The 108,562-nt window shown below is 58.4% G+C and carries 98 protein-coding genes, 2 tRNA genes and 2 pseudogenes; 86 read left to right on the forward strand and 16 right to left on the reverse strand.

The genetic code is table 11. The annotated features are described in order from the left end of the window. Nucleotides 1-232: 232 nt before the first annotated feature. The 5 genes from ACTQV4_RS05170 to ACTQV4_RS05190 all read left to right on the forward strand — a co-directional run bounded on the left by ACTQV4_RS05170 (nucleotide 233) and on the right by ACTQV4_RS05190 (nucleotide 8,103). Nucleotides 233-1,792, forward strand: coding sequence for a hypothetical protein (locus ACTQV4_RS05170; protein ID WP_441569424.1), 1,560 nt, complete (start codon nucleotides 233-235; stop codon nucleotides 1,790-1,792). A gap of 146 nt (nucleotides 1,793-1,938) precedes the next feature. Continuing rightward, nucleotides 1,939-3,057, forward strand: a complete 1,119-nt coding sequence (locus tag ACTQV4_RS05175; protein WP_441569425.1) for a glycosyltransferase — start codon at nucleotides 1,939-1,941, stop codon at nucleotides 3,055-3,057. 60 nt (nucleotides 3,058-3,117) lie between these two features. Beyond that, nucleotides 3,118-5,265 (forward strand): glycosyltransferase, encoded by a 2,148-nt coding sequence (locus ACTQV4_RS05180; RefSeq protein ID WP_441569426.1) that lies wholly within the window; start codon nucleotides 3,118-3,120, stop codon nucleotides 5,263-5,265. Nucleotides 5,266-5,376: 111 nt separating this feature from the next. Then, a complete protein-coding gene (locus ACTQV4_RS05185) occupies nucleotides 5,377-6,444 on the forward strand; it encodes an acyltransferase family protein (RefSeq protein WP_441569427.1) in 1,068 nt (355 codons plus the stop codon). Next, nucleotides 6,445-8,103 (forward strand): DUF6020 family protein, encoded by a 1,659-nt coding sequence (locus tag ACTQV4_RS05190; RefSeq protein ID WP_441569428.1) that lies wholly within the window; start codon nucleotides 6,445-6,447, stop codon nucleotides 8,101-8,103. A 109-nt stretch (nucleotides 8,104-8,212) separates the two neighbouring features. Here the strand turns inward: ACTQV4_RS05190 and ACTQV4_RS05195 are convergent, their stop codons facing one another. Beyond that, nucleotides 8,213-9,154 carry a glycosyltransferase family 2 protein gene (locus ACTQV4_RS05195; protein WP_441569429.1) on the reverse strand — a complete coding sequence of 314 codons (942 nt, stop codon included), beginning with the start codon at nucleotides 9,152-9,154 and terminating at the stop codon, nucleotides 8,213-8,215. 144 nt (nucleotides 9,155-9,298) lie between these two features. Here ACTQV4_RS05195 and ACTQV4_RS05200 point away from each other — a divergent pair, with 144 nt between their 5' ends. From ACTQV4_RS05200 to ACTQV4_RS05230, 7 genes and pseudogenes are all read left to right on the forward strand, one after another. Beyond that, nucleotides 9,299-10,132, forward strand: coding sequence for an ABC transporter permease (locus ACTQV4_RS05200; protein WP_441569430.1), 834 nt, complete (start codon nucleotides 9,299-9,301; stop codon nucleotides 10,130-10,132). A 14-nt stretch (nucleotides 10,133-10,146) separates the two neighbouring features. Beyond that, nucleotides 10,147-10,902 (forward strand): ABC transporter ATP-binding protein, encoded by a 756-nt coding sequence (locus ACTQV4_RS05205; protein WP_441569431.1) that lies wholly within the window; start codon nucleotides 10,147-10,149, stop codon nucleotides 10,900-10,902. 20 nt (nucleotides 10,903-10,922) lie between these two features. After that, nucleotides 10,923-10,996: transfer RNA gene (locus ACTQV4_RS05210), tRNA-Arg, on the forward strand. 114 nt (nucleotides 10,997-11,110) lie between these two features. Next, a complete protein-coding gene (locus ACTQV4_RS05215; protein WP_441569432.1) occupies nucleotides 11,111-12,274 on the forward strand; it encodes an RICIN domain-containing protein in 1,164 nt (387 codons plus the stop codon). A gap of 45 nt (nucleotides 12,275-12,319) precedes the next feature. Next, nucleotides 12,320-12,628: pseudogene (locus ACTQV4_RS05220) on the forward strand (RICIN domain-containing protein); the annotation flags it as partial. Nucleotides 12,629-12,675: 47 nt separating this feature from the next. Next, nucleotides 12,676-12,951, forward strand: a pseudogene (locus tag ACTQV4_RS05225) (RICIN domain-containing protein); the annotation flags it as partial. 102 nt (nucleotides 12,952-13,053) lie between these two features. After that, entirely contained in the window at nucleotides 13,054-14,580 is a 1,527-nt protein-coding gene (locus ACTQV4_RS05230) for a CotH kinase family protein (RefSeq protein WP_441569467.1), read from the forward strand. Nucleotides 14,581-14,831: 251 nt separating this feature from the next. On the opposite strand, the gene glf is transcribed toward ACTQV4_RS05230, so the two are convergent. The 11 genes from glf to aroF form a co-directional block, all read right to left on the reverse strand. Continuing rightward, nucleotides 14,832-15,956 carry a UDP-galactopyranose mutase gene (glf, locus tag ACTQV4_RS05235; RefSeq protein WP_441569433.1) on the reverse strand — a complete coding sequence of 375 codons (1,125 nt, stop codon included), beginning with the start codon at nucleotides 15,954-15,956 and terminating at the stop codon, nucleotides 14,832-14,834. Nucleotides 15,957-16,109: 153 nt separating this feature from the next. Further along, complete coding sequence (locus tag ACTQV4_RS05240; RefSeq protein ID WP_441569434.1) at nucleotides 16,110-16,991, reverse strand: hypothetical protein; 882 nt, start codon at nucleotides 16,989-16,991, stop codon at nucleotides 16,110-16,112. Between the two features lie 119 nt (nucleotides 16,992-17,110). Then, a complete protein-coding gene (locus ACTQV4_RS05245; protein ID WP_427748113.1) occupies nucleotides 17,111-17,560 on the reverse strand; it encodes a DUF4869 domain-containing protein in 450 nt (149 codons plus the stop codon). A gap of 129 nt (nucleotides 17,561-17,689) precedes the next feature. Further along, on the reverse strand, nucleotides 17,690-18,127 hold the full coding sequence (gene aroQ / locus ACTQV4_RS05250; RefSeq protein ID WP_441569435.1) for a type II 3-dehydroquinate dehydratase: 438 nt from the start codon (nucleotides 18,125-18,127) through the stop codon (nucleotides 17,690-17,692). Nucleotides 18,128-18,227: 100 nt separating this feature from the next. Then, nucleotides 18,228-19,466: a shikimate kinase gene (locus ACTQV4_RS05255; RefSeq protein WP_441569436.1), complete on the reverse strand. Its 1,239-nt coding sequence runs from the start codon at nucleotides 19,464-19,466 to the stop codon at nucleotides 18,228-18,230. After that, on the reverse strand, nucleotides 19,467-20,612 hold the full coding sequence (pheA, locus tag ACTQV4_RS05260; RefSeq protein ID WP_441569437.1) for a prephenate dehydratase: 1,146 nt from the start codon (nucleotides 20,610-20,612) through the stop codon (nucleotides 19,467-19,469). Nucleotides 20,613-20,781: 169 nt separating this feature from the next. Continuing rightward, complete coding sequence (aroC, locus tag ACTQV4_RS05265; RefSeq protein ID WP_441569438.1) at nucleotides 20,782-21,879, reverse strand: chorismate synthase; 1,098 nt, start codon at nucleotides 21,877-21,879, stop codon at nucleotides 20,782-20,784. Between the two features lies 1 nt (nucleotide 21,880). Continuing rightward, the gene (aroA, locus tag ACTQV4_RS05270) at nucleotides 21,881-23,200 is read right to left on the reverse strand and encodes a 3-phosphoshikimate 1-carboxyvinyltransferase (protein ID WP_441054287.1); all 1,320 of its coding nucleotides are present in this window, start codon (nucleotides 23,198-23,200) and stop codon (nucleotides 21,881-21,883) included. After that, nucleotides 23,194-24,300: a 3-dehydroquinate synthase gene (gene aroB / locus ACTQV4_RS05275; RefSeq protein ID WP_441569439.1), complete on the reverse strand. Its 1,107-nt coding sequence runs from the start codon at nucleotides 24,298-24,300 to the stop codon at nucleotides 23,194-23,196. The genes aroA and aroB overlap by 7 nt, the downstream gene beginning before the upstream one ends. A 36-nt stretch (nucleotides 24,301-24,336) precedes the next feature. Then, entirely contained in the window at nucleotides 24,337-25,251 is a 915-nt protein-coding gene (locus ACTQV4_RS05280) for a prephenate dehydrogenase (protein WP_441569440.1), read from the reverse strand. Between the two features lie 3 nt (nucleotides 25,252-25,254). Continuing rightward, nucleotides 25,255-26,277, reverse strand: a complete 1,023-nt coding sequence (aroF, locus tag ACTQV4_RS05285; protein ID WP_427794404.1) for a 3-deoxy-7-phosphoheptulonate synthase — start codon at nucleotides 26,275-26,277, stop codon at nucleotides 25,255-25,257. A gap of 203 nt (nucleotides 26,278-26,480) precedes the next feature. Here aroF and ACTQV4_RS05290 point away from each other — a divergent pair. The 20 genes from ACTQV4_RS05290 (at nucleotide 26,481) to ACTQV4_RS05385 (ending at nucleotide 47,455) form a co-directional block, all read left to right on the forward strand. After that, nucleotides 26,481-26,557, forward strand: a tRNA-Arg gene (locus tag ACTQV4_RS05290). Nucleotides 26,558-26,632: 75 nt separating this feature from the next. Further along, a complete protein-coding gene (locus tag ACTQV4_RS05295; RefSeq protein ID WP_441569441.1) occupies nucleotides 26,633-29,350 on the forward strand; it encodes an HAD-IC family P-type ATPase in 2,718 nt (905 codons plus the stop codon). A gap of 214 nt (nucleotides 29,351-29,564) precedes the next feature. Continuing rightward, nucleotides 29,565-30,719, forward strand: coding sequence for a zinc ribbon domain-containing protein (locus ACTQV4_RS05300; RefSeq protein ID WP_441569442.1), 1,155 nt, complete (start codon nucleotides 29,565-29,567; stop codon nucleotides 30,717-30,719). A 105-nt stretch (nucleotides 30,720-30,824) separates the two neighbouring features. Next, nucleotides 30,825-31,367: a peptidylprolyl isomerase gene (locus ACTQV4_RS05305; RefSeq protein WP_154516178.1), complete on the forward strand. Its 543-nt coding sequence runs from the start codon at nucleotides 30,825-30,827 to the stop codon at nucleotides 31,365-31,367. 12 nt (nucleotides 31,368-31,379) lie between these two features. Continuing rightward, nucleotides 31,380-32,684, forward strand: coding sequence for a tetratricopeptide repeat protein (locus ACTQV4_RS05310; RefSeq protein ID WP_427726917.1), 1,305 nt, complete (start codon nucleotides 31,380-31,382; stop codon nucleotides 32,682-32,684). Nucleotides 32,685-32,811: 127 nt separating this feature from the next. Beyond that, nucleotides 32,812-33,843, forward strand: a complete 1,032-nt coding sequence (locus ACTQV4_RS05315) for a rod shape-determining protein (protein ID WP_006236061.1) — start codon at nucleotides 32,812-32,814, stop codon at nucleotides 33,841-33,843. A gap of 78 nt (nucleotides 33,844-33,921) precedes the next feature. After that, nucleotides 33,922-34,863, forward strand: coding sequence for a rod shape-determining protein MreC (gene mreC / locus ACTQV4_RS05320; RefSeq protein ID WP_441569443.1), 942 nt, complete (start codon nucleotides 33,922-33,924; stop codon nucleotides 34,861-34,863). Between the two features lie 12 nt (nucleotides 34,864-34,875). Beyond that, nucleotides 34,876-35,442, forward strand: a complete 567-nt coding sequence (locus ACTQV4_RS05325) for a hypothetical protein (RefSeq protein ID WP_427726912.1) — start codon at nucleotides 34,876-34,878, stop codon at nucleotides 35,440-35,442. A gap of 13 nt (nucleotides 35,443-35,455) precedes the next feature. Next, the gene (gene mrdA / locus ACTQV4_RS05330; protein WP_441569444.1) at nucleotides 35,456-37,525 is read left to right on the forward strand and encodes a penicillin-binding protein 2; all 2,070 of its coding nucleotides are present in this window, start codon (nucleotides 35,456-35,458) and stop codon (nucleotides 37,523-37,525) included. Between the two features lie 9 nt (nucleotides 37,526-37,534). Next, nucleotides 37,535-38,761: an FtsW/RodA/SpoVE family cell cycle protein gene (locus ACTQV4_RS05335; protein WP_154516190.1), complete on the forward strand. Its 1,227-nt coding sequence runs from the start codon at nucleotides 37,535-37,537 to the stop codon at nucleotides 38,759-38,761. Between the two features lie 18 nt (nucleotides 38,762-38,779). Then, entirely contained in the window at nucleotides 38,780-39,709 is a 930-nt protein-coding gene (locus tag ACTQV4_RS05340) for a YcjF family protein (protein WP_441569445.1), read from the forward strand. Nucleotides 39,710-39,718: 9 nt separating this feature from the next. Then, nucleotides 39,719-41,596 (forward strand): TIGR03960 family B12-binding radical SAM protein, encoded by a 1,878-nt coding sequence (locus tag ACTQV4_RS05345; protein ID WP_441569446.1) that lies wholly within the window; start codon nucleotides 39,719-39,721, stop codon nucleotides 41,594-41,596. Then, the gene (locus ACTQV4_RS05350) at nucleotides 41,593-42,405 is read left to right on the forward strand and encodes a TIGR03936 family radical SAM-associated protein (protein ID WP_441569447.1); all 813 of its coding nucleotides are present in this window, start codon (nucleotides 41,593-41,595) and stop codon (nucleotides 42,403-42,405) included. Before ACTQV4_RS05345 ends, ACTQV4_RS05350 begins: the two co-directional genes overlap by 4 nt. 67 nt (nucleotides 42,406-42,472) lie before the next feature. Beyond that, nucleotides 42,473-42,847 carry a 50S ribosomal protein L21 gene (gene rplU, locus ACTQV4_RS05355; RefSeq protein WP_035138585.1) on the forward strand — a complete coding sequence of 125 codons (375 nt, stop codon included), beginning with the start codon at nucleotides 42,473-42,475 and terminating at the stop codon, nucleotides 42,845-42,847. A 33-nt stretch (nucleotides 42,848-42,880) separates the two neighbouring features. Next, nucleotides 42,881-43,138, forward strand: a complete 258-nt coding sequence (rpmA, locus tag ACTQV4_RS05360; RefSeq protein ID WP_154516202.1) for a 50S ribosomal protein L27 — start codon at nucleotides 42,881-42,883, stop codon at nucleotides 43,136-43,138. A gap of 85 nt (nucleotides 43,139-43,223) precedes the next feature. Beyond that, the gene (gene obgE, locus ACTQV4_RS05365; RefSeq protein ID WP_441569448.1) at nucleotides 43,224-44,690 is read left to right on the forward strand and encodes a GTPase ObgE; all 1,467 of its coding nucleotides are present in this window, start codon (nucleotides 43,224-43,226) and stop codon (nucleotides 44,688-44,690) included. Nucleotides 44,691-44,693: 3 nt separating this feature from the next. Further along, complete coding sequence (gene nadD / locus ACTQV4_RS05370; protein ID WP_427794396.1) at nucleotides 44,694-45,371, forward strand: nicotinate-nucleotide adenylyltransferase; 678 nt, start codon at nucleotides 44,694-44,696, stop codon at nucleotides 45,369-45,371. Nucleotides 45,372-45,458: 87 nt separating this feature from the next. After that, nucleotides 45,459-45,992 (forward strand): bis(5'-nucleosyl)-tetraphosphatase (symmetrical) YqeK, encoded by a 534-nt coding sequence (yqeK, locus tag ACTQV4_RS05375; RefSeq protein WP_427718844.1) that lies wholly within the window; start codon nucleotides 45,459-45,461, stop codon nucleotides 45,990-45,992. Between the two features lie 27 nt (nucleotides 45,993-46,019). Continuing rightward, nucleotides 46,020-46,475: a ribosome silencing factor gene (gene rsfS, locus ACTQV4_RS05380; protein WP_427726898.1), complete on the forward strand. Its 456-nt coding sequence runs from the start codon at nucleotides 46,020-46,022 to the stop codon at nucleotides 46,473-46,475. 230 nt (nucleotides 46,476-46,705) lie between these two features. After that, complete coding sequence (locus ACTQV4_RS05385; protein WP_441560600.1) at nucleotides 46,706-47,455, forward strand: transposase; 750 nt, start codon at nucleotides 46,706-46,708, stop codon at nucleotides 47,453-47,455. Between the two features lie 228 nt (nucleotides 47,456-47,683). On the opposite strand, the gene dinB is transcribed toward ACTQV4_RS05385, so the two are convergent. Next, nucleotides 47,684-48,940 (reverse strand): DNA polymerase IV, encoded by a 1,257-nt coding sequence (dinB, locus tag ACTQV4_RS05390; RefSeq protein ID WP_427794791.1) that lies wholly within the window; start codon nucleotides 48,938-48,940, stop codon nucleotides 47,684-47,686. Nucleotides 48,941-49,141: 201 nt separating this feature from the next. Between dinB and rpsP the strand changes: the two genes are divergently transcribed. The 26 genes from rpsP to ACTQV4_RS05520 all read left to right on the forward strand — a co-directional run bounded on the left by rpsP (nucleotide 49,142) and on the right by ACTQV4_RS05520 (nucleotide 75,879). Beyond that, nucleotides 49,142-49,483: a 30S ribosomal protein S16 gene (rpsP, locus tag ACTQV4_RS05395; protein WP_022094749.1), complete on the forward strand. Its 342-nt coding sequence runs from the start codon at nucleotides 49,142-49,144 to the stop codon at nucleotides 49,481-49,483. A 42-nt stretch (nucleotides 49,484-49,525) separates the two neighbouring features. After that, the gene (locus tag ACTQV4_RS05400) at nucleotides 49,526-49,771 is read left to right on the forward strand and encodes a KH domain-containing protein (protein WP_154516529.1); all 246 of its coding nucleotides are present in this window, start codon (nucleotides 49,526-49,528) and stop codon (nucleotides 49,769-49,771) included. A 34-nt stretch (nucleotides 49,772-49,805) separates the two neighbouring features. Next, on the forward strand, nucleotides 49,806-50,297 hold the full coding sequence (gene rimM, locus ACTQV4_RS05405; protein ID WP_441560632.1) for a ribosome maturation factor RimM: 492 nt from the start codon (nucleotides 49,806-49,808) through the stop codon (nucleotides 50,295-50,297). 10 nt (nucleotides 50,298-50,307) lie between these two features. Next, nucleotides 50,308-51,066, forward strand: coding sequence for a tRNA (guanosine(37)-N1)-methyltransferase TrmD (gene trmD / locus ACTQV4_RS05410; RefSeq protein ID WP_154516229.1), 759 nt, complete (start codon nucleotides 50,308-50,310; stop codon nucleotides 51,064-51,066). A gap of 2 nt (nucleotides 51,067-51,068) precedes the next feature. Further along, on the forward strand, nucleotides 51,069-51,632 hold the full coding sequence (gene lepB / locus ACTQV4_RS05415; RefSeq protein WP_441054258.1) for a signal peptidase I: 564 nt from the start codon (nucleotides 51,069-51,071) through the stop codon (nucleotides 51,630-51,632). A 59-nt stretch (nucleotides 51,633-51,691) separates the two neighbouring features. After that, entirely contained in the window at nucleotides 51,692-52,603 is a 912-nt protein-coding gene (locus tag ACTQV4_RS05420; protein ID WP_117716653.1) for a glycine--tRNA ligase subunit alpha, read from the forward strand. A 3-nt stretch (nucleotides 52,604-52,606) separates the two neighbouring features. Then, a complete protein-coding gene (glyS, locus tag ACTQV4_RS05425; RefSeq protein WP_441569449.1) occupies nucleotides 52,607-54,703 on the forward strand; it encodes a glycine--tRNA ligase subunit beta in 2,097 nt (698 codons plus the stop codon). Nucleotides 54,704-54,737: 34 nt separating this feature from the next. Continuing rightward, a complete protein-coding gene (locus tag ACTQV4_RS05430; protein WP_154516238.1) occupies nucleotides 54,738-55,613 on the forward strand; it encodes a pyruvate, water dikinase regulatory protein in 876 nt (291 codons plus the stop codon). Nucleotides 55,614-55,954: 341 nt separating this feature from the next. Beyond that, a complete protein-coding gene (gene ppdK, locus ACTQV4_RS05435; protein WP_441569450.1) occupies nucleotides 55,955-58,705 on the forward strand; it encodes a pyruvate, phosphate dikinase in 2,751 nt (916 codons plus the stop codon). Between the two features lie 209 nt (nucleotides 58,706-58,914). Beyond that, nucleotides 58,915-59,256 carry a 50S ribosomal protein L19 gene (gene rplS / locus ACTQV4_RS05440; RefSeq protein ID WP_117583231.1) on the forward strand — a complete coding sequence of 114 codons (342 nt, stop codon included), beginning with the start codon at nucleotides 58,915-58,917 and terminating at the stop codon, nucleotides 59,254-59,256. Nucleotides 59,257-59,349: 93 nt separating this feature from the next. Next, nucleotides 59,350-60,138 (forward strand): ribonuclease HII, encoded by a 789-nt coding sequence (locus ACTQV4_RS05445; protein ID WP_154516244.1) that lies wholly within the window; start codon nucleotides 59,350-59,352, stop codon nucleotides 60,136-60,138. Between the two features lie 188 nt (nucleotides 60,139-60,326). Continuing rightward, nucleotides 60,327-60,812 (forward strand): YraN family protein, encoded by a 486-nt coding sequence (locus ACTQV4_RS05450; RefSeq protein WP_441031093.1) that lies wholly within the window; start codon nucleotides 60,327-60,329, stop codon nucleotides 60,810-60,812. Continuing rightward, entirely contained in the window at nucleotides 60,812-62,335 is a 1,524-nt protein-coding gene (locus ACTQV4_RS05455) for a YifB family Mg chelatase-like AAA ATPase (protein ID WP_427717565.1), read from the forward strand. The genes ACTQV4_RS05450 and ACTQV4_RS05455 overlap by 1 nt, the downstream gene beginning before the upstream one ends. Continuing rightward, on the forward strand, nucleotides 62,335-63,267 hold the full coding sequence (locus tag ACTQV4_RS05460) for a DNA-processing protein DprA (RefSeq protein WP_441569451.1): 933 nt from the start codon (nucleotides 62,335-62,337) through the stop codon (nucleotides 63,265-63,267). The genes ACTQV4_RS05455 and ACTQV4_RS05460 overlap by 1 nt, the downstream gene beginning before the upstream one ends. Before the next feature lie 14 nt (nucleotides 63,268-63,281). Beyond that, nucleotides 63,282-64,619 carry a methylenetetrahydrofolate--tRNA-(uracil(54)-C(5))-methyltransferase (FADH(2)-oxidizing) TrmFO gene (trmFO, locus tag ACTQV4_RS05465; RefSeq protein ID WP_441015513.1) on the forward strand — a complete coding sequence of 446 codons (1,338 nt, stop codon included), beginning with the start codon at nucleotides 63,282-63,284 and terminating at the stop codon, nucleotides 64,617-64,619. Nucleotides 64,620-64,627: 8 nt separating this feature from the next. Next, entirely contained in the window at nucleotides 64,628-65,536 is a 909-nt protein-coding gene (locus tag ACTQV4_RS05470) for a tyrosine recombinase (RefSeq protein ID WP_441569468.1), read from the forward strand. Nucleotides 65,537-65,766: 230 nt separating this feature from the next. Continuing rightward, nucleotides 65,767-66,495 (forward strand): 30S ribosomal protein S2, encoded by a 729-nt coding sequence (rpsB, locus tag ACTQV4_RS05475; protein WP_055285135.1) that lies wholly within the window; start codon nucleotides 65,767-65,769, stop codon nucleotides 66,493-66,495. Nucleotides 66,496-66,540: 45 nt separating this feature from the next. Continuing rightward, the gene (gene tsf / locus ACTQV4_RS05480; RefSeq protein ID WP_409064982.1) at nucleotides 66,541-67,410 is read left to right on the forward strand and encodes a translation elongation factor Ts; all 870 of its coding nucleotides are present in this window, start codon (nucleotides 66,541-66,543) and stop codon (nucleotides 67,408-67,410) included. A 117-nt stretch (nucleotides 67,411-67,527) separates the two neighbouring features. Continuing rightward, nucleotides 67,528-68,250: a UMP kinase gene (gene pyrH, locus ACTQV4_RS05485; protein ID WP_427717558.1), complete on the forward strand. Its 723-nt coding sequence runs from the start codon at nucleotides 67,528-67,530 to the stop codon at nucleotides 68,248-68,250. A gap of 2 nt (nucleotides 68,251-68,252) precedes the next feature. After that, complete coding sequence (frr, locus tag ACTQV4_RS05490) at nucleotides 68,253-68,789, forward strand: ribosome recycling factor (protein ID WP_441569452.1); 537 nt, start codon at nucleotides 68,253-68,255, stop codon at nucleotides 68,787-68,789. A 1-nt stretch (nucleotide 68,790) separates the two neighbouring features. Further along, a complete protein-coding gene (locus ACTQV4_RS05495) occupies nucleotides 68,791-69,585 on the forward strand; it encodes an isoprenyl transferase (RefSeq protein ID WP_441054250.1) in 795 nt (264 codons plus the stop codon). A 2-nt stretch (nucleotides 69,586-69,587) separates the two neighbouring features. Further along, nucleotides 69,588-70,487 carry a phosphatidate cytidylyltransferase gene (locus ACTQV4_RS05500; RefSeq protein WP_441540752.1) on the forward strand — a complete coding sequence of 300 codons (900 nt, stop codon included), beginning with the start codon at nucleotides 69,588-69,590 and terminating at the stop codon, nucleotides 70,485-70,487. Then, the gene (gene dxr / locus ACTQV4_RS05505) at nucleotides 70,487-71,674 is read left to right on the forward strand and encodes a 1-deoxy-D-xylulose-5-phosphate reductoisomerase (protein WP_441569453.1); all 1,188 of its coding nucleotides are present in this window, start codon (nucleotides 70,487-70,489) and stop codon (nucleotides 71,672-71,674) included. The genes ACTQV4_RS05500 and dxr overlap by 1 nt, the downstream gene beginning before the upstream one ends. A gap of 25 nt (nucleotides 71,675-71,699) precedes the next feature. Continuing rightward, nucleotides 71,700-73,061, forward strand: a complete 1,362-nt coding sequence (locus ACTQV4_RS05510) for a M50 family metallopeptidase (protein WP_441569454.1) — start codon at nucleotides 71,700-71,702, stop codon at nucleotides 73,059-73,061. Nucleotides 73,062-73,092: 31 nt separating this feature from the next. Next, the gene (gene ispG, locus ACTQV4_RS05515; RefSeq protein ID WP_441569455.1) at nucleotides 73,093-74,157 is read left to right on the forward strand and encodes a flavodoxin-dependent (E)-4-hydroxy-3-methylbut-2-enyl-diphosphate synthase; all 1,065 of its coding nucleotides are present in this window, start codon (nucleotides 73,093-73,095) and stop codon (nucleotides 74,155-74,157) included. 12 nt (nucleotides 74,158-74,169) lie between these two features. Then, nucleotides 74,170-75,879, forward strand: a complete 1,710-nt coding sequence (locus ACTQV4_RS05520; protein ID WP_441569469.1) for a proline--tRNA ligase — start codon at nucleotides 74,170-74,172, stop codon at nucleotides 75,877-75,879. Nucleotides 75,880-76,052: 173 nt separating this feature from the next. On the opposite strand, the gene ACTQV4_RS05525 is transcribed toward ACTQV4_RS05520, so the two are convergent. Both ACTQV4_RS05525 and adhE read right to left on the reverse strand, forming a co-directional pair. After that, nucleotides 76,053-76,817: an aminoglycoside phosphotransferase family protein gene (locus tag ACTQV4_RS05525; RefSeq protein ID WP_154516259.1), complete on the reverse strand. Its 765-nt coding sequence runs from the start codon at nucleotides 76,815-76,817 to the stop codon at nucleotides 76,053-76,055. An 87-nt stretch (nucleotides 76,818-76,904) separates the two neighbouring features. Next, nucleotides 76,905-79,553 carry a bifunctional acetaldehyde-CoA/alcohol dehydrogenase gene (adhE, locus tag ACTQV4_RS05530; RefSeq protein WP_427795671.1) on the reverse strand — a complete coding sequence of 883 codons (2,649 nt, stop codon included), beginning with the start codon at nucleotides 79,551-79,553 and terminating at the stop codon, nucleotides 76,905-76,907. Nucleotides 79,554-79,785: 232 nt separating this feature from the next. Between adhE and ACTQV4_RS05535 the strand changes: the two genes are divergently transcribed. Then, the gene (locus ACTQV4_RS05535; protein ID WP_441569456.1) at nucleotides 79,786-80,229 is read left to right on the forward strand and encodes a hypothetical protein; all 444 of its coding nucleotides are present in this window, start codon (nucleotides 79,786-79,788) and stop codon (nucleotides 80,227-80,229) included. 196 nt (nucleotides 80,230-80,425) lie between these two features. Here the strand turns inward: ACTQV4_RS05535 and rpmB are convergent, their stop codons facing one another. Beyond that, the gene (gene rpmB / locus ACTQV4_RS05540; protein WP_022094725.1) at nucleotides 80,426-80,614 is read right to left on the reverse strand and encodes a 50S ribosomal protein L28; all 189 of its coding nucleotides are present in this window, start codon (nucleotides 80,612-80,614) and stop codon (nucleotides 80,426-80,428) included. 450 nt (nucleotides 80,615-81,064) lie between these two features. On the opposite strand from rpmB, the gene pyrR reads away from it, so the two are divergent. The 27 genes from pyrR to ACTQV4_RS05675 all read left to right on the forward strand — a co-directional run bounded on the left by pyrR (nucleotide 81,065) and on the right by ACTQV4_RS05675 (nucleotide 108,115). Further along, complete coding sequence (pyrR, locus tag ACTQV4_RS05545) at nucleotides 81,065-81,649, forward strand: bifunctional pyr operon transcriptional regulator/uracil phosphoribosyltransferase PyrR (RefSeq protein WP_441559138.1); 585 nt, start codon at nucleotides 81,065-81,067, stop codon at nucleotides 81,647-81,649. 4 nt (nucleotides 81,650-81,653) lie between these two features. Then, nucleotides 81,654-82,598, forward strand: coding sequence for an aspartate carbamoyltransferase catalytic subunit (locus tag ACTQV4_RS05550; RefSeq protein ID WP_441569457.1), 945 nt, complete (start codon nucleotides 81,654-81,656; stop codon nucleotides 82,596-82,598). Beyond that, nucleotides 82,582-83,871: a dihydroorotase gene (locus ACTQV4_RS05555; RefSeq protein ID WP_427717534.1), complete on the forward strand. Its 1,290-nt coding sequence runs from the start codon at nucleotides 82,582-82,584 to the stop codon at nucleotides 83,869-83,871. The genes ACTQV4_RS05550 and ACTQV4_RS05555 overlap by 17 nt, the downstream gene beginning before the upstream one ends. A 92-nt stretch (nucleotides 83,872-83,963) precedes the next feature. Further along, nucleotides 83,964-84,755, forward strand: a complete 792-nt coding sequence (locus ACTQV4_RS05560; protein WP_441540757.1) for a dihydroorotate dehydrogenase electron transfer subunit — start codon at nucleotides 83,964-83,966, stop codon at nucleotides 84,753-84,755. 14 nt (nucleotides 84,756-84,769) lie between these two features. After that, nucleotides 84,770-85,678 (forward strand): dihydroorotate dehydrogenase, encoded by a 909-nt coding sequence (locus ACTQV4_RS05565; protein WP_427717595.1) that lies wholly within the window; start codon nucleotides 84,770-84,772, stop codon nucleotides 85,676-85,678. Next, complete coding sequence (gene pyrF / locus ACTQV4_RS05570) at nucleotides 85,672-86,388, forward strand: orotidine-5'-phosphate decarboxylase (RefSeq protein WP_441540758.1); 717 nt, start codon at nucleotides 85,672-85,674, stop codon at nucleotides 86,386-86,388. The genes ACTQV4_RS05565 and pyrF overlap by 7 nt, the downstream gene beginning before the upstream one ends. Before the next feature lie 240 nt (nucleotides 86,389-86,628). Then, nucleotides 86,629-86,937, forward strand: a complete 309-nt coding sequence (gene mihF / locus ACTQV4_RS05575; RefSeq protein WP_006236130.1) for an integration host factor, actinobacterial type — start codon at nucleotides 86,629-86,631, stop codon at nucleotides 86,935-86,937. Next, nucleotides 86,938-87,507 (forward strand): guanylate kinase, encoded by a 570-nt coding sequence (gene gmk, locus ACTQV4_RS05580; protein ID WP_370450596.1) that lies wholly within the window; start codon nucleotides 86,938-86,940, stop codon nucleotides 87,505-87,507. It begins immediately after the preceding gene. A 5-nt stretch (nucleotides 87,508-87,512) separates the two neighbouring features. Then, entirely contained in the window at nucleotides 87,513-87,794 is a 282-nt protein-coding gene (locus tag ACTQV4_RS05585) for a DNA-directed RNA polymerase subunit omega (protein ID WP_370450597.1), read from the forward strand. Continuing rightward, nucleotides 87,795-89,039, forward strand: coding sequence for a tRNA uracil 4-sulfurtransferase ThiI (thiI, locus tag ACTQV4_RS05590; RefSeq protein WP_427794782.1), 1,245 nt, complete (start codon nucleotides 87,795-87,797; stop codon nucleotides 89,037-89,039). Between the two features lie 214 nt (nucleotides 89,040-89,253). After that, complete coding sequence (locus ACTQV4_RS05595) at nucleotides 89,254-89,964, forward strand: helix-hairpin-helix domain-containing protein (RefSeq protein ID WP_441569458.1); 711 nt, start codon at nucleotides 89,254-89,256, stop codon at nucleotides 89,962-89,964. Further along, nucleotides 89,961-92,264 (forward strand): DNA internalization-related competence protein ComEC/Rec2, encoded by a 2,304-nt coding sequence (locus tag ACTQV4_RS05600; RefSeq protein WP_441569459.1) that lies wholly within the window; start codon nucleotides 89,961-89,963, stop codon nucleotides 92,262-92,264. The genes ACTQV4_RS05595 and ACTQV4_RS05600 overlap by 4 nt, the downstream gene beginning before the upstream one ends. A gap of 78 nt (nucleotides 92,265-92,342) precedes the next feature. After that, nucleotides 92,343-93,305: a DNA polymerase III subunit delta gene (gene holA, locus ACTQV4_RS05605; protein WP_441569460.1), complete on the forward strand. Its 963-nt coding sequence runs from the start codon at nucleotides 92,343-92,345 to the stop codon at nucleotides 93,303-93,305. 133 nt (nucleotides 93,306-93,438) lie between these two features. Further along, nucleotides 93,439-93,705 carry a 30S ribosomal protein S20 gene (gene rpsT, locus ACTQV4_RS05610; RefSeq protein WP_022094714.1) on the forward strand — a complete coding sequence of 89 codons (267 nt, stop codon included), beginning with the start codon at nucleotides 93,439-93,441 and terminating at the stop codon, nucleotides 93,703-93,705. Nucleotides 93,706-93,801: 96 nt separating this feature from the next. Next, nucleotides 93,802-95,613, forward strand: a complete 1,812-nt coding sequence (lepA, locus tag ACTQV4_RS05615) for a translation elongation factor 4 (protein ID WP_441569461.1) — start codon at nucleotides 93,802-93,804, stop codon at nucleotides 95,611-95,613. A 4-nt stretch (nucleotides 95,614-95,617) separates the two neighbouring features. Further along, complete coding sequence (dusB, locus tag ACTQV4_RS05620) at nucleotides 95,618-96,661, forward strand: tRNA dihydrouridine synthase DusB (RefSeq protein ID WP_427717514.1); 1,044 nt, start codon at nucleotides 95,618-95,620, stop codon at nucleotides 96,659-96,661. A gap of 2 nt (nucleotides 96,662-96,663) precedes the next feature. Continuing rightward, nucleotides 96,664-97,896, forward strand: a complete 1,233-nt coding sequence (gene hemW, locus ACTQV4_RS05625) for a radical SAM family heme chaperone HemW (protein ID WP_441569462.1) — start codon at nucleotides 96,664-96,666, stop codon at nucleotides 97,894-97,896. A 58-nt stretch (nucleotides 97,897-97,954) separates the two neighbouring features. After that, nucleotides 97,955-99,058 carry a DnaJ domain-containing protein gene (locus ACTQV4_RS05630; RefSeq protein ID WP_441569463.1) on the forward strand — a complete coding sequence of 368 codons (1,104 nt, stop codon included), beginning with the start codon at nucleotides 97,955-97,957 and terminating at the stop codon, nucleotides 99,056-99,058. An 81-nt stretch (nucleotides 99,059-99,139) separates the two neighbouring features. Next, entirely contained in the window at nucleotides 99,140-100,288 is a 1,149-nt protein-coding gene (dnaJ, locus tag ACTQV4_RS05635) for a molecular chaperone DnaJ (protein WP_427726832.1), read from the forward strand. Nucleotides 100,289-100,297: 9 nt separating this feature from the next. Further along, nucleotides 100,298-101,590, forward strand: a complete 1,293-nt coding sequence (locus ACTQV4_RS05640) for a MiaB/RimO family radical SAM methylthiotransferase (protein ID WP_441569464.1) — start codon at nucleotides 100,298-100,300, stop codon at nucleotides 101,588-101,590. Next, a complete protein-coding gene (locus ACTQV4_RS05645; RefSeq protein ID WP_441569465.1) occupies nucleotides 101,571-102,557 on the forward strand; it encodes a PhoH family protein in 987 nt (328 codons plus the stop codon). Before ACTQV4_RS05640 ends, ACTQV4_RS05645 begins: the two co-directional genes overlap by 20 nt. Further along, nucleotides 102,554-103,063: an rRNA maturation RNase YbeY gene (gene ybeY / locus ACTQV4_RS05650; protein ID WP_441083433.1), complete on the forward strand. Its 510-nt coding sequence runs from the start codon at nucleotides 102,554-102,556 to the stop codon at nucleotides 103,061-103,063. The genes ACTQV4_RS05645 and ybeY overlap by 4 nt, the downstream gene beginning before the upstream one ends. A 9-nt stretch (nucleotides 103,064-103,072) precedes the next feature. Next, nucleotides 103,073-103,450, forward strand: a complete 378-nt coding sequence (locus ACTQV4_RS05655) for a diacylglycerol kinase family protein (protein WP_427726826.1) — start codon at nucleotides 103,073-103,075, stop codon at nucleotides 103,448-103,450. Nucleotides 103,451-103,462: 12 nt separating this feature from the next. Beyond that, nucleotides 103,463-104,536 carry a GTPase Era gene (era, locus tag ACTQV4_RS05660; RefSeq protein ID WP_441569466.1) on the forward strand — a complete coding sequence of 358 codons (1,074 nt, stop codon included), beginning with the start codon at nucleotides 103,463-103,465 and terminating at the stop codon, nucleotides 104,534-104,536. Nucleotides 104,537-104,551: 15 nt separating this feature from the next. Further along, nucleotides 104,552-105,301 (forward strand): DNA repair protein RecO, encoded by a 750-nt coding sequence (recO, locus tag ACTQV4_RS05665; RefSeq protein ID WP_154516310.1) that lies wholly within the window; start codon nucleotides 104,552-104,554, stop codon nucleotides 105,299-105,301. Nucleotides 105,302-105,439: 138 nt separating this feature from the next. Beyond that, nucleotides 105,440-105,718, forward strand: a complete 279-nt coding sequence (gene rpsO / locus ACTQV4_RS05670; protein WP_154516313.1) for a 30S ribosomal protein S15 — start codon at nucleotides 105,440-105,442, stop codon at nucleotides 105,716-105,718. A gap of 150 nt (nucleotides 105,719-105,868) precedes the next feature. Next, the gene (locus ACTQV4_RS05675; RefSeq protein WP_441031024.1) at nucleotides 105,869-108,115 is read left to right on the forward strand and encodes a polyribonucleotide nucleotidyltransferase; all 2,247 of its coding nucleotides are present in this window, start codon (nucleotides 105,869-105,871) and stop codon (nucleotides 108,113-108,115) included. The last annotated feature ends 447 nt before the right edge of the window (nucleotides 108,116-108,562 follow it).

Raw genomic sequence — 108,562 nt, forward strand, 5'->3', positions numbered from 1 at the left:
ATGTCGACCGGCCTGACCGACCTGGGCTACAAGACCGTGCTCTACGGCGAGGACGGCGCCATGCTCTACGGCCTGCAGGAGGTGGAGGGCCTCGGCGAGAGGTTCTTCGACCCCGTGACGGGCGAGATGCTCCCTATGGTTTAAGTCTTTATTCGGTAGGCATCATTTGCCTATCTTGTTTGTGTCAGTTGACAGGTATTAGAGTTGTTCTTACGTTCGCTTGGGATGGGTTATGAGCAAATTAGAATGTATATTATCTCGGCTATTGTCTTATCTGGGATTTATTGTTGTTGGAGTATTGGCCGTATGTTCGCTAATTTTCACTTTTGTGTTTCCTGACTCTTATATCGAGCATCCGGAAATTGCTGCCAGGTATTCGATTGCGTCTTTGGCGCTGCTTCCTGTGTTCATCTTAATTTGCTTTTTATTTATTTCTCGTATCAAGAATAGCAATCTAGGAATGTTTAGATTGTATGGAAGCATTTGTATAGCCGTATTAGGCTTGACCTGGATTCTATTAAATAATTTTCATCCAGTTGCTGATCAAGAGGCGTGCCTAAACGTTGCAAGGGGATTGTCGGAGGGCGATGTCTCACTATTTGAAAAAGCCAGCTATATTTCCAAATATCCCTTTCAATCTGGCTTAGTTTTATATTTTTATATTATTGGAAAACTATTTGGCTTCTCTAACTGGCCTATTTTTCGCTTATTGAATGTGATTTGGCTGATCGTTTCATATAATTACATTTGCTTAATAACTGAGCGTATATTCAAGTCGAATACTGTCTGCATTTTTGTTCTGCTATTGATGGTTTTGTTCTTGCCGTTTTCTTTGTTTAGCCATTTTATTTATGGGAATGTTCCCTCATTTATGCTGTGCGCGGCGGCGATTTATTACCAGCTGTTATACCTCCAAAAAGCACCAAGGCCCTTATATATAATTCTCCATATTTCTTTCTATCTGCTTGCATTAATTATTCGTTTGAACAGCCTATTGTTCTTATTGTCCTCAATATTCGTTTGGCTGTTTTCCAGCAAGCTTTCTTTTGTAAAGCCTGCTAAATATTTGATCGTTTTATGTCTAGTGGTTACTTATTTAATTGCGTCCATTGTCCCGTCTTCCATAATTTGCCGAACCGTTGATTGCGATTTGGACAACGGCATACCAAAAACTGCTTGGATTGCAATGGGCATGCAGGACGGTCCCAGATGTGCTGGCTGGTATAATAATTATATCGAGGAGGTTTACTACTCTTTTGATGGTAATCAAGCCGATATTTCGAGCAATTCGTTGGATTATGTCAAGGAAAGAATTCGATACTTTCTTGACAATGAATTTGACTTCTTCCAGTTTTATAGTCTAAAGATTGGTTCGCAATGGCTTGATCCCTCTTTCCAATCGTTTTGGATTACTTATACGGGATACGGCGAGAAGCCATTCGATTCTGAACTAAGTGGCGTCACCGAATCGCTTAACTATGATTCCATCCTTCAAAATTCATGGAGAAAAGGGCTATTACATAAGTTGTCTCTAGTTTTTATGGATGCATTTCAATCTTATATATATATATTCGCTGCTGTAGGACTCTTTGCTTATCGTAAAAAGTGTGACTTGTTAAAACTATTACCCTTGATTGTCTTTTTCGCAGGGTTTTTGTTTCATATTCTTTGGGAGGCCAAATCCTGCTACGTCATTAATAATTTTGTAATGCTTGTACCTTATGCTGCCTATGGGTCCTATATTGCTTATATGCAATTTCGAAAAAATAGATCTTACCCGGAGTCCTTATAGTCTTCAGGTTTTATTGAATTCGCTTATGTTTGGCATATTTGTATGCCAAACATGCTCGATTAATCGACGCACCGGCAGGCCTACTGCGTTCGAAGACGGTAAACTGAAGAGAAATACAAAAAGTTTATATGTGGGACGAGGGTTTAATGGATAATGTGATTCATCTTGCTGCCAGTATCAATAAGAGCTATCTTCCGTATTTCAGCGTTATGGTATCGTCCGTTTTTCGTCATAGGGACCCTGCGCGACGGTATTACCTTCATGTCCTTTCTTTTGATGTTACCGAATCGGATCTCCATGATGCCGTTCCGTATCAAACTGATTCGTTTAAACTGAGCCTGCTGGATGTTTCCGAACTGAATAAGCTGTTGGCCGGCTATCATTTTGGGTCTCAGTTTGGTCCCGAGTGCGTTTTTCGTCTAGGTCTGATTGATCTTCTTCCGTCTGTTGATAAAGTTTTATATCTGGACAGTGATTTAGTTGTTCTTAAGGATATTTCCGCGTTATTTGATGTTGATATTCAAAAGAACTGTCTTGCTGCTGCTCTAGACATTGGTTCAATTGGAATGGTGTCAGGATATGATTTAAGGGAAGCTAACCGATTGCAGCGTCTCGGTATCGATAATTCCCATTCATATTTTAATTCTGGGGTTCTTTTGATGAATCTTTCAGAGCTCAGATTGTCGACTTCGTTAAATGAGCTTCTTTCTTGGATTGTGGACTTCAAACCAGAATATCCTGATCAGGACTGCCTTAATCGATTTTTTTCAAATCGAACGCTTCGTCTTTCAATGAGATGGAATGTTTTGTTTGATTCGGAAGGCATCCGTGTGAAGGATATTGCCACGTATGCTCCGAAACCCCTTTTCCGCCAGTATTTGGATGCACGAAATGACCCCAGTATCTTTCATTTTGCTGGACCTTGTAAGCCATGGATGCGATACGTTGATGGTTCTCAATTATTCTGGTCTGAAGCACGTTTTTCACCATTGTATGAATCGGTCGTTGCTGACTACGTCTGCAATCAAGCTGTCCTGAATTCTTCTTCTGCTTTGCAGCCGGTTTGGTCAACATTTGATGACTTATATTTTGAAGTCAATGAAGGAGAACGTATCCGAGCAGATTTGCACAGAAGGCTTACTGATGCTGAAAAGCGTATCGATGAGCTGCAAGCGAGTATCGATGAGCTGCAAGCGAGTATCGATGAGCTTAAACGACTAAAAACCCCCTTAATCAATAAAGTTTATGCACGGATTAAAAACTGACTTCTCGAAATCTCAGTGCAATTAAACTAAGTGAGTCCATATAGCGAGATGAGGATGGATATGAGCCCAAAAGTTTCAGTCATTGTGCCGGTATACAATAACGAAGTATTTGTTGTTTCCTGTATCAAGAGTCTACTTGCCCAGACACTTCAGGACATTGAGGTTATCGCCATTAATGATGGCTCTACGGATAATTCTTCCGAAATTCTGCACCAATTTGCCGATTCCGACTCTCGCCTTGTTGTCGTTGATAAAGAAAATGGCGGATATGGGGTTGGAATAAATACTGGTCTCGATATGGTTCATGGCGAGTATGTTACGATTCTTGAGTCCGATGACTTTGCCGATCTTGATATGCTTGAAACGCTCGTGAACTATGCGGATGCATTTGATTTGGAGGTTGTTCGAGCTAATTTTTATCTCTATTGGGCTAAAAAAATCAAGAACGATCACTTGCTAGAGCTGTTTGGAAATCATGAGTGTGATCGGGTTATTGACCCGAGCATGCGCGATAATCAACATTGTTTCTATGTTCAGCCTGCTTTGTGGTCGGCTATCTACCGTACTGATTTCATCAAAAAGAATAACCTCCGCCTATTAGAGACGCCTGGTGCTGCCTATCAGGACACTGCATTTAACTTCAAAATTTGGGCTTGCGCTAAACGAGTTATGTTTGTACATAAGCCTTTTGTCCATTATCGACAGGATAACGAGGCGTCTTCAATTAATAATCCTGGCAAAATGAATACCATTTGTCTTGAGTATGAGGAGATTCGTCGTTGGCTTCGTGAGGACCGACCCGATTTACATGATTCGCTTTCACCTGTTGCAACAAAAATGATGTGCGATGCATATACATGGAATGCTGGTCGCGTGGCTGACGAATATCGGCTTGATTTTGTTAAAAGATTCGGCGCTGAATATGCTGAAGCTAAGGCGGCAGGAGAGGTTGATCCTACACTGTTTGCTCCTGGGCAATTGTCTGCCGTTGAGACAACAATTTCCGATCCACAGGCATTTATTGATTTCATTACAAAGGGTGTTGACTATCAACACGGGATTAAGCGTTTCGAACGTAAGGTTAAAACTGTCTTCCAAGTCGCACAACAAAGTGGTTTTGACCAAGCGAAAGCGTTGATTCAGAGTAAATTGACACGTGATGACTCCAGGTCCATGCTCGTTGACTTCATTGATAATGAGATGGTGTCAAGGAAACTTCCTAAATTTAGCTTAGCTCATACTGAGCCTAAGATTTCCGTGGTTCTTCCCGTCTTTAACACCGCCGAGGTATTGAGGGAAACACTTGATTCCATTTTCGCTCAGGATTTTGCTGATTTCGAAATCATTTGCGTCAATGATGGTTCAACAGATGCTTCTCGAGATATTCTTGCTGAATATGAGCAGCTTGATTCTCGCTTAAAGGTTATAGATCAGGAGAATAAGGGCGTTGCAGCCGCTCGCAATAGAGCACTCGAGGAAGTCTCCGCCGCTTACACGTTGATCCTTGATTCTGATGACATTTTTGCCTTCGACATGTTTAGTAAGCTGTATAAGCGTGCACAGCTTACAGATGCTGATATTGTAGTTTGCAGTAGTTGCGAATATGATGGCAAATCATATCAATCGATTCCAACGCCTTGGGCATTGAAGCTCGACCTTATTCCTTCGAAAGATTCATTTACTGTCGATGACGTCTCTGATACTTTGTTCGAGGCATTTATGGGCTGGCCTTGGGATAGGCTGTATAAAACATCGCTAATTAGAGACTCGAAATTGCTATTCCCCACTGATTTGGCTAATAGTGAAGACGGCGTATTTGTATATGGGCTTCTTTACCGCGCTAAATTGATTTCTGTTGTTAGCGAAGTTCTTGTCAAGCATCGTTTGACAAGAAAGGGGTCTGTCTCTAATTCACGCGATGCCAATCCTGAGTGTTTTTACCAAGCAATTTGCCGTATTAAAGAAGATCTTAAAGAGATCGGCAATTATGAAGCTTTGCAGCGCAGCTTCCTAAACTGGGCTCTTGATTATTCAATTTGGAATATTTCGACTTTGTCTGACCCTTCAATAAAACGGTGTCTTGCGAAAAAACTACTAAATGATGGCTACGTGGAATTGGAATTTGGTAGACACGCTTTACCATATTTCTCCTTATATGGTAAAAAAACCTATCTCGGTATTCTCAATCTTAAAAAACTGGCACGATAGCTTTTAAGATTGAATTTGCATTTACTATTGGACAGCCTTTAGATGAGCATTTTTCAACTTTTCTGCTGACCTAAAGGCTGCTTTCTCTCTTTTTTGGAAACGAGTTGTCCCATGGATATCGGTAAAAGAGTCATTGAGTTTGATTGGCTGGAAGCCTTATCAATCTATCTTGTTTGCTCGATTCACTATCCAGTTTTTTCTTCGACTTCTATCGGCTCTCAAATATGGCATTTTTTTGCGTTAACGGCAGTCCCAGTTTTCTTTGCCGTGCACGGCGCGCTTCTACTCAGGAAGAAGTTCGATTTTAAAAAACACTTAAATAGATTAGTTAAGACAGTGAAATATTTAGTCCTGTTTAAATTTGTCATATATTGCCTATTTGTCTTATTTGGATTCATGGATCCAATTCCTACTGCTTCAGGCTTTCTTAATTACTTCATTACTTGTTCAGATTCTAGCGGCTTTCCGGTGGAACATACCTGGTTCATCTATGCTTTGATTTCCATTTATTTTGTTTTTCCAGTTATCGCTCTCGCATTTCAGCAAAATAAACAAGTTGTAACTGCTATCGGATTAACTTTCCTGCTTACGTTGATGTGCGGCAATGCACTAGACATGCTTCAAATTATCTTATTTGAATCCGTTAAGTATAGCTTTATGAATGCTATTTCTTTTGTTAATCCGTTTGGCATTTGGTCCTTTTATCTCTGTATCTTCATTTGTGGGCCATGTATCTTCGATAATTTGAAACAGTATATTGGTAGACGTCATGTGGCATTAGCAATTTTTGCTATATTCAGCGGAATTACATTGCTTATGGTTGAATATTATGCGTTATATGGAACGTATTGCTGGACTGGTCAAGTTTTGCCAGATCAATATGTTCAGTTCGGCGTCGCGATGGAGTTTTTTGGTCTAGTCGTGCTCATAAATAATATTTGTCCCGCTTTTGAAGGAGCTCGAATTGTTTCAATCATTCAGGCGTTTTCAGAAAATACCTTATTCATTTTTTACCTCCATATGCCCGTCTTGTGGCTTTTGAATTATTGCATCAGTTGGAAGCATGGTTTTATATTCAGCTTGATGCGGGCTGCTGTTGTGTTTATTGGTATCGCGATCGTTGGTGTCGCTTGTAAGCGATTATTCAATAATAATCTATCTAAGAAATTGAGTGTCTAAATGCAATTGCTAGAAACCATGTATCTGTCTCGTTGGAAATATCCGATTTCAATAGTTATTGCCATTATGGTGACAATAGGCTTTTGCAATACGGCTGTCGGTGATTTCAGATCGTCCCGCTTTTTACTTTTCTTGGTATTGCTGCTTGTGCTCATTCAATTGTTGTGCATTGATGTCTTGGCGTATTGCTTATTAGTAAAAGGCCCACTGTTGCGCATGGATCGACTTATTCAATCAAATAGCTCAAGAAAACTCGCTTTGTTTCTTTTATTGTCATGGTCTGTTTATCTTGTCGTCTATTTCCCTGGAGTATTGAGTTTTGATACTTCGTTTCAGCTGGCTCAGTATTTCGGTAATCCTAGTCACGGCATCTTTCCAATGTCTGATAACTCGTTATTTACTGATCATCACCCTATTTTCACGACTTTTATTATGGGTTCAGTAATTAAGCTAATGCACTGCATTTTTTCATACAATCTATCACTATGGTTTCTCTGCATCTTAATGGCGTTCGTACAGGCATCATTATTTGCTTGGCAGATCAGCCTTCTCTCTTCTATTATTGATAATAGAAGAGTCCTAACATTGTTGTACTTGTTTTACTGCGTTTTTCCTGCTTTCGCATATTTCTGTTGTGTTCCATGCAAGGATATTATTTTCTGTATCTGCTTAATTGGTTTTCTTAATATATGGATTTCCATGTATGTTAAAACGCCAACGCTTAATACTTTCGTTCTATTTTTTCTATATGCGCTACTTTGTGCTCTTTCAAAAAAAACAACCATATATGTATTTGTGCTTGTTTGCATTGTGCTGCTATTTGTGCATATACCCGCAAAACGAGGAATGTTCGTTTCTTTAATTAGCGTTATCTGCGTTGTTCAGGTTTTTATTCCTTTGTTTTTGTTTCCTTTGTTCTCAATTTCCAAAGGATCTGTAATTGAAGCACTTGGCCCATTGTATCAATGCACCGCTCGGTATTGTAAAGAATATCCCGGTGATGTGCTTGATGAAGAGAAGGCCGTTATCGATTCGATGCTTGGATATGACGGGCTTGGAGATCGATATGACTATCGTTTGGCTGATAATGTCATTCATTATTGGGATGGTGTCGATGAGTGGCCCAGTTCGGATAAATTGAAAGCCTATCTTGTTGTCTTTGTCAAACAGGGCTTACGACATCCGGACGCATATTTACGTGCTTTTTTATCACAAGAGAGTGGCTGGTTTTCTTTTGATGAGTATCTGTATTTCCCTGAAGGTTCTGGCTGTTTGTTGGTTTCTCCTGAAAATGGTCAACCTTCTTTTGAGAGACCAGCAATTTTCCAATCTGCATCTTCAGCTCTGTCCAGCGCTTTACAGCTAATTGTAAAGCTTCCATTTATTGGCTTATTTTTCAGTCCTATTACCTATTTAGTTTCGATTGTCTTGATACTGGCGAACAGCATTGTTTCGTGTAAACTTGACCGTTCGAAATGCAGTGCAGCTGTCATCTGGCTATGTATCCCAATTCTATGTATGGTTCCCTTCCTTCTTCTGTCACCCACCTCTATAGTGTCAACCAATTTTGAGGCAGTCCGCTATTTTCTCCCCTTTATTTATAGTGTTCCGCTTCTGCTGGTTATGTCTAGAGCAAAGTTAAAGTCTGTGTCTGTTTAGGGAAATGGCTCCGCTGCGAATTCGATGCAGCGGAGCCATTTCGTCGAAAATCGATCATGTTCTATCGTGTGTAGCTCGATAAATTTATTTGATTCTATCGAGTCTCTGCTTACTCAGAAACGATATCTTTCCTGAACATATATGTTACAAGCTCCCAATTTTTGCGTTCGATTTTAGCGATTGAGTCAAGAATCAATCCAGTCGCCAAGCTTAGACAGCTGAGGAATACAAAAGCGACGGCCAAGATTGCTGTCGGCAGTCTTTCTACTAGTCCGGTATAAGTAAAATCGACAACGACCGGTATTCCCAATATTAGACCAAGCAATAGAAGCAATGCCGCAATTATGCAAAACAGTTTCAAGGGTCTATAGTCCTTAAACAGCACGCCAATCATTTTAATAACTTTGATTCCATCGGATACGGTGTTTAGTTTTGATTGGGATCCTTCTGGCCTATCTCTATATACGATGGGAATATCCTGAATTCGCCATCTTCTATCGACTGCATGGATTGAAAGCTCCGTTTCGATCTGAAAGCCTTCGCTTAAAACGGGGAATGTTTTTACAAAAGGCTTGCTCATGGCTCTGTAACCGGTCATGACATCGTCAAACGTATAGCCATAAATCCATTTAATCATGAATCTGACCAGGTTATTACCGAAACCATGGAAGGCTCGTTTGTTTTCTTCAGCATAGGTGCCATTGGATAGGCGGTCGCCGACTGTCATATCGGCTTCTCCGTTCAAAATCGGGAGGCACATTTCAACGGCTTTCGTTTCGTCGTATGTGTCGTCGCCGTCGACCATGAGGTAGCAGTCGGCCTCAATATCCCTAAACATCTGTCGGCATACATTGCCTTTTCCTTGCCTCGGTTCGTGTTTGACAATGGCGCCATGCTGCTTTGCTATTTCCGCCGTTCCATCAGAGGAATTATTGTCGTAAACATATACCTTTGAACCGGGGAGGGCTTTCTTGTAATCCTCCACCACTTTTGCGATCGTAAGCGCTTCATTGTAGCAGGGGATAAGTACAGCGACGTTATTGAAATTCATTCAGGTCTCCAACATCTGGGCTTTACGATCATGTATTCTAATCCACGCATATGAGCTTCTTTGTGTGATTCGGTATTAAGCTCGTTTTAATCAGATTCGCCGATATACTAAATGAGTTTACAGCGTCGTATTAAGGATTTGTATATGAGTAAGACCGATGGCGTCGTTATCGAGTCTCATGCAAAAAACGAGACAGCCAAGGACATTTTTATTCTTAAGCAGCTAGTCATAAAGGATTTCAAGCTTAAGTATCGCCGTAGTTTTCTCGGTGTTGCTTGGAGTGTTTTAAATCCCCTTCTTATGATGGTCGTTATGGCGGTTGTTTTCTCGACCATTTTTGCCCAAGGCCGTAATGGCGGCGCGGTTACTCCAGAGATGTATCCTCTTTATCTTATTGTCGGTAACGTGACCTTTACGGTGATGTCTGATTCGACTTCACAAGCTCTTATGTCCATACTTTGGGCCTCTTCTCTTCTAAAGAAAGTTAAGGTCCACAGGTGGGTGTTTCCCGTTCAGAAGATACTCTTTGCCCTAGTTAATTTTGCCTTTTCGCTAGTTGCCGTTGCCATTGTAATGATTTGGTTCCACGTGATGCCTACCTGGCATTTGATTCTGCTGCCCGTGGCCCTTCTTCTTTTAATGCTCTTTTGCATGGGTGTTGGTATGGCCCTTTCGGCTCTTACGGTGTTTTTCCGTGACGTTCAGCATCTTTGGGGCGTTGTGCTTACGGCTTGGACGTATGCCACGCCTATTTTCTGGACTTCTGACTTCATTTACGCCATGCCCCATTGGCTCCAAATTCTTATGTGGGGCAACCCTATGTACAATTACCTGCAGTTTATGAGGGATATTTTCTTGTTCCAAACAACTCCCGATCCCATGACGCTGACCCTTTGTGTCGCGTGGGCGCTTGCGTCCCTTGTTGTTGGCTACCTGATCTTCCATAAGACTGAGCATAAGTTCATTCTCTATATCTAGAAGGAATTAACGTCATGAGCGTAATCGATGAGAAGCCTTTGTCCATTGAAGTCAAGGATGTATCCATGGTCTTTAACATGGCATCCGAGAGTCTTACGAATTTAAAGGAATACTTTATTAAGCTTGCACGTCATGAGCTTTTCTTCGAGGAGTTTAGGGCGCTCAAGCATATTTCCTTCGATGTCCATAGGGGTGAAGTTGTCGGCTTAGTTGGTACAAACGGCTCCGGTAAATCCACCATGCTTAAGATCATTGCTGGCGTTCTTGAGCCGTCTGAGGGTTCGGTTGTGACACATGGCACCATATCGCCGCTTATCGAGCTTGGCGCTGGATTTGACTATGAACTCACTGCTCGAGAGAACATTTATCTCAATGGAGCGCTCCTGGGGTATACGAAAGAGTTCATCGATGCGAATTTCGATGAGATTATCGATTTCGCAGAGCTCAATGATTTTGCCGATATGCCGCTTAAGAACTTTTCGTCTGGTATGGTCGCGCGTATTGCGTTTGCAATCGCTACGATTACCGAGCCGGATATCCTGATTGTCGATGAGACGCTTTCGGTCGGCGACGTTTTCTTTCAGCAGAAGTGCGAGAGGCGAATCCAGCATTTCATAGGGAGCGGTGATGTTACCGTTTTGTTTGTGTCGCATTCCATGGAGCAGGTTGAGCGTATTTGTCAGCGTGCCGTGTGGATTGAAAAGGGCGATCTTCGCATGGATGGCCCCGTCGACGAGGTGTGCAAGGCATATCGCGATCAGTTCAACTAGGTTATAATTAACTGCATATTGCTCCATTAGCTCAGTTGGATAGAGCAGGGGACTTCTAATCCCAAGGTCGACGGTTCGAATCCGCCATGGAGCACCTTTTGTTTGTCGGGTCCAGCTTATGCTGGGCCTTTTTATTTCCGCAAATATCTCCGCTTGGCGATTTCAGTGTTGCTCTAATTGGGCTGTTCGTTCAAGGTGTTGTTAAGAAATGTTTAAGCGATTGGGTGATTTAATGATTGGTGCTGATACGTTTCGAACTTGTTTTCGAAAGCGATTGAGGGGAATAGCGCTGCTTCTCTTTTTTATTGCGCTTGGCGTAATGCCGACCCAGGCAAAGGCTAAGAGCTATGCCGAGCTTGATGACGGCGTTTACACCATCACTAATGTTATTGCCGATAAATCGTTGGATGTTGCGGGTGGTAATTGCGTCAACGGGTCGAACGTGCAGGTTTATGAAGGTAATCATACCTACGCCCGGGCTTGGAGAATCTCTAAGAAGGGACCCTCTTATTCCATCCAGAATTCGATTACCGGTATGGCGCTTGATGTTGTTGGCGGCTCAAAAATCGCGGGTGCTAATGCACAGCTTTATGATTCAAATAACACACAAGCCCAACGATGGAAATTTGTCCAGAACGCTGACGGGTCGTATTCAATTCGCTCCGACTGCAATGGCTTGTTTCTTGATGTTGCCGGTGGAAGCTCAAAAAATGGAGCCAATGTCTGCCTTTATACGTCAAATGGTACCAAGGCGCAAAAATGGAGGGTCGAGCGCGTCACTCAACCTGTTAAAGACGGCTCCTATCGTATTTCTACTGCTCTGTCGGATAAAAAGGTGATTGACCTTTGGGGTGGATCTTTAGATAACGGAGACGCTGTTCAAATCTACGAAGGTCACGATTCGTCGGCTCAGGCTTGGAATGTTGTGTTCGACCAGAATACGGGCTACTATTCCATTTTCTCTGCGCTGTCTGGTTGTTCTTTTGATATTCCTGGTGGTTCCAAGTCTTCCGGTGTGCGTATTCAGCAGTACTCATCTAATCGAACTCCGGCACAGCAATGGTGTCTTCTGCAGACTTCTGACGGTCACATTGAAGTTGTCTCGGCACTAACAGGTAAGGTGTTGGATGTTCCCGGCGCTTCTCTCTCTAATGGCAACCAACTGCAAATGTATCAGGCGAACCATACCGCCGCTCAAAAATGGACGTTCAACACGTCTCCAATAGATCATTCTGGTTCTTTTCAGCTTAAGACAACTGTTGACGAATCGGGTGTACTTGACGTTTCCGGTGGGTCAAAGGATTCCGGCGCTGCATCGCAGCTTTGGATCTCAAATCTGTCTCTGGCGCAGAAGTGGGTGCTTGAACGTTAAGATGACGGCTCGTATACCTTTAAAAATGCCAACTCGGGGCTGTATTTGACGGAAATCGCGAAACGTGGAATCGAATATCGTAAAGAGCCTTCGGGTCGTTCATACTGGATCCTGGATGCTAGCTTAAACGGGGGATATCGTATTAAAAACAAACAGTCCGGCAGATGCATCGATCTTTCCGGTGGATCGAGCGCTGCTGGTAACAGTGTTTCTACGTACTCGAGTAACGGAACCAAGGCTCAATCGTGGTTGCTCGTCCCATGCGATTTGATTGAGAATGGTGACTACTATCTGCTAAACCAGAGTGGCACCAGGCAAGTTCTTGATGTTCCGAACGCTTCGTCTGACGGGGGACTTGCGCTTCAGACGTACGTTTTAATGGCTCGGCGGCTCAACAATGGCATCTCGAGAACACGGGCGGCGGTTTCTTTACCATTAAGAACATCAACTCGGGTTTGTGTCTTGATGTCCGCTCAGGCCGTGCCAAATCGGGGACTATTGTCCAGCAGTATGCCGAGAACGATACCAAAGCTCAGTCTTGGAAGTATGTTCCCACTTTCAGTGGTGGTTATATCCAGTCTGCACTCGGTGACTATGTGCTCTCGACCAAGCGCGGGGCCGAATCGGGCGTGCTCACTATTATTTCTATCGACAAGACAACTCCGCAATCCGAATGGGAGTTTAGGAATTTTAACAATCCCGGTGATCTTGTCATTTCCCATAGCGTGGCCGCGTCTGAGTACAATCTGAGTCTTCGCTCGGGCTCGCTTGAAATTGGGATGACCTTTGACCGTTATGGCAATGCACACTTTGCGCTTCCGTCTGTTTTTGACCTTAACTCTGCTCAGCTTGCATACAGTGGTGGGCCGGAGACGTCTATTACTGTTGGAGACTGCTCTGTTGGACTTACCGTGGGGTCTTCGGTGGCGTTAAGCGATCTTGGCCTGACAAGCAGTGCGAACTCTGGTAGTCCGATCGTCGTTCGATCCAACCTTGATTCGGCCGATTTGTTCGTGTTTGACATTAAACAGATCACTGGCGTGGCATCGATGTTTATTAGCAGTGACGATCCGGTCAATTATGGGCGTGGCTACATCGAATCGAGTGGAGACCATACTGCAGTTGCTACCGGTTCCATGAAGCTTGTTGACGCCTCCGGCGTCTCCGTGTATGACGGCGCACTGTCTCAGATTAAAGGTCGCGGCAACAGTACATGGATGATGGACAAGAAGCCATATCAGATCAAGCTCGATAAGAAGACTGACCTTTTGGAGACAGGCGACAAAGCGAATAAGAATAAGACTTGGGTGCTTTTGGCAAACGCCTATGATGGAACTTCGATGCGTAATGCTGCGGCATATTCGCTTGCGTCTGCATTGGGAACCCATGCGCCGATTGAGTACCGTGCCGTTGATCTGTATTACGACGGACAATACCGCGGCGCTTATATGCTCTGCGAGAAGGTCCAGATCAACTCCGGTCGCGTGGATATCGACAACCTTGAAGACGCTAACGATGCCGTTAATAGCGGGATAAGCTATCAACTTATCGAGGGGGTTAACTCTCGCGGTAATCAAATGAAGTACGCTGAGGGCCTTCAAAATCCCGCCGACATCACGGGCGGCTATCTGATTGAGTTTGACCAGGAGCGCTATGTGAATGAGGACGCTTGGTTTAGCGTAGATTCGGGAAACGGCGTACTGTACTTTGTGTGCAAGTCGCCTTGTGTTTGGACCAAGGATGAAGCCGAATTTTTGAGTTCTCGTTTCCAGGAATTTTTCGATTGCATTCGCAACGGAGGTGTCAATCCTGAGACGGGAAAAACGACGGCGGATTACTGCGACATTGATTCTCTTGCGCGCCTTTACTGGCTCAATGAGATTACCAAGTGCGTTGACGGTTTTAATTACTCATCAACGTATCTGTTTAAGAATTCTGATGCCTCTGGCGACTCGCAGTTTGTTTTCGGTCCAGCCTGGGATTTTGACTTGGCGATGGGAAACGCTCTTTCATTCCAGTCAAGTGACAGTTGCTTGTCGCCGCAGGGTTGGCTTACGCGCAATGCTGTTTTAGGCTCACGTCTGCTGCAGGATCCGACGGTTCGCGCTGCTGTTGATGCCGTCAAGCAAGAAGTGCTTGACGAAGCCCGGGGGTGCATCAATGGGCAGGATTACCTTGCGTATGAGTCTAGTGTTGCTACCTCTGTGAACATGGAGTCTATGTTGTGGGGTGTCTCTTCTGAGTCTACCGATGATGTACGCGCATGGCTCAACAGTCGTCTGGATTGGCTTGAGACGGCGCAATAGGGCTATAGACTGATTTTTTACGTCCGTGTTTAGGGTCCTGTTGTTTTATTGGCTATCTATTAAGGTCGTTCGACTTACGTCGGGCGGCCTTTTCTGTTGGTGAGTAACTCATGGGCTGGGCCGTTTGCTTGAACGCCCCGAATTTTGGCATCGGGGTGCGCTTGATTGCTCCACATATAAGCCCGGTACAGCATTCGCGCTGTACCGGGCATTCTGTTTGCTTATGGTCGCTAGCTAATGCGCCTTTGTTTCTACGCCTCCGTGGGCTCCACGCCAAGCTCGTTGCGGACGAGCTCGAAGGCGGCGGCGATGGCCTTGTCCATGTCGTAGTACTTGTAGCCGCCCAGGCGACCGGCGAAGATCACGTCGCCCTCCTGCGCCGCCAGCTCCTCGTACTGCTTGTAGAGGGCCTCGTTCTTGGCGTCGTTGATGGGGTAGTAGGGCTCGTCGCCGGGCTTCCAGTCCGCCGGGTACTCTCGCGTGATGACGGTCTTGTCCTGAGTGCCGAACTCGAAGTGCTTGTGCTCGATGATGCGCGTGTAGGGGACCTCGCGCTCGGTGTAGTTGACCACGGCCACGCCCTGGTGGTCCTGCTCGTCGAGTGTCTCGGTCTCAAAGCGCAGGCTGCGGTACTCGAGCGTACCCAGCTTAAAGTCGTAGAACGCGTCGATGGGGCCGCAGTAGATCGTCTTGGCGGCGATATCGGGCTCGGCGGCGATCAGATCCTTGTACTCCACGCCGCAGCGGACCTCGATCCCCTCGAGCATGTTGGCGACCATCTTGGTATAGCCGCCCATGGGGATGCCCTGGTAGCGGTCGTTGAAGTAGTTGTTGTCGTAGGTAAAGCGGCAGGGGAGGCGCTTGATGATGCTTGCGGGCAGGTCCTTGCAGTCGCGGCCCCACTGCTTCTCGGTGTAGCCCTTCACGAGCGTCTCGAAGATGTCGCGGCCGACGAGCGACAGCGCCTGCTCCTCAAGATTCTGCGGCTCGCCGATGTTCTCGGCGGCCACCTGCTCGGCGATCTTGGCCTTGGCGTCTGCCGGCGTGACGACGCCCGGCCACATCTTGGCGAAGGTGTTCATGTTAAAGGGCATGTTGTACATGTTGCCGTGGAAGTTGGCGACCGGCGAGTTGACGTAGTTGTTGAACTCGGCGAAGCGGTTGACGTAGTCCCAGACGTCCTTCATGGAGGTGTGGAAGATATGCGCGCCGTAGCGGTGGACCTGGATGCCCTCGACGTCCTCGGTGTAGATGTTGCCGGCGATGTGGTCGCGGCGGTCGATGACCAGGACCGACTTGCCGGCGCGCTTGGCGGCATTGGCAAAGACGGCACCCGAAAGACCGGCGCCGACGACAAGGTAATCGTACTGGGACATGGAAATGCTCCTTTGTATGTCGATTAGACAGTTACTTTTGTTTGGGGACAAACGTACCTGATGTGTTCGTCCCTGGGGTTAGTGTAGCAGACGCTTCTTCAGCAGCTCCAGCGCGTGAGCGTAACCGGGTTTCCAAATGATCTTAAGGACCCACTATTCTGCTTTCAAACACTCGGGCAAGACGTTTGCTACTGCATCCATTGCCTGCGGCCTCAGGTACTGCTCATTGAGCTTTGCCTTTTTGTAGGCATAGCGAGTGTCTGCCGAGTATTTGATCAATACGTCGGTGAAGAATCGCTCCCAACTTAGGTACTTGCGGCTTTCGATATAGCTCGAAGGATCCTTGAGGATTGTTGGAATGTCGTTGTTGGGGATGAGGCCGGATTGCAGAAGCGTCCACTCAAATGATTCCGGGAGGAACAAGCGAACGTTCTTGTAAACGCGCTGTCCGAGCACCTTTTCGATGTAGGGGCCAAACGCTGCGCCGTCTCCAATGGCAAGAACGTTTTGCTCGGGGCATTCGTGAATCGTTCGTTTTAGGTTTGCTACGCCGGTAGCGGTGTAGCAGGGGATTCCCAGTCGGTTGCAAAGGGCGCTGTAGAATTGATAACCAGACTTGCTATCCTCGACAATTACGGCATCGGGATTGTCGAAACCTACGTTAAGGTCCTGATACAGCATACTTGCCGTGTGGTCATATAGCGGCTTGGTCACCGAGTAGAAGCGCCTGTCGCTCTTGCGGCCATTGATCGTCTTGCTTGTGGTATTGACCAGTTTTAGGATCTCGTCGACGCTGTAGGGGAGCTCGTTGGCGTCGCGACGAGATATCAGAACAAAATAGTTGGACGAGCCGTTGACGGCTTTGGCGAAGTCCTTTGAGTAGATAAACTCGTTACCCTCATCTAGAAAGACGATTGAATCTTCGATGATCGACAGCTCGCGCTCCCAGCGTCTGCCAGAAAGCGTTTCGCAAGGTACGTCGCAGCTGAGTGCAACGCCGCTTTCCGGTCCTCGGTCGTTGTAGTCGCGAATCATCGAGATGAGCGTCGTTTTGCCCGTGCCGCTGTTGCCGCGTATGAAGGAAATATTTCGTTTAAACGTGAGCGTGTATTTGACCTTTGCACGCTCTACGACAACGGTGTGCGTTCCCCTCATTACTCATCAACATCCAAAAAGTCATTCGTGGCGCCGACAAACTCCTGCATGTTCCTGACGATGCGGCCATCGTTTTCAATGCGGATTTCAAAGTTCTTCCAAGGGAATTTCATGATGTGGTAAAGGGTCACCAGCACATCCTGTTCTTTGCCGATCTTGAGTAGCCAGCGGGCACAGTTGTCTCCGCAGGTGGATGCGTTAAACACCATATTTGGGAGATTGCGCACCAGCAGCAGCGTCTTAACGCCGCCGGACAGTTCGAGTGGAGTGATTGAGCCCAGCTGCTTGCTTACGATGTTGTGGGGACCGATGAGCTCTGATCCGTCCACGCGTTTAATAATCTGTGCGGCCATGGGGTCTTCGAACCATGAGTCCAAGTATGAGTTCCTAAAATAGGTTTCGGTATCGTAGATGGAACCGGGGTAATCCCCCAGGTGAATGCTCAGCATGTGGGTCTCCAGACGTAGTGTGACTGCAACGATTATATGCCAGTAATAAAATGCCGGCAGCAGCGAGGTCGCTACTGCCGGCGCTGGCTTTATTAGCGCGTAGTCGTGTTGATGGATTTGCTCGCGACGCTACTTTTCGAGACGCTCCCTCAGCAGCTCCAGCGCGTGAGCGTAGCCCTGCAGGCCCTCGCCGGTGACGGTGGCGAAGCAAGCCAGGCGCGCATAGCTCACCTGGCGGAAGTCTTCGCGGGTCTCGACGGCGCTAATGTGTACCTCCACGGCGGGGATGGCGACGGCTTTGAGGGCGTCGAGGATGGCCACGCTCGTATGCGTGTAGGCCGCCGGGTTGATGACGATGCCGTCGACCTTGCCGTAGGCCTCCTGGATCTTGTCGACGATGCTGCCCTCGTGGTTGGACTGGAAGACCTCGACATCGTCAAAGCCCTGCGCGGCGCCTGCCTCCTGGCAGATCTGGACCAGGCGGTCATAGTTGTCGCTGCCGTAGATGCCCGGCTCGCGAATGCCGAGCATGTTGAGGTTGGGACCGTTGATGACGAGTGCTTTCATGGTTGCTTCCTTTGTGGTCTGGTTGGTGGAGGGGCTTGCTGTCTGCGGCGTTTGCCCAGATAAAACCTGCCAAAATAAACCTGTCCCTTTTTGGCAGGTTTTAGAGGGTGTCGAGGACGGCGCGTGCGGTGTTGGCGGCGCAGTCGCGTGAGTCGATGATGTGGTCGGCCCAGGCGCGGTAACGCGGCATGCGCTGCTCGGCGAGCTTTTCGATGCCGTCGCGGGCGGTGATGGGGCGACCCTTGTGGGCGAGCTCCTCGAGCTTGCGGTTGAGCATCACGATCTGGCTGTTTTGGTGCAGCAGCGGATAGTTCTCGTCGCGCGTGACCACGCCGCCGCCGGTGGAGAGCACCAGGCCACTGCGCTTGGAGATGTCGGCCAGCGCCGCCGTCTCCTGCTCGCGGAAGGCTGCCTCGCCGCGCTCGACGATAAAGTCGGCGCAGGGCATGCCGAGGCGCTCCTCGAGCGCGCGGTCCAAGTCGATGTGCTCGCGGCCCGTGAGCTGGGCGATCTGCTCGCCCACGCGGGTCTTGCCCGAGCCCGGCATGCCGATGAGCGCAATGTTCTGCTCGCGGCGGGACAGGCGCTCCGTCACATCCAGGATGCGCTCGCGCGGTGTAATCTGACCAGTGTAGCGCTCAACAGCCTGTGCCGCTTGGGCCACGAGCATCAGCAGGCCGCCGATGCAGGGGATGCCGCGGCGCTCGGCCTCGAGCATGAGTCCCGTGCGGGCGGGATTGTAGACAATGTCGATGACACCCTCGAGCGCATCGAGCCCTTCGAGCGTGCAGGGCGCGTCGGGGCAGTGGGGAAACATGCCAGCAGGCGTGCAGTTGACGAGCAGCGTCGCGTCGGACTGCTGTGCGATGTTATCGTAGTTGACCTCGCTCGTGCGGCCGACAGGCACAACGACGGCGCCCAGGTCACCGAGCACCATGCTGGCCGTGGTGCCGGCACCGCCGGTGGCACCGAGCACGAGGACCTTCTTGCCGGCAACCTCTACGCCCAACTCCTCGACCAGGCACTGAAACCCAAAGTAGTCGGTGTTGTCGCCGCGCAGGCGGCCGTCGGGTAGGCGCGTGATGGTGTTGACGTTGCCCATGCGCTCGGCCAGGGGACTCAGCTCGTCCAGGTATTCCATGACGGCGCGCTTGTAGGGGATGGTCACGTTGGTGCCTTCCCATTCGTCACCCGTCATAAAAGCCTCGAGATCCTCGGGCTCGCGCTCAAAGCGCACATACTCCAGCCCTGCGAGCTCCTTGTAGATGGTCGGGGTGTAGCTGTGGCCCAGCACGCGGCCCAGCACGCCGTAGGGACGGGTTGCGGCGGTATCGGTCATCTAAAGCACCTCCGTGTAGCTGCCAAAGTAGGTGAAACTCTCGCACACGTCGTCAATCGAGTCGAGCAAGTCGTCGAGGGCCTTGCTGCCAAAGGGGCAGTCCAGGTCAAAGTAGAACATAAACTCAAAGTCGTGCCCGGGGATGGGGCGGCTCTCGAGCTTGATGAGGTTGATGTTGAGCGCGTAGAAGCGCTCGAGCACGCGGTAGAGGGCACCCGGTTCGTTGGCCGTGGTGATCATGAGCGAAGTACGGTTGGCACCGGGATAGACGCGCGGCTCGCGGCTGATGACGACAAAGCGCGTGTAGTTATTGTCCGAGTCCTGGATATTGGGCTCCAGCACCTCCAGACCGTAGAGCGCGGCGCAGCTGCGCGAGGCGATAGCGGCGACATCGGTGCGCTCGGAGTTGGCGACCATCTCGGCCGACATAGCAGTGTTGGGGTACTTGGTGGCGTGCAGGCCGTGGGCCTCGATAAAGCCGGCGCACTGGGCGATGGCCTGGCCATGGCTGTAGACCTCGCGCACGTCGGCGAGCTTGGTGCCGGGCTTGACGAGCAGGTTGTGATCGATCTTGAGGCGCAGCGAACGCACGATATGGAAGTCGAACTGTGCGAGAAGATCGTAGACGGCGTTGACCGAGCCGGCGGTTGAGTTTTCGATGGGCAGCACGCCAAACTCGCAGAAGCCGTCGCGTACGGCGCGCATAACGCCCTCAAAGGTCTCAAAGAACGCAATATCGGGCACGTCGAAGAGCTTGCACGCGGCTATCTGGCTGTAGGCGCCCTCGACGCCCTGGCAGGCAACGCTGGCCGTCTGGGGAAAGGGCGTGTCAAAGGCTGCGGCCGTGGCATGGGCCTTTTGCGACACCGTGATGCCCTTGAGCTCGTTGATGTAGCGCTGCTGCTCGGCCTTGCTCATGCTCATGAGGAGGCGGAACAGGGTAATGGTCTGGGCCTCGTAGCGCTCGGGTGCTCGGCTGGCGAGGTTTCTGAGTTTGGAGCGCTCGCGGGCGGGGTCGAAGACGGCCTTGCCCATCTCGATCTTTGATTTGGCAACCTCGGTGGCAATGTCCATGCGCTCGACAAAGCTGTTGAGCAAGGCGGTATCGATGCCATCGATGGCCTGGCGAATATCGGCAAGGTCCATGGAGACCCCTTTCGTGAATCGTTGCCTAGGGTAGTTAATTTGGGACGGGGCTTTTTTAGCTACCCTTTGACTGGTGGCGAATCGATGGGTGCCGGGGCAAATACTCACTGGCATATGGGGGTAGCTAAAAAAGCCCCGTCCCAAATTAGCTACCCTCGGGGTGGGTGGGCTAAAGCTGGGCGGCGTCTTCTAGGAGGGCGTCCCAGATGGCGAGCGCTGCGGCTGCTTCGGCTACGGGGACGGCGCGCGGGACAATGCAGGGATCGTGGCGGCCGTGGACCGAGAGTTCGGCATTTTCCATGGCATCCATGTCCACGGTCTGCTGCTCGCGACCGATGGAGGGCGTCGGCTTTACGGCCATCCGCCACATGACGGGTGCGCCGGTGGAGATGCCGCCCAGGATGCCGCCGGCGTTGTTGGACTCGACCGCAATCTCGCCGGTCTCGGCATCAACGCGATACGGGTCGTTGTTCTCGCTGCCGCGCATGGCGGCCACGGCAAAGCCCATGCCAAACTCCACGCCCTTTACGGCGGGGATGCCAAAGGCGATTTGCGCGATGCGGTTCTCGATGCCGTTGAACATGGGGTCGCCGATGCCCGCAGGCAGGCCGTAGATGCCGCACTCCACGATGCCACCGATGCTATCAAGCTCGTCGCGTGCGGCGAGAATCTCCTCGCGCATGCGGCCGGCTGCGGCGGCGTCAATGCACGGCAGATCGTTCGTAAGGATCGCCTTGCGGTCGGCCTCGCGATAGACCATGTCGTCCATGGGCAGGTCGGAGATGCCGCCGATCTGCGCGACGTGCGCCATCACCTTGATGCCGCGGGCCTCGAGCGCCTGCAGCGCAATGCCGCCGGCGATGCACAAGGGTGCCGTCAGGCGGCCGGAGAAGTGCCCGCCGCCGGCGACATCGTGCATGTTGTGGTATTTCACGCGCGCGGGGTAGTCCGCATGCCCCGGGCGGGGCTTGCGGCGCAGCTCGGAATAGTCCTTGGAGCGCGTGTTGGTGTTCTCGATAATCGCGGCTATAGGTGCGCCGGTGGTGTGCCCATCGACCACACCGGCAATGATGTGCGCGGCGTCGGCCTCGCGGCGCTTGGTCGCGGTCTCGTCGCGACCGGGGGCGCGACGGTCCAAAAAGGCCTGAAGCTGCTCCTGGTCAACGGCGATACCTGCCGGAATGCCGTCGAGCGAGCAGCCGATGGCGGGGGAGTGCGACTGGCCGAAGATGCTTAAGTGCAAAACGTTGCCAAAGGTCGAGGACATGCTACTCCTCCTCGAGCGTGACCTTGCCGCCCAGCAGGCGGTAGTGGTCAAAGAAATCGGGATAGGACTTGTTGACAGCCTCGGCGCCGTGAATTACGACCTCTCCGGTGGCACGGCTTGCAGCGATGGCGGCCATCATGGCGATGCGGTGGTCGTTGTGCGAATCGACCTCGCCGCCGGTAAAGGCGTCGACGCCCTTGATGATGAGGTCGTCACCGGCAATGCGCACCTGCGCGCCCAGCGCGGTGAGCTCACGGGTGGTGGTAGCCAAGCGATCGGATTCCTTAATGCGTAGGCGGGCGCAATCGCGGATGAACGTGCGGCCTTGTGCCAGCGATGCCACGGCAGAGATAACGGGCACCAGGTCGGGGATGTCGTGCGCGCTCATCTCAAAGCCTGCGAGCTTATCGGACTGCACGGTGGCGGCGTTGGTGGAGCGCACGATGCGGGCGCCAAAGCGCGAGAGCGCGGCAAGCACGTTGCGGTCGCCCTGGGCGGAGCTCAGCGACACGCCCTCCACGGTGATGGGGTCGGAGCCGATGGCGCCGGCGCACAGCCAAAAGGCGGCGTTGGACCAGTCGCCCTCGACAGCCACGCTGCCGGGCGTGCGGTACGAGCCGCTGCTTACGCGGAAGTTCGTGACCTCGGGCTTGCCATTCTTGGCGGGGATGCGCTCGACGTTGACCTCGACGCCGAAGGCCTTCATGGCCTGGATGGTCAGGTTGATATAGGGACGGCTCTCGATAAGGCCGGTCACCTGCACGCAGGAGGGCTGGGCCAGCAGCGGGGCCGCCAGCAGCAAGCCGGAGATGTACTGTGAGCTCACATTGCCCGGCAGGATAAACGTGCCCGGGCGCATGCGGCCACTTGTCTTGAGCGGAAAACCGCCCAGGCCCTGCAGGTCGCAGCCAGCGGCGATGATCTCGTCGGAGAGCGGGGAGAGCGGGCGGGCGCCCAGACGGCCCTGGCCCACAAACGTGGCCTCTGCCCCCAGCGCGCAGGCGACGGGCAGCATAAAGCGGAGCGTGGAGCCGCTCTCGCCGCAGTCGAGCGTGCCGCCGGCAAGTGCCTTGAGCAGGCCGAACTCAATACTCTTCATAGTGGGATGGACTTGGAAGCCATCCTCGACGGTCTCGATGCGGGCGCCGAGCGCCGTGAGGCAGCGCACCGTGGCCTCGATATCGGCGCAGGTGGTGTTGCAGGTCACATGCGTCTCTCCGTTGGCAAGGGCGGCGCAGATGATGAGGCGGTGCGCCATCGACTTGGACGCGATGGCGGGGACGGTGCCCTTGAGTGGGGACGGAGTGATGCGGGCTAGCATGCGGAGGCGTCTCCCTTCTGGCCGAGGCCCTCGGCAATTAAATCATGAAAGGCGGAAAGCGGCGTGCGGTCGATGCTGCAGCGGCCAATGCCGTGCGGAATCACCAGGTCGATGGTGTCACCCGCACGTTTTTTGTCGTGCAGCGCCTCGGTAAAGACGGCGTCGGCCGAAAGCTCGCAGCGGGTCTTAAGCCCGTGGCGGGCGCAGAGCTCCTCGATGCGGCCGGGCAGCTCGGCGTCGCAAATGCCGTGCAGGGCTGCGGCGCGCGTGATGATGCCCATGCCGATCGACACGCAGTTGCCATGTCCCAGCTCAAAGTGCTCGCAGGCCTCGACAGCGTGTCCGGCGCTGTGTCCAAAGTTGAGCAGCTTGCGCTGGTTGGTCTCGCGCTCATCGGCGACAACCACGGCGCGCTTGATGTCGATATTGCGGGCGATGATGAGCGCCACGCGGGCCACGTCCCGGTTGAGGAGCTCCAGCGTGAGCGGGGTCTTCTCCAACTCGGTGAAAAGCTCGGGGTCGGCGATCACGGCGTGTTTGACGACCTCTCCGCAGCCGTCGGCAAACTGCTCGGGCGTGAGGGTGGCGAGACACCCCACGTCGGCAATAACCACACTCGGCTGCCAAAAGGCGCCGGCCAGGTTTTTGCCGGCTGCTAGGTCGATGGCCGTCTTGCCGCCCACCGACGAATCAACCATAGCGAGCAGGCTCGTGGGCATCTGCACAAATTTACAGCCGCGCATGTAGGTGGCGGCAACAAAGCCAGCCACGTCGCCTACAACGCCGCCGCCGAGTGCCACGATCACGTCGGAGCGCGAAAGCTCGTGCTCGGCCACAAACTCCAGGATGGCAATGTAGGTCTCGGCGCGCTTGTGGGCCTCGCCGGCCTCGAAGGTGCAGACACTCACCGTATAGCCCGCAGCCTCCAGGCTCTGCTTAACGGGCATTTGGTAGAGCGGACCCACGTTGGTGTCTGTCACAATGACGGCGCGCGATCCGCCGGCGGTGGCGCGCACGAGCGGGCCCGCCTGCTCCAGCAAAAACGTGCCGACGTGCACCTGGTAGGGGCGTGCGGTGTCGATATCGATGGTAATCGCCATAAGCTTTGGTCCTTTCGACCTGGCGTGATAGGTGGTCTAGTGGGTGGCCTCGTCGTCGAGCGCGCGCTTGATGCGGTCGCCCTCGGCAAGGAGATTCTCAAGATAACGCTGGTCGCGGTCCTTGAGCGCACGGCTGTAGGCGCCAAGCGACTCGATCAGATGGTCGATTTCGAAGGCGAGCGCGTCGGCGTCGTCGATCATGAGCTCGGACCACATCTGGGGGTTGAGGTGCGCCACGCGGGTAAGGTCGCGGTAGCTACCGGCCGAAAAGCCGTGGTGAACCTGGGCAGTCGGGCTTTTGACGTAGGCGTTTGAGACGACGTGCGCGAGCTGGCTCGTAAAGGCGATCACGCGGTCGTGCTCGGCGGCGGTGGTCACGCTGAACTTGCCAAACCCTAAGGGGCGCACCATTTCGCGCACCTGGCCTAAAAGCTCCAGTTTGAGCGCATCGTCCACTGCAGGCGGCACGAGCACGAGTGGCGCGCCCTGGAACAGGTCGGCACGGGAGTGAGCGTAGCCCGAGTACTGGGTGCCCGCCATGGGGTGCGCGCCCACAAAGTAAAACCCGTACTCGCGGGCGAGTTCGAAGGCACGCTCGCACACGATGCCCTTCACGCCCACGGTGTCAATCACCACGGGCCCCATGATGGCCTCGGTATCGGTGGCGTCGGCGAGTGCCTGGGCGTGCGCCTCGAGCCATTCGATGCAGGCCTCGGGGTAACAGGCAAGCACGATGATGTCGCACTCGCCGAGCGTCTCGTCGTTGATCTCGCCGGCGACGGTGCCCATGCTGGCGGCCGTCATGACGTCATCGTCGGGGTCCCAGGCCAGCACGCGGACGCCCGCCTGCGCATAGCCGCGGGCAAAGCTGCCGCCGATCAGACCCAGGCCCACAATGCCGGCGCATTTGGGGCCGCCCTGGTTAACGCGTGCGTTTCTTACCGTACCCATGGGCTACTCCATGGTCTCTTGGCAGACAACCTCGCGGATGGCGCGGATACGGCGCATGGTGTCGTCGAACTGGTCGGGGGTGAGGGCCTGAGCGCCGTCGGACCACGCGCGGCTAGGCTCGTCGTGGACCTCGATTTCCAGGCCGTTGGCGCCGCAGGCGGTCGCGGCGAGCGCCATGGGTTCAACGTAGCGGGTGTAGCCGGTGGCGTGGCTGGGGTCGGCCACGACGGGCAGGTGCGACAGGTGGTGCAGCACCGGCACGGCGTTGAGGTCGAAGGTGTTACGGGTGCGGGTCTCGAAGGTGCGAATGCCGCGCTCGCACAGGATGACGTTATCGTTGCCCTCGCTCATGATGTACTCGGCAGCCATGAGCAGCTCGTCGATCGTGCCGGACATGCCGCGCTTGAGCAGAATCGGGGTCTGGGTCTTGCCGACCTCCTTGAGCAGGGGGAAGTTCTGGGCGTTGCGGGCGCCGATCTGCATGACGTCAATCTTTTTATCCAAGAAGACCTGCACGTCGCGCGGGTCCATGATCTCGGTGACGATCGGCATGTCGAGCTCGGCCGATGCCTCGCATAGCAGGTCCAGGCCGGCGGGGCCCATGCCCTGGTAGGCGTAAGGGGAGGTGCGGGGCTTGTAGGCACCGCCACGCAGCATGGTGGCGCCGGCGGCCTTTACGCGGCGGGCGATGCGAATGAGGTTTTCGCCCTCGACGGAACAGGGTCCGGCGATGACCTGGAACTGGTCGCCGCCGATCTTGATGCCGTGGCCGCAGTCGATGACGGAGTCCTCGGGGTGGAACTTGCGGTTGGCACGCTTGAACGGCTCGGAGACGCGCTGCACACGCTCGACGACGTCCATGGACTCGAGCAGGAACGGGTCGATCTTGGTCGTATCGCCCACCAGGCCGATGATGGTCTCGTTCTCGCCGCGCGACACGTCGGTTTTGAGACCCTTCTTCTCAATCCAGCTGACGATGTGGCCGATGGCCTCATCGCTGGCGCTCTGCTTTAAAATTGCAATCATGGTGTGCCTCTCACCTCGATGGATAACCCTTGCAAAAACGGCCCGCAGTGCGAGCCGTATCATATGGTGCATGAGAGTTTATACTAATTATTTCACTTTTTCGTCCTAAAGTGAGCCGTTGCGCTTCGTCTCCCACGTAATTGCAAAGCTTTTTCTGTTATGTTGTTAGCTCATGGCGCACTTGGGTATAATCCCAACCGTTGGCCCTATTAGCTCAGGGGATTAGAGCGTCTGCCTCCGGAGCAGAAGGCCGTTGGTTCGAATCCAACATGGGGCACCATAGAGAGCAAGGCCGTCCGAACCTCGTATGGTCCGGGCGGTTTTCTTATACCGATGCGACGTGATGGGACGTGGTATGGCAACGACGGATATCGAGCGCGGACTTTCGACCGCCGAGGTCGAGGAGCGTATTGCCGCCGGCAAGATCAACCGCAACATGGAGCTCAAGACCAAATCGGTTCGTGAGCTTATCATTGAAAATCTCTGCACGCTGTTCAATCTGATCAACGTGGTTTTAGCGATTTTGGTCATTATGACCGGATCGTTTAAGAACCTGACGTTCCTGTTCGTGGTGTTCCTCAACACCGCCATCGGTGTTATCCAGTCCATGCGCTCCAAAAAGATGGTCGACAAGCTCACGCTCCTCACTTCAAAGAAGGCCATCGCGGTGCGCGATGGCGCCGAGGTGGAGCTCGACTTGGACCAGATCGTGCTCGACGACATCATTCGTCTGGGGCGCGGGGACCAGATACCTGCCGACGCCGTGGTGGTATCGGGCGAGGCGCTCGTTAACGAAAGTCTGCTGACGGGCGAGAGCGACCTTATTAAGAAGCAGCCCGGCTCCGACCTCATGAGTGGCAGCTTTATCGACTCGGGCCTGCTGCGCGCCCGTGTGATCCATGTCGGCGCCGACAACTACGTGGCCAAGATTAACAACGAGGCCAAGTACGTCAAAAAGGTCAATTCCGAGATCATGAACGCGCTCAACGCCATCGTGCGCTTTGCGAGCGTCATCATGATTCCGCTTGGTCTGGCCTTGTTCGCCTCGAGTGTAAGTGGGTTGTGGGACGCCGCCGGTACCCCGGGCGATAACGCGCTTTCGTGGTGCTTTTCCGAGCTGCTGGCCGGTCGCGTGCCTTCGTCGGCGCTGCTGTCCACGGTGGGTGCTCTTTTGGGCATGATTCCGCAGGGCCTGGTGCTGCTGACCTCGTCGGTGCTTGCCATCGCGACGGTACGCCTGGCACGTCGCAAGGTACTCGCGCAACAGCTCTATTGCATCGAGACGCTCGCGCGCGTCGACGTACTGTGCCTGGATAAGACCGGCACCATCACGTCGGGTCGCATGGAGGTCGAGGGCACCTATCCGTTGCCCGTTGAGGGCGTGGGCTTGGCCTCGGACGAGGCACCTGTCACCGTCGATACTACTGTGCTCGATTTTGCGCTTGCCAATGTCGCGCGCGCGACCTCGGCCGATGCCAATGAGACCTGCCAGGCGCTGCTCAACTACTACGCCGACCGCCCGGTCGAGGTGTCCGAGCCGCTGTCGGTCATTCCGTTTTCGTCCTCCAAAAAGTGGAGCGGCGCCTCGTTTGCGCAGGGCTCCTATGTGATGGGCGCGGCGCAATTTGTGCTTTCGGAGCGTATCTTTGCGCAGGTCGAAAATCGTGTGGCCGAGCTTGCCGACACCTGCCGCGTGCTCGTGGTGGCCCGTGTGGACGGCTTTACGCCCGATGGCGATATGGTGGGCGAGGCCGAGCCCGTGGGCTTTGTGACCATTCGCGATGAGATTCGCACTTCGGCCGCCGAGACCATCGGCTACTTTAATGAGCAGGGTGTGACCCTCAACGTGATCAGTGGCGACGACCCGCGTACGGTGTCGTCGATCGCACGCGTGGTGGGCGTGCCGGGGGCGGACGCTTATGTGGACGCCACGACACTCGATACGCCGTCCAAGATTGATGCGGCGGTGGACCGCTATCACGTCTTTGGCCGCGTGACCCCGCAGCAGAAGCGCGAGCTCGTGCAGGCGCTCAAGCGTCGCGGCCATACCGTTGCCATGACGGGCGACGGCGTCAACGATGTGCTGGCGCTCAAAGAGGCCGACTGCTCCGTGGCCATGGCCGCCGGTTCCGATGCCGCACGCAACGTGGCCGAGATCGTGCTGGTCGATAACGACTTTGCCTCGATGCCCGCCGTGGTGGCCGAGGGCCGTCGCTCCATCAACAACCTGCAGCGTTCGGCCTCGCTGTTCCTGACCAAGACGCTGTTCTCGATGGGCCTGGCGGCACTGTGCATCGCGCTGCCGCCGTATCCCTTTGAGCCTATCCAGATGACGCTTATTAACTTCTTCTGCATCGGCGCGCCGGGCTTTGTGCTGGGCCTTGAGCCCAACAATGCACGCGTGAAGGGGTCATTCTTGACCAACGTGCTCAAGCGCGCGCTGCCGGCGTCGGTTGCAGTCATTTTGGCCGCGGCGCTCGACATCTTTGTGGCGCGCGTGTTTGGCTTTAGCCAGCTCACGCTGTCGACGATGTGCCTTCTCACGTCGTGTGCGGCAAGCGTGAGCCTGATCTGGCGTATCTCGCAGCCGCTCACACCCTTGCGCGTGATGCTCTTTGTATTTGTCGTCGTCGGCATCTTGGTGGGCGTTATCGGATTTCCCGAGCTGCTGTCTATCGCCAACTTGTCGATGGGCGAGGCAATTATCCTTTTGGTGATTGTGGTCTTTACTTGCAGCGTGTTCTTTAAACTCGCCACGATGATGGATTCGCTTAAGCCGCGTCGCCGTCATGCCGCCACTGGCTTTGGCCGCGGCGTGCGCGTTCGCTTGGGCCGCGGTGGCGGCAAGGTGAGCTCGACGGGCTCGACGGCCGAGCGTTTTGCCAAGCGCGTCGCCGCCGACATGGCGCAGCGCCGCGAGGAGCGTACGGCTCGCGAGGCCGAGGCCCGAGCGCTCGAGGGCGTGGAAAAGACCCAGCCCAAGAAAAAGAAGGGCGCGGGCGCCAAGCGCTCGCGTGTGACCAAGTCCGCGCAGGGCATTAAGGTTTCGATGCCGAGCAAAAAGAAGAAGTAACCGCACCTCACAGGGTAGCTAATTTGGGACGGGGCTTTTTTAGCTACCCGGCTGATGACGCGATCTATTTGGCCGATTGGCGGCCAGGGCAGCTAAAAAGCCCCGTCCCAAATTAGCTACCCTGCGATGTTGAATTGGTGCCCTGTGCCTTTAGGGGCGTAGCGATGTTATGCTCTAACCTCGATTGTTCGAATGATTCCGAAAAGAGGATGCCGTGATTTGCCCGCATTGTCTCAAGACCATAGAGGACGGCTCCTCGTTCTGCCCCTATTGCAATACCTATGTTGGCCCGGGCGATGGCCCCGAGCACACCGAGTTTGTGTTCTGCGAAGGCTGCGGTGCCCGTCTGTCGCCTCATGACCGTACCTGTTCCAAGTGCGGGCGCCCTGCCCCGGGCATTCTCTCCGAGGATGCGGCAGCATCCGACCTGGCTGCTGGGCGCACGGCTGGTTTTCCCCGCCTGACGCAGGAGCAGATCGATACCGAGGTGCCCCATGCGCCGGCCTCTGCCGCCGCGGTACTTTCCGATGCCGCCGATCCCAATGAGACCTGCGTGCTGCCGGCTTTCGACAGGGATTTTGGCATTCCCAAGGTCGATATCCCGCTGCCGGTGTCCCTTCGTGACGACGCTCAGTCCAAAAATCAAAAACCCAAGCGCAAGGTGCATCCTGACGAGGATGCCTACCACAAGCACAAGCGCCGTATTCCCAAGCCGCTCATCGTCATCGCGTTGCTCGCTGCCGTGTGCGGCAGTGCCTATTGGTTTGTGACGTCGGACCCCATGGGCGTTATGCCGGGCTTTTACGACCAGTTTGGCCAGGCCGCCAAGACGACGTTCCCCTCGCGCCAGAAGGGCGAGGCTACCGAGGAAGAGACCAAGTCCGACGATACCGCCGAGGTGGTCCAGGAGGAGACCGTCCTTTCCGACGACCAGCTCTATACCAAGCTCGACGGTCTGTATCAGACCATCGTGTCGTATGGCGACGATGATCAGATCGGCGAGGTTGTCGACTCGTTTAACAGCGGGTACCTGCGCACGCCGCTCTCCACGCGTCAGGAGCTGTCGCAGAGCGCTTATGCCCTGCGCGACCAGATCAATAATACCCAAGACGAGCTCAACAACCTTAAGGTGCAAGATGATACCGTCTACGCGGAGGATATCGAGCACCTCAAGCAGCTTGCCGAGTGGATGTACGAGCGCGTCGACATGATCTGCCAGAGCTGGGATATCTCGCTGTCCATTCCCGATGGCGAGTCGCTGAGCGCACGCCAGAGTGAAATCTTGGCGCCCATCGCACAGGGCGGCAACAGCGCCCTTAACCAGTACGATGCCAATGTGAGCGCCTGGAAGCCGCAGCCGCGTTCGTAATTTGTTGCCCTCCGACGGCATAACCTGCGTGCGCAATTGATGGAAGCCTGTGCTTATTGCTACAATTCGTACAAATATGCTTTAAACGCACGAGGAAGGAACCACATGTTTGGTTTTAAGAAAGAGCTCTATACGCCCGAGTACCAGCTCGCTGGTGACGAGTGTGCGATCATCGAGACGTCGAAGGGTACGATCAAGGTCAAATTTGACGGCGAGGGCGCTCCCATCCATGTGGCGAACTTCTGCGAGCTTTCCACCATGGGCTTTTATGACGGCCTTAAGTTTCACCGCTATGTGCCCGGCTTTGTGATCCAGGGCGGCGACCCCAATACCCGCGATATGTCCGGCGCTGACGTCGCCGCCGGCCTTGAGGGCCCCGACGGTATGCCCGGCACCGGTGGCCCCGGCTACTGCATCAAGGGAGAGTTTGCCACCAACCCGCGCAACAGCCATGTGGACGGTGCGCTTGCCATGGCACGTTCCATGGATCCCGATTCCGCGGGCTCCCAGTTCTACTTCTGCCTGGGTGCCCAGCACAATCTGGATTCCGGTTACACCGTCTTTGGTACCACGGTCGAGGGCCTCGACGTGATTTCGCAGCTGCGTGCCGGCGACGAGATCGTCCATGTCGAGATCGTTCACGAGTAAAAGGGGACTTCCTTGAATAGCCAGTTGATTCAACAGGGTCGAGCCGCTTATCGTGCGGGCGACTTTTCCGCTGCCGCTCAGATGCTCGGTGCGGCAAAGACCCCCAGCGAGATCATGGGCGAGGCCGACCATCTGCGTGGCAACGCTCTGATGCACCTGGGTATGTATGCCGAGGCTGCCGAGGCGTACGCGGCTGCCCTCAACGACGGCACCTATGGAAAGCGCGGCGCGCTGCTCACCAACCGCGGCAAGGCGCTCGCTGCCGTGGGTGACTATGTGACCGCAGCCCAGGCGTTCTCCGCCGCAACGCAGGATGCTTCCTATGCCACGCCGTTTAAGGCCTATCTGGGTCTTGGCAACGCGCTGTTCCAGTCGGGCGATTTCGCCAATGCAGGTACTGCCTTCCGCCAGGCCGCCATCGATGGCGCCAATCCAGCCCCCGCGGCCGCCCTTGGCGAACTCGGCCGCTGCTTCATCAAACTTGGCCGACCGGCGGACGCCGTGGAGACCTACCGCACGGCCATCGACTTTGCCGGTCCGCGCGATGACACGCGTGCGCTTAACGCGGGTATGGGCGAGGCGCTTTCTGCCGCGGGTCGTCCTTCCGAGGCGCTCGATGCCTTTAATGCCGCCACCGCCGACGGCATCTATCAGCTCACGCCCGAGCAGGCCGATGAGCTTGCCCGCGTGCACGATTCACTTGCCGCGCTTTCGGCCCAGACCGCCATGGCCACGGCCCCGGCGCCCGCCATGGATACGACTGCTGTCGATTCGCTCGATCCCACGGGTGCCACTGGCCAGTTTATGCCCGATCCGTCCGACACGGGCTTCTTTACGCTGTCCGAGTCCGAGATGGTCCAGCAGGATCGTCAGGACCGCAAGCAGGCCAAGGTCCGTCGTCGCCATCGCCATACGGGCCTCAAGGTCTTCCTGGTTTTGCTTCTGCTGATTGTTCTTGCCGCGGGCGGTTTGGGCTTTGCCTACACGCGCGGCATGGGTATTCCCTCGCAGGAGTCCGTCATCACCGATCTGTTCCAGGCTGCCGGCGACGGTGATACCGCCAAGGCCGAGTCCTGCCTGGCCTCCAGCCTGTCCGAGGACGCCAAGGCGATGATTATCTCCTCGATCCCGCAGGGCGCCACCGTCTCCATCGAGGGCATGGATCAGTCCATGACCGAGACCACCGCGAAGGTGAAGGCTTCCCTGTCCAAGGGCGGCGAGCAGGAATATACCGTCAAATTCGTGCGCTCCGACAACCATATCGGCTGGGCGGTATCTTCGCTCGACATCGATTTCTCGGCCGCTGACAACCAGTAGTGACCTTATGAGATTTGGCGCTGCCCGGTGCTTCACCGCAAGTGAGGTGCCGGGCTTGCGCTAGTATGATGGGCTAGTAGTTTTCCAGCAATCATCCAACACATCAGGAGTTGCGTTGTTTTCTTTGATGGACATGTTCTTCGGTAGCTATGCGGGCGATCTAGCCATCGACCTCGGCACCGCCAATACGCTTGTCTCTGTGCGCGGCAAGGGCATCGTCATTCGCGAGCCTTCCGTCGTCGCCATCGACAAAAACGATGAGCGCATCCTTGCAGTCGGTATCGAGGCTAAGCGTATGCTTGGCCGTACGCCCGGCAACATTGTGGCCGTGCGTCCTCTTAAGGATGGCGTCATCGCCGACTTCGATGTCACCGAGGCCATGCTTCGCTACTTTATCGATAAGGCTTCCGAGAAGCGCTATCCGTGGACCCCTCGTCCGCGCGTCGTCGTATGCGTTCCCTCTGGTGTCACGTCGGTCGAGAAGCGCGCCGTGTTCGAGGCTACGATTCAGGCAGGTGCCCGCCAGGCCTATCTGATCGAGGAGCCTATGGCCGCGGCTATCGGTGCTGACTTGCCTGTCGAGGAGCCGACCGGCTCCATGGTCATCGATATCGGTGGCGGCACCACCGAGGTCGCCGTTATCGCCATGGGCGGTATCGTCGTGTCGCAGTCCATCCGCATTGCCGGCGACGAGTTCGATCAGGCTATCCTCACGCATGTTCGCGATGCCTACAATTTGGCCATCGGCGAGCGCACGGCCGAGGACATTAAGATTAAGGTCGGCTCTGCCGTGCCGCTCAAGGACGAGCTCGACGTCGAGGTCAATGGCCGCGACGTGATCACGGGCCTGCCCAAGACCGTGCGCATCGAGAGCGAGGAGATTCGTCGTGCGCTCAATAAGCCGCTCGACGAGATGGCCAAGGCCGTCAAGGACGCACTCGACGCCACGCCGCCCGATCTTGCCTCGGATCTTATGTACTACGGCATTCTGTTGACCGGCGGCGGTGCGCTGCTGCGCGGCCTCGACGTCCGCTTGCGCGACGAGACAGGCGTTTCGGTCAACGTGAGCCCCACGGCACTCGACAACGTCGTAAACGGTTGCGCCCGCGTGCTCGAGGCCAACGCGTTTGACGGCGGTTTCGTCCAGACCAATGCTTAATTTCCAAAAGGTGGATTCCATTTGGCACGATCTTCGGGTTTCTCTTCAAATCTGAATACCAAACGACAATCAACGGGTATGCGCCCGTTGGTTGTTTTCAGCCTGATTTCTGTGTTGCTGCTCACGTTTTACATTCGAGAGGGCGAGGCCGGGCCGATACATGCCGTGCGCTCGGGCGTCACGACAATCACCTCTCCGGTGCGTTTTGTTGGCTCGGCGGTGGCGGCGCCATTCAATGCCATCGGCAACGTTTTCTCCAACCTCACCGCTTCGCAGGAGTCGCTCGACGACCTTAAAAAGCAAAACGAGGTTCTCACTTCCAAGGTCGCGGAGCTTTCCGAGGCCCAAAAGACCGCTGAGCGTCTTGAGGGTCTTGTGGGCCTGCAGTCGACCTATAACCTCAAGTCCACTGCGGCTCGTATTGTCGGAGCCTCGGGTGACGCCTGGACGTCGACCGTCACCATCGATAAGGGTTCTGCCGACGGGCTTACCATCAACATGCCCGTGACGAGCTCGGCCGGCGTCATCGGCCAGATTATCGAGGTTTCGGCCAAGACATCGACCGTGCGCCTGATTGGCGACGAGAACTCTGGTGTGTCCGCCATGGTGCAGGACACGCGCGCACAAGGCATGCTACAGGGCCAGCCCGATGGCACGCTGCGTCTTGAGTACGTGAGCGTCGACTCCGATGTTAAGGTGGGCGATATCATCGTGACCTCGGGCATCGGTGGCGTGTTCCCCAAGGGACTGCCGCTCGGCACCGTGTCTTCGGTCGAGAAGTCGGCTAACGACGTGTACTACACCATTGTGGTGCGTGCGCAGACCACGGCCGAGAACAATGAGGAAGTGCTCGTCATTACCTCGCTCACCGACGAGCAGTCGGCTTCGGACGATGACGTGAGCTCGGCCAATAGTACCCCGCAGGGCACGTCGCGCGATGCCGCGACTCAGTCTAAGGACGAGAAATCGGATGATGATTCCGACACGGCCGAAGCGTCCGATTCTGGATCGAGCGAATAGGGAGGCATGTCCATGGATCTACACGAGCAGGGGACTGGCTCCCGCGCCTTTGCAATCGCCGCTATCGTCTGCGTGCTGCTGCAGGCGGGACTGGCACCGCAAATCTCCATCGCGGGCGGCCGCGTCAACTTTATGATCATCTTGGTGTGTCTGAGCGTGTTTTCGGGCGACCCTACGCGTGCCGTCGTGTGCGGCTTTTGCAGCGGTCTGTTTTACGACCTTTCCGCCGCCGTGCCGGTGGGCGTTATGTCGCTGCTGCTGACCGTGGGCAGTTTTGCTTTGGTGCACAGCGCGGCTGGTCAGACGGGCGGCTCGCCGAGCGCGCGCGGCGTTACCGTGGGCGCCTTTGCGCTTGCCATCAACGTGGTCTACAGCATCATCTTGCTGTTTATGGGTCTGGAGACGAGCTTTGTGGTGGCCATCTTTGGGCACGCTCTGCCGTCCTCGATCCTGACGGGCTTGATTGCCATTCCGTTTTTGATGTCCGGTGCCGCTCCGCAGTCTGGCTATGGGTTCTCCGCGCGCGGTGGGCGTCAGACGGGTATGCGCTTTAAGCCCAAGACCCGTAAGCTCAAATAGGGGAGGCCTATAGATGTCTTCCCAGTTGACGGTTGTTGTCGCCGGTATCGCGCTGGTCGTGGCCATTGTGGTCGCGCTGGTCATCATGCGCCGCGGCGACTCCCGCTTTACCTACGACACACAGCACGGAACGGCACCGCGCGCCACCGAGGGCGAGGGCAATACGGCCGCCACGGCCTTCAAGGGCCGTTTTTCCATCCTCACCACGGGCGTGGGTGCCATGTTTGCCGCGCTTGCCGTTAAGCTGTGGGGCATGCAGATGGTCTCGTCGGATTACTACGACAAGCAGGCCAAGAACAATCAGACCCGTACCGTTACCACGCCGGCCGTGCGTGGCCGCATCTTGGACCGCAACGGCGTCGCACTGGTGCAAAACCGCCCCTCGCTCGCCGTCGTCGCCTATCGCGATCTTGCCGACGACAAGGTGCTGGTGCGTCATCTTGCCAACGTGCTCGGCATGCCGTATGTCGCGGTGCTGCGCAACATCCAGGACAATTCCGAGGGCGCGCAGAGCCTGCATACGATCGCGACTGACGTGCGCCGCTCTACCGTCGCCTACATTCAGGAGCACGCCGGTGAGTTTCCCGGCGTGAAGATCGCCGAGCGCACCGAGCGCCAGTACCCGTATGGCGAGACCGCCTGCCATATTTTGGGCTATACCGGCACCATTACCTCCGAGCAGCTCGAGGCGCAGAACAAGAAGTCGTCGGACGGCAACGAAAGCGCGGCTGGCCAGATCTCGTATCAATCGGGCGATATTGTGGGTCAGGCGGGCGTAGAGATTTACTACGAAAATCTGCTGCAGGGCATTCGCGGTGAGCAGACCGTGAAAGTTGACGCCTCGGGTAACGTTACCGGTCAAGCCGGCGCCGTTCCCGCCAAGGCCGGTTCTGACATTAAGCTTACGCTCGATCTTAAGATTCAACAGGCCTGCGAGACGGCTCTGGCGAATGCCATTGAGCTTGCCAAGACTACGGGCCATAGCAATGCCGGCAACGGTGCCGTGGTGTGCCTTGACCCCAACAACGGCGAGATCTTGGGCATGGCAAGCGAACCCAAGTTTGATCCTTCTGTCTTTATCGGCGGTGTTTCCAATGACGTGTGGACCGAGCTTAACGATGACGAGGGCTCGCATCCGCTGCTCAACCGCGCCATTAGCGGCCAGTACATGTCCGCCTCGACCATCAAACCCCTCTCGGCGTTGGCTGGCCTCGAATTTGGCACGTACACTTCGAGTCAAACGACCAACTGCACGGGATATTGGACCGGCTTGGGCAAATCTTGGGGAAAGTACTGCTGGCTGCACTCCGGCCACGGCACGATGACGCTGCAGTCCGGTATCGCCAACTCCTGCGACCCCGTGTTCTACGATATGGGCAAGGCCTTTTTCTACAACGACCAGCATCCCGAAGGCCTGCAAGAGGTCTTTCGCCGTTGGGGCCTGGGCAAGACCTGCGGCATCGACCTGCCGAGTGAGGGCGCGGGCCGCATTCCCGATGCCGAGTGGAAAGAGTCGTACTTTACCGACGCCTCGGCCGAGGACCGCAAGTGGAATGCCGGCGATATGACCAACATCGCCATCGGCCAGGGCGACATTCTGGTGACACCGCTGCAGATGGCCTGCGCCTACATGGGTATTGCCAACGGCGGCAAACAGTATGTGCCGCATGTGTTCTTGTCTGCTGTCTCGCGTGATGGCGACGGCGATGCTTACAAGTACAACGGCAAGGGCAAAAAGAAGCGCCTTGAGGCTCAAATTAACAACGATGCCGATCTTGCGCTGGTCCGCAACGGCATGCACGATGTGATTTACTCGGCGTCGACTTCGACCGCCGCGCACTTTAACTCCCTGACCCCTACGGTCTACGGCAAGTCCGGCACGGGCGAGAAGAGCGGCGAGGACGATTACGCGTGGTTTTGCGCCTACGCGCCGGCCGATGATCCCAAGTACGTGATCGCCACTGTCTTGGAACAGGGCGGTGGCGGCTCCGATACCGCGCTGCACGTTGTGCGCGATGTCCTCGGTGCGATTTATGACGAGCCCGACACGTCGACGGCCACGGGCGATTCCTCGGTTCGATAGGAGGTTGCGATGGACTTTTCGCCGGCGGACCTGTTCCGCTCAACCAAAACCGGCTCTCGCAGCAGCCTGGACCGCGTCAACAAGCAGATTTCCGCATCGCGCGGAACGTTTCGCCAAAAGGTGCACGTCGGCGTGCTGTTGGCGACTGTGGCGCTCGTCACCTATGGCGCCATTATTATCTGGTCCGCCTCGCAGTTTAAAGCCGATGCCTCGTTCTCGCGTCACCTGCTGGGTATCGGTATTGGCGCGGTGCTGGCGGTGCTCGTCTGGCGCACCGACCTGCGCGGCATTTCCAACTTTTCGACGGCCCTGCTCGTCATCGATCTCATCGTGATCTTCTCGCCTAAGATTCCGGGCCTGTCCTACACGGGCGGCTTGGGAATGACGGGTTGGATCAAGATTCCCGGTATCGGTTTAACATTCCAGCCCGTTGAGCTTGCCAAGCTCATCACCATCTTCTTTATGGCCACGCTTGGCTCGCAGTATAACGGGCGCATCGATACCGCTCGCGACTACATTAAGCTCTGCGGCATGCTGTCCGTTCCGTTTTTGGCCGTCGTCGCCATGGGCGATTTGGGCTCGGGTCTGGTCGTGCTGGTGTCGGGCGCCATCGTCATCTGCATGAGCGGTGCGCGCCGCGAATGGGTGCTGTCGACTTTGGCTCTGCTCGTGGGTTTGGTGGCGCTCGTCCTGGCGCTCGATTCGGTCTTCGATTCGCTGCTCGGCCACGATGTGCTCATTAAGCAGTACCAGATGAATCGTCTGACGGTCTTTATCGATCCCGACAACGCCGATTCGGACGATGCGTACAACCTGCAGCAGTCGTTGATCGCGGTCGGCTCGGGCGGTTTCTTTGGTAAGGGCCTGGGGCATGCGACGCAGTCGGCCGGGGGCTTTCTGCCCGAGTTCCATACCGACTTCGTCTTCGCCTTTTTGTCAGAGACGTTCGGCTTCTGCGGTTCCTTTTTGTTGCTGTGCCTGTACGTGCTGCTCATCTTCTCGACGATTCGCGTCGCCTTTAAGTGCGAGTCACTGTTTCTACGCTTGTCATGCGTGGGTATTGTCGGCATGTGGGCATTTCAGACGTTTGAGAACATCGGCATGTGCATTGGCATGATGCCGATTACCGGTATTCCGCTGCCGTTCATTAGCTTTGGTTCGTCGTCGATGATGATCCAGTTGTTGACGGTGGGTATCGTACAATCCATATGGCGGCATCGTTCGGGCGCCGCGTAACCGCTGGAGGGGTTTGCCATGAAGATTCCCGTGGAAAAGCTGACTCGCGCTTTTAAAATGGGCGCGACCACCAAGAGGGATTCCGATACGCCGGTGCGCGTTTCGGTCTACCTGGATTCGACCGCCTCGCGTTTTTTGGTCGAGACGGTGCGCGATGCCTTTGTGCCGCAGACGACCTCGGGTATTGTCCGCGTTGAGCGCCTGGGTGAGGAGCGTATCGTCCCCAAGACCGATACCGACGTGGTGCTGGTGCTTTCGTGCGGTTCCGACCGCCTTGAGAGCGCCGTGCAGGAGCTCGTCATTGCCGGCGCGCCCGTGTGCGTGCTGGCCGAGTCCGCTGTCGAGGTGCCTTTTATCCAGGAGTCCACGCCCATGCTCGGCGTGGTAGCGGCCACCGATAAGACGTATCTGCTCGAGACACTCGCCCGCTGGATCCTGGACCGTACGGAAAAGGAGACGGCCTTTGCGGCGAACTTTGCCTTTATGCGCATCGCCGCCGCCAACCGCATCATCACCTCGTGCGCGCTTACCAATATGGCGACGGGCGCGCTGGTGTTTTTGCCGGGGGCCGATTATCCCGTTATGGCGCTGGCACAGGTTGGCATGCTCTTTGAGCTTGCGGCCATCTTTGGACGCGGCATTAAGCCCGAGCGCGGCTACGAGGTCGCGGGCGTGCTTGCCGGCGGCTTGGTAATGCGCGCCGTCACTCGCGCCCTGGTAAAGCAGACGCCGCATATCGGCTTTGCCGTCAAGGCACTGATCGCCGCCGTCGGCACCTATGGCATGGGTCGTGCGCTCGTGTCTCTCTACGAGCGCGATATCGACTACAGCCGTGCCAACGAGGTGGTTGCCGCCACGTTCTCGCGCGTCCGCGACCTGGTGACCACGGTTGCCGGCGCTACCCGTCCCATGAATCCTTTTGAGGATGCATCCGATCTCGCTGCTTAGGGGTTTCTTTTGCGCGTTCCATACCAAGACTGTTTTCATTTGATCGAGCCGCTGCTCGCGAAGGTCGAAAAGCCGAGTCGCTATATCGACCACGAGTGGGGTACGCTCTCCAAGGCCGATGCCGACTATCGTTGCTGCATGATTTACCCGGACGTGTACGAGGTCGGCCTGCCCAACCAGGGTATCGCCATCCTGTACAACATCCTTAACCAGGCCGAGGGCATCTCCTGTGAGCGCGGTTATGTGCCGTGGCCCGATATGGGCGATGCCATGCGCGAGGCCGGTATCCCGCTGCTGTCGCTCGAGGGCGCAGCGCCCGTGGCCTCGTTTGATATCGTCGGTATGCACGTGCCGCACGAGATGGCCGTGACAAACTTTCTCGAGGCGCTCGACCTCGCCGGCATTCCGCTGCTGGCTGCTGACCGCACCGAGGACGATCCCATCGTCGTCGCCGGCGGACCTTCGGTTTATAACCCCGAGCCGTATGCGGCCTTCTTCGATGCCATCCTGATTGGCGAGGGTGAGGAGTCGCTGCTCGAGATCTGCCACCTGCATCGCCGCCTGCGTGACGAGGGCGTCCCGCGCGCCCAGATTGTCGAGCGGCTCGCGACCGTCTCCGGTACCTACGTGCCGTCGCTGTACGAGGTGCGCTATGACGAACCCTGCTCACCGCACGGCTATACCGTGCCGCGTGAGGGTAAGGACGTCGCGCCGGTGGTCTACAAGCGCGTCGTCGAGGACTTTGGCGCTACCAATCCTTTGTCGCAGTCGTGCGTGCCCTATGCGCAGCTCGTTCACGATCGCCTGTCTATCGAGATCCTGCGCGGCTGCGCTCGCGGCTGCCGTTTTTGCCAGGCCGGCATGACGTATCGCCCGGTGCGCGAGCGCTCGGCCGACCAGATTGTGTCCTCGGTGATCCAGGGTCTGGAAAAGACCGGCTATGACGAGGTGTCGCTTACCTCGCTTTCGACCACCGACCACTCCTGCATCCGCGACGTGCTTGGCAGGCTCAACCGCCGCTTGGAGGATACGGGCATTCGCGTGTCCATTCCCTCGCAGCGCCTGGATTCGTTTGGCGTGGATATGGCCGAGTCGGTCGCCGGCGAAAAGAAGGGCGGCCTGACGTTTGCCCCCGAGGCCGGCAGCCAGCGCATGCGCGACATCATCAACAAGAACGTGACCGAGGAGGACGTGGACCGCGCGGCCAAGGCGGCCTTCGAGGCCGGCTGGAACCGCATGAAGCTCTACTTTATGATGGGTCTTCCCGGCGAGCGCGATGAGGATATCGTGGCCATCGCCAACCTGGCCGATCACGTGCTGGAACTCGGCCGCTCCGTGGTACCCAAGGCGCGCCGCGGCTCCATCTCGGTGTCCATCTCGGTGTCGGTGTTTATTCCCAAGGCCGCCACGCCTTTCCAGTGGTGCCCGCAGCTCGATTACGACGACGTCAAACGCCGCCAGAAGCTCCTCATTACGAGCGTTCGCAACCGTGCGGTCCGCGTGCACTACCACGATGCCGAGACCTCGCTTATCGAGGCGGCGCTGTCTCGTGCAGGCCGCGACATGACGCCGGTCATCATCGATGCCTGGCGTGCCGGTTCGCGTTTTGACGCCTGGGTGGAGCATTTTTCGCTCGATAACTGGAAGGAGGCCGCGGCCAAAAACGGCATCGACCTCAACGAGCTCGTGCATCTGCCCTACGAGCTGGACTGGCACCTGCCCTGGGAGCACGTGAGCCCCGGTTGCTCGCGCGGCTTCCTCGAGCGCGAATACCGTCGCTCGCTGGAGGGTGTCACGACGCCCGACTGCACCCGCACGTCGTGCACCGGCTGCGGAATCTGCCCCACGCTCCACGCCAAGAACGTATTGGTGGGTGATCGCGCATGAGTGAGCGCTTGACCGACAGCCCCACGCTCTTTAGGCTTCGCGTTCGCTACGGCAAGCGCGATCGTCTCAAGTACCTGGGCCATTTGGAACTAATCCATACCATTGAGCGTATCGTGCGTCGCGCGGGCCTGCCTTATGCTGTCACGCAGGGTTTCTCGCCGCACATGCGTGTGGGCTTTTCGTCGGCGCTGCCCGTGGGCACGTCGTCGACCTGCGAGTGGTATGACCTGTTTATGACCGAGTTCGTCGCGCTCGACGAGGCCTTTGGGCGACTGGCCGCGGCATCTCCGGCCGATTTGGCGCCCATCGAGGCCGCCTACATCGACGTGCGCACGCCGGCGCTCACGGCCCAGCTCACGCGCCTGTCGTACCGCATCGACCTGCACCTGGACCCTGAGTCACCCGTGAGCGCCGATGAGGTGCGCGCCGCGATTGACACGTTGCGTGCGGCCCACGGCATCGACTATGCGCGCGGCAAAAAGAGCAAGCGCCTGGACTTGGACCATACGCTCGTGGGCTACGAGCTTAAGGCGGGGGAGCGCCCGGACCATCTGGTGCTCATACTCGACACCCATGCCGACAACGAGGGCTCCATGCGTCCGGAAATTTTGCTTTCTGCTGCTGATGTTTTGTTGCAGGGCTTGACCCCGGGCGTCGATGCACCTATTGTTTCCACCGGTATGCAAGACCTCGTGACCATCTGCTCCTACGATGTCGAGCGTCAGAATCAAGCATGCGAAGACGACGAGGGCCGACTCGTCAGCCCCATACCTGTGCGAACTTGTGGATTTGCTCCACATACTCGTTGACGGGGGTATTATCGCCTGCTACTATATTCGGCTGTTGCACTAACTGATGCATGAAGGGCAAGTAAACATGTACGCAATCGTTAACACGGGCGGCAAGCAGTACAAGGTCGCCACCGACGATGTCATCACCGTCGAGAAGATCGAGGGCAATGAGGGCGACAAGGTCACCCTGCCGGTCATCTTCCTCAACGATGGTAAGAAGATCGTCACCGATCCCGACAAGCTGGCCAAGGCCAAGGTTACCGCTCAGATCGTTGAGCAGTTCAAGGGCGAGAAGCAGCTGGTCTTCAAGTTCCACAAGCGTAAGCGCTATCGTCGTCTGAAGGGTCACCGTCAGCAGCTCACCAAGCTGAAGATCGTGAAGGTTCAGGCTACCTCCCGCGCCAAGAAGGCTGTCAAGGCAGAGGCTGAGGCTGTTGCCGAGGCTCCCGTCGCCGAGTAGATTACACTCGTAACGAAAGAGTAGGTATACACAATGGCACACAAAAAAGGACTCGGTTCCTCCCGTAATGGCCGTGACTCCCGCGGTCAGCGCCTTGGCACGAAGCGCTTCGCCGGCCAGACGGTAACCACGGGCACGATTCTCGTCCGTCAGCATGGCACGCACATCCACCCGGGTGCGAACGTTGGCCGTGGCAAGGACGACACGCTGTTCGCGCTGGTCGACGGTACCGTTGAGTTCCACAAGGGTATCAAGCACAGGGTCAGCGTACGCCCGCTCGCGAACGCGTAATTCACCCTTCATAGAGCACATATGTGGGAGGCACTTGAGTTTTAGGATTCAAGGGTCTCCCTCTTTTTTGTAGGAGGCGATTCTGTTGTCACAGTTCACCGATATCAGCCGCATTAACGTTTGCGGCGGCGACGGCGGAGCCGGATGCATGTCGTTTAGGCGCGAGGCATTTGTTCCCAAGGGCGGCCCTGATGGCGGCGACGGCGGTCGTGGCGGCAATGTCGTCATCCAGGCCGATGCTCAGCTGTCTTCACTGATCGATTACCGCTTTAAGCACCACTTCCGTGCCGAGCGCGGCACGCACGGCCAGGGCGCCCGTCGCAATGGCAAGAGCGGCGAGGACCTGATTTTGAAAGTTCCCATGGGCACCGTAGTCCGCGAACTCGATCCCGAGACGCAGACCCCGATGTTCGAGATTGCCGACCTGGTGCACGACGGCGAGCGTGTTGTCGTGGCGCCCGGTGGGGCCGGCGGTCTGGGCAACACCCACTTTGTGACGTCGGTGCGCCGCGCGCCCGCGTTTGCCCAGCTGGGTGAGCCTGCCGAGGAGCACTGGATCGAGCTCGAGATGAAACTTATGGCCGATGCCGCGCTCGTGGGCTTTCCCTCGGTGGGCAAGTCCTCGCTCATTGCGCGCATGAGTGCCGCTCGTCCCAAGATTGCCGACTACCCGTTTACCACGCTCGTGCCCAATCTGGGCATGGTGCGTGCCGGCGAATATTCTTACGTCGTTGCCGACGTACCGGGTCTCATCGAGGGTGCGAGTGAAGGCAAGGGCCTTGGTCACCAGTTCCTGCGCCATATTGAGCGCACTGCTTTGATTATGCACGTTGTCGATATGACGGGCGGTTTTGAGGATCGCGATCCGGTTGAGGACTATCGCATCATTAACCGTGAGCTCGAGCAGTATGGTGCCGAGCTCTCGGAGCGCCCGCAGATCGTCGTCGCCAACAAGTGCGATGCGCCGGGCACGGCCGACAAGATTGCCGACCTTAAGCGCGCGGCGCTCGACGACGGCCACATGTTTTTTGCCGTTTCCGCCGTTACGGGTGCCGGCCTCAACACCCTGATGCTTGCCGTGGGCGAGCAGGTGGCTAAGCTCCGCGCGGAGCTTGCGGTCTCTGATGAGTCTGTTGATTTGCGCGATGAGGAGTGGGAGCGTCGCCGTCTGCAGCGCGAGAAGCGCTTCCGCATTGTTGAGGAAGAGCCCGGTGCTTTCCGCGTGGTTGGTCGCGCGATCGAGCGCATGGTTATCCAAACCGACTGGGAAAACGAGGAAGCTGTCATCTATCTGCAGCATAAGTTTGCGCGCATGGGTGTCGACGACGCGCTCGAGAAGGCCGGCTGCCGTGCGGGCGACGAGGTTCGCATTTGCCAGCGCGCCTTTGACTTTGAGGGCGCCGAGGACTTCTTGGAGTTCGAGGACGAGCTCGAGGATGCTGGCGTTGAGGTTATTGACGTAGCGGCCGAGGATGCAGACGTGGCTCATGTCGCCGAGGGCTCCGAAGGCGCTACCGATGTCGACGTTATTGAGACCCCGGAGGGCGAGTAAGCCATGTCGCTGCGCGGTGGAATCGGATTGCCTGAGCTGCCCATCAAGGATGGGCACGAGTTTCGGCTTGGCATTATGGGCGGCACCTTTGACCCGATTCATTACGGGCACTTGGTTACCGCCGAGCAGGCTCGCGAGTCGCTCGACTTGGACGCTGTGCTTTTTATGCCGGCCGGCTCTCCTGCCTTTAAGCTCGACAAACCGGTGACGCCTGCTGAGGACCGTTATGCCATGACAGTCCTCGCGACTGCCGCGAACCCGGCCTTTTTGGCAAGCCGCTTCGAGATCGATCGTGCCGGTGTCACCTATACAGCCGATACGCTGCGTGCCCTTCGCGAGTTTTACCCTCCACAGGTGAAGCTTTACTTTATTACGGGTGCCGATGCGATTATTGATATTGTGACCTGGCACAATGCTCATGAGATTGCCGAACTGGCAACCTTTATCGCTGCGACACGTCCCGGCTTTGACATCGATACGGCCCGGGCGAGGATTAAGGAATCGGGGCTGCCATTCGATGTGCGCTATATTCAGATTCCGGCGCTGGCAATTAGCTCGACCAACATTCGCAAGCGGGTTGCCCGCGGCATGAGCGTGCGCTATCTTACGAGCGAGTCCGTGCTCGGCTATATCCGTAAACGCGGCCTGTATGCCGATCTTGGGCAAGACGATTTTGATTGACGGGGGGAAACGTTGTCGGTAGAAGATCAGTTTGAGGGCGACGAGCGCGCGCTCTTGACGCGTATCCACGAGTTGCTCGATGTGCGCATGAAGGATAAGCGTAAGCGCTACGTGCATTCGCTCGGGGTTGCCGAGACGGCACTGCACCTAGCTGAGGTATACGGTGTCGACCGCTTTGATGCCGCTGCCGCCGGCCTGATCCATGACTGGGACAAAGTACTCTCTGACGACGAGCTGGTCACGCGCGCTCTGCATTATGGCATTAAGATTGCCGGCTCTCCGTCTGCCGCGACGCCGCTTTTGCATGGCCCGGTTGCCGCCTATGAGCTTCCGCAGCTTTTTCCCGAGCTGTCGCCGGCGGTCTTTCAGGCTGTCGACCGTCACACCGTGGGCGCTTGCGACATGACGCCGCTCGATATGGTGGTCTTTGTGGCCGATGCCATCGAACCCAACCGCCACGGCGATTATGCCCATGCGCTGCGCAAGATGGTGGGGAAGTCCTCGCTCGACGAGTTGTTCTTCTCCTGTTTTGCGCAGGGTCTGGTCTATGTGATCCAGTCCGGGCGCTATCTTTATCCCACGGCTATTACGATTTACAACCATTACGCCCAGCTGCGCTAGTTCGGGCTGTCTAGAAAGAGGTATTCCATGGCCGATGAGACCATGACTGACGAGCAGATTCTTGAAGGTGCGGAGCACAAGAGTTTCGTGGCCACGTCCGACCGCACTGCCGCGACGCTCTCCGCCAGCGGTGTCGCCGCCGAGGATGTCGCCCGCGCTGCCGCGCAGGCCGCCTACGACAAGAAAGGCGAGGACGTTCAGGTGCTCGATCTGACTGAGCTTTCCGATGTGTGCGACTACTTTGTCCTTGCTACCGGCACCAACAACCGCCAGGTTGATTCCATCGTCGACGAGATTGAGGAGAAAGTCGCCGAGGCTTGCGGCGAGCACCCGTTTTCCATTGAGGGCCGCGAGCAGAAGACCTGGATGCTCATGGACTACGGTTCGGTTGTCGTCCACGTCTTCACTCCCGAGGCACGTGAGTTCTACCGCCTCGAAAAGCTCTGGGGCGACGCTCCCCAGCTCTCCCTGGACCTCCTCTAGTAGCTCATTTGGGACGGGGCTTTTTTAGCTACCCTCAAGTATTTCGCCGGGCAGTCGCGTTTTTCCGCGGCCGCCCGGCTTTCTTTTTGCCCAAAAGTAGCTAATTTGGGACGGGGCTTTTTTAGCTACTACCTACCGTTCGCCGAACATCGCGATTTATAGCCCCCAGTACGTTTTTTTCTACTCTGGCTCGGGTAACGTAATTGTCATCTGTAGAGGAGGGGATGCGTGTGACTCGGACTGCGCGAGAAATCTCTGTATATGGTTTTTACCATGTCGTCCAAAAGGGATGTGCCGACCAACTCATATTTGAGGATGACGAAGATCGGCTCTATCTGATTCGGCTGGTTGCTTCGAAATGCCAGAAGTTTAAAGTGGATGTCATCGCGTGGTGCCTTATGGATAACCATATTCATCTTCTGCTTGACGACGAGCATGTTCATCTGAGCGATTGCATGCATTCGATTACGACGGCGTATGCCATGTATTTCAACTCAAAGACAGGCAGGAAGGGGCCTGTTTTCCAGGATCGATTTAAGAGTGTGCCGATCCTCGATGATGATCAGCTGCTCAACTGCGTGAGATACATTCACGACAATCCCGCGAAGGCGAGGATTGGGACCGCTTCGCTGTATCGATGGAGCAGCTTTCGCGAGTATATGGGATATCCGGGTATCTGCAAAACGGATTGCGTTCTCGGGTTGCTCGGTGACTCTCAGAGATTTTTTGCCTTCAGCACCTCGGGTGAGCCCAATCGCTATTGCTTCCGTGACGGCGCTCATGTGAGCGACACAGATGCGCTGGAGTTTGCGCAGGCTCTTCTTAAGCCGTACGAGCCTCATCACCTTAAGGCTTTGCCAAAGGGGGCGCGCGATGCCTGCATTCGTACTTTGAAGAGCGAGGGCTTTTCGATTAAACAGATCGTCCGCCTTACGGGCATTGGACACTGCACTATACAAAAGGTCAAAGTCAAAAAATAGCTCATTTTGGACGAGGTTTGTGTTGCGACCGCGTCAGGTATGGGTTGGGTAGCTAATTTGGGACGGGGCTATTTTAGCTAACCCAACAAATCGGTTGAGTTTTATTCCGGCCCCGGGTGATTCGCTGCCAGCTGAAGGGTAGCTAAAAAAGCCCCGTCCCAAATTAGCTACCCCGTACTACCCTGACAATCTAAAGTAGCTAAAAAAGCCCCGTCCCAAATTGACTAATTAGTGGGAGGAGAAGCGTGATTGGCGGCCGAAGGATAGGGCGGTGTCGCCGAACTTGTCTCGGACTGCGTCGATGGCGACGGAGAGGTCACGGCGGTCGCTGGATTGGGCTCCGCGGTCGTCGACTTCGCAAAACAGGTCGGTCTGTATGCCGCCTTGATGATTGAAGTCACTCATGCCTATGCCGGCAAGGCGTACATGCATTCCTTCCTGCCAGATGTTGTCGAGCAACTCGATCGCTACCGCCACAAAGATGTTCTCGTCGTCGGTGGGATGGGGGAGTCGTCGCTGTGCCGAGCGACCGCTGCCGTACGAGTACTTAAGTTTGAGCGTTACCGTGGTGCCGGTAAGCCCCTGGCGGCGCAGGCGACGTCCGACGGATTCGCCCAATAGTGCAATCGCCGCTTCGATGTCCCCGCGCTCGGTCAAATCTTTCGCAAAGGTGCGCTCATTGCTTACCGACTTGACCTCACGCTCTTCATCGAGGCTCGTGACTTCGGAAACCTCGAGCCCCAACGCACGCTGGCGCATCCGCTCGCCGTTAACGCCAAAAATCGCAGACAGTGTGGATTCCGGTGCGCGCGACAGCTCGCCCAGCGTGTAAATCCGCATGCGGCGCAGCCGCTCCTCGGCCGAGCGCCCGATACCGCTCATGGCAGAAACAGGTAACGGTGCCAGAAAACGCTGCTCAGTTCCCGGGCGTACGACCGTAAGCCCAAACGGCTTGTCTCGCTCGCTTGCAATCTTGGCTACCGTTTTGTTGCAACCGACGCCGATGGAGCAGGTCACCCCCAGTGCCGCCACGCGATCGCTGATGCGTCGTACGACGAGCAGTGGGTCCTCGGGCGCAAAGCGGCCCGGCGTGATGTCGATAAAGGCCTCGTCGATGGACACGCGCTCTACGCGCGGTGTCTCGTCGGCAAGAATATTCATGACCTGTGCGCTGACCTCGTGGTAGCGGTCGAAATGCCCGTGTGTCCAAATGGCCTGCGGACAGAGGCGGCGCGCCTCGGCCGAGGGCATGGCGGAGTGCACGCCAAAGCGGCGTGCCTCGTATGAGCAGGTGGAGACGACGCCGCGCGATTCGGCGTCTCCGCCAACGATAAGCGGCTTGCCGCGCCACTCGGGATGATCGAGCATCTCCACGCTCGCAAAAAACGCATCGAGATCCATCAGACCCACCGCCGGACCCGTCCAGGGCGGCGGCGTGACGCCCGCAGTATCCTCATAACCGTATGTATGTTCGCATCTTTTCATGGCATGAGTATACCGCGCAGCTCATGTGGGGTGCGTGGATGTGCTTGCAAATCGCGAATTCTTGTCTAAGATATGGATTTGCCTTCGACTACACCGAAGAAGTTGGTCTCACGGACTTCACCTGCCCGCGTCGATGGCGTATTATGTTCAACTGTTTGTTTGTAGTTGCAGCCTAAAGCTGCTTGGTTGGAGGAGTTTCCTTTGGCAGTCAAGATTCGCCTTGCTCGTCACGGCGCTAAGAAGCGTCCGTACTACCGTGTCGTCGTCGCCGATTCCCGCGCCCCGCGTGACGGTCGTATCATCGAGGAGGTTGGCCGCTACAATCCGATGACCGCCCCCAAGACCATCAACCTCGATCTCGAGAAGATCGCCGACTGGCAGTCCAAGGGCGCTCAGCTCACCGACGCTGTCGCCGCCCTGGTCAAGGCCGCCAACGAGGGCGAGAAGACCGAGACCGTCGTCAAGAAGTCCAAGAAGCAGCTCGCCAAAGAGGCCGAGGCCGCTAAGGCTGCTGCTGAGGCCGCTGAGGGCGCCGAGGAGTAAATCGTGCCTGAGGTTGACGCTGCACAGCTCGAGGGTGAGGCAATGCTCTCAGATCGCATCGCCGATCTCGTCGAATATCTCGTTGTTCAGATCGTCGACGACCCGGATTCCGTGAGCCTGGAAGTTATCGATGGTGACGACGCCTCAACTATTGAGGTTTCGGTCGCCGAGGATGACGTCGCTAAGGTCATCGGCCGTCGTGGCCGTACCATCAAGGCCATTCGCACGCTCGCCCGTGCACTGGCCGCTCGCCTCGACACTTCCGTCGAGGTAGAGGTTCTGGGCTAGGACCTTGAGGTCCCAGTACAAAAACATCGCCCGTGTGGTTAAGCCGCATGGAAGGAAGGGGGAGGTCCTCGCGCAGCCGCTGCGGGGGCTTCCTTCTGTATTGGAGCCGGGTATGCGTGTCGCCCTGACGCCACCGGCGCTCAAGCGTGACCGCTTTTGCACGGTTACATCCGTTACCGATACGGGCGATGGCGATTTGGTTTCGTTTGAGGGCATTGACGACTTGACGGCCGCCGAGGGCATCACGGGTTGTTTCGTTCTGGCGAACCGTGATGACTTTGAGCTCGATTCACTCGATGCCGCCTATACCGACCTTATGGGTCGCGAGGTGGTTGACGATCGCTTTGGGTCGCTCGGAACGATCGTTGAGATTATGTCGACGCCCGCCAACGACGTTTGGGTTGTCGAGGGTGATCGGTACGGCGAGGTGCTGATTCCCGTGATCGAGCAAGTTGTGCTCGATCTTCCCGGTCGGGGAGCAATATCCGTCCACGTTATGGACGGCTTGATCGATATGGACGAGTAGGGAGGACAACATGCTGATCGAGACCCTTTCGGTCTTTCCCGAGATGTTTGAACCCGTCATGTCCACATCGATCTTGGGCCGTGCCCGCAAGGCCGGCCTTTTTGATTTTAAGGCGTATAACCTGCGCGACTGGACGCACGATCGCCATCGTACCGTCGATGACGAGCCGTACGGCGGTGGTCAGGGCATGCTCATGAAGGTAGAGCCTATTGCCGAGGCAATCGAGGCCATTAGCTCTGAGGGTCCCAAGCCCACCGTGGTGTTCTTTACGCCCTGCGGTGAGCCTTTTACGCAGCATGTAGCCGAGCGCCTGCTCCAAAGCGAGCGCCTGCTGTTTGTGTGCAGCCGCTACGAGGGTGTCGATGAGCGCGCGTATGCCTATGCCGACGAGCGCCTGTCGATCGGCGACTATGTGCTCACGGGCGGCGAGCTGCCTGCTATGGTCGTTGCTGACGCCGTCGTGCGTCTGATTCCCGGCGCTCTGGGAGATGAGATGAGCAACGTTGACGAATCATTCTCGACCGCCGAGGACGGAGGGCTGCTCGAGTACGCGCAGTACACCCGTCCTGCCGAGTTTAACGGCGAGGGCGTGCCTCCCGTGCTTGTAAGTGGTGACCACGCCAAGGTTGACGCTTGGCGCCGCAAGAACGCCATCGAGCGCACCTGTCGCTGGCGTCCCGACTTAATTGAGACGGCGCGGCTTACGCCCCAGGAGCGTGCGTACGCGCAGGAGATTTTGGACGCTTCGTATTCGCAGAGCGAGGAGTGAGAATGGTTCCGTCGCAGCATTCCATGCTAAAGGGCGCGTTTGAGTGGGTCGTGGTCGTCGCGATCGCACTCGTGGCCACCTTCTTGATTCGCACCTTTGTGGTCGAGCCCTTTGTGGTTCCCACCGGTTCCATGGAGTCCACGATTGAGATTGGCGACCAGATCCTGGCGCAAAAGGTGACGCTTGAGCTCGGCCAGCCTGTCAAACAGGGCGATATTGTGGTGTTCCACAACCCCGACGGCACTTCCGAGCACGATGTGCTCGTCAAGCGGGTCATCGCTACGGCCGGCCAGACGGTCAACCTGCAGGACGGCAAGGTGGTCGTTGACGGCCAAGCGCTCGACGAGGACTATACGACGGGCATGAGCTGGCCACTGTCGGTCCAGGCGCCTGGTGCTCAGGTGAGCTATCCCTACACCGTCCCCGACGGGTGCGTGTGGGTGATGGGCGACAACCGCGAGAACTCAGCCGACTCACGCTACTTTGGCCCGGTCGACCGTTCGGACCTGATCGCCGTGGCGCTCGTGCGTTACTGGCCGCTCAACCGTCTGGGCGCTATCGACTAAAAACCGCTATAGTACAGTACCTAACCGTGTAATCGTTTCGACGAGGGGATATTAGAGGCATGAACGCTTCATCGCTTTCCTTCCAAGACATCATCCTGCGCCTCCAGCAGTATTGGGGCGAGCAGGGCTGCGTCATTATGCAGCCCTATGACTCCGAGGTCGGTGCCGGTACCTTCCATACCGCGACCACGCTGCGCTCGCTCGGTCCTTCCGAGTGGCGCACCTGCTATGCGCAGCCCTGCCGCCGTCCCGCCGACGGCCGCTACGGCGAGAACCCCAACCGCATGCAGCACTACTATCAGTTCCAGGTGCTCATTAAGCCTTCCCCGGTTAATGCTCAGGAGCTTTACCTGGGGTCTCTTGCCGCCATTGGCCTGGACCCCAACGACCATGACGTCCGCTTTGTTGAGGACGACTGGGAGAGCCCGACGCTCGGTGCCTGGGGCCTTGGCTGGGAGGTTTGGCTCAACGGCATGGAGGTCACGCAGTTTACGTACTTCCAGCAGGTGGGCGGCATCGAGGTCGACCCCGTGCCCGTCGAGATCACCTACGGCCTGGAGCGCATCGCAATGTACGCCCAGGGCGTCAACTCCGTCTACGACCTGGTGTGGAGCTATCTGCCCGACGGCACGCCCATGACCTACGGTGACGTGTTCCTGGAGAACGAGCGCGAGTTTAGCGCCTACAATTTTGAGGTCGCTAACGTCGAGATGATGCGTCAGAAGTTTGACGACTACGAGGCCGAGTGCCACTCCTGTCTGGAGCGCAAGCTGCCGCTGCCCGCATACGACTGCGTCATGAAGTGCAGCCATGCCTTCAACCTGCTCGATGCCCGCGGCGCCCTGTCCGCAGTCGAGCGCGCCAACTACATCCTGCGCGTCCGCGCCGTCGCCAAGGCGTGCTGCGAGGCCTATATGGCCGAGGTCGCCGGAGTTAACGAGAATGCCGACCAGGAAGGCGAGGTGGCGTAAGCCATGGCAGACGCTAAGGATTTCCTGTTTGAGATCGGTACGGAGGAAATGCCCTCCGCACCGCTGAACAATGCCGTCAAGCAGCTTGGCGATATGATCGCCAAGGGCCTCGACGAGGCCGGCCTGGCCCATGGCGAGGTCCGCGTGATTTCGAGCCCGCGTCGTCTGGCTGCGCTCGTGACCAACGTCGCCACCGCGACCGATGAGGTCCACGAGGTCAAGCGCGGCCCTGCGGCAAACATTGCCTTCGATGCCGACGGCAACGCCACCAAGGCCGCTCAGGGCTTCGCCCGCAAGTGCGGTGTGGCTGCCGAGGACCTGATCCGTCGTGAGGATACCGACGGCCGCGAGTACGTGTTCGCCGAGAAGAACATTCCCTCCGCACCGGCTACCCCTATTCTGACGGCCCTGTGCGAGAAGACGATCGCAGGCCTGCAGTGGCCCAACTACCGCAGCCAGCGCTGGGGCCACGAGCACGCTACGTTTGTGCGTCCGGTCCGTTGGATCTGCTGCCTTCTGGGCGAGGACGTTGTGCCCGTGACGTTTGCCGATGTGACGAGCGGCAATACCACGCGCGGACATCGCGTTCTGGGCCCCGGTGACCATGTTGTCGCCAGCCCCGCCGTCTACGAGCAGGTGCTCGAGGACGCCGGCGTGCTCTCTGCCGAGCGTCGTCGTGAGGCCATCCTTGCCGGTATTGCCGAGGTCGAGGCCGCTCGCCCTGGCTGCCATGTCGATACGCCCAAGAAGGTCTTCGAGGAGGTCATTAACCTCTGCGAGTGGCCGACGGTGCTCGTCGGTACCTTCGACGAGGAGTTCCTCAAGGTCCCGCACGAGATCATCTGCGAGTCCATGCTCACCAACCAGCGCTACTTCCCGATCTATGACGGCGAGGGCAAGCTCACGCGTGAGTTCGTGGTCGTCTCCAACAGCAAGCCCGAGAATGCCGATCGTGTGATCGACGGCAACGAGCGCGTCGTGCGCGCCCGTCTGGACGATGCCAAGTTCTTCTACGAGGAGGACCTGAAGATCTCCCTCGACGAGTTCCGTGAGCGTCTGGCCAAGGTTGCCTTCCAGGAGAAGCTCGGCAGCGTGCTCGCCAAGTCCGAGCGCATTGAGCAGCTCGCGCTCGCTATTGCCCGCGAGGCCCATCTGGGCGCCCACCTCGCTGCCGATGCCGCTCGCGCCGCGCACCTGTGCAAGGCCGACCTGGTTTCCAACGCCGTCGTCGAGTTTACGAGCCAGCAGGGCGTGATGGGTGGCTATTACGCAACTGCGATGGGGGAGAACGACGAGGTCGCCCACGCCATTCGCGATCACTATCGTCCCCGCTTTGCCGGCGATGAGCTGCCCGAGGGCACCGCTGGCTGCATCGTGGCCTGTGCCGACAAGCTCGATACCATTGCCGGTATCTTTGCCATCGGTGAGCCCCCGACCGGCTCTTCCGACCCGTACGCGCTGCGTCGCGCCGCTATCGGCATTATCAACATCCTGCGCGATCGTCTGCCGATCGACCCCACGACGCTCATCGACTTTGCCCTTGAGCTCTATAGCGAGCAGGGCATCGAGTTCGACGCCGCCGAGGTCGCCCAGCAGGTCCGTGACTTCTTCCACGGCCGTCTGGTGAGCATGGCCCGCGACGAGAAGATTCCGGCGGATACCGTCGCCGCCGTCTCCGCGGTGCACATCATCGCTCCGTCCGTCTTCTTCGCCCGCTGCGCCGCGCTCGACGAGGCTCGTAAGAACGATGCCGAGACCTTCGACAACCTGGCTACTGCCTATGCCCGCGCCGCGCACATCTCCAAGCCCGAGCTGGGTATGGAGTACGATCGCAGTCTGATGGGTGAGGCCGAGCTCGCGCTCGCCGATGCCTCCGAGGCTGCTCAGATCGCTGTCGATGGCGCCCTTGCTGCCGAGGATTACCCGGCCGCATTTGCCGCCCTTGCCGCCCTGCGTGCCCCCATCGACCGCTTCTTCGACGAGGTTATGGTCATGGACAAGGACGAGCAGCTCCGCGATAATCGCCTTAAGCTGCTCAACCGCTTCGAGGCCGTTTTCTCTGGCATCGCCAACATCGGTGAGCTTGCCCGCAAAAAGTAAGCCAGCCTGCGCATAAGCGCAAAAGGAGCCCCGCATGGATTGCCCGGTCACCGCACGTCCCACCGTTATCGTTATCTCCGACTCGCTCGGTGATACCGCTTGTGAGGTGGTGCTTGCGGCGTCCGGGCAATTTGATGAAGGGGCTTTTCGTCTCTTGCGCTTGCCCAAAGTGAACTCGGTGGAGCAGGTCAAGTCGTTTGTGGGCCCGCGCGTCGATGCGGACCATCGTGATATCGCCGTGTTCCACACTATCGTCGATCCGGCGCTTCGCGCCCGCGTGCTCGATTACCTGGGTATGCTGCATATTCGCTCTGTCGACCTGATCGGTCCGACCCTTGCCGTGCTGTCGTCGCTCATCGGTGTGCCGCCCAAGGGCGTTGCGGGCGTTATTCACAAAACGGATGACCGCTATTTCCACCGCATTGAGGCTATGGAGTATTTCGTTGAGCACGATGACGGGCGCGGTTGCGACGACCTTTCGGGGGCCGATATCGTGCTGCTGGGCGTGTCGCGTACGTCCAAAACGCCGCTGTCGATGTATTTGGCCTATCAGGGTTACAAGGTCGCAAACGTTCCGCTGGCGCACGGCATGGAGCCGCCGAAGTCGATTTACGAGGTCGACCCGATGCGCCTGTTCGGCCTGATTTCGACCGTTGACGTAATTTCTGAGATTCGCGACAGCCGCTTGGGCGATGACTACGCCCGCGCCGTCGCCGGCTCCTATGCCGAGCCCGAGAGTGTGCGCAGCGAGCTTGAGGAAGCCCGTGCCCTCATGAAGCGCCTAGGCTGCTTTGTGGTGCGTACCGACGGTAAGGCGATTGAGGAGAGTGCATCCGAGATCATCGGTCATTTGGAGGAAATCCAAGAAGCTCGAGCCCGTCGTGCCGCTCGCCGAGCCCAACAAAAGTAGCTAATTTGGGACGGGGCTTTTTTAGCTACCCCGGCTGAGGCCGCGAGCTTTTTGGCCGATTGCCGACGGGGTAGCTAAAAAAGCCCCGTCCCAAATTAGCTACTTATGGTAAAGCGATTTAGCAAAGTTCTTTCAGTTAACCTGCAAGTCTCCTACACTGGTATCTTCATAAGGTAACCACCTTTATCTACCGTTTACCGTCAGTTTTACCACGTTTACCAAACCTCGCACCCTCTACGCAAGCACTTCCAATACCCGCCGTATAGTACCCTCACGGCTCGCATCCGGCGGGTCGATTCGTTACCACGGTCGTGCGCGACAGCGCATGGAAGGGGAGTATCGTGAGCGATTGCAAGAGGGTTTACCGTTTTGGAACCGACGCCCAGGGCACCTGTGTCACTGAGGGCGACAAGTCCATGAACTTCGTGCTTGGCGGCAAGGGTGCAAATCTTGCCGAGATGAGCCGCATCGGCCTGCCGGTTCCCGGTGGCTTTACCATTACCTGCCAAACCTGTGTCGAGTACTCCGGTGCCGGCAACGTGTGGCCCGAAGGCGCACTCGATGAGATCGTTGCCGCCGAGGCCGATCTCGAGGCCCGCTGCGGCAAGAAGCTTGGTGACGCATCCGACCCGCTGCTCGTGTCGGTTCGCTCGGGTGCTCCGTTCTCCATGCCCGGCATGATGGACACGGTCCTAAACTTGGGCCTTAACGACGACTCCGTTCTGGGCCTCATTGCCCAGACGCAAAACCCGCGTTTTGCCTGGGATAGCTACCGCCGCTTTATCCAGATGTTCTCCAACGTCGTTATGGGTGTCGATGCCGACTTGTTTGAGAACGCCCTGACCCAGGCTCGCTTGGTCGCCGGCGTTCGCGTCGATTCCGAGCTTTCGGCCGAGGACCTGCAGGAGCTCGTCGAGACCTTCAAGGGCATCTTCTCCGAGAACGTCGAGGCTGCCCTGTATCCCGAGCTCGAGGTTGTCGACGGCAAGCCCGTCTTCCCGCACGATCCGGAGCTCCAGCTGCGCCTTGCCATCCAGGCCGTCTTTGGCAGCTGGATGAACGAGCGCGCCTGCATCTACCGCAAACAGCATGGCATTTCCGACGAGCTCGGCACTGCCGTCAACGTCCAGGCCATGGCTTTTGGCAACAAAGGCGAGACCTCTGCGACCGGCGTCGCCTTTACGCGCAATCCGGCCGATGGCACCAAGGAGTTCTACGGTGACTTTTTGGTTAACGCCCAGGGTGAGGACGTCGTCGCCGGCATCCGCAACACAGAGCCCATCGCCGACCTCAAGACCACCCCGGGCCTCGAGTCTGCTGGTGAGGAGCTCGAGCGCGTTTTCCTGACGCTCGAGGATCATTACCGCGATATGTGCGATATCGAATTCACCATCGAGCAGGGTAAGCTCTGGATGCTCCAGACTCGCGTGGGCAAGCGTACCGCAATCGCCGCGCTGCGCATCGCCATCGAGATGGTCGAGGAGGGCCTCATCACCCGCGAGGAGGCCGTGAGTCGCATCGATCCCGCGCAGCTCGACCAGCTTCTGCATCCGCAGTTCGACTCCTCCAAGAAGTACGAGGCCCTGGCCTGCGGCCTTAACGCCAGCCCCGGCGCCGCCGTAGGCGAGGTCGTGTTCTCGAGCGACGATGCCGTCGCGCGCGCCAACGAGGGCCATAAGGTCATTCTGGTCCGCTGGGAGACCAACCCCGACGACTTGAAGGGCATGGTCGCTGCCGAGGGCATCCTTACCAGCCACGGCGGCAAGACGAGCCATGCCGCCGTTATCGCCCGCGGTATGGGTACGCCCTGTGTCTGCGGCGTTGAGCGCTTCCATATTGACGCCGCCGAGAAGGTCGTGCGCATCGAGGGCAGCGACCGCGTGCTGCACGAGGGCGATGTCATCTCCATCGACGGCACTCAGGGTATCGTCGTCGATGGCGCCGTCGATCTGGTCTCCGCCGAGCTCACCGGCGATCTGGACACCATTCTGTCCTGGGCAGACGAGATTCGCCTGGACGAGACCGACGGTCACGCCAACCACGTGCGCGTCAACGCCGACAACCCCGAGGATGCCGCGCTCGCACTCGAGTTTGGCGCCGAGGCCATCGGCCTGTGCCGCACCGAGCACATGTTCCTGGGCGACCGCAAGAACATTATCCAGAGCTTTATCCTGTCCGACGACGAGGCCGTGAAGCAGCAGGCCCTGGCCGACCTGCTCAAGGTTCAGACCGAGGACTTTCTGGCGATGTTTAAGACCATGTCCGGTCGCGATGTGGTCGTTCGCCTGCTCGATCCGCCGCTGCATGAGTTCCTGGATAATCCTCGCGAGCTCGAGGTCGCCATCACCAAGAAGGAAGCCGCCGGCGCCAGCGAGGAAGAGCTTGCCACCCTGCGTGCCCGCCTGCGTCGAATCGACGGCATGGTTGAGTCCAACCCGATGCTCGGCTTGCGCGGTGTGCGCCTGTCCGTTGTCTTTGGCGATCTGCCGCTCATGCAGGTTCGCGCCGTCGCCACGGCTGCTGCCCGCCTTATCAAGGAGGGCGTTGACCCGCGCCCCGAGATCATGGTCCCGCTCGTTTCCATCACAGCCGAGCACGTCCAGACCCGCGAGGTCATCGAGCGCGTGATCGCCGAGGTATCCGCCGAGGAGGGCGTCGAGCTCAATATTCCCGTGGGCACGATGCTTGAGCTGCCGCGCGCCTGCATGGTCGCCGACGAGATCGCCCACCATGCCGACTTCTTCTGTTTTGGCACCAACGACCTCACCCAGACAACCTTCGGCTTCTCGCGCGACGACGCCGAGGCCAAGTTCATCCCGCTGTACATGCACAAGAAGATCCTGAAGGATAATCCCTTCGAGACCATCGACGCGGCGGTGCTCGAGCTGGTGCGTATGGCAGTCGAGAAGGGTCGCGCCGCCAACCCCGACATGCACTTTGGCGTGTGCGGCGAGCACGGCGGCGACCCCAAGTCCATCAAGGGCCTGTTCAACGTGGCCGATGTGGACTACGTGTCCTGCTCGCCCTATCGCGTGCCCCTCGCACGACTGGCTGCCGCCCAGGCCAAGCTCGAGGCCAAGCGTTCCGCCTAGCGTTTAGTGTATAGACCCCTAGCGTATCCCCCTTCATGCCGCCCGTCTCATTTGTGAGGCGGGCGGTTATCATGTGCGGGTTTTGTCTTTTTGTCTGCGAAAAAAATTGTTCTTGCAGCAGAAACCCGCGCGTGTATACTCGAATACGTTTGTTCAACTACGTGCCGGCCAAGGTGGTACGGCACCTCTAGAAGAGTAAGGAATTGCACATGGATTACATCCGCGCAATCGAGCGTCAGCAGATCCGCGAGGACATCCCGCAGGTCCGCGTTGCCGACAACGTCAAGGTTCACTACCGCATTAAGGAAGGCGACCGCGAGCGCATCCAGGTTTTCCAGGGTGACGTTATCCGCATGGCCGGCGCCGGTGCCCGTGAGACCTTCACCGTCCGCAAGATTTCCTTCGGTGTCGGTGTTGAGCGTACCTTCCCGCTTCACAGCCCCAAGATCGCCAAGCTCGAGGTCGTCCGTCATGGTCGCGTCCGTCGCGCCAAGCTGTACTACCTCCGCGACAAGGTGGGCAAGGCTGCTCGCATCCCCGAGAAGCGCTAAGAAGATCGCAGCGTCTGTCCACTCGTTTGGACACAAGGGTCACCTTCGGGTGGCCCTTCTTTTTATCTGATTTCCATGCAAGGAGGGCCTGGTATGGCCAATATGACGAGCTCGATTTCGGCATCGCAGGTTGCCGGCGAGCTGGCGAGTGCCACGTTCGAGGAGATTCCCGCCCTCGTGGAGCACTATCGCGAGGATCCGCGCCAGCAGGTGATCAAGGCTTGCGAACGCGCACTTAAGCGCCATGCCAAGGAACTTTCCGAGCGCGAGCGCGTCAACGGCATGTACGAGCTGATGCATGAGCTCGGCGGCGATGGCGTGGTCGTTGGTGTTGACGAGGTGGGGCGCGGCTCTGTCGCCGGCCCGTTGACGGTCTGCGCTGTCTGCCTTCCCATGGAGCCGCGCGTTTGGGGCATTAACGATTCCAAAAAGCTCACGCCTGCCCGTCGTGAGCTGCTCTCGGTGCAGATTGCCGAGGTGGCTACGGCCATTGGTTTTTGCCATATCGCGCCTGCGGATATCGATGAGATGGGCATGGCCCGCGCCATCCGCGCTGCCGTCGCGGGTGCGGTGGCCGATACGGGGCTCGAGCCCGATTGCGTGCTTATGGACGGTAACCCTTTGGGCGCCGTCCCTAACGAGCGCGATGTGGTGAAGGGCGATGCCAAAATCGCCTGCATCGCCGCTGCTTCCATTATGGCCAAGGTCACGCGTGACGAGATGATGGTCGAGTACGACGCCGAGTATCCCGAATATCATCTTGCTGAGTCAAAGGGCTATGCGAGCCCCGAGCACATTGAGGCTATTCGTAAACATGGCCTTTCTCCGTTGCATCGTGTGAGCTTCTGCGGAAATTTTTTGCAGACGGAGCGTCTTTTTTAAGGCAAATATGGAGACAGGGACTTCTGGGATTTTATAAACCAGCTGGTGGGGACCGCATGCAACCCAATTGTTGCATGCGGTCCCTTTTTTGTTTGTTTTTGGTTGGACTTTGGTTTTCTTTTGGTACTTACCCGCAAGAAAGGCGGCCTCATGATCGGGTCAATATCGTGCGCGGGAAAGGAGACCCCATGTGCGCCGCAAGTGCAAAGAGCAAGACGCAACAGCTCAAAGAGCTTTGGGAGAACGGGGAGATTGATTGCGCGTCGATTACGCCTGGGTTCATTAAGGGCCTCAGTCCTCGAGAACTGGGCATGCTGGGCGAGCTTATTGCAATCGATTACTTTCGCGAGCGCGGTTATGCCCTCTTGGAACAGGGCTACCGGTGTCCCGAGGGTGAGGCCGATCTGGTACTGCTTGATGAACTTGATGATGTCGTGGTGATGGCTGAGATCAAGACAAGGCGCGTCGCCCTAGATTGCAACACGCGGGTCTTTCCCGAGGAGGCGGTGGACGCCCAGAAGCAGCGTCGCTACCGCCGTATCGCGAGTTGTTACCTTATGGATCACTATCCCCTTAAGGCGATTCGCTTCGACGCGGTGGGCGTTACTATCCGCGGCGGTCATATTGCGGAGATTGAGCATCAATACAACGCATTCGATTGGCAGGTATCGTGATGGCGTTTGACACCTTTGCCGTCCACGCTGCATGTATTCGTGGCGTCGAGGCGATTCCCGTCACGGTCGAGGTCTCGCTTGCCGGCGGTATTCCGGGTATCCAAATGCTTGGCATTCCAAGTATGGAGGTGATGGAGTCACGTGGCCGCATACGCTGCGCAATGCGCTCGGCAGGATTTGAGATTCCACGGGCGGGCATTACCGTCAACTTGGCTCCGGGCGATATCCGTAAAACGGGCAGTGGTTTTGACCTGCCGATTGCCATCGCGGTACTGGCGGCCGATGGGCAGATTCCCCGCGACCATCTAGACCATTGCCTTATTGCCGGTGAGCTCGGGCTGGATGGTAGCGTGCTGCCCGTAAAAGGCGAGGTTGCGTTTCAGTTGTTGGCGCGTGATATGGGCCTGTCCTTTATTGCGGGAAGGTCGGATCAACATGTGCCGCTTGCCGGTGTGGACTGTGGCTTTATCGACCATCTGTCTCAGCTCGCCCGCGGTATGGGCGAGGCGGCTCGGCATTATCTGGATTCCGAGGGTGTCGAGGCGTCGTTTGAGCCAGAACTTGATTATGCCGATGTGCTGGGGCAGGAGGTTGCCAAGCGCGGCATTGCGCTCGCGGCGGCGGGGGAGCTCGGCCTGCTTATGATTGGCTCGCCGGGTTCAGGCAAGACCATGCTCGCACGCCGCATGACGGGTATCTTGCCCGAGCTTTCTCTCGAGGATCAGCAAGAGGCGCTGTGCATCCATTCGGTCTTGGGCGAGAACATCGATGGTTTGCTGGCGGGACACCGGCCGTTCCGTAGCCCCCACCACAGCATTTCGACTGCGGGCCTTATTGGCGGCGGACGGCCGGTGCACCCGGGCGAGATTAGCCTAGCGCACGGCGGCGTGCTCTTTTTAGACGAGCTTGCCGAGTTTCCCAACAGCGTGCTGCAGACACTCCGTCAGCCCATAGAGCGCGGCTACGTCAAGATCGTACGCGTCGATGGGGCTTTCACGTTTCCCTCGCGGTTCCAGCTGCTTGCCGCGAGCAATCCCTGTCCCTGCGGCTTTTTGGGCGATCGCGAGGTACCGTGCCGCTGCTCGGCTTCGATGGTTGAGCGCTATCGGTCTAAGCTACGTGGTCCCTTGGCCGATCGTATTGACCTTATGATTGACGTGACCCGACCCGACCCGCAGGTAATTATCGAGGGTGCCGAGGGTATGTCGTCAGCTGAACTACGTGACTATGTTGTGCGGGGTCGGGCATTTCGTGCCTGGCGCGAGTCCCGTTTGGACGATGCAGATGCCGAGGCCGAGGACGATGAGTCACGTTCCATCGACGGCGTCGTTTCGACCTTTGCGCTCGATGGGGCGGCGGAAAAGTGCGTGCTCGGCCTGTCGAGGCGCACACATCTCACAGGGCGCGGCATCGTGCGCTTGGTGCGTATCGCGCGCACGATTGCCGATGTCGCCGAAAGTGAGCGGGTAACCCAAGACCACGTGCTCGAGGCGGCGATGTACCAGGGGAGGAGGGACCAGTAATGCCCGAGGAGACTTTTGAGCTGCATCCCGGTGATGCGTTGTATCCAGATACCGTTTTGGAGCTCTCTGATGTACCCCAGACGCTTTATGTGCGTGGCGACCCCACCGCACTGTCGACGCCCGCGCTCTCCATCATCGGCGCTCGCAAGGCCTCGCCGTACGGCCTTGCCGTGGCAGAGCTGGCCGCGAAAGTTGCGGTCGAGGCGGGGGTGACGGTGGTCTCGGGCGGTGCGGTCGGCTGCGACCAGGCCTCGGGTTGGGCCGCGGTCAACGCTGGTGGCAGGCACGTCGTGGTGTTGGGTACAGGCGCCGACGTGGTTTACCCGCGCTCGAGTGCAGGGCTCATCGCGCGCACGATCGATACGGGCGGCGCGGTCGTGTCCATCTCGCCTTGGGGTATGGGGCCACGCAAGTTTGCCTTTCCGCGGCGTAACCGGGTGATTGCCGCGCTTTCGCAGGCGCTGTTCGTGTCGGAGGCCGGCATGCCCTCGGGCACGTTCTCGACAGCGGAGGCCGCCATGGACCTGGGGCGCGAACTGCTCGCGGTACCGGGCTCCATTTTGTCACCAGAGTCGCGTGGGACCAACTACCTCATCGCCAACGGGGCCTGCTGCATTGTTGACGAGGAGTCTATTGAGATGGCCATCTCGCGAATATACGGCACCCTGCGCTATTCGCGTCCCGATGCGCCCGGTATCGCCGATCTGAACCCCACGCAGCAGGCCGTGATGCACGCGCTCGTTGCCTCGCCGCTCAAGGTCGATGACATTGCCGCGCTCGTCTCCCTCGATGCCGTCGGCGTGCTCAAACTCCTGGGCTCACTCGAGCTCGAGGGACTCATTGAGCGCATGATGGATGGAAGGTATGCGCCCTCAAAGTTTGCGCTTCACGCTCAGACGCCCTTCGGTCACAATGGAAAGCGTGTCAATTAGAAAGGTGTTTGCAGATGCTGTTTGATCAAGTGACGGTTATCGGTGGCGGTCTGGCGGGATCGGAATGCGCGATTCAGCTGGCAGATCGCGGGTTTGCCGTAAAGCTGTGCGAGATGCGGCCGCTGGTGACCTCTCCTGCCCACCATACCGATCACTTGGCGGAGCTCGTCTGCTCCAATTCGTTTAAGTCGACCCGACCCGATTCCGCCGCCGGCCTGTTGAAGGCCGAACTCGAGCGTATGGGTTCGGTGCTGCTCGACTGCGCTCATCGCGCTGCCGTTCCCGCTGGTGGCGCCTTGGCGGTCGACCGTGTTAAATTCTCCGAGCTCGTCGAGGCCGAGGTTGCCGCCCGCTCCAATATCGAGGTCGTTCACGGCGAGGTCACCCAGATTCCCGAGGGCCATGTGGTTATCGCCGCGGGTCCCTTGTGCTCGCCGGCGTTGAGCGGGGAGGTCATGAAGCTCGTCGGTGGTGATTCCCTGGCGTTCTTTGACGCCGCGGCCCCGATTGTCGATGCCTCGACGCTCGATATGGATGTGCTGTTCTCGCAGTCGCGCTACGAGGAGCAGGGGAGTGGCGACTATCTCAATGCCCCGCTCAACAAGGAGGAGTACGAGGCCTTTATCGAGGCGCTTACCACGGCCGATCGCGTGGTGCTCAAGGACTTTGAGGGCGGGGACCTCTTCCAGGCCTGTCAGCCAGCCGAGGAGGTTGCGCGCACGGGTAAGGATGCCATCCGCTTTGGCGCTATGAAGCCCGTCGGGCTCACCGACCCGCGCACTGGTCGCCGTCCCTGGGCGGCGATTCAGCTGCGCGCCGAGAACAAGGAGAAGACCGCCTATAACCTGGTTGGTTTCCAGACCAACCTGACCTTCGGCGAGCAGAAGCGCGTTTTTCATATGGTTCCCGGTCTGGAGAATGCCGAGTTTTTCCGCTATGGCGTCATGCATCGCAATACCTTTGTCGATGCTCCCCATGTGCTCGATGGGACCTTCGCCGTGCCCGGCACGGGCGTGCGCCTTGCCGGACAGATTACCGGTACGGAGGGTTACATGGAAGCGGTCGCCACGGGTCTCCTCGCTGCGCTCAATACCTATGCCGAGGCTATCGAGGTTGCTCCTGTCGAGCTGCCGCGCGTGGGCGCTCTCGGCGCGCTCGTGGGCTATGCGACCGATCCTGCTACGGTCGGATATCAGCCCATGCATGTTAATTTTGGCCTGGTGCCTCCCCTCGAGGACGGTAAACGCCGCAGCAAACGTGAGCGCTATCAGGCCTATGCGGATCGCGCCCTTAAGGCCCTGGATTCCTATCTGGAATCGCGCTCCGACCTGTTTGGGGGCGACCGGCCATAGCCTTTGACCTGTACGGTGCCGTCGACTCGTTCATAGCCTATATTGCACGCGTCGAGGGGCTTTCTTCTAACACTGTTATCGCTTACGGCTCTCGTCTGGAGCGTTTTGCCGCTTGGTGCGAGCGTGGGGATATCGATGCACGCACGGCGGACGTACGTACCGTTCGTATGTATCTGGCAGAGCTGTCGCGCGAGCAGGTGGCGCCCAGGACGATTGCGGCGCACCTGTCTGCCATTCGTTCGTTCTATCGATGGATGGCTGCCGATGGTCTTATCGATGGAGACGCTGTCTCTGCGATTGCCTCGCCCAAGCTTCCACGCGATTTGCCCGGAGTGCTGACCACCCAGCAGGTTAAGGCACTGCTTGAGGCGCCAGACGTTTCAACGCCTGCGGGGCTGCGCGATGCGGCGATGCTCGAATTGCTCTATGCATCTGGGGCTCGCATCTCTGAGCTTGCGGCACTCAATGTTGAGTCCATTGCTTGGTCCGAGCGAACGCTGCGGCTTTGGGGTAAGGGGAGCAAGGAGCGTATCGTGCCCCTGTATCGGCGTGCTCTCGATGCGACCCGCCGCTATATTGAAGAAGGAAGACCGGAGCTTCTTGCTCAGGCAAAGCGTGGCGACGGTACGAACGGTGTGCATCCGCTGTTTATCTCGGCACGCGGCAACCGTATGAGCGCCGCCATGCTTAGGCGACGGTTTCATATGTTGGCGACGCTTGCGGGTATCCCTTCCGATATCGCCCCGCATGCGATGCGCCATACTTTTGCGACCGATTTGCTCGTGGGCGGAGCGGACTTGCGCTCTGTCCAGGAGTTGCTGGGGCATGCAAGCTTGTCCACCACGCAGATTTATACGCATCTCACGCCCGATCGGCTCAAACGCGCCGTTACCCAAGCTCTTCCGCGCGGCGAATAAGGCAGGAGAGGGGTCCTATCCAATCGATCGCGCGTCCGTGTGTGTGGTTTTGATTTCGGGTTGGCAGAAAGATGTAATCCTGCTATCATTCATCGGGTTGCTTCACGGCAACAGGTTTTTATCACGCACGCGCGGCTACTTCATACCGTGGTGCCCGGGCTTTGGTAGCACATGTCCGGGTTGGTTTTGGAGGATGACCCCGCGCGGAGGCAAACCACAGGAGGTTTAACATGGCTACCAAGATTAATATCCGCACCCTGCTCGAGGCCGGCTGCCACTTCGGTCACCAGACCCGTCGCTGGAACCCCAAGATGAAGCCGTTCATCTTCGGTGAGCGCAACGGCATCTACATCCTCGACCTCAAGCAGACCATTCTTGACGCCGACCAGGCTTACACCTTCGTCAAGAACGTTGCCAAGGGTGGCAACGTGCTGTTCGTCGGCACCAAGAAGCAGGCTCAGGAGGCCGTCAAGAACGCCGCTGAGCGCGCCAACATGCCTTACATCAACCAGCGTTGGCTCGGCGGCATGCTGACCAACTTCGTCACCATCCGCTCCCGCATCAACCGCATGGAGGAGCTCGAGGCCATGGTCGAGGACGGCCGCATGGCTGTTCTTCCCAAGAAGGAGCAGGCTGTTCTGGGTAAGGAGCTCGCTAAGCTCCAGACCAACCTCGGTGGCGCCCGCGACATGAAGGGTCTGCCCCAGGCTCTCTTCGTCATCGACACTAAGCGCGAGGAGAACGCCATCAAGGAGGCCCAGCGCCTGAACATCCCCGTCGTCGCTCTGATCGATACCAACTCCGATCCCGACGAGGTCGAGTACGGCATCCCCTGCAACGATGACGCCATCTCCGCTGTCACCCTTATGTGCGAGCTCATGGCCGACGCTTGCCTCGCTGGCTCCGGCAAGGAGCAGGTCTCCGAGGCCGAGATGGCCGCTGAGCCCAAGGCCGAGTAAATAAGTCCTAATTAAGTCTTTTTCATCTCTTTGAAAGGAACCACAATGGCCCAGATTACCGCCGCTATGGTCAAGCAGCTCCGCGAGATGACCGACTCCCCGATGATGGAGTGCAAGAAGGCTCTCGTCGAGGCTGACGGTGACATGGACGCCGCTGTTGACGTTCTGCGTAAGAACGGCCTCGCTAAGGCTGCCAAGAAGGCTGGCCGCGAGACCAACGAGGGCGCTGTCGCCGCGTTCGTCTCCGAGGATGGCAAGACCGGCGCTCTGCTCGAGCTCTCCTGCGAGACCGACTTCGTCGGCTCTAACGCCAAGTTCACCGGCTTTGCTTCCAAGGTCGCCGAGGTTGTCGCCACCACCGAGCCGGCCGACGTCGACGCTCTGCTCGAGAAGCCGATGGGCGAGGAGACCGTTTCCTCCGAGCTCACCGAGATGATTCACATCATGGGCGAGAACATGAAGATCTCTCGCTTCGCCGCTCGCAAGGTCGAGAACGGCGCTCTCGCTTCTTACATCCACATGGGTGGTAAGATCGGCGTCCTCGTCGAGTTTGCTTTCGAGAAGGCTGAGACCGCTCAGGCTGAGTCCTTCAAGACCTTTGCCCACGACGTTGCCCTTCAGGTTGCCGCTGTCGCTCCGATCTGCGCTACCCGCGATCAGGTTCCGGCCGAGACCGTCGAGCATGAGAAGCAGATTTACATGGCTCAGGCTGCCGAGTCCGGCAAGCCCGAGGCCATCCAGGAGAAGATGGCTGTTGGCCGCCTGGAGAAGTTCTACAAGCAGTCCGTGCTCACCGAGCAGGAGTTCATCAAGGACAGCTCCCTCACCATCAAGAAGTACGCTGAGCAGGTCTCCAAGGAGCTCGGCGATACCATTACCGTCGTTGCCTTCGACCGTCTGGTCCGTGGCGAGTAAATAAGCTCTTGTAGCTGGTAATGAGCAGGCTGTGGGTTTTACTCACAGCCTGCTTTTTCATGCCTCTAAGCAGAGCCTTTGATATCATATTGAGAGTCTAATTAAAGGAGGATCGCTTTGTCCGACATCCGATATAAACGCGTGCTTTTGAAGCTTTCCGGCGAAGCACTGATGGGCGATGGCCACTATGGCATCGACCCCAAGGTTACCGACCATCTTGCCAAGCAGGTCAAGGAGCTGCTCGCCGTTGGCCATGAGGTCGGCATCGTTGTCGGCGGCGGCAATATTTTCCGCGGCATGGCTGGAGCTGCCGGCGGTATGGAGCGTGCTCAGGCCGATTACATGGGCATGCTTGCAACCGTTATGAACGCGCTCGCCCTGCAGGATGCCTTCGAGCATAACGATGTTCCCTGCCGCGTTATGAGTGCCATCCAGATGAACGAGATTTGCGAGCCCTATATTCGTCGTCGCGCCATCAATCACCTGTCCAAGGGCAATGTCGTTATCTTCGCAGCCGGCTCGGGCAATCCGTACTTTACGACTGACACCGCCGCGGCCCTTCGCGCCTGCGAGATCGGTGCGGAGATTCTGATTAAGGCCACCAAGGTCGACGGTATCTACGACAAGGATCCCGTCAAGTGCGCCGATGCCGTCCGCTTTGACAAGATCACCTATCACGAGGTGCTCGTCCGCGGCCTGCAGGTTATGGATTCCACGGCTACGGCCCTGTGCCAGGATAACCGTATGCCCATTTTGGTCCTCAACATCGATGGCGAGGACAACGTCAAGCGCGCGCTTTCGGGTGAGCCCGTCGGCACGCTCGTCTATCAGGAGGATTAAGCATGGCAGAGAACATCACCGCCCACATGGACAAGTCGCTCGAGTCCCTCAAGCATAACTTCTCCAAGGTCCGTACCGGCCGAGCCAACGCTAACGTTCTGTCCGACATCACCGTCGATTATTACGGTGTTCCCACGCCGGTCACGCAGGTAGCCGCCGTAAAGACCCCCGAGGCCCACATGCTGCTCATCGAGCCGTGGGATAAGGCGCTTATCAACGCCATCGTCAAGGCCATCGGCGCTTCCGATCTGGGTATTACCCCCAACTCCGATGGCACCGTTGTTCGTCTTCCGTTCCCGGCTCCCACCGAGGAGCGCCGTCGCGAGCTCGTCAAGGAGTGCCGCGAGTACGCCGAGCAGGCTAAGGTGTCTATCCGTAACATCCGTCGCGACTTTAACAACAAGCTCGAGCGCGATGAGGAGCTCACCGAGGACGACGTCCGCCGTGAGCAGGCCAAGGTGCAGAAGCATACCGACGAGTATGTCGCCAAGGTCGAGGAGCTTCTGAAGGAAAAAGAAGCCGAGGTCATGGAGATCTAAGGTGCATTACGACGAGAACAAACTGGTCGAGTACTTTGCCGACGCCCCTGCGGGCGTCGGTTTTTCCGACCTAGACCTCAATAATATTCCACATCATATCTCGTGCATCATGGACGGCAACGGTCGCTGGGCTACGGCGCGAGGTCTTGCCCGTACCGAGGGCCACAAGGCGGGTATCGTCTCCCTTCGTGAGATCATTACCGCCTGCGTGCGTCTGGGCGTCGACGTGCTTTCCGCCTATGCGTTTTCAACCGAAAACTGGAACCGCCCGCAGCATGAGGTTAACGTCTTGATGCATCTGTTTGCCAAGACGTTTATCGATGAGCTGCCGCTTCTGAAGCGCGAAAACGTGCGTGTTGTCTTTTTGGGCGATATTTCCGCGCTGCCCAAGAAGACCCGCGACGTTTTTGAATGCGGTCTTGCCGAGTGCGCCGATCACACCGGTATGACGCTGGCGCTTGCCGTCAACTACGGCGCTCGTGCCGAGATTACGCGTGCTGCCCGTCAGCTTGCGCTCGATGCCGCCTCCGGCAAGATCGATCCTGCTGCTATCGACGATGATATGGTTGCTTCGCACCTGTACACCGCCGGTCTTCCCGATCCCGAGCTGGTCATTCGCACCTCCGGCGAGCTACGCCTTTCGAACTATCTGCTGTGGCAGGTGGCTTATTCCGAGTTCTATGTCACCGATACCTATTGGCCTGACTTTGATCGTTGGGGCCTTGTCGACGCCATTTTGGCCTTTCAGGGCCGTGACCGTAGGTTTGGTGGACTGAGCAAAACCGAGGAGGCTTAATCGTGTCCGATCGTCCCAAGGCATCTGCTCCCAAGACGCCTGCGCGCAAAGCTGCCGCTGCGGGAGCGCCTGCAGCGAAGAGCGGCACCGGTTCGTGGCTTGCGGGCTTTATTACCCGTGCCGCCGCCGGTATCGTCTACGCCGTCGTCTTTATCCTGTGCCTGGTTTTGGGTATCGTGCCCACCGCCATTTTTGTCTCTGTCATGAGCGGGCTTTGCTGCTTTGAGTTTTTCCGTATGACGAGGCTCGATGGCAAGGTCGCCAACGAGCACCTGGGCATTATTGCCGCCGTGCTCTTTCCGTTATCGGCGCTTGGCGATTCGCTTTTGCTGAACGCCCTGCTTTTTGCACTGATGCTCGCGGTGGGCATTTGGTATGTTTGGTCGCCGCGTACCCGCATCTCTGATGTGGCCGTGACGCTCATGGGTCCCATCTACACAGGCTTTATGCTGTCGGCTATTGTGCTGCTGCGCGATGCCGTGCCCGGTTTTGCCGGCGCCCTGCTTTCAGTGGGTGTTTGCGCGTCCCTTTGGGTCTCCGATTCGTTTGCCTACATCGTGGGCAGCCGTATCGGCAAACACAAGATGGTCCCCAAGATCTCTCCCAACAAGAGCTGGGAGGGCTTTGTTGGTGGCATCTTGGGCTCGGTTCTCATCTGGCTCATTTTGTGGGTGACGCATCTCTATAAGCTGAGCTTGCCCTATGCGCTGCTTTGTGGCGTGGTTGTGTCCATCCTGGGCGTTATCGGCGACCTTATCGAGTCGCGCATCAAGCGCGGTGTGGGCGTCAAGGATTCCGGTAACCTTATCCCGGGCCACGGCGGCATGCTCGATCGTAGCGATTCGCTTATCTTCGGCTGCATCACCGCGCAGCTGATGCTGATGATCGGAGGCGTGCTGTAATGTCCTTCCAGACGACGTATGGCTCCGATGGACGCCTTCGTGTTGCCATCCTGGGCTGTACGGGCTCTATCGGCACTCAGGCGCTCGATGTTTGCCGTCAGCATGCCGATCGTCTGCAGGTGACGGCGCTTTCCGTTAATTCCAGCACCTCCGAGCTCGTTGCAGCTGCCCGCGAGTTCTCGGTTCCGGCGGTTGCCGTGGCCGATGTCGCTCATGGCGATGACGCCGTGCTGCAGGAGTTGCCCGAGGGAACGGAGCTCGGCGTAGGTGCGCAAGCGGTTTGCGAGCTCGCGCGTCGCGACGATGTTGACTGTGTGCTTGTCGCTATTGTGGGCGCCGCCGGTCTCGAGGCGAGCCATGCGGCCTTGACCTCGAATAAGCGCCTTGCCCTTGCCAATAAGGAGTCGCTCGTTGTTGGCGGTGACCTGCTGATGCCGTTGGCTCAGCCCGGTCAGCTTATCCCGGTCGATTCCGAGCACTCTGCAATTTACCAATGCTATCTGGGTGAGAATCCGCGCGAGGCCCATTGTATTTGGCTTACCTGCTCGGGCGGTCCGTTCTTTGGCCGTTCGCGCGAGGAACTCGACCGTGTGACGCGCGCCGATGCCCTGGCGCACCCTACGTGGGCTATGGGTGCCAAGATCACGATTGACTCCGCTACCCTCATGAACAAGGGCCTGGAGCGTATCGAGGCGATGCACCTGTTCGGTTGCGACCTCGACTTTATCAACGTGGCCGTTCAGCGCCAGTCAAAGATTCATTCGATGGTCGAGTTTGCCGACGGCTCCGTGATGGCGCATCTCGGGGCATCTGACATGCGCATTCCCATCCAGTTTGCCTTCTCGTATCCCGAGCGCTGGGATACTCCGGCTCCGCGCATCAATTTCCGCGAGTTGGGTCAGCTTACCTTTGATGCGGCCGACATGGATACGTTCCGCTGCCTGGCGCTGGCCGAGCGTGCGGGCAAGACGGGCGGCACCATGCCGTGCGTGCTCAATGCCGCCAACGAGGTCGCCGTCGATGCCTTCCTGCATGATGACTGCAGTTTTACCGATATCGATCGCATTGTGGAATCCTGTATGGATGCGCATGATGCGCAGACGGTCGATTCGTTTGAACAGCTTCGCGGTATCGATGCGTGGGCGCGTGAAAAGGCCGCGCAAGTGCACGCCGCAACCCGTTTTTAACCCATAAGGATTGCTTTTTCGTTTTATGGAAACTGTTCTGAGCGTTCTCTCATCGGTCTTTTGGGGCCTGCTGATGCTTTCCGTCCTCGTGTTTTTGCACGAGGGCGGCCACTTTTTGGCGGCGCGTGCCTGCGGCGTCCGGGTGACTGAGTTCTTTTTGGGCCTGCCGTGTCGCTTTGATATCCACCATACGTCTCGTCGGATCGGCACCAAGTTTGGCGTGACCCCGCTGTTGCTGGGTGGGTATGCTGCCATCTGTGGCATGGATCCGACCGATGTCTCGTATGCCGATCGCGTGCTTGCCGCCATCTATTGCCACGGCCGTGTGACGGTGGCCGATCTTGCCGTCGAGCTTGAGCTGTCCGAGGAGGATGTGCTCGAGGCCTGTGCTTTGCTGCTGGGTTGGGGCTCCATAGCTCCTTGGTATGAAGAAGGGGAAAAGCCTTCGCCTGGTTACTATCCCACCAAGTACCAGACCCTGCCGCGTGACGCGGCGGGTTATACCACCTTTGACGGCCGTCGGTTCGATCGCGAGCACGCGACTGCCGAGGGCGATGTATGGGAACTGCCGTGCGGCGAGGCCGAATTCCTTGCACGCGAGCGCTCGCACACCTATTTGGGTCAGGGCTTTGTCAAGCGTGCCTTTATGCTGCTTGCGGGCATTATCGTCAATATCCTGACGGGCTTTTTGCTCCTTATGAGCATCTATTCCATCGCGGGTGTCACGGTGCCGGTGGACACCAATGTGATCGGCCAGGTTGACGAAGGCTCGATTGCCTCCGCGGCGGGAATCGAGGATGGCGACGCGATTCTTTCGGTCGACGGAGTATCGTGCTCTACCTGGATGGACGTTTACGATGCCATTGGCAAGGCTGCCGGTAAGGACGATATCGCCATTGAGTACGAGCGTGACGGCAAGAAGCATTCGACCACGGTTGCGCTCAAAGAGGACGAACGCCTAGGTGTGTATGTCTCTACGCAGGTGGTCCGTTTAGACCCTATCACGTCGGCTCGCCTGTCGTTCTCCTATGTCGTGCAGACAGCGCAGGGCGTGATGCGCCTGCTCCAGCCTCAGCATACGATGGAGATTCTCGATCAGTCCTCTTCGATCGTGGGTATTAGCGTTATGTCCTCACAAGCTGCTGCTGCCGGCCCTGCCACGTTCCTTTCGTTTGCCGCCCTCATTTCGTTCTCGCTTGGCTTTATGAACCTGCTGCCCATCCCGCCACTCGATGGCGGCAAGTTGGTCATCGAGATCATTCAAAAGATTGCGGGCCGCGAGCTTCCGCTCAAGGTCCAGACGATTGTGAGCTATGTGGGCATCGCGCTCTTTGCACTGCTGTTTGTCTATATGCTTCGTTCCGACATCCTTCGATTTATTCTGTAGGGGAGTGTTTGGATTGTCTTTATCCCATCCTTTGCCTCGCGAGTTGACGCGCCCCGTGCATGTGGGCGGCGTGCAGATCGGTGGAGGCGCGCCGGTGGCGGTCCAATCCATGACCTGCACCGATACCGCTGATACCCAGGCAACGCTTGCTCAAGTGTGCGCGTTGGCGCAGGCTGGCTGCGATATCGTGCGCGTGAGCGTGCCCACCGAGGCCGCGCTTGAGGGTTTCCGCACCATCTGTGCCGAGTCTCCGGTGCCGATCGTTGCCGACATCCACTTTAACCATAAGCTCGCCATTGGTGCCGTTGAGGCCGGTGCTGCCAAGCTGCGCATCAATCCCGGCAATATCGGCGATTGGGCCAAGGTTGACGCGGTAATCGATGCTGCGGGTGCCGCGGGCTGTGCGATTCGTATCGGCGTCAATGCTGGTTCGCTTGAGCAGGATATCGCTGAGCGCGACGACCTCACGCAGCCCGAAAAGCTCGTGATGTCGAGCGAACGTTTTGTCAAGCATTTTGAAGACCGCGGCTTTACGAACATTGTGCTATCGGCTAAGGCCCATAGCGTGCAAACGACGCTCGACACCTATCGTGCCCTGTCGCGTGAGATTCCCCACGTTCCGCTCCACCTGGGCGTTACCGAGGCGGGCACCAAGCTGCAGGGCACCATCAAGAGCTCGGTGGGCCTTGGCATCCTGCTGTCCGAGGGAATCGGTGACACCATGCGCGTTTCGCTCACGGCCGATCCGGTTGAGGAGCCGCCGGTCGCCTGGGGAATTTTGCAGTCGCTGGGCCTGCGTCGCCGCGGCCCCGAGATTGTCTCGTGCCCCACGTGCGCCCGCTGTCAGGTTAACCTGATCGCAATCGCCGAGGAAGTAACCGAGCGGCTTAAGAACTATGCCGCGCCGCTTTCGATTGCCGTCATGGGATGTGCCGTTAATGGCCCCGGTGAGGCTTCTGATGCCGACCTGGGCGTTGCTTGCGGACGTGGTCAGGGCCTGCTCTTTTCGCATGGCCAGATCATTGGTAAAGTAGCGGAGGACCAAATTGTCGACGCGCTTATGGCCGAGGTCGACAAGCTTATTGAGGAGAAATAAATGACCCGAGCAATGTATATGTCTAAGCTGTATGCTCCGACGCTCAAAGAGGATCCGGCCGACGCTGAGCTTGCGAGCCATCGCCTGCTGCTCCGTGCCGGTATGATCCGCAAGGAGGCCGCCGGTCTCTATTCCTATCTGCCGCTCGCGTGGCGCTCGATTCGCAAGATTGAGAACATCGTGCGCGACGAGATGGACGCCGCCGGTGCCCAGGAGCTCATGATGCCCATCATGGTCGATGCCGAGCTGTGGCGTGAGTCCGGCCGTATCGATGCCTATGGCAAGGAGCTCGTGCGCTTTGATGACCGCCACGGCCGCGAGTTCGTGCTCGGCCCCACGCACGAGGAGACCGTGACTGCCCTGGTGCGCAACGAGCTGCGTTCATACAAGCAACTGCCGGTGAATCTCTATCACATCCAGGACAAGTTCCGCGACGAGTTCCGTCCCCGCTTTGGCCTGATGCGCGGTCGCGAGTTCATCATGAAAGACGCCTACAGCTTTTCTGCCACGCAGGAGAGCCTGCAGGAGGAGTATGACAAGATGAAGCAGGCCTACGCCAATATCTGCGAGCGCTGCTACATTAAGGCCCTGCCCGTCGTCGCCGATTCCGGCGAGATCGGTGGCGACACCTCCGTCGAGTTCATGGCGCTGGCAGAGGCCGGCGAGGCTTCGCTGGTCTACTGCGACGATTGTGGCTTTGCTGCCGATGACGAGGCGGCAAGCACCAAGGTCGTTGTGACCGAGGGCCCCGGCGACGGCACACTCACCAAGGTCGAGACTCCGGGTATGGGCACCATCGAGGCCGTCGCCAAGTTCTTCGGCTTCCCCGAGAACGGTACGCGCAAGTCGCTGGCTCTCATCGACGCCGAGGGCAAGCCGGTTGTGGCCATCGTTCCGGGCGATCATGAGCTCAACGACTGCAAGGCCGAGCATGTCTTTGGCAAGGGCTATCGCATGATGACCGACGAGGAGCTCCAGACCTACGGTCTGCATAAGGGCTTTATCGGACCGGTTAACCTGCCCGAGGGCATTCGTCTGGTCTGCGACGAGAGCCTGCGCGAGTCCAAGCAGTGGGCCTGCGGTGCCAACGAAGTCGACTATCACTTTACCGGTGCCTGCCCCGAGCGCGACTTTACCGTCGACGAGTGGGCCGACCTGGTTACCGTCGTTGCCGGCGACCCTTGCCCGCACTGCGGCAAGCCGCTCTCCGCTGCTCGCGGCATCGAGGTTTCCCAGGTCTTCCAGCTGGGCACCAAGTACTCCGAGGCCATGGGTGCCACCTTTATGGACGAGGACGGCAAGGAGAAGCCGCTTATCATGGGTTGCTACGGCGTGGGCGTTTCCCGCTCGCTCGCTGCCGTCGTGGAGCAGCACAACGACGAGCACGGTATCGTTTGGCCGGTCTCCGTTGCCCCGTACGAGGTTGCGGTGATTCCGCTCGACCCCAAGAAGGAGGAGTGCGCTTCTGTTTGCGATCAAATCGTCGAGGGTCTGTGCGCCGAGGGTATCGAGGTTGTCGTAGACGACCGTGACGAGCGTCCCGGCTTTAAGTTTGCCGACAACGACCTTATGGGCTTCCCTTATCAGGTGGTGCTCGGCAAGCGCGGCCTTAAGAACGGCACCGTCGAGCTCAAGGATCGTGCTACGGGCGAGCGCGAGGATGTGGCGATCGATGAGATTGTCGCCAAGGTCGCTGAGCTTGTGAAAGCAGCCCGTCGTTAATCGAGCCCGCTGCGTTTAGTGCACTTGTTAAGCGGCCCTGCGTCTCTCGAGGTAGAGATGCAGGGCCGCTTTTGCGTCTAAGGGACATTTGTTGCTAAAAGGAAAACCCCGCAGCCCATGCGAGCTGTGGGGTTTTCCTTTGTGCCTCCGATGCGAAATAAATCGCTCAGATATTACTGATAATCGACGACGTCGATCCAGTTCTTAAGGAACTCATCGTTCACGTTGCGCTTACGAGCGAGCTCGGAAGCGGCGACGATGCTCGTCCACTGACGCACGACCTGCATGGGCATGTCGGCACGATCGCAGTAGAGCTCCAGGTAGGCCTCGGCCTGGTCCTTGCTGTTGAGGGCAAAGAGCAGGTAGGTGGTGGCAACGTCGGCAGCAGGGGAGCCCTGGGTGGCGTGTGCCCAGTCGCAGACGTACAGCTGGCCGTCGTCGCCAACGATGACGTTGGAGGGGTTGAAGTCGCCGTGGCAGACCTTGAACTCCTTGGTCATGCCGTCCAGACGCTCCTGAAGGTTGTAGCGCGTGGTGGCATTGAGCTGATCGAGGCTGTCGATCATGCGGGCGAACTTGTCGCGCTGACGGTTGAGTAGCGGGGAGGTGTAGCCGTGGATCTCGATCTGGAGGTCGACGAACATCTCGAGGTACTCACCAAAGCGCTGGGGCTCGGCAGTCATCTTCTCGGCAAGGGTGGTGCCCGGAACCTTCTCGGTCACGAGCGCCCAGCCGTTGGCGTTCTCGAGCTGAGAAACCTCGAGAGCCTTGGGGCTGCGGATGCCGCACTCATTGATGCGGGCAAGATTCAAAGCCTCGTTGAACACGTCGGAGACGGGCTTGGTCTCGTTAAAGACCTTGACGATCTTGTCGCCCAGGTCGTAAACGACTTTGTTGCCGCGACGGACGAGCTCGGTCTTGGATTCGGGGAGCAGCATGATTGCATCCTTTCAACGATGCGATAGAAGCAGCGGCGGGGGCGTGCGTGCGCCCGTTCACCCCCGCCGAAATAACCGTGCTAAAAACTAGCAGACGGCGTAGTCCTGGGGCTCGCGGCCATAGTAGGCGTCCAGGTAGAGCTCCTTGATCTCGCTCATGAGCGGGTAGCGCGGGTTAGCGCCGGTGCACTGGTCGTTGAATGCCTGCTCGGTCATCTCGTCGAGGGTGTCGAGGAAGTACTGCTCGTCAACACCGTAGTCGGCGATGGTCTTCTTGACACCGATGAAGTCCTTGAGCTCCTCGAGCTTCGTGATGAAGTTCTCGAAGACCTCCTTGTCGTCCTTGCCCTCGATGCCGCAGTACTTGGCCATCTCGGCGTAGTTGTGCAGCGCGTTGGGGTAAGGATACTGGGAGAACGTGCCCATCTTGACGGGGGCCTCGGCGGCGTTGTAGCGCATGACGCGAGTCAGGATGATGGCGTTGGCGATGCCGTGGGGCAGGTGATGGAAGGCACCGAGCTTGTGGGCCATGGAGTGGTTGAGGCCCAGGAAGGCGTTGGCGAAGGCCATACCGGCCATGCAGGAGGCGTTGTGCATCTCCTCGCGGGCATGCGGGTCCTTGGCGCCGTTTTCGAAGCTGGAGGGCAGGTTCTCGAAGACGAGCTTGGCAGCGCGCTCGGAGAGGCCCTTGGTGTAGTCGGAGGCCATGATGGAGACATAGGACTCGATGGCGTGGGTCATGACGTCGATGCCGGAGGCAGCGGTCAGGCCGCGCGGGGCGGTCATGCAGTTGTCGGCGTCAACGATAGCCATGTTGGGGAGCAGCGCGTAGTCGGCGAGCGGCCACTTGATGCCGGTCTCCTTGTCGGTGATGATGGCGAACGGCGTGCACTCGGAACCGGTGCCCGAAGAGGTCGGGACGGCGACGAAGTAGGCCTTCTTGCCCATCTCGGGGAAGGTGAAGATACGCTTGCGGATGTCCATGAAGTCCATGGCCATGTCCTCAAACTTGCACTCGGGGTGCTCGTACATCATCCACATGATCTTGCCGGCGTCCATAGCGGAGCCACCGCCGACGGCGATGATGACGTCCGGCTCAAAGAGAGCCATCTGCTTGGCGCCGCGACGTGCGCACTGCAGCGACGGATCGGGCTCGACGTCGTAGAAGCAGTCGTGGGCGATGCCCATCTCGTCGAGCTTGGCCTCGATGGCGCGGGTGTTGCCATTCTTGAAGAGGAACTGGTCGGTGACGATAAAGGCGCGCTTCTTGCCCATGACGCTGCCCAGCTCGTCGAGAGCGACGGGCGTGGAACCCTTCTTGAAGTAGACCTTCTCGGGAGCGCGGAACCACAGCATGTTCTCACGGCGCTCGGCCACAGTCTTAACGTTGATCAAGTGCTTCACCCCAACGTTCTCGGAGACGGAGTTGCCGCCCCAGGAGCCGCAGCCCAGGGTCAGAGACGGCTTCATGCCAAAGTTGTACAGGTCACCGATGCCGCCGTGCGAGGACGGGGTGTTGATGACGATACGGCAGGCCTTCATGACATGCTCGAACAGGCTGATCTTATCGGCCTGGGCGGGATGCACGTACAGAGAGGCGGTGTGGCCCGGGCCACCGGCGAGTACCAGGTGCTCGGCCTTGTCGACGGCCTCCTGGAAGTCCTTGGCGTGATACATGGCCAGGACAGGGGAGAGCTTCTCGTGGGAGAACTCCTCCTTGGCGGGGTCGGTGGAGGTGACCTCGGCGATCAGGATCTTGGTCTTGGCGGGAACCTCGATACCGGCGAGTTCGGCGATCTTGGCGGCAGCCATGCCGGGGATGCGGTGATCGAGAGCGCCGTTCTTGAACATGGCGCCGCGCAGGGCCTCCATCTCGGCACCCTGCTTGACGAAGTAGCAGCCGCGCTTCTGGAATTCGGCCTTAACCTGGTCATAGATGGTGTCGATGACGGTCACGGACTGCTCGGAAGCGCAGATCATGCCGTTGTCGAAGGTCTTGGAGTGGATGATGGAGTTGACGGCGAGCAGCACGTCGGCGGTGTCGTCGATGACGACCGGGGTGTTACCGGCGCCAACGCCCAGGGCGGGCTTGCCCGAGGAGTAGGCGGCCTTGACCATGCCCGGGCCACCGGTGGCGAGGATGATGTCGACATCGCGCATGACCATGTTGGTCAGCTCGATGGAGGGGACATCGACCCAGCCGATGATGCCCTCGGGGGCGCCGGCCTTGACGGCGGCGTCAAGCACGAGCTTGGCGGCGGCGATGGTGCACTTGGCGGCAGCCGGGTGCGGGGAGATGATGATGGCGTTGCGGGTCTTCAGGCTGATCAGCGTCTTGAAGATCGCGGTGGAGGTGGGGTTGGTCGTCGGGATGACGGCGCCCACGATGCCGATGGGCTCAGCGATCTTGGTGATGCCGTAGGCCTCGTCGCGCTCAATGACACCACAGGTCTTGGTGTTCTTGTAAGCGTTGTAGATGTACTCTGCGGCGTAGTGGTTCTTGATGACCTTGTCCTCAAGAACGCCGCGACCGGTCTCCTCGATGGCCATCTTCGCCAGCGGGATACGAGCCTTGTTGGCGGCCATGGCGGCCTCGTAGAAGATCTTGTCGACCTGCTCCTGCGTGTACGTAGCAAAAAGCGCCTGGGCCTCTCGCATCTGAGCGAGCTTAGCCTCAAGCGCCTCTACGTTGTCCACAATTGCGGGAGTAGTGTTTTCCGGTGACTTTTTCACCATTTGTGTCTCCTTGCGATCGGAGATTTACCCTACGTGTTGCATGATAGCAAGAAATTATTCGGCGAACGGTAAGATTCCCGTAAAAGGCACACTAAAACGCTTCAACTAGCTGAAGCGTTTTAATTAAAAATATCGCCTGGCATCGGCCCGCTCATTGGGGACAGACTTATATGAGTGCTTTCACTCATTTGGGACAGATATCGTTTTGCCATTGAGCTGTTCTGGACCTGTTATGGCAGTGCAGCTGCTCGATTATATTCATCTCAATCCCGTGAAAGGTACGCTCGACTCGCTCGAGGCGTACCGTTGGTCAAGCTTCAAGGCATATCAGCTGGGCTACGATCCCTTTGACATTTGCGATGCGGCCCCTATGCTCGATATTGTCGGAGGCTCCCGTTGCTATTGCGAACATCTCAAGGAAGTTGCCGGCCGCATCTGGTCGGTGGAGGTTCTTCCACGCCGTCGGATCCCCGATGAGGAGGCCCTTTCCGTTGCGCGCGAAGTCCTGCCGAGCATAGATCCTACGCTGCTTAAGGCCCTGCCACGCCCCGAACGCGATGCCTGCCTGCTGAGGCTCAGGCAGGCACATCTCACGGTCAAGCAAATTGCCCGTATCACCGGTATCGGCGCTACAAGTGTGACCAAGGCCACTGCAGGCTGGAAGGAAGCTGCGTGAGGCAGGGGCCGGAGCTAGTCGGGGCGCCGCAGACACGCATCATGTCTGTCCCCAATGAGTGAAAACACCCATGTAAGTCTGTCCCCAATGAGTGCAAAAAGGCGCCCTCCACAAGAGAGGACGCCTTTGGTAAGTTCTATGTGAACGCGAGGTCTTTGACCCGGAGAGTCCGAGGTACTTGTTGGTAAGACCTTATTTAGGAGCGCGCAACCTTGCCAGACTTAAGGCAGGTGGAGCAAACGTTCATCTTGCGACGGTGACCATCGACGACGACGTAGACGCGCTGGATGTTGGGGCGGAACTTACGGTTGGTGACGCGGTGAGAGTGGCTGATGGAGCGACCGGCAACGGGGTGCTTACCGCAAACTTCGCAAACTTTGGACATAACTGACCCTCCTTGGGCGACAAACGAACATGTCGCGTTAACAAACAAGCCTGAACTATAGCACAGAAGCAGCTCCCTGTGCGTAATCTACACAGAGATATTTCTCTTATGGCGATAGTGCCCACGCTACGGCCCTGGACGTAGATCCGATTTGCGTGTAGCAGAGGGGATTATGCCAGCTCGCATCGACGTTTTCAAGCTTGTCCCGCAAATATATATAGGTTTATGGAGCGTTGAGTCCGTTTGCGGATTGCTCCGTATTAATGCTCGCAATTAAGCTCGGGGTTGGCTACACTATCTCTTGACCATTAAAGGGGTACGAGATACCCACATGGATTTATATTGCTGCCATAGAGCAGTCCTTCCTGTGGGTGTCTGGTCCGCTTTGAGCGGTCGGGCATCTATTTTTTTGACTGTATCAGCAGTCAAGACATGTGAGGAAGGAGATCGATGGGCACGACTTCCCCCAAGGCGGTCATCATGGACGAGACCGCCGTCAACCGAGCGATGACCCGCATCGCGCACGAGATTCTCGAGCGCAACGAGGGCTGTGAAGACCTCGCTCTGGTCGGCATCGTCACGCGCGGCGACCTTCTGGCAAAGAAGCTCGCCGAGGCGATCAAGGAGATCGAGGGTGTTGACGTTCCGCTCGGCAGCCTGGACATCAGCTTCTATCGCGATGACTATGCGACTAACTTCGCTCCCGCGATCCACGCTACCAACATTCCCTTCAGCGTCGACGGCAAGCGCGTTGTTTTGGTGGACGACATCCTGTACACGGGTCGCACCATCCGCGCCGCTCTGGACGCCGTTATGGACCTGGGCCGTCCGAGCCGCATCGAGCTGGCTGTTCTCGTTGACCGCGGTCACCGCGAGCTCCCTATCTCGCCGGACTTTGTCGGCAAGAACGTTCCCTCGTCGCACGAGGAGAGCGTGCACCTATATATGAAGGAAGTCGACGGCCGTACCGCTGTCGAGATCAACGACGTCGCGCCGGGTTCCCACGTGGGCTCCGCGCCGCTGGGAGGTGAGTAGTACCGTGGCGTTCAATCATAAGCACCTGATCGACATTACCGAGTACTCCGAAGAGGACATCAAGCTCATCCTCGAGACCGCCAAGGCGTTCTCCGAGGTCAACGAGCGTGCCATCAAGAAGGTCCCCACGCTCAAGGGCAAGACCATCGTCAATATGTTCAACGAGCCCTCGACGCGTACCCGCAGCTCCTTCGAGCTCGCCGAGAAGCGTCTTTCGGCCGACAGCCTCAACTTTGGCGGCTCCTCGACCTCCACGGTCAAGGGCGAGAGCCTCGTCGATACTGTCGAGACGCTCAACGCCTACAAGATCGACTGCATCGTCGTGCGCGACAAACATGCCGGTGCTCCCTACATCGTCACGCAGAATTCGCCTGCGAGTGTTATCTGCGCCGGTGACGGTAAGCACAACCACCCCACGCAGGCTCTGCTCGACCTGTACACAATCTGGGAGCGCAAGGGTGACTTCCATGGTCTGAAAGTCGCCGTCGTCGGCGACATCGCCCACTCCCGCGTCTGCGGCTCTCTGATCCCCGCGTTGAAGATCATGGGCTGCGAGACCTACGCCGTCGCCCCCGGCACGCTGCTGCCGCCGGCGCCCGAGGTTCTGGGCTGCGACCACGTGACGAGCGACCTCGATTCCGTCCTGCCCGAGCTGGACGTCGTCTACATGCTGCGCGTACAGCAGGAGCGCCTCGAGGGTGCCCCGTTCCCGACCATTCGCGAGTACCATAAGCTCTTCGGCCTGACCAAGGACCGTGAGAAGCTCATGAAGCCCGACGCGATCATTTGCCACCCGGGCCCCATCAACCGCGGCGTCGAGTTCGACTCCTATATGGCCGACCACCCGCAACGCTCCGTCATCCTGGAGCAGGTCTACGCCGGTATCTGCGTGCGTATGGCTATCCTGTATCTGCTGCTTGGAGGTGCCGATAATGGCCTTGCTTCTTAAGAATGCCCACGTCGTCGATCCGTCCGTCGAGCTTGACGGTGTCGTTGACGTCCTGATCGACGGCGACAAGATCGCCGAGGTCGGCGAGAACCTCGCCGCCGAGGGAGCCGAGGTCCGCGACCTTTCCGGTAAGTACCTTGTCCCTGGCCTGGTGGACATGCACGTCCACCTGCGCGAGCCCGGCTACGAGGTCAAAGAGGACATCGAGAGCGGCACCCGCGCAGCTGCCAAGGGCGGCTTCACTGGCGTGTGCGCCATGCCCAACACCGACCCCGTTACCGATAACGGTACCGTTGTTGAGTTCATCAAGTCCCGCGCTGCCGAGGTCGGCCACTGCCGCGTCTATCCTTCTGGCGCCATGACCCGCGGTCTTAAGGGCGAGGCTATGTCCGAGATGGGCGATATGGTCGCCCACGGCGCCGTCGCCTTCACCGACGACGGTCGCGGCGTGCAGGGTGCAGGCATGCTCCGTCGCTGCATGGATTACGGCAAGATGTTCGGCAAGGTCTTCATGAGCCATTGCCAGGACGAGGACCTGGTCGGCCACGGCCAGATCAACGAGGGCAAGGTTTCGACTCGTCTGGCCCTCGAGGGCTGGCCGGCTGCCGGCGAGGAGCTCCAGATCGCCCGCGACATCGAGATCGCAAAACTGACCGGTGCCAAGCTGCACATCCAGCACATCTCCACCGCCCATGGCCTGGAGCTCGTGCGTGCCGGCAAGGCCGCTGGCGTTCAGGTTACCTGCGAGGCCACCCCGCATCACATGTTCCTGACCGAGAACGACCTGGACGAGACCTACAACACCTCGCTCAAGGTTAACCCGCCGCTGCGTACCGACGAGGATGCCGAGGCCATCCGCCAGGGTGTCATCGACGGCACCGTCGACGTCATCGTCACCGATCACGCTCCCCACACGCCGTGGGAGAAAGCCCGTGAGTTCGAGCTCGCGCCCTTTGGCATGATCGGCCTCGAGACCTCGCTGTCGCTCGTGCTCACCGAGCTGGTCAACACGGGCAAGATGGGTATGGGCCGCATGGTCGAGCTCATGGCTATTAAGCCGCGTGAGATCCTGGGCCTCGACCAGGTTCAGGTCAAGGCGGGCTCTGTTGCCGACCTGACCGTCTTCGACGCGTCTGTCACCTGGACGGTCGGCGAGGACGGTTACGAGTCGCGCGCCGAGAACTCCGGTTTTGCCGGCCGCACGCTCACCGGTCGTGCCACCGATGTGTTTGTCGGCGGTAAACAGACGCTTGCCGACGGCTGCATCTGCTAGCATAGCCTTATCGCTTTTGCGCGCGGTGCCCTTGCGGTGCCGCGCTTTCTGTTCGTTTGGTCCATGCAACTGCATGGGGGATTGGAGCGTCTATGCCCACACCTTCCACTGCACGCGTGCACGACTTCGAGGTCGTCTCGAACCAGGAGATCGCCGACGGCATCTTCTCGCTCGTTATTTCGGCCCCCAAGCTTGCAAGTGCGCTCAAGCCCGGTCAGTTTGTGAACATCGCCGTGCCCGGCGATGCCTCTTCGCTGCTTCGCGTGCCCTTGAGCTTCTATCGCTCTGACGCCGAGGCCGGTACCGTCGAGCTGTGGTACGCCGTCGTGGGCGACGACACCCGTCGTCTGTCGCAGATGGGCCCCGGCTCCAAGTCCAACCTGTTGGGCCCTGGCGGCCGCGGCTGGCTGGTACCCGAGGGCACCAGGAAGGCGCTGCTCGTGGCGGGCGGCATCGGTGTTCCGCCCGTGCTGTGCCTCGCTGGCATGCTTGCCGAGCAGGGCGTGGCCGTTGACGTGTGCCTGGGTTTTGGCACCGCGTCCAAGGTCGTGGGCGTCGATGAGTTCCGCGCGCTGGGAGCCACGGTCAACGTGTGCACCGACGACGGCTCGTTGGGTACGCACGGCTTATGCACCGATCCTGCCGCTGAGCTGCTCGGCAAGGGCGGTTACGACTACGTCGCCAGCTGTGGTCCCGCCGTTATGATGAAGAAAGTCGCCGCCGCTGCCGCCGAGGCCGGCGCGTACTGCGAGGTGTCGCTCGAGCGCATGATGAGCTGCGGCTTTGGTGCCTGCAACACCTGCAATGTCGAGACGGTCGACGGTATGAAGGGCGCCTGCATGTGCGGCCCCGTGTTTGATGCTTCCAAGGTGGTGGTCTTCTAGTGGGTACCGTGAACATGTCCGTCGATTTCGGCGGTGTCAAGATGCAGAACCCCATCAACACCGCAGCCGGTACCTTTGGCTACGGTTGGCAGTTCCAGAACTTCTTTGATGTCTCCCAGCTGGGTGCCATCACCACCAAGGGTTGCGCTGCCGAGCCCTGGCCCGGTAATCCCGCACCCCGCATGGCCGAGATCCCCGGCGGCATGATCAATTCCGTGGGCCTGCAGAACCCCGGTGTGGCCGCTTTCGCCCGCGAGTCCGGTCCGTGGCTCGAGCAGCTCTCCAAGGACGGTTGCCAGGTCATCTGCCAAGTTGCCGGTCACTCCGTTGATGAGTTCGTGCGCGCGCTCGAGATGTATGTCGAGCTGTGCCCCTGGGCTGCCGGCTATGAGATCAACGTGAGCTGCCCCAACATTGCCGCCGGCGGTGCCGCCATGGGCTCCACGCCCGAGGGCGCCTCTTCCGTTATGGCTGCCTGCCGCAAGGTGACCGATAAGCCGCTGTTCGTTAAGATGGCTCCGGTCAACGTCGCCGAGATCGCCCGCGCCCTCGAGGCTGCCGGCGCCGACGGCCTTTCGGTCATCAACTCCATCCAGGGCATGGCCATTGACGTGCACACCCGCAAGTCCCGTGTGGCCAAGCCCAAGGGCGGCCTTTCGGGCCCGCTGTGCCACCACATCGCCGTGCGCATGGTCTGGGAGGTCGCCCAGGCCGTCGATATCCCCATCAACGGTGTCGGCGGTGTCATGACCGGCGAGGATGCGGCCGAGTTTATCCTGGCCGGCGCCACCTGCGTGTCGGTCGGCATGGCCAACTTCGTCGACCCGTGTGCTTCGCTTAAGATCGCGCACGAGCTCGAGGCCTGGGCGGAGTCCCAGGGCGTAAAGGACATCAACGAGCTGGTAGGTGCGTTCGAATGCTAGAGACCGATGCCCGCGACCGTGTTATCGTCGCCCTCGACTGCGACCGTGAGCGCGCACTCGAGCTCGCCCACGAGCTTTCGGGCCATGCCGCCTGGCTCAAGGTGGGCATGACGCTCTATTACGCCGAGGGTCCCGAGATCGTCAAGACGTTCAAGGATTTGGGCTTTAAGGTCTTCCTCGACCTCAAGTTCCATGACATTCCGCATCAGGTGCGCGGTGCCGCTCGCTCGGCCTCGCTTGCCGGTGCCGACCTGCTCTCGGTCCACGGCTTGGGTTCGGGCGCCATGCTCGCTGCCTGCCGCGAGGGTGCCGAGGAGGCGCGCGAGGACCGCGCCAAGCTCGTCGCCATCACCGTACTTACGAGCATGAATCAGGACGCGCTGGCGGAGATCGGCGTCGAGTCGCCCGTGGCCGAGGAGGCCGCTCGCCTGGCAAAGCTCGCTCAGGCCAACGGCATCGACGGTATCGTGTGCTCGCCTATGGAGGCTCACGACATGCGTGAGCTGCTCGGCCCCGCCGCGCTGATCGTGACTCCGGGTGTGCGTCCGGTGGGTGCCGCCCTGGGCGATCAATCCCGTGTGGCGACACCTTCCCAGGCTATCGAGCGCGGTGCGAGCCACATCGTGGTGGGCCGTCCTATTACCGGCTCCGACGATCCGGTTGCGGCCTTTGACGCCATCGTCGCCGAGCTGGTCGAAAACGTCGCGTAAAAGATTCCCTCAAGTCATCACTTTTGGGTCTTATTAGCACAAATTAGCCCTTGTGCCTGCGAAAACTTTCCCATCCTTTGTGTGGAATCACAGGTCAGGGGCTCAACTTTGACCTCCGTATATTGCACTTTTCGCAGGTATCGTCTAACCTATGGAGCCGTCGATTGGGCATTTAGTGCGTTTGACGTGCTAAAATGCCAATTATTGCATCAGATATAACCCAACTATTTGGAGGTTCGAATGGCACTCCCTCAGCTTACCGACGAGCAGCGTAAGCAGGCTCTTGAGAAGGCTGCCGCCGCACGTCACGCCCGCGCTGAGCTTCGCGAGCAGATCAAGAAGGGCGAGAAGTCCCTTGAGTCCGTGCTCAACTCCGATGACCCCATCGCTTCCCGCATGAAGGTTTCCACCCTCATCGAGTCTCTGCCCGGTTATGGCAAGGCCAAGGCCGCCAAGATCATGGAGGAGCTCGGCATCTCCGCTACCCGTCGCGTCCAGGGCCTCGGCGTCCGTCAGCGCGAGCAGCTCCTCGAGCAGCTGACCAAATAAGTGAGCGCTCAGGATTCAAAGCTCTTTGTGATTTCTGGACCGTCAGGTGCAGGCAAGGGCACGCTCGTCACTCGTGTGCGCGAGCGCCGCTCGAACCTGGGCCTGACGGTTTCGGCTACCACGCGAGCGCCACGTAAAGGTGAGGTCGACGGCGTCAACTACTTTTTCCTGACGCGCGAGGAGTTCGACCGCCGCGTGGCAAACGGTGAGTTTGTTGAGTGGGCCGAGGTCCACGGTAACTGCTACGGCACGTTGGTGAGCGAGGTCGCATCCAAGCTCGCCTCTGGCTCGTCTCTGATCTTGGAGATTGACGTCCAGGGTGCCCTGCAGGTCAAGGAGCGTTTCCCCGAGGCCGTGTTGATCTTTATCAAGCCGCCTTCGCTTGAGGTGTTACGCGATCGCCTGGTCGGTCGCGGTACCGAGACGCCCGAGACGATCGAGCTGCGCATGGCAAACGCCGCCGATGAACTTGCCCTTGCCGACCGCTACGACGACGTCGTGGTGAATGACGATCTCGACCGCGCGACCGATGAGCTCGTTCGCGTTCTCGATATGCATGAAAGGATCTGAGGTCCGTGTCCGTTGTAAAGCCTTGTATTGACGATCTTCTGGAGAAGACCGATCACAACCGCTTCCTGCTCGCCTCGCTTGCCTCCAAGCGCGCCTGCGACATTAACAGCATGCTGCGCGGCCAGCACAACCGCGTGCTTGCCGTTCAGGATGTCGATGACATTACCATTGGCCTCTCCGGCGCCGATACCATCTCGATGGCTATGGACGAGATTGTCGACGGCGATATCTCCTACGACGAGGCTCGTTACAAGAAGGCGCTCGGCCACAAGGTTGCTGAAGCCTAAATGGCAGCTCGCGTCTGCCTGGTCCACTATCACGAGGTTGGACTGAAGGGCAAGAACCGCGCACATTTTGAGCATATCCTCATGGATAACATCAAGGCGGCCTTGGCCGCCTTTTCCGTGAATGCCGTGTCTCGAATTTCCGGTTATATCCTCGTGACCTTTAACGAGCATCAGGCCGACGAGGCGGCGCGTGTCATTCGCACCGTCCCCGGCGTTGCCCGCGTGTCCCTGGCATATCACACCAACCGCGACCCGCAGGAGTACTGCGCCGCCGCCGTGAAGGCGCTGCGCGAGTTTGGTCCTTTTGATTCGTTTAAGGTGCATGCCAAACGCTCTAACACCGACTACGAGCTCACCTCGATTGATATCAATCGTCAGGTTGGCGAGGTACTGTGCGAGGCCTTCCCCGATAAAAAGGTCCAGATGCACGACCCCGACGCGATGGTGCACGTACTGGTGGTCCAGGGTAGCGTTTACGTGTATGCGCGCTCCGAGCGCGGCGTGGGCGGTCTGCCGGTGGGTTCCGCCGGCAAGGTTGTGACGCTCCTGTCGTCGGGCATCGATTCTCCGGTGGCGACCTGGATGCTCGCGCGTCGCGGCGCGGTGTGCGTGCCGGTACATTTCTCCGGTCGTCCGCAGACACCCGATACGAGCGAGTATTTGGTGCAGGACATTATCCGTGCGCTTGCGCCGGGCGTCCAGATTGGCCGCCTGTACGTGGTGCCGTTTGGCGATTGCCAGCGTGAGATTTCCGTCACCTGCCCCAGCAACCTGCGCGTGATCATGTATCGCCGCATTATGTATTCGGTTGCCGAGCGCATTGCGCATATCGAGGGCGCCAAGGCTATCGTGACCGGTGAATCGCTCGGTCAGGTTGCCTCCCAGACGCTCGAGAACATTATGGCCGTCAACGAGGCCGTCAAGATCCCCGTGTTCCGCCCGCTGATCGGTTCGGACAAGCAGGAGATCATCGCGCGTGCCGAGGAAATCGGTACCTTCGATATCTCGACCGAGGCTGCTCCCGATTGCTGTACGCTCTTTATGCCGCGCCGCCCCGAGACGCACGCAAAACTCGATGCCGTGCATGAGGCGTGGGAGCTGTTCGATCACGAGGAGATGATTGAGCGCTTGCTCAAACAGACCGAGTACATCGACTTCGAGAGCAACACGTACAAGGCCCCTAAGACCTTAAAACGTAAACATCCTCAGCTTGCTCCACGTGAGATTTACCAAGATCACGAATAATGTTGTGTATAGACCGGCGGTGCATTTGCATCGTCGGTCTCAATCTATCTGGGCATTAGGCGATAAACGGTTCATTTGTCGACGTGTATCTGAATAAATGGACACTATCCTGCAAGGTTTGGGTCAGCTTTTGGTTTGACTTCGATAACCGGTGTGGGCGTGCGGAGGCTACGGCGCTCGTTTCCTGACACGATGGTGTTGGGAGGTGTTTGCTATGGCGCAACGCGAGCAACACGAACGGGTTAAACGGATGGACCGCTGGGCAGAAAAGCTGCTCGGCCATAAGGCGATGGTCTTGGCGATTCTGATTGTCATTGCCGCCGCGAGCGGCTTGGCGATGGCAAGTTTTGGTAGCCGCTCCAGCGGCGTGTCGTTTGAGCGTGGTGATGAGGCGGGCGCCTCGGATGTGCGCGGAGCCGGGGATGGGTTACCTGGTGATGCCGATGAGTCGTCTGCCAAGAGTTCTTCTGCTGCTGAGGTGTACGTCGATGTCGATGGCGCCGTTGCGAGGCCTGGCGTGTACCGGCTCAAAGACGGAGCGCGGGTGTCCCAAGCGATCGATGCCGCCGGAGGGCTTACGGCTGAGGCGGATGTGACAGGGCTTAATCGTGCGTCCAAGATCACAGATGGTCAAAAAATCTATGTTCCGATGGTGGGGGAGCAACAAGCGGCTGCGGCGGTCGGCGGGGTCGATAGCGGTGCTGCCATGACTGTTGGTGCGGGGTCTTCGTCGGGGCTTGTGAATATCAATACGGCAAGTGCGGCGGAACTGCAGACGCTTTCGGGCATCGGGCCTTCTACGGCCCAGTCGATTATCGATGAGCGGACTCAAAACGGGGCCTTTGCCTCGGTCGATGACCTCATGCGCGTATCGGGGATCGGTGAGAAAAAGCTCGCCAAAATTAAAGATTGCATCTGCGTATGAGTGTGTCCGAGTGCGAGCATGTGATGCCGCCGCGGCCCCTGATGCCGTGGACGATGGCCCTTTGTTCTGGCTTGTGTGCGAGCTGCGGCCTGGTGCTTAACGTGGCAGCCGATTTGCTGCTGGGAGAGCGGGCAGCGCCCGTCACATTGCTTATGGCCATTCCCGTTGCGGCTGCCGCGTGCATCGTATTGGCTCGGTTTTGTATGCGTCTTGTGAGGTGGAGGCGATGGCTGTATGCCGCGTCCCTCGGCCTCCTGGCGGGAGCGGTCGTGTCCGCGGGTTGGGCGATAGGGGCGCTGCGTGCTTCGACGGCACTGGATAATCGAGCTGCGAGCAGTCTCGAGTTTGTTGTACAGGGTGACCCATCCATCAATGACGGGACGTACTCCTATACCTGTGATTCATATGCGGGCGAAAAGCGCTTGGGCGAGATACGGCTGTCGTGTGATCGTGAGCTCAGCGCCGGTTCGCGTGTGCATGTTGTCGGTCGAATGTCGCGTTTTGAGAATGATGCGTATGGGCGCTCACGCGTGCTTCGGGGTGAGCTTCGAAAAGTTAAGGTCATCCGGTTGGTATCGGTTGGCGAAGGCTTTCCGGGGCCGTTGCCCTGGCTGCGAAACGAGCTCCTTGCCGTTATCGCGCCCGAGACCGATCCGGCGCGTTCGCTCATTGCCGGCGTTGTCTGCGGACGCTCCTCCGAGCTGCGTGCCCAGCCGGCGGGCGATTTGTTTTCGGTAACGGGCACCGCACATCTTATCGCCGTCTCGGGCAGCCATCTTGCCATCGTTGGGTTTGTGATTGAGAGCGCCCTGCAAAAGACTCGCCTCTCTCGTGGGCTGCAGAGAGGGCTGTTGGTGCTGGCCCTCGCTGCCTATGCCGTCTTTACGGGCGCTTCGCCCTCGGCCGTGCGCGCGTGCTGTATGGTGGCGGTGACGCTTATCGTCAACGGCGCCGGACGTCGTCGGCATGGCCTTTCGGCTCTATTTTTGACCATGACAATCTTTATGTTGCTGCGGCCGACAGTATTGTTCGAGATGGGTTTTCAGCTATCGTGCGCCAGTGTTTTTGCCATCCTTTGTTTTTGCCCCTACGCTACCTACGCCTTGGGCGAGCTGGGCGTGCCATCGGGGGTTGCCAGTATTTTGTCCGTCACGCTGTGCTCGCAGATCGCGACACTTCCCGTAACCATTCCCGCATTTGGGATGTTTTCGCTCATTGCCCCGCTTGCAAATGCCGTGATCGGTCCGGTGATAAGCGTGCTGCTCGCATCTTCGGTTGTGCTGGTGCCTTGCTCGCTTGTGCCGCTCTTGCGTCACGGGGCGCTTGTGGTGCCCATGGCTATCGCTCGCTGTGCCCTGTTCTTTGAGCAGCTCTTTGCTGCCGTTCCGGGCGCATCCGTAAGCGTGCCGCCCGATACGCCCTTGGTATACGTGGTGCCTTTTTCGCTGGTGGTCCTCTTGGTCTTGTGGCCACGCCCCCGCGCGCGGCCCATGGCGGTGGGGCTGCTGTGTTTGATGCTTGCGGCGGGCGTTCCGTATGTCTATTGGGATCGATGTGCGCCGCCTTCGGTGACAGTCCTTGATGTTGGCCAGGCCGATGCGATTCTTGTTCGTCAGGGTGGCGCCGTGGCGCTCGTCGACTGTGGGCTCGACGCGCGCGTGGTGTCGGCGTTGGTTCGCAATAACGTCCACCATATCGACGCCGTCTTCGTGACACATTGGGATGAAGACCATTGGGGCGGTCTTCCCGACGTACTCGATCGGTTTTCGGTTGGAAGCATTGCGGTTGCGGCGGATGCGCTGGGCAGCGCGCCTGCTGAGGTTCTGAATCGCTCAAGCGTCACGTATCGGCAGGTGGCTCGCGGAGACACAGTCGATATCGGCGAATTTCGGGCTCGTGTGATGTGGCCGTTTGATACGGTTGACGGTGAGGGCAATGAGGACTCGCTTGTCTTGCTGCTCTCCTATGCTCAGGAAGGCAAAAGCCTGCGTATGCTCCTCACTGGTGATGCCGAGCTCGATCAGGAGCGCGAGTTTGTACAGGAGGTGGGTGATATCGATGTGCTTAAGCTGGGGCATCACGGCTCAAAAGATTCTGTCGATACAGACCTTCTGGAAACCCTTAAGCCCGAGCTCTCTATTGCGAGCGCGGGCGAGGGCAACCGCTACGGCCATCCATCCGATGCCTGCATCGATGCCGTTAGCGATGCGGGCGGCGCGTTCGCATGCACTATCGAGAGAGGCGACATTACCGTCTCGCCGACTGCGGCCGGTTTTGCCATGCGATGTCAGCGACCGTGATGCTGCCGTTGGCGCGGGACCAACCCGTGGGATAGAATGGCACGGTACGAACAGGAGAGCCTGCGGGAGGGGAGCGCGATGTCTGAAACCGGTCTGCTGCCGGCATATCTGATCGTCGGTACCGACGGAGTCAAGCGCGACCACGCCGTCTCGCGTATGAAAGCACGTCTGGAAAAGTCGGGTATGGTCGAGTTCAACCTCGACGAGCGCGACATGACCAAGGACCCCGATATCGAGTCCATTATCGGATCGCTCAACACTTTTCCCATGGGCAGCGAGTTTCGCTTGGTAATCCTTGACGGCTGCTCAAAGCTCGCCAAGGCGGTCTCGGAGCCGCTTGTCGAGTATTTAGCGAGTCCAAGCCCCACAACGGTCTGTCTCATCATCGCCGACTCGCTTGCCAAGAACACGCGCCTGTATAAGGCGATCGCCAAGATCGACAAGAAGGCCGTGATCGATTGCTCCGGCACCAAGCGCTGGGAGCTACCGCGCCGCGTGCAGCAGATGGCGACGCAGCGCGGTAAGTCGATCTCGACGGCGGCCGCCGAGGAACTCGTCTCGCGTTCGGGTGAAAACACTCGCATGCTCGATAACGACTTGGCCAAGCTTGCCCAGATGGTCGATGCGCCGCAAATTGAGCTTGCCGATGTGGAACGCTGGATCGTGCGCACGGCCGAAGTTCAGCCCTGGGATTTTCTCAACGCGGTCTCGGCTCGTGATATGCGCCGCTCGCTTGAGCTCTTTGGGCTGCTACCCGCCAAGAGCTATGTGTGGACCTACACGCTGCTGTGCGGACGCATTCGCGAGCTTATCGTCGCCAAGGCGCTCGATGCGCGTGGGCAGGGTCGCGAGCTTGCCGCGACGCTCAAGCTTCAACCCTGGCAGGTTAAGAATCACCTGACCTGGGCACGCCGCTTTTCGATGGCGGAGCTCGTCGCGGCGCTCGAGGGCGCGGTCGATGTTGAGCTCGCTCTTAAGGGTTCGGCCGATTCTCAGAACGCGCTTTTGCTCTGGATTACGAACATCTTGAGAAAATCGTGATGATACCTGTCTATTTGACAAATTCGTTCTATCCCTTTGAGGGGGAGCGTGCTATAGTAGGCGCTTGCATGACCTCACCGTGTCTCAGAGGTGTCATACATTTTTTGCAAGGAACTCGAAAGGAACTCCAGAAGTGGCAAACATCAAGTCTCAGAAGAAGCGTATCCGCACCAATGAGGCAGCTCGCATGCGTAACAAGGCTGTCAAGTCCGAGCTCAAGACGCTGACCAAGCATGTCCAGTCCGCCGTCGCCGAGGGCGACGCCGAGAAGGCCCAGGCTGCCCTCAAGACCGTCACCAAGCGTCTCGACATGGCTGCGGCCAAGCATGTTATCCACAAGAACCAGGCTTCCAACCGCAAGTCCGGTCTTGCCAAGCTCGTGAACAGCATCAACGCCTAAGTTGTAAATTTCACACCACACAGATTACGCGCATAAATGGAGCCTGTTTTATGGAACAGGCTCCATTTTTTGTACCGCTCGGGTAAGATAGTCCGCATGAATACTTCAATTGACATTTCCCACATCCGCAACTTCTCGATCGTTGCGCACATCGACCATGGCAAGTCCACGATCAGTGATCGCATCCTCGAGCTCACCCATACCGTCGACGAGCGCGACATGGAATCGCAGCTGCTCGACACCATGGATATCGAGCGCGAGCGCGGCATCACGATCAAGTCCAATGCCGTTCGCGTTTCCTATGACGCCGACGATGGCGAGACGTATCAGTTCAACCTGATCGATACTCCGGGCCACGTGGACTTCACCTACGAGGTCTCGCGTTCGCTTGCCGCTTGCGAGGGTGCGGTGCTCGTCGTCGACGCCACGCAGGGCGTCGAGGCGCAGACCGTCTCCAACGCGACGCTCGCCATGAACGCCAACCTGGATATCGTGCCCGCTATCAACAAGATCGACCTGCCGTCGGCACACCCCGACGAGGTTAAGACCGAGATCGAGGATGACCTTGCGATTCCTGCCGACGATGCCGTGTGCGTATCGGGCAAGACCGGCGAGGGCATCCATGATCTGCTTGAGTCCATCGTCTTTTTGATCTCACCGCCCAAGGGCGATGCGACGGCGCCGCTCAAGGCGCTCATCCTGGATTCGTATTTTGACGAGTACCGCGGTGTCGTCGCCACGGTCCGCGTCTTTGACGGCTCCATCAAGAAGGGCGATACCCTGCGCATGATGCAGGCCGAGGGCGACTTTTTGGTCGATGGTGTGGGCGTCAAGCGTCCCGCCGAGACTCCGGTCGACGCGCTGACGGTCGGTGAGGTGGGCTACGTGGTCACGGGCCTGAAGGACCCTGAGGCCGTTCGCGTGGGCGACACCCTCACGTGGGCGTCGAATCCCTGCCCTGAGCCGCTTCCCGGTTACCGTGAGGCCAAGCCCATGGTCTATACGGGCTTGTTTCCGATCGACAACAAGGATTATGAGAACCTGCGCGACGCCCTCGATAAGCTGCATGTCAACGACCCGTCGTTGGTGTGGGAGCCCGAGACCTCGGTGGCGCTCGGCTTTGGCTTCCGCGTTGGCTTCTTGGGCCTGCTGCATATGGAGGTCGTCAAGGAGCGCCTGGAGCGTGAGTTCAACCTGGACCTCATCGCCACGAGCCCTTCGGTGGACTACCACGTCTACAAGACCGACGGCGAGATGATTGATGTCCGCAGCCCGCAGGATCTGCCCGAGGCTACGCGCATCGAGCGCATTGAGGAGCCCTACCTCAAGGCCAAGATTATCTGCCCGCCCGAGTATACGGGAGCCGTCATGCAGCTCGCTATCGAGCACCGCGGCATTACGACCGACATGATCCACCTCACGAGCAAATCGGTCGAGATGCGCTTCGACATGCCGCTCGCCGAACTCATCCTGGACTTCTTTGACCAGCTCAAGAGCCGCACCAAGGGCTATGCGTCGCTCGATTATGAGTTCAACGAGTATCGTCCCTCCGAGCTCGTCAAGCTCGATATCCTGCTTTCGGGCGACGAGGTGGACGCGCTTTCGTTTATCGTGCACAAGGACAAGGCCTATGGCCTGGCCCGCGGGTTGTGCGACAAGCTTAAGGAAATTATTCCGCGCCAGCTGTTCGAGGTGCCCATTCAGGGTGCCATCGGCAACAAGATCATTGCCCGCTCGACCGTCAAGGCGCGCCGCAAGGACGTTTTGGCCAAGTGTTATGGCGGTGATATCTCGCGTAAGCGCAAGCTGCTCGAGAAGCAGAAAGAGGGCAAGAAGCACATGAAGGCCATCGGTTCGGTCGAGGTCCCGCAAGAGGCCTTTATGGCGATCCTCAAGGTGGACGAGTAGTTCCATGGCGCTTTCTGAATACAGTACGCGGCTGCTGGGCGCCTATGCCGAGCAGCCGTTCCTTATGGCTCCCATGGCCGGCGTGACCGATCCCGCCTATCGCATCATGTGCCGCCGCCGCGGCGCCAATCTTGCCTATAGCGAGATGGTGAGCGTGGCGGGCCTTGCCTATGCCAGCAATAAGACGTGGCGCCTGGTGCTGCCGGCCGACGAGGAGCGGCAGATCTGCGTACAGCTCTTTGGCTCCAAGCCCGATCAATTTGCGAGCGCCGTCGCTGCCGTCGAGGAGCGTGTGGGCGATCGCCTGTCGCTGATCGATATCAACATGGCCTGCCCGGCTCGCAAGGTCGTCACCAAAGGCGAGGGCTCGGCGCTCATGCGCACGCCCGAGCTGGCCGAAAAGATCGTCGAGGCGGCGGTGGGCGCGGCGCACGTGCCCGTGACCGTTAAGATCCGCAAAGGCTTTTACGCCGAAGATCGCAATGCCGCGACGTTTGCCCAGATGCTCGAGGGGGCGGGCGCCGCTGCTGTGGCGGTGCATGGTCGCTGTGCCACGCAGCTCTATACGGGTCAGGCCGATTGGTCGGTCGTCGATGAGGTGGCCGATGCCGTCGAGATTCCCGTTATCGGTTCGGGCGACGTGTTCTCGGCCGAGGATGCCGCGGAGCATCTGCGCAACTCGGGTGCCAGCGCGGTGTTTATCGCACGCGGCATCTACGGTAATCCCTGGGTCTTTGGTGATGCTCGCGCCCTTGCGCTCAATGGCGTACCGGTGCCGGTGCGCAGCTCTGTCGAGCGCCTGGACGCCCTGCGCGAGCATCTCACGCTGACGCATGAGCTTCTGCCGCTCATGTCGCGTGCCCGTACGTATGCAAGCTGGTATCTAAAGGGCATGCCCCATGCCGCCGCCTGGCGCGCCCAGGTGGTGCGTTGCTCCACATATGAGGAGTTCATGGCATTGGTCGATGATATCGAGCGCGATGTGGTGGCCTGCGAGGCCGCGCTTGCCGCTGGCGAGTCGGTGCCCGCTCATCCGCTGGAGGCCTAACGGTGGCCGTTACCGCGCTGTACGTGCATGTGCCGTTTTGCGCTCAAAAGTGCCGGTACTGCGACTTTGACTCACGCGGTTTTGCTCCGTGCGACCTGAGCGCAGCGCTCGATGCCTATTTTGAGCAGCTGTATGCGCGCCTTGATGCCTTTGGAGACACCGGGGCGCTTGCACAGGTCCGCACCGTCTATGTTGGCGGCGGCACACCGTCGCTGGCGGGAGAGCGTCTGGTGGAGCTTGCCCGGCGTATTTGCATGTGGTGCAAGCCCGTTGAGTTTACCTGCGAGGCTAATCCTGAGTCGCTGACCGCCGAGCTTGCCGCTGCGCTTGCCAAGGTTGGTGTCACACGCGTCTCTCTGGGCGTGCAAACGCTCGATAATGCCGAACTTACCGCCATCGGCCGCATTCACGATGCCGATCGGGCGCTCGCTGCCATCACGATCGTTAAGGACGCTGGGCTCGACGTGTCGTGCGACCTTATGTGCGGCCTTCCCGGGCAGACCGCAGCGAGTTGGAAGCGCACGCTCGATGGCGTGCTGACGGCGCCGCCGCATCATGTGTCGGTGTACCCGCTCACGCTCGAGGAAGGCACGCCGCTCTACCGCATGGCGTTTTACGACGAGTCGCTCGAGCCCGACGAGGATTTTCAGGCTGCGTGCATGGAAGCGGCGCGCGAGCGTCTGGGCGCGGCCGGCTATCACCCGTATGAGGTGGCAAGCTATGCACTCGACGGACATGAGTGCTCGCATAACATCGCCTATTGGACCGGACGGGGCTATCTGGGCCTGGGTCGCTCTGCCGCCGGTATGCTCGACGCCGAGGATTTCGATCGCTTGGCCGGGCTTTATCCCGACGTGCCCGCTCGCGGCGATGCGTATCGCGTGCGTCTGGTGCAACGCGACGATGCCGCGACGACGTTTGATGCCGAGTATCTGTCGCAGCGCGAGGCGGCGGCGGAGGATTTGATGCTCGCCTGTCGCATGACGCGTGGCATTGGGCCCGACCTGTTGGTTCGCTCGGCAAGCGTGATTCCTGCAGACGAGCTGGCGGCGTCCTGCGACCGTGCGCTCGAGTTGGGCCTTGCCGCCTGGGTGCCCATTGATGTCGAGGGACATGCGGGGCGCATCACCTCAAAAGATGTTGTAGCAGGTCGCGCCCGCGCCCGTTTAGCGCCCACCCACTTGGGCTGGCTCGATGGAAATATGCTGTTCGAGCTGTTTTGGGGTCTAGCATAGGCCGCTCGGGTAGAATTACCGCAATATATACGCTGCTGTGAGCAGGAGGTTGCCGCGCATGGCGACGATGAACGAAAAAGATTACTACGAGATCTTGGGTGTCTCCAAGGACGCCACCTCGCGTGATATCCAGAAGGCCTTTCAGCAAAAGGCCCGCAAGCTCCATCCGGACGTCAACAAAGAGCCGGATGCCGAGGAAAAGTTTAAAGAGGTTTCCGAGGCCTATGCCGTGCTTTCGGACGAGCAGAAGCGTGCGCGCTATGATGCCATGCGCTCGGGCAATCCCTTCGCCGGCGCTCCTTCTGCTTCGCCCTATGGCGGCGGCTACGCCGGCAGCGCAGGCTATGGCAATCCCTTTGAGGGCGGCTTTCCCTTTGGTGGCGCCTGGGGCCAGCAGCGTCGCAGCCAGGCTGCCTATAATCCCGAGAACGGCGCCAACGTGGTCGTCGATATTAAGCTCGACGCCAAGGAGGCCAAGGGCGGTGCCCGCAAGACCGTCCGCTATACGCGCTTCGATACCTGTGGTCATTGCGGAGGCTCGGGCTCTGTCTCGTCCGAGCATGCACATACCTGTCCGAGCTGCGGCGGTCGCGGCCACATCGACGTCGACCTGTCCTTCCTGTTTGGTGCCGGCACGTTCCAGTCGGTCTGCCCCGAGTGCGGCGGTTCCGGTAAGGTCGTCGCCGACCCCTGCCCCTATTGCGGTGGCAGCGGGCGGACCCGTGTGACCTCCGAGCAGACGATTGAGTTTCCTGCCGGCACGCATGATGGCGACGAGGTCCATATTGACGGCATGGGTCACGCCGGCACCAACGGTGCCTCGGGCGGCGATTTGGTCGGGCGCGCCCATGTCGAGGCCGAACGCCTGGAGGGCAAGGCTCGTACCGGTTTTTACCTGATGGGCATCGTGGCGCCTTTTTTGGTGCTGTCGGCCATCTCGGGCGTGTTCTCGGCCTTTGCCATGATGTGCTTTGTTCCGTTTGCCATGGGCTTGTTCATGGTGCTCTCGGACGGCGTGCTTCACCGCAGCCTGCTGTGGTGGAAGCGCGGCGCGATACAGTTTGCCAACGGTTTTGCCAACGGATTTATGTTTGCTCTCGTGTCGGTTTGGTTTGCGAGCTGCTCGCAACGTGCCATGCTTTCGCCCTACGCAATGCAATAACATCAAACCCTTTGTTTGCGGTCGGCCCAGCTTGGGTATAGGACGCACTGTGACAATAATGAAAGTCGGAAGGATTCGGTCGTGTCGGAAAATAGGGATTACTACGAGGTACTTGGCGTCGACAAGGATGCCGACGCGCGGACGATTAAGCGCGCGTTTCTAAAGAAGGCCCGTATCGTACACCCGGACGTTTCGGACGACCCCGATGCCGAGGCCAAGTTCAAAGAGCTCAACGAGGCATATTCCGTTCTTTCCGACGAGCAGAAGCGTGCAAACTACGATCGCTACGGTTCGCCCGACGGCCCCGGTGGCTCCGGCTATGTCGACATTAACGATATCTTTGGCGGCATGGGCATGGACGACCTCTTTTCGTCGTTCTTTGGCGGCGGTGCCGGCGGTGGCGCCCGAAATCGCCGCGAGCGTCGTCGCGGCCGCGATATGGCCATCTCCCTTTCGGTGACCCTTGAGGAGGCGGCGCTCGGTTGCAAAAAGACGATCAGCTATGACCGCCTTGCCCCCTGTGATGATTGCAATGGCACCGGTAGGGCCGAGGGTGCGGCCGAAAAGCAGTGCAGCCGTTGCCACGGCACGGGCTATGTCACGACGGTCCAGCGCTCGTTCCTGGGTCAGGTTCAGTCCTCTTCGCCCTGCCCCGACTGCCATGGCGAAGGCACGGTCATCGACCATCCCTGCGAGACCTGCGACGGTCAGGGCCGCACGCCTTCGCACGAAAAGATCGACATCGATATCCCTGCCGGCGTCTCGACCGGTCGCCAGCTGCGCGTGAGCGGCTTTGGCGAGGCAGGCCTTCGTGGTGAGCCCTCGGGCGACCTGATCGTCAACGTGCGCGTCGCCGATCACGAGCGTTTTAAACGCAACGGCGACGATCTGTACCTCGTGAGCGATATCTCGATTGCGCAGGCTGCGCTCGGCTGCGAGATTAAGGTTGAGGGCATTTTGCCCGATGAGGTCGTCAAGGTGTGCGTCCCCGCCGGTACGCAGTACGGCGACACTGTGAGTGTCAACAACTACGGTATGCCCCGTATCGGCGGTGGCGGCTCGCGTGGACGCTTGATCGTTCAGCTGCGCGTGCTCGTCCCCACGAACCTTTCCGCCAAGCAGCGCGAGCTGCTCGAGGCTTTCGCCGCCGAGTCGGGCGACGATGTCGCTTCCGGCAAGAAATCGGTGACCGATCGCATTAAGAGCGCTCTCGACGACATCCTCGATTAAGGAGCCCGCGTGCTCGCACCTCATATCTCTGTTGTCAACCTCGGCTGCCGTGTCAACCGGGTTGAGTCCGACCGTATCACTGCCGATCTTATGCGCCTGGGTTTTGCAATGGTGGATCCTCAGGATGCGGAGCTGATCGTCATTAACACCTGTGCCGTTACGGGCGAGGCCGAGGCCAAGACCCGTAAGGCCGTCCGCCATGCGCTGGCTCATCCAAAAGAGCCCTATGTGGTCGTGACCGGGTGCGTTGTCAATTTGCACCCCGAGGAGCTTCTGGAGCTTTCGGACCGCGTGATCGCGGAGCCGTCTAAGATCGATGTCGCCGAACGCGTCTGCGAGGTGCTGGGCGTTGAGTCCGATAGTGTGGCCGCCTGTAGCGACGGCGATGTGGTCGACGCGCTCGGTCGCTCGCGTCTGGGTGTGAAGATCCAGGACGGCTGCAACCATCGTTGCACCTATTGCATTGTGTGGAAGGCCCGCGGCCCCGAGCGCTCCGTGCCGGTCGAGTCTGTGCTCGAACAAGTTCGTGAGGCTCAGGAGGCCGGCGTGCCCGAGGTGGTGCTGACGGGCGTGAACCTGGGCGCCTACGATGGCAAGAGTGCGGCTGACGAACACGTCGAGATCGATGAGCTGCTCCAGGCCATCATGGAGCGTACGTCTATTCCTCATGTGCGCATTTCCTCGGTCGAGCCCATGGATATCTCCGAGCCCCTGCTTAAGGTCATGGCGCGCTATCCGCAGCGCATCGCCCCGTTTTTGCACCTGCCCGTGCAGTCTGGCTGCACGGCGACCCTGCATCGCATGGGCCGTCCCTATAGCGCCGAGGCATTTGAGGAGACGGTGCGTATGATCCGCGCCAACTTGCCTCAGGCGTCCCTTTCGTGCGACGTCATCGTCGGTTTTCCCGGCGAGACGAACGAGGAATTTGAGGAGTCGCTGGCGTTGTGCCGTCGCGTGGGCTTTTCGCGCATGCATGTCTTCCGCTATAGCAAGCGTCCCGGTACCCTTGCTGCCGACATGCCCGACCAGGTGCCGCCCGAGGTTATGGCTGAGCGCAGCCGTCGTATGCGAGCCGCGGCGCAGGAACTCGCCATTGCCGACGCCCGCCGTCGCGTGGGCACCGTCGAGCGTGCCGTGCTCGAGTATGGCGACAACCTGACGCTCGGTTCGTTCCATCATGCCCGTCTTGACGATACCTGCGGACTCACAGCCCCGTGCCTGCTCGATGTTGCTATCATCGGAGTCGATGATTCCGGCTTGGTCCATGCACGCAGGGAGGTTCATGGAAGCCTCGAAGATTAGACTTACCGTTCCCGATGGAATTGATCCCTCGCGCGTTTTGGGTGCCGGCGACGGCGTCCTTCGTGCGCTCGAGAGCTTGGTTCGCGCCCGCGTGGTCGCCCGTGGCGACAGTATCGCCGTGTGCGGTGACCCGGACGAGGTCGAGCTCGTGGCGCGCTTTTTCGAGCATGCTTTTCGCGAGGCTGCCGCCGGACGGACGCTGTCTGTCGACGATGTCTCTCGCTGCCTGGCCGTCTTGCGCGACGGTGAGTACGGGGCTACGTCGCTTCGCGATGATGTGCTGCTTTCGTATCGCGGTCGTGCCATTCGCCCCAAGACGCTCGGTCAAAAGCGCTATGTGGATGCCATCCGCTCGCATACCATCACGTTTGGCTTGGGTCCTGCCGGTACCGGTAAGACCTATCTGGCCATGGCGCTTGCCGTTGCCGCGCTCAAGCGTCACGAGGTGGGCCGTCTGATCTTGACGCGTCCGGTTGTCGAGGCGGGGGAGAACTTGGGCTTTTTGCCCGGTACCCTCGAGGAAAAGATCGATCCCTACATGCGTCCGCTCTACGACGCCCTTTTTGACATGATGGATCGCGAGCGCACCGATGAGCTTATGGAGCGTGGCGTGATCGAGATCGCCCCGCTTGCCTACATGCGCGGTCGTACGCTGAGCGATGCCTTCGTGGTGCTCGACGAGGCTCAAAATACCACGCCCGAGCAGATGAAGATGTTCCTGACGCGCTTGGGCTTTAACTCCAAGTTTGTGATTACCGGTGACCTGAGCCAGCGTGACTTGGTAGGTCGTCGCGGTGGTCTTGCCGACGTTGAGCAGATTTTGGGTCGTGTCGACGATGTCGCGTTTTCGCACCTCGAGCGTGCCGACGTGGTGCGTCACGCCTTGGTGGGGCGAATCGTCGAGGCATATGATGCTTATGATGACGTGCGCGAGAAACGCGTGCGCGACCGAAAGGAGTCCCGTTGAGTGTATTGATCAGCAACGATGCCGAGCTCGATACGCTGCTTGACGCGCAGGAGGTAGAGCATATCTGCGAGGTCGTGCTTGCTGCCGAGGGCGTTGAGCGAAAAGTCGAGATTTCCCTTTCGTATGTCGATGAGGATGAGATGCGCGAGCTCAACCACGAGTGGCGCGGTATCGACCGTACCACCGATGTCCTCTCGTTTGAATGCGACTCGGCCTTTGACGAGGATATCCCAGCCGACGAGACGCTCGAGCTCGGCGATATCATCTTGGCCCCGCAGGTCATTGCCCGTCAGGCCCCCGGCTTTGGCAATAGCCCTGCCGATGAGTGCCGCCTGATGCTCGTGCATGGCATGTTGCATTTACTGGGCTACGATCATATCGAGGACGACGAGGCCGAGGTCATGGAGGCCCGCGAGGACGCCATCCTGCGCGATCTGGCGCTCGAGCGCGGCGAGGACCCCAAGCTGGTTCACGTCGGCCCCATCACCAACCATGCCCACGACTAGGAGCCGTCTATGATTCCCGGATCGAACAAGGACCATCCGTCCTTTTTAAAGTCGTTCTCCTACGCCATGGAGGGCTTCGTTACCGCCGTCAAGACCGAGCGCAACATTAAGGTCATGCTCGTGGCGGGTGTGTGCACTGTCATTGCCGGCTGCATCGTGGGGCTCGACATTGCCGAGTGGGCTACGATTATCATTTGCTGCGGCCTGGTGATTCACGGCGAGCTGTGCAACACCGCCATGGAGGCGATTGTCGATTTAGCGACCCAGGAGTTCCATCCGCTGGCAAAGCGTGCAAAGGATATCGCCGCCGCCTCCGTATACGTTCTTTCCATCACCGCCGCGATTGTGGGCTTGTTGGTATTTGCCCACGCGCTCGGCTTTATTTAGAAAGGGATTTTCATGTCCGACAATATGCAGCCTATCGATGAAACGCTGGACGACGAGCCCCTGGATGCTGTGGATGCCGAAGCGACTGAGGCTTGCGAGGTCGAGGAGTTCGACCCGTTTGAGGGCATGAGTGACGAGGAGCTCGACGCCCTGTGCGACGAGGGCGACAGCCTCGCGGGCTTTGGCGACGTTGAGCCCGGTTTCCGCAGCGGCTTCGTGGCCCTGGTCGGTCGCCCCAACGCCGGTAAGTCCACGCTGCTCAACGCCTGCTATGGCAAAAAGGTCGCCATCACCTCGCCGGTGGCCCAGACGACCCGCCGTCGCATGCGCGCCGTCGTCAATCTCCCCGGTTACCAGCTGGTTTTTGTCGATACCCCGGGTATTCACAAGCCCAAGGACGGCCTGGGGTCCGAGCTCAACAAGAGCGCGCTGTTCGAGCTAAACGATGTCGATGTCGTCGCGTTTTTGATTGATGCCACCAAACCGATCGGCAGGGGAGACGCCTGGGTTGCCGAGCGCGTCAGATGCGCCCGTTCCAAGAAGGTCCTGGTGCTCACCAAGGCCGATGAGGCCGATCCCGCACAGGTCATGGAGCAGCTTAAGGCCGCCCACGAGCTCATGGAATATGACGATGAGATCGTGACGTCGTCGGTCAAGAACTTTAACGTCGATGCCTTCATCGAGACCGTTGCGCACTTTTTGCCCGAGGGCCCGCGTTGGTTCCCCGAGGACATGGGTACCGACGCTTCCGACGAGACGCTCGTTGCCGAGTTTGTGCGTGAGAAGGTCTTGCGCCGCACCCGTGATGAGATTCCGCACTCCGTTGGCGTAATCTGCGATGCGCTCGAGCAGACCAAGAAGGTGCTGCGCGTGCATGCCACCATTTACGTCGAGCGCGAGGGCCAAAAGGGCATCATCATCGGTAAGGGCGGCGAGATGATCAAGCATATCGGCATCGACGCCCGTCGCGATCTTGAGCGCATCTTTGGCACGCAGGTCTTTTTGGAGCTGGATGTGAAGGTAAAGGCCGGCTGGCGTGACGACGAGGCCCAGATTCGCCGTTTTGGCTACAACGCCGAGGACTAAGGGCGCGCGGCGCTCATGGCAGGCTCACGGACATATCGCACGAAGGTACTCGTTCTCGATAAGACCAAGCTCAAGGAGACCGATCTGATCTTGACGATGCTTGATGAGCGGGGTCGGCAGGTCCGTGCCGTGGCAAAGGGCGCGCGCAAACCCGGCGGGCGCCTGGCGGCGCGCTGCGAGCTGTTCTGTACCGTCGATATGCTGCTCGCGCACGGACGGTCGCTCGACGTGGTTTCCCAGGCCGAGCTTATGGAGGCGCCGCTCGGCGCCGCGCCCGATTACGAGACGACCTGCGCCGCAAGCGCGATCGCCGAGGTCGCGCGCGTGTGCTCGTTCGAGGACGCCGAGGACCCGTTTACCTTTGCCATTACGCAGCGAGCACTTGCCCTGGTGGGCAGCAGGCTCGACACGGCACATATGGACCTGCTTGTGGCGGCATATGTCTTTAAGCTGCTGTCGCACGTTGGCTATCGACCCGATTTTTCGGCCTGCGTACTGTGCGGAGACCCCATGCTGTCGTATTTTTCGCCCCAGGCGGGCGGGCTCATGTGCGGGTCGTGCGCGTCGAGCGTTCCGGGTGCCGAGCTGGTGTCGACCGGCGAGGTCGCATGGCTGCGCGCCCTCATGTCCATGACCTTCGATGCGCTCATGGCCGAGAGGGTCGATCCCCATACTGCCGCCTTTTTGCTGGGGCTTTCGCATGTTTGGGCTGCGACGCACACCGATCAGCGTCTTCGCGCGATGGAATTCATGTTGGGTCGGTGATGATGGGCATACGCGGTCCGCTTGTGGTAACATACCGACCTGTTGGTACCTCGACCTTGGATGCTCGCTCCACCGGCGGCTTCCCAGTCCGAGGCGAATAGAGTCGCCCGCGGGCGACGCGAAACGAAAGGTGAAACAATGACTGTTTCCAAAGAGCGCAAGGCGGAGCTGACTGCCCAGTTCGGTAACACCCCGGTCGACACCGGCAACCCCAAGGTTCAGGTCGCCATCCTGACCGAGCGCATCAAGGAGCTGACCGAGCACATGAAGTCCCACCAGAAGGACTTCCACACCCGTCGTGGTCTGCTCATGCTCGTCGGTCGCCGTCGTCGTCTTCTCTCCTACATCAAGAAGAACGACGTCGTCGAGTATCGTGAGCTCATCAAGGCTCTGGGCATCCGCGACAATATCCAGTAAGGATTTGTACATGCTAAGAGCGTCCTGCGCAGCGGGGCGCTCTTTTTGTGTAAGGGCGTGAACAATCACGCTCTGAAGCGTGGCGGGGGCAGGGGGCCCGCGTCACATGAGAAGCCCGCAGGCAAGGGGCCTGCGGGGTAAAGGAGAACAATGACACTCGTATCCAAGACCTTTGAGCTGTACGGCAAGACCTACACCTTTGAGTCGGGCGAGCTTGCCAAGCAGGCCACCGGCGCCTGTCTGGTCAAGCAGGGCGACACCACGATGCTCGACACCGTGGTCGTCTCCAAGGAGCGCAAGAACTACGACTTCTTTCCGCTGACCGTCGACTTCAACGAGAAGATGTACGCTGCCGGCCGCATCCCGGGTGGCTACCTCAAGCGCGAGGGCCGTCCCAGCGAGAAGGCCACGCTCACGGCCCGCATGATTGACCGTCCCATTCGCCCGAGCTTCCCGGACGGCTTCCGCAACGAGGTGCACATCGTCGCCACCTCGCTCGTCGCCGACCAGGTCAACCCCTTCGACGTCATCAACGTCATGGGTGCCTCCCTGGCCATGACGCTCGGCGGCGTGCCCTTCGAGGGCCCGCTTGCGTGCGTGCGCATCGGCCGCAACGTGGAGACCGGCGAGTTTATCGTCAACCCCACCTATGAGGAGCGCGAGAACTCCGATCTGGATCTGGAGCTGGGCGGCTCTGCCGACTTCATCTCGATGGTCGAGGCCGGCGCCGATGAGATCTCCGAGGACGATATGCTCGCCGCTATGAAGTTTGGCCAGGAGGCCCTCGCTGCCTTCTGCCAGGCTCAGGACGAGTTCGTTGCCGAGTGGGAGCAGGTCAACGGCGCTATCGTTAAGAAGGAGTACCCGCTCGACCAGCCCGTCGAGGAGGTCCAGGAGCGCATCTTCGCCCACTACGACGAGATGGCAGCCGCCCTTCGCGACGCCGACAAGCTCTCCCGTATCGGCAAGGTCGAGGCTCTGAAGGAGTCCATCCGTGCCGAGTTCACCGAGGAGGAGCAGGCCGCTTGGGAGCGCGAGATCCCCGTGGCACTCAAGAAGCTCGAGAAGAAGGCCATGCGCACCATGGTCGTCGAGACCGGTGAGCGCGTCGACGGCCGTGCCGCCGATGAGATCCGCCCCATTATGGTGAAGGACAACTACCTGCCGCTCGTTCACGGCTCCGGCCTGTTCCAGCGCGGCCAGACCCAGGTGCTCTCCGTCCTGTCGCTCGGCATGCTCAACGAGGGCCAGCGTCTGGATACCATCGAGCCCTCCGAGGGCAAGCGCTACATGCACCACTACAACTTCCCGCCGTTCTGCACCGGCGAGACCGGCCGCATGGGTAGCCCCAAGCGCCGCGAGATCGGCCACGGCAACCTGGCCGAGCGCGCCCTGCTTCCGGTGCTCCCCGACGAGAACGAGTTCCCCTACGCCATCCGCGTGGTATCCGAGGTCATGGAGTCCAACGGCTCCTCTTCGATGGCTTCGACCTGCGGCTCCACGCTCGCCCTTATGGACGGCGGCGTTCCCATTAAGCGCCCGGTCTCCGGTATCGCCATGGGCCTGATCCAGGAGGAGGGCAAGACCGTGGTCCTGTCCGACATCCAGGGTCTCGAGGACTTCCTGGGCGATATGGACTTTAAGGTCACCGGCACCACCGAGGGCATTACCGCTCTGCAGATGGACAACAAGGCCACCGGCCTTACCTTCGACATCCTGGCCCGCGCCCTGCAGCAGGCCAAGGAGGGTCGCGCCTTCATCCTGCAGAAGATGCTCGATGTGATCCCCGAGCCGCGCCACACCACGCGCAGCACCGCCCCGCGCATCGTCTCCATCCAGGTTCCGACCGACAAGATCCGCGACGTCATCGGTTCCGGCGGTAAGGTCATCCGCGGCATCCAAGACGAGACCGGTGCTTTGGTCGACATCCAGGAGGACGGCACTGTCTTTGTCGGTGGCACCGGCGAGTCCGTCGACCAGGCTGTCGAGCGCATTAAGCTCATCATCAAGGTTCCCGAGCCGGGCGAGGAGTACACCGGTCGCGTGGTCTCCATCCAGCCCTTTGGCGCCTTTGTCAACCTGCTGCCCGGTAAGGACGGCCTGCTGCACATCTCCCGCGTCGCCAAGGGTCGCGTGGAGAAGGTCGAGGATGTCCTCAATGTGGGCGACGAGGTTAAGGTCGTCGTCATCGAGGTCGACGATCGCGGCAAGATCTCGCTCGATCGTCTGGATAAGCCCGAGGCTCCGGCTCGTGCCGAGGGTGCCTCCGAGGGCGACGGTGAGCACTTCCAGCGCCGTGAGCGTCCGCGTCGCGAGCGCTCCGAGCGCAGCGACCGTCCGCGCCGTCCCGGTGACAACGGAGGCCGCAAGCCCCGCCGTCACCACGACGCCGAGTAACAGCTACACATAAGCAGCTCAACAAGGGCGACTCCGGACAGGGGTCGCCCTTTTGCTATTCCCGGCGGGGTCCGCGGGTAAAGTTTCCTGCTCTACAGTCCTGCTCGCACGGAGAGCCATTAAGTGCTCTCCGGCTCGTGCGGAACTCGCGATAAACTTTACCCGCGGCCCCCGCCGGGAATAGCAAAAGGGCTGGTGGGTGCGGGTCTCGATTTTGTCAGATAGTCTATTCAGTTATCTGAATTCAGATCTTTAGATAATCGCATGTGCGGCATTACCCCAGATAAAACCGACCAAAATAAACCTGTCCCTTTTTGGCAGGCCTGGGGCCATCGGGGGCCGGGGCGGGTTAAGTTTGTCGCGAGTTCCGCACGCAAAGGAAAGCACTTAATGTGCTTTCCGTCTTGCGCAGGACTGTAGAGCCTGTCTCTTATACACATCTGACGC

The organism is Collinsella sp. LCP19S3_B11 (assembly GCF_052121915.1).
Taxonomy (GTDB): domain Bacteria; phylum Actinomycetota; class Coriobacteriia; order Coriobacteriales; family Coriobacteriaceae; genus Collinsella.

Excerpts from the sequence above, each read along its gene's own strand:
- ACTQV4_RS05200 (WP_441569430.1), top strand. The coding sequence starts at position 9,299 with ATGAGTAAGACCGATGGCGTCGTTATCGAGTCTCATGCAAAAAACGAG.
- ACTQV4_RS05215 (WP_441569432.1), top strand. The coding sequence starts at position 11,111 with ATGTTTAAGCGATTGGGTGATTTAATGATTGGTGCTGATACGTTTCGA.
- rsfS (WP_427726898.1), top strand. The coding sequence starts at position 46,020 with ATGGCCGATGAGACCATGACTGACGAGCAGATTCTTGAAGGTGCGGAG.
- ACTQV4_RS05560 (WP_441540757.1), top strand. The coding sequence starts at position 83,964 with ATGCCCACACCTTCCACTGCACGCGTGCACGACTTCGAGGTCGTCTCG.
- nadD (WP_427794396.1), top strand. The coding sequence starts at position 44,694 with ATGTCGCTGCGCGGTGGAATCGGATTGCCTGAGCTGCCCATCAAGGAT.
- glyS (WP_441569449.1), top strand. The coding sequence starts at position 52,607 with ATGGCAGACGCTAAGGATTTCCTGTTTGAGATCGGTACGGAGGAAATG.
- ACTQV4_RS05445 (WP_154516244.1), top strand. The coding sequence starts at position 59,350 with ATGGCCAATATGACGAGCTCGATTTCGGCATCGCAGGTTGCCGGCGAG.
- ACTQV4_RS05350 (WP_441569447.1), top strand. The coding sequence starts at position 41,593 with ATGAGTGAGCGCTTGACCGACAGCCCCACGCTCTTTAGGCTTCGCGTT.
- rpsO (WP_154516313.1), top strand. The coding sequence starts at position 105,440 with ATGACTGTTTCCAAAGAGCGCAAGGCGGAGCTGACTGCCCAGTTCGGT.
- ACTQV4_RS05520 (WP_441569469.1), top strand. The coding sequence starts at position 74,170 with ATGTATATGTCTAAGCTGTATGCTCCGACGCTCAAAGAGGATCCGGCC.
- rplU (WP_035138585.1), top strand. The coding sequence starts at position 42,473 with ATGTACGCAATCGTTAACACGGGCGGCAAGCAGTACAAGGTCGCCACC.
- ACTQV4_RS05240 (WP_441569434.1), bottom strand. The coding sequence starts at position 16,991 with ATGATTCGCGACTACAACGACCGAGGACCGGAAAGCGGCGTTGCACTC.
- rpsB (WP_055285135.1), top strand. The coding sequence starts at position 65,767 with ATGGCTACCAAGATTAATATCCGCACCCTGCTCGAGGCCGGCTGCCAC.
- pyrR (WP_441559138.1), top strand. The coding sequence starts at position 81,065 with ATGGGCACGACTTCCCCCAAGGCGGTCATCATGGACGAGACCGCCGTC.
- ACTQV4_RS05535 (WP_441569456.1), top strand. The coding sequence starts at position 79,786 with ATGGCAGTGCAGCTGCTCGATTATATTCATCTCAATCCCGTGAAAGGT.
- ACTQV4_RS05525 (WP_154516259.1), bottom strand. The coding sequence starts at position 76,817 with ATGCTGCTCCCCGAATCCAAGACCGAGCTCGTCCGTCGCGGCAACAAA.
- rpmA (WP_154516202.1), top strand. The coding sequence starts at position 42,881 with ATGGCACACAAAAAAGGACTCGGTTCCTCCCGTAATGGCCGTGACTCC.
- rpmB (WP_022094725.1), bottom strand. The coding sequence starts at position 80,614 with ATGTCCAAAGTTTGCGAAGTTTGCGGTAAGCACCCCGTTGCCGGTCGC.
- ACTQV4_RS05555 (WP_427717534.1), top strand. The coding sequence starts at position 82,582 with ATGGCCTTGCTTCTTAAGAATGCCCACGTCGTCGATCCGTCCGTCGAG.
- aroF (WP_427794404.1), bottom strand. The coding sequence starts at position 26,277 with ATGATTGCAATTTTAAAGCAGAGCGCCAGCGATGAGGCCATCGGCCAC.
- lepA (WP_441569461.1), top strand. The coding sequence starts at position 93,802 with ATGAATACTTCAATTGACATTTCCCACATCCGCAACTTCTCGATCGTT.
- ACTQV4_RS05180 (WP_441569426.1), top strand. The coding sequence starts at position 3,118 with ATGAGCCCAAAAGTTTCAGTCATTGTGCCGGTATACAATAACGAAGTA.
- ACTQV4_RS05420 (WP_117716653.1), top strand. The coding sequence starts at position 51,692 with ATGAACGCTTCATCGCTTTCCTTCCAAGACATCATCCTGCGCCTCCAG.
- dxr (WP_441569453.1), top strand. The coding sequence starts at position 70,487 with ATGTCCTTCCAGACGACGTATGGCTCCGATGGACGCCTTCGTGTTGCC.
- trmD (WP_154516229.1), top strand. The coding sequence starts at position 50,308 with ATGCTGATCGAGACCCTTTCGGTCTTTCCCGAGATGTTTGAACCCGTC.
- rplS (WP_117583231.1), top strand. The coding sequence starts at position 58,915 with ATGGATTACATCCGCGCAATCGAGCGTCAGCAGATCCGCGAGGACATC.
- ACTQV4_RS05190 (WP_441569428.1), top strand. The coding sequence starts at position 6,445 with ATGCAATTGCTAGAAACCATGTATCTGTCTCGTTGGAAATATCCGATT.
- pheA (WP_441569437.1), bottom strand. The coding sequence starts at position 20,612 with ATGGACCTTGCCGATATTCGCCAGGCCATCGATGGCATCGATACCGCC.
- mihF (WP_006236130.1), top strand. The coding sequence starts at position 86,629 with ATGGCACTCCCTCAGCTTACCGACGAGCAGCGTAAGCAGGCTCTTGAG.
- ACTQV4_RS05675 (WP_441031024.1), top strand. The coding sequence starts at position 105,869 with ATGACACTCGTATCCAAGACCTTTGAGCTGTACGGCAAGACCTACACC.
- ACTQV4_RS05430 (WP_154516238.1), top strand. The coding sequence starts at position 54,738 with ATGGATTGCCCGGTCACCGCACGTCCCACCGTTATCGTTATCTCCGAC.
- frr (WP_441569452.1), top strand. The coding sequence starts at position 68,253 with ATGGCAGAGAACATCACCGCCCACATGGACAAGTCGCTCGAGTCCCTC.
- ACTQV4_RS05205 (WP_441569431.1), top strand. The coding sequence starts at position 10,147 with ATGAGCGTAATCGATGAGAAGCCTTTGTCCATTGAAGTCAAGGATGTA.
- lepB (WP_441054258.1), top strand. The coding sequence starts at position 51,069 with ATGGTTCCGTCGCAGCATTCCATGCTAAAGGGCGCGTTTGAGTGGGTC.
- ACTQV4_RS05510 (WP_441569454.1), top strand. The coding sequence starts at position 71,700 with ATGGAAACTGTTCTGAGCGTTCTCTCATCGGTCTTTTGGGGCCTGCTG.
- ACTQV4_RS05295 (WP_441569441.1), top strand. The coding sequence starts at position 26,633 with ATGGCAACGACGGATATCGAGCGCGGACTTTCGACCGCCGAGGTCGAG.
- ACTQV4_RS05230 (WP_441569467.1), top strand. The coding sequence starts at position 13,054 with ATGACCTTTGACCGTTATGGCAATGCACACTTTGCGCTTCCGTCTGTT.
- ACTQV4_RS05245 (WP_427748113.1), bottom strand. The coding sequence starts at position 17,560 with ATGCTGAGCATTCACCTGGGGGATTACCCCGGTTCCATCTACGATACC.
- aroQ (WP_441569435.1), bottom strand. The coding sequence starts at position 18,127 with ATGAAAGCACTCGTCATCAACGGTCCCAACCTCAACATGCTCGGCATT.
- ACTQV4_RS05335 (WP_154516190.1), top strand. The coding sequence starts at position 37,535 with ATGGACTTTTCGCCGGCGGACCTGTTCCGCTCAACCAAAACCGGCTCT.
- ACTQV4_RS05280 (WP_441569440.1), bottom strand. The coding sequence starts at position 25,251 with ATGGGTACGGTAAGAAACGCACGCGTTAACCAGGGCGGCCCCAAATGC.
- trmFO (WP_441015513.1), top strand. The coding sequence starts at position 63,282 with ATGCTGTTTGATCAAGTGACGGTTATCGGTGGCGGTCTGGCGGGATCG.
- dinB (WP_427794791.1), bottom strand. The coding sequence starts at position 48,940 with ATGAAAAGATGCGAACATACATACGGTTATGAGGATACTGCGGGCGTC.
- pyrF (WP_441540758.1), top strand. The coding sequence starts at position 85,672 with ATGCTAGAGACCGATGCCCGCGACCGTGTTATCGTCGCCCTCGACTGC.
- ACTQV4_RS05325 (WP_427726912.1), top strand. The coding sequence starts at position 34,876 with ATGGATCTACACGAGCAGGGGACTGGCTCCCGCGCCTTTGCAATCGCC.
- ACTQV4_RS05460 (WP_441569451.1), top strand. The coding sequence starts at position 62,335 with ATGCCCGAGGAGACTTTTGAGCTGCATCCCGGTGATGCGTTGTATCCA.
- ACTQV4_RS05450 (WP_441031093.1), top strand. The coding sequence starts at position 60,327 with ATGTGCGCCGCAAGTGCAAAGAGCAAGACGCAACAGCTCAAAGAGCTT.
- ACTQV4_RS05170 (WP_441569424.1), top strand. The coding sequence starts at position 233 with ATGAGCAAATTAGAATGTATATTATCTCGGCTATTGTCTTATCTGGGA.
- ACTQV4_RS05455 (WP_427717565.1), top strand. The coding sequence starts at position 60,812 with ATGGCGTTTGACACCTTTGCCGTCCACGCTGCATGTATTCGTGGCGTC.
- ACTQV4_RS05600 (WP_441569459.1), top strand. The coding sequence starts at position 89,961 with ATGAGTGTGTCCGAGTGCGAGCATGTGATGCCGCCGCGGCCCCTGATG.
- mreC (WP_441569443.1), top strand. The coding sequence starts at position 33,922 with ATGCGCCCGTTGGTTGTTTTCAGCCTGATTTCTGTGTTGCTGCTCACG.
- ACTQV4_RS05315 (WP_006236061.1), top strand. The coding sequence starts at position 32,812 with ATGGACATGTTCTTCGGTAGCTATGCGGGCGATCTAGCCATCGACCTC.
- holA (WP_441569460.1), top strand. The coding sequence starts at position 92,343 with ATGTCTGAAACCGGTCTGCTGCCGGCATATCTGATCGTCGGTACCGAC.
- era (WP_441569466.1), top strand. The coding sequence starts at position 103,463 with ATGTCCGACAATATGCAGCCTATCGATGAAACGCTGGACGACGAGCCC.
- ACTQV4_RS05175 (WP_441569425.1), top strand. The coding sequence starts at position 1,939 with ATGGATAATGTGATTCATCTTGCTGCCAGTATCAATAAGAGCTATCTT.
- aroB (WP_441569439.1), bottom strand. The coding sequence starts at position 24,300 with ATGGCGATTACCATCGATATCGACACCGCACGCCCCTACCAGGTGCAC.
- ACTQV4_RS05305 (WP_154516178.1), top strand. The coding sequence starts at position 30,825 with ATGTTTGGTTTTAAGAAAGAGCTCTATACGCCCGAGTACCAGCTCGCT.
- thiI (WP_427794782.1), top strand. The coding sequence starts at position 87,795 with ATGGCAGCTCGCGTCTGCCTGGTCCACTATCACGAGGTTGGACTGAAG.
- dusB (WP_427717514.1), top strand. The coding sequence starts at position 95,618 with ATGGCGCTTTCTGAATACAGTACGCGGCTGCTGGGCGCCTATGCCGAG.
- ACTQV4_RS05655 (WP_427726826.1), top strand. The coding sequence starts at position 103,073 with ATGATTCCCGGATCGAACAAGGACCATCCGTCCTTTTTAAAGTCGTTC.
- glf (WP_441569433.1), bottom strand. The coding sequence starts at position 15,956 with ATGTCCCAGTACGATTACCTTGTCGTCGGCGCCGGTCTTTCGGGTGCC.
- ACTQV4_RS05595 (WP_441569458.1), top strand. The coding sequence starts at position 89,254 with ATGGCGCAACGCGAGCAACACGAACGGGTTAAACGGATGGACCGCTGG.
- ACTQV4_RS05630 (WP_441569463.1), top strand. The coding sequence starts at position 97,955 with ATGGCGACGATGAACGAAAAAGATTACTACGAGATCTTGGGTGTCTCC.
- mrdA (WP_441569444.1), top strand. The coding sequence starts at position 35,456 with ATGTCTTCCCAGTTGACGGTTGTTGTCGCCGGTATCGCGCTGGTCGTG.
- ACTQV4_RS05255 (WP_441569436.1), bottom strand. The coding sequence starts at position 19,466 with ATGACCGATACCGCCGCAACCCGTCCCTACGGCGTGCTGGGCCGCGTG.
- aroC (WP_441569438.1), bottom strand. The coding sequence starts at position 21,879 with ATGTCCTCGACCTTTGGCAACGTTTTGCACTTAAGCATCTTCGGCCAG.
- ACTQV4_RS05565 (WP_427717595.1), top strand. The coding sequence starts at position 84,770 with ATGTCCGTCGATTTCGGCGGTGTCAAGATGCAGAACCCCATCAACACC.
- aroA (WP_441054287.1), bottom strand. The coding sequence starts at position 23,200 with ATGCTAGCCCGCATCACTCCGTCCCCACTCAAGGGCACCGTCCCCGCC.
- ACTQV4_RS05340 (WP_441569445.1), top strand. The coding sequence starts at position 38,780 with ATGAAGATTCCCGTGGAAAAGCTGACTCGCGCTTTTAAAATGGGCGCG.
- recO (WP_154516310.1), top strand. The coding sequence starts at position 104,552 with ATGGCAGGCTCACGGACATATCGCACGAAGGTACTCGTTCTCGATAAG.
- ACTQV4_RS05185 (WP_441569427.1), top strand. The coding sequence starts at position 5,377 with ATGGATATCGGTAAAAGAGTCATTGAGTTTGATTGGCTGGAAGCCTTA.
- yqeK (WP_427718844.1), top strand. The coding sequence starts at position 45,459 with ATGAAGGATAAGCGTAAGCGCTACGTGCATTCGCTCGGGGTTGCCGAG.
- ACTQV4_RS05645 (WP_441569465.1), top strand. The coding sequence starts at position 101,571 with ATGGAAGCCTCGAAGATTAGACTTACCGTTCCCGATGGAATTGATCCC.
- adhE (WP_427795671.1), bottom strand. The coding sequence starts at position 79,553 with ATGGTGAAAAAGTCACCGGAAAACACTACTCCCGCAATTGTGGACAAC.
- tsf (WP_409064982.1), top strand. The coding sequence starts at position 66,541 with ATGGCCCAGATTACCGCCGCTATGGTCAAGCAGCTCCGCGAGATGACC.
- ACTQV4_RS05400 (WP_154516529.1), top strand. The coding sequence starts at position 49,526 with ATGCTCTCAGATCGCATCGCCGATCTCGTCGAATATCTCGTTGTTCAG.
- ACTQV4_RS05195 (WP_441569429.1), bottom strand. The coding sequence starts at position 9,154 with ATGAATTTCAATAACGTCGCTGTACTTATCCCCTGCTACAATGAAGCG.